Origin of the sequence: Sphingobium sp. MK2 (assembly GCF_040170545.1) — a bacterium.
Lineage (GTDB): Bacteria > Pseudomonadota > Alphaproteobacteria > Sphingomonadales > Sphingomonadaceae > Sphingobium.
On the sequence record NZ_JAZDXA010000002.1, the window covers coordinates 1 to 115,343 of the forward strand.

Annotated in this window: 94 protein-coding genes (1 of these 94 running past the window's edge); 61 read left to right on the forward strand and 33 right to left on the reverse strand. The window is 62.6% G+C overall.

Annotated elements, in window-relative coordinates; translation table 11 throughout:
* Nucleotides 1-292 precede the first annotated feature (292 nt).
* The 13 genes from V2I08_RS01575 (at nt 293) to V2I08_RS01635 (ending at nt 20,593) form a co-directional block, all read left to right on the forward strand.
* Nucleotides 293-433, forward strand: a complete 141-nt coding sequence (locus V2I08_RS01575) for a hypothetical protein (RefSeq protein WP_349633593.1) — start codon at nt 293-295, stop codon at nt 431-433.
* Between the two features lie 338 nt (nt 434-771).
* Nucleotides 772-3,738: a TonB-dependent receptor gene (locus tag V2I08_RS01580; RefSeq protein ID WP_349633594.1), complete on the forward strand. Its 2,967-nt coding sequence runs from the start codon at nt 772-774 to the stop codon at nt 3,736-3,738.
* A gap of 142 nt (nt 3,739-3,880) precedes the next feature.
* Nucleotides 3,881-4,603 (forward strand): SapC family protein, encoded by a 723-nt coding sequence (locus tag V2I08_RS01585; protein WP_349633595.1) that lies wholly within the window; start codon nt 3,881-3,883, stop codon nt 4,601-4,603.
* Nucleotides 4,596-5,624 (forward strand): cupin-like domain-containing protein, encoded by a 1,029-nt coding sequence (locus V2I08_RS01590; protein ID WP_349633596.1) that lies wholly within the window; start codon nt 4,596-4,598, stop codon nt 5,622-5,624. Before V2I08_RS01585 ends, V2I08_RS01590 begins: the two co-directional genes overlap by 8 nt.
* The gene (locus tag V2I08_RS01595; RefSeq protein WP_349633597.1) at nt 5,621-7,123 is read left to right on the forward strand and encodes a tryptophan halogenase family protein; all 1,503 of its coding nucleotides are present in this window, start codon (nt 5,621-5,623) and stop codon (nt 7,121-7,123) included. The genes V2I08_RS01590 and V2I08_RS01595 overlap by 4 nt, the downstream gene beginning before the upstream one ends.
* Nucleotides 7,120-8,046 carry a glycoside hydrolase family 16 protein gene (locus V2I08_RS01600; protein ID WP_349633598.1) on the forward strand — a complete coding sequence of 309 codons (927 nt, stop codon included), beginning with the start codon at nt 7,120-7,122 and terminating at the stop codon, nt 8,044-8,046. Before V2I08_RS01595 ends, V2I08_RS01600 begins: the two co-directional genes overlap by 4 nt.
* The gene (locus V2I08_RS01605; RefSeq protein WP_349633599.1) at nt 8,047-9,120 is read left to right on the forward strand and encodes a LacI family DNA-binding transcriptional regulator; all 1,074 of its coding nucleotides are present in this window, start codon (nt 8,047-8,049) and stop codon (nt 9,118-9,120) included.
* Complete coding sequence (locus V2I08_RS01610) at nt 9,110-10,294, forward strand: MFS transporter (protein WP_349633600.1); 1,185 nt, start codon at nt 9,110-9,112, stop codon at nt 10,292-10,294. The genes V2I08_RS01605 and V2I08_RS01610 overlap by 11 nt, the downstream gene beginning before the upstream one ends.
* 87 nt (nt 10,295-10,381) lie before the next feature.
* Nucleotides 10,382-12,829: a glycoside hydrolase family 3 N-terminal domain-containing protein gene (locus tag V2I08_RS01615; protein WP_349633601.1), complete on the forward strand. Its 2,448-nt coding sequence runs from the start codon at nt 10,382-10,384 to the stop codon at nt 12,827-12,829.
* Nucleotides 12,830-13,094: 265 nt separating this feature from the next.
* A complete protein-coding gene (locus tag V2I08_RS01620; RefSeq protein ID WP_349633602.1) occupies nt 13,095-14,762 on the forward strand; it encodes a glycoside hydrolase family 43 protein in 1,668 nt (555 codons plus the stop codon).
* 13 nt (nt 14,763-14,775) lie between these two features.
* A complete protein-coding gene (locus V2I08_RS01625) occupies nt 14,776-16,350 on the forward strand; it encodes a glycoside hydrolase 43 family protein (protein ID WP_349633603.1) in 1,575 nt (524 codons plus the stop codon).
* Nucleotides 16,347-18,683 carry a glycoside hydrolase family 95 protein gene (locus V2I08_RS01630; protein WP_349633604.1) on the forward strand — a complete coding sequence of 779 codons (2,337 nt, stop codon included), beginning with the start codon at nt 16,347-16,349 and terminating at the stop codon, nt 18,681-18,683. The genes V2I08_RS01625 and V2I08_RS01630 overlap by 4 nt, the downstream gene beginning before the upstream one ends.
* Nucleotides 18,680-20,593, forward strand: coding sequence for an NPCBM/NEW2 domain-containing protein (locus V2I08_RS01635; protein ID WP_349633605.1), 1,914 nt, complete (start codon nt 18,680-18,682; stop codon nt 20,591-20,593). Before V2I08_RS01630 ends, V2I08_RS01635 begins: the two co-directional genes overlap by 4 nt.
* A gap of 41 nt (nt 20,594-20,634) precedes the next feature.
* Here the strand turns inward: V2I08_RS01635 and V2I08_RS01640 are convergent, their stop codons facing one another.
* The 5 genes from V2I08_RS01640 to V2I08_RS01660 all read right to left on the reverse strand — a co-directional run bounded on the left by V2I08_RS01640 (nt 20,635) and on the right by V2I08_RS01660 (nt 25,546).
* Nucleotides 20,635-22,569, reverse strand: a complete 1,935-nt coding sequence (locus V2I08_RS01640; RefSeq protein ID WP_349633606.1) for a sialate O-acetylesterase — start codon at nt 22,567-22,569, stop codon at nt 20,635-20,637.
* A gap of 171 nt (nt 22,570-22,740) precedes the next feature.
* Nucleotides 22,741-23,622, reverse strand: a complete 882-nt coding sequence (locus V2I08_RS01645; RefSeq protein ID WP_349633607.1) for an alpha/beta hydrolase-fold protein — start codon at nt 23,620-23,622, stop codon at nt 22,741-22,743.
* 21 nt (nt 23,623-23,643) lie between these two features.
* Entirely contained in the window at nt 23,644-23,808 is a 165-nt protein-coding gene (locus V2I08_RS01650; protein WP_349633608.1) for a hypothetical protein, read from the reverse strand.
* A 31-nt stretch (nt 23,809-23,839) separates the two neighbouring features.
* Nucleotides 23,840-24,859 (reverse strand): cupin-like domain-containing protein, encoded by a 1,020-nt coding sequence (locus tag V2I08_RS01655; protein WP_349633609.1) that lies wholly within the window; start codon nt 24,857-24,859, stop codon nt 23,840-23,842.
* Between the two features lie 3 nt (nt 24,860-24,862).
* Nucleotides 24,863-25,546: a SapC family protein gene (locus tag V2I08_RS01660; RefSeq protein ID WP_349633610.1), complete on the reverse strand. Its 684-nt coding sequence runs from the start codon at nt 25,544-25,546 to the stop codon at nt 24,863-24,865.
* Between the two features lie 281 nt (nt 25,547-25,827).
* Here V2I08_RS01660 and V2I08_RS01665 point away from each other — a divergent pair, with 281 nt between their 5' ends.
* Both V2I08_RS01665 and V2I08_RS01670 read left to right on the forward strand, forming a co-directional pair.
* Nucleotides 25,828-28,695, forward strand: coding sequence for a TonB-dependent receptor (locus V2I08_RS01665; protein ID WP_349633611.1), 2,868 nt, complete (start codon nt 25,828-25,830; stop codon nt 28,693-28,695).
* Between the two features lie 64 nt (nt 28,696-28,759).
* Nucleotides 28,760-30,304: a tryptophan halogenase family protein gene (locus V2I08_RS01670; protein WP_349633612.1), complete on the forward strand. Its 1,545-nt coding sequence runs from the start codon at nt 28,760-28,762 to the stop codon at nt 30,302-30,304.
* 20 nt (nt 30,305-30,324) lie between these two features.
* On the opposite strand, the gene V2I08_RS01675 is transcribed toward V2I08_RS01670, so the two are convergent.
* Nucleotides 30,325-32,844, reverse strand: a complete 2,520-nt coding sequence (locus V2I08_RS01675; protein WP_349633613.1) for a glycoside hydrolase family 9 protein — start codon at nt 32,842-32,844, stop codon at nt 30,325-30,327.
* 151 nt (nt 32,845-32,995) lie between these two features.
* On the opposite strand from V2I08_RS01675, the gene V2I08_RS01680 reads away from it, so the two are divergent.
* From V2I08_RS01680 to V2I08_RS01690, 3 genes are all read left to right on the forward strand, one after another.
* A complete protein-coding gene (locus V2I08_RS01680) occupies nt 32,996-34,123 on the forward strand; it encodes a glycoside hydrolase family 43 protein (protein WP_405053612.1) in 1,128 nt (375 codons plus the stop codon).
* Nucleotides 34,124-34,280: 157 nt separating this feature from the next.
* Entirely contained in the window at nt 34,281-36,869 is a 2,589-nt protein-coding gene (locus V2I08_RS01685) for a glycoside hydrolase family 3 C-terminal domain-containing protein (protein ID WP_405053613.1), read from the forward strand.
* Nucleotides 36,870-36,920: 51 nt separating this feature from the next.
* The gene (locus tag V2I08_RS01690) at nt 36,921-37,865 is read left to right on the forward strand and encodes an alpha/beta hydrolase (protein ID WP_405053610.1); all 945 of its coding nucleotides are present in this window, start codon (nt 36,921-36,923) and stop codon (nt 37,863-37,865) included.
* A 12-nt stretch (nt 37,866-37,877) separates the two neighbouring features.
* Here the strand turns inward: V2I08_RS01690 and V2I08_RS01695 are convergent, their stop codons facing one another.
* Complete coding sequence (locus tag V2I08_RS01695) at nt 37,878-38,468, reverse strand: TetR/AcrR family transcriptional regulator (RefSeq protein WP_349633616.1); 591 nt, start codon at nt 38,466-38,468, stop codon at nt 37,878-37,880.
* 158 nt (nt 38,469-38,626) lie between these two features.
* Here V2I08_RS01695 and V2I08_RS01700 point away from each other — a divergent pair, with 158 nt between their 5' ends.
* From V2I08_RS01700 to V2I08_RS01715, 4 genes are all read left to right on the forward strand, one after another.
* Nucleotides 38,627-39,472: a p-hydroxycinnamoyl CoA hydratase/lyase gene (locus V2I08_RS01700; RefSeq protein ID WP_349633617.1), complete on the forward strand. Its 846-nt coding sequence runs from the start codon at nt 38,627-38,629 to the stop codon at nt 39,470-39,472.
* Nucleotides 39,473-39,589: 117 nt separating this feature from the next.
* Nucleotides 39,590-40,717: a cobalamin-independent methionine synthase II family protein gene (locus V2I08_RS01705; protein ID WP_349633618.1), complete on the forward strand. Its 1,128-nt coding sequence runs from the start codon at nt 39,590-39,592 to the stop codon at nt 40,715-40,717.
* The gene (locus tag V2I08_RS01710) at nt 40,714-41,103 is read left to right on the forward strand and encodes a nuclear transport factor 2 family protein (RefSeq protein WP_349633619.1); all 390 of its coding nucleotides are present in this window, start codon (nt 40,714-40,716) and stop codon (nt 41,101-41,103) included. Before V2I08_RS01705 ends, V2I08_RS01710 begins: the two co-directional genes overlap by 4 nt.
* A gap of 15 nt (nt 41,104-41,118) precedes the next feature.
* Complete coding sequence (locus tag V2I08_RS01715) at nt 41,119-41,880, forward strand: IclR family transcriptional regulator (protein ID WP_349633620.1); 762 nt, start codon at nt 41,119-41,121, stop codon at nt 41,878-41,880.
* Between the two features lie 386 nt (nt 41,881-42,266).
* On the opposite strand, the gene V2I08_RS01720 is transcribed toward V2I08_RS01715, so the two are convergent.
* From V2I08_RS01720 to V2I08_RS01745, 6 genes are all read right to left on the reverse strand, one after another.
* Entirely contained in the window at nt 42,267-43,772 is a 1,506-nt protein-coding gene (locus tag V2I08_RS01720; protein ID WP_349633621.1) for a phosphoesterase, read from the reverse strand.
* Between the two features lie 56 nt (nt 43,773-43,828).
* Nucleotides 43,829-46,813, reverse strand: coding sequence for a TonB-dependent receptor (locus tag V2I08_RS01725; RefSeq protein ID WP_349633622.1), 2,985 nt, complete (start codon nt 46,811-46,813; stop codon nt 43,829-43,831).
* A 106-nt stretch (nt 46,814-46,919) separates the two neighbouring features.
* Nucleotides 46,920-48,365: an FN3 domain-containing metallophosphoesterase family protein gene (locus V2I08_RS01730; protein ID WP_349633623.1), complete on the reverse strand. Its 1,446-nt coding sequence runs from the start codon at nt 48,363-48,365 to the stop codon at nt 46,920-46,922.
* A 167-nt stretch (nt 48,366-48,532) separates the two neighbouring features.
* A complete protein-coding gene (locus tag V2I08_RS01735; RefSeq protein WP_349633756.1) occupies nt 48,533-48,808 on the reverse strand; it encodes a type II toxin-antitoxin system RelE/ParE family toxin in 276 nt (91 codons plus the stop codon).
* A 67-nt stretch (nt 48,809-48,875) separates the two neighbouring features.
* Nucleotides 48,876-50,276 (reverse strand): syringate O-demethylase, encoded by a 1,401-nt coding sequence (desA, locus tag V2I08_RS01740; RefSeq protein ID WP_349633624.1) that lies wholly within the window; start codon nt 50,274-50,276, stop codon nt 48,876-48,878.
* 43 nt (nt 50,277-50,319) lie between these two features.
* The gene (locus V2I08_RS01745; RefSeq protein WP_349633625.1) at nt 50,320-51,051 is read right to left on the reverse strand and encodes an alpha/beta fold hydrolase; all 732 of its coding nucleotides are present in this window, start codon (nt 51,049-51,051) and stop codon (nt 50,320-50,322) included.
* Between the two features lie 98 nt (nt 51,052-51,149).
* Here V2I08_RS01745 and V2I08_RS01750 point away from each other — a divergent pair, with 98 nt between their 5' ends.
* From V2I08_RS01750 to V2I08_RS01765, 4 genes are read left to right on the forward strand one after another with little or no spacing between them, the layout of a single operon-like run.
* On the forward strand, nt 51,150-52,019 hold the full coding sequence (locus V2I08_RS01750) for a methylenetetrahydrofolate reductase (RefSeq protein WP_349633757.1): 870 nt from the start codon (nt 51,150-51,152) through the stop codon (nt 52,017-52,019).
* A 26-nt stretch (nt 52,020-52,045) separates the two neighbouring features.
* The gene (gene purU, locus V2I08_RS01755) at nt 52,046-52,900 is read left to right on the forward strand and encodes a formyltetrahydrofolate deformylase (protein ID WP_349633626.1); all 855 of its coding nucleotides are present in this window, start codon (nt 52,046-52,048) and stop codon (nt 52,898-52,900) included.
* A 7-nt stretch (nt 52,901-52,907) separates the two neighbouring features.
* A complete protein-coding gene (gene folD, locus V2I08_RS01760; protein ID WP_349633627.1) occupies nt 52,908-53,768 on the forward strand; it encodes a bifunctional methylenetetrahydrofolate dehydrogenase/methenyltetrahydrofolate cyclohydrolase FolD in 861 nt (286 codons plus the stop codon).
* Nucleotides 53,765-54,121 carry a dihydroneopterin aldolase gene (locus V2I08_RS01765; RefSeq protein WP_349633628.1) on the forward strand — a complete coding sequence of 119 codons (357 nt, stop codon included), beginning with the start codon at nt 53,765-53,767 and terminating at the stop codon, nt 54,119-54,121. The genes folD and V2I08_RS01765 overlap by 4 nt, the downstream gene beginning before the upstream one ends.
* A gap of 12 nt (nt 54,122-54,133) precedes the next feature.
* Here V2I08_RS01765 and V2I08_RS01770 read toward each other — a convergent pair whose 3' ends face one another.
* From V2I08_RS01770 to V2I08_RS01780, 3 genes are all read right to left on the reverse strand, one after another.
* Nucleotides 54,134-55,456 (reverse strand): MFS transporter, encoded by a 1,323-nt coding sequence (locus V2I08_RS01770; RefSeq protein ID WP_349633629.1) that lies wholly within the window; start codon nt 55,454-55,456, stop codon nt 54,134-54,136.
* Nucleotides 55,457-55,541: 85 nt separating this feature from the next.
* The gene (locus V2I08_RS01775) at nt 55,542-57,635 is read right to left on the reverse strand and encodes an acetate--CoA ligase family protein (RefSeq protein ID WP_349633758.1); all 2,094 of its coding nucleotides are present in this window, start codon (nt 57,633-57,635) and stop codon (nt 55,542-55,544) included.
* 100 nt (nt 57,636-57,735) lie between these two features.
* Nucleotides 57,736-58,134: a MarR family transcriptional regulator gene (locus V2I08_RS01780; RefSeq protein ID WP_349633630.1), complete on the reverse strand. Its 399-nt coding sequence runs from the start codon at nt 58,132-58,134 to the stop codon at nt 57,736-57,738.
* 187 nt (nt 58,135-58,321) lie between these two features.
* Between V2I08_RS01780 and V2I08_RS01785 the strand changes: the two genes are divergently transcribed.
* The 17 genes from V2I08_RS01785 (at nt 58,322) to V2I08_RS01865 (ending at nt 77,400) form a co-directional block, all read left to right on the forward strand.
* A complete protein-coding gene (locus V2I08_RS01785) occupies nt 58,322-59,740 on the forward strand; it encodes an aldehyde dehydrogenase family protein (protein WP_349633631.1) in 1,419 nt (472 codons plus the stop codon).
* Between the two features lie 313 nt (nt 59,741-60,053).
* Nucleotides 60,054-61,268: a heparan-alpha-glucosaminide N-acetyltransferase domain-containing protein gene (locus tag V2I08_RS01790; protein WP_349633632.1), complete on the forward strand. Its 1,215-nt coding sequence runs from the start codon at nt 60,054-60,056 to the stop codon at nt 61,266-61,268.
* A gap of 331 nt (nt 61,269-61,599) precedes the next feature.
* A complete protein-coding gene (locus V2I08_RS01795) occupies nt 61,600-63,744 on the forward strand; it encodes a TonB-dependent siderophore receptor (RefSeq protein ID WP_349633633.1) in 2,145 nt (714 codons plus the stop codon).
* 102 nt (nt 63,745-63,846) lie between these two features.
* Entirely contained in the window at nt 63,847-64,896 is a 1,050-nt protein-coding gene (locus V2I08_RS01800) for a PepSY-associated TM helix domain-containing protein (protein WP_349633634.1), read from the forward strand.
* Nucleotides 64,893-65,819, forward strand: coding sequence for a glyoxylate/hydroxypyruvate reductase A (locus V2I08_RS01805; RefSeq protein WP_349633635.1), 927 nt, complete (start codon nt 64,893-64,895; stop codon nt 65,817-65,819). The genes V2I08_RS01800 and V2I08_RS01805 overlap by 4 nt, the downstream gene beginning before the upstream one ends.
* Before the next feature lie 208 nt (nt 65,820-66,027).
* Nucleotides 66,028-66,726 (forward strand): haloacid dehalogenase type II, encoded by a 699-nt coding sequence (locus V2I08_RS01810; RefSeq protein WP_349633636.1) that lies wholly within the window; start codon nt 66,028-66,030, stop codon nt 66,724-66,726.
* A 7-nt stretch (nt 66,727-66,733) separates the two neighbouring features.
* Nucleotides 66,734-68,017, forward strand: coding sequence for an FAD-binding oxidoreductase (locus V2I08_RS01815; protein WP_349633637.1), 1,284 nt, complete (start codon nt 66,734-66,736; stop codon nt 68,015-68,017).
* Nucleotides 68,014-69,558: an ABC transporter substrate-binding protein gene (locus V2I08_RS01820; protein ID WP_349633638.1), complete on the forward strand. Its 1,545-nt coding sequence runs from the start codon at nt 68,014-68,016 to the stop codon at nt 69,556-69,558. Before V2I08_RS01815 ends, V2I08_RS01820 begins: the two co-directional genes overlap by 4 nt.
* Nucleotides 69,558-70,538: an ABC transporter permease gene (locus tag V2I08_RS01825; RefSeq protein ID WP_349633639.1), complete on the forward strand. Its 981-nt coding sequence runs from the start codon at nt 69,558-69,560 to the stop codon at nt 70,536-70,538. Before V2I08_RS01820 ends, V2I08_RS01825 begins: the two co-directional genes overlap by 1 nt.
* Nucleotides 70,535-71,362 carry an ABC transporter permease gene (locus V2I08_RS01830; protein WP_349633640.1) on the forward strand — a complete coding sequence of 276 codons (828 nt, stop codon included), beginning with the start codon at nt 70,535-70,537 and terminating at the stop codon, nt 71,360-71,362. The genes V2I08_RS01825 and V2I08_RS01830 overlap by 4 nt, the downstream gene beginning before the upstream one ends.
* On the forward strand, nt 71,359-73,170 hold the full coding sequence (locus tag V2I08_RS01835; protein ID WP_349633641.1) for an ABC transporter ATP-binding protein: 1,812 nt from the start codon (nt 71,359-71,361) through the stop codon (nt 73,168-73,170). Before V2I08_RS01830 ends, V2I08_RS01835 begins: the two co-directional genes overlap by 4 nt.
* The gene (locus V2I08_RS01840) at nt 73,167-73,472 is read left to right on the forward strand and encodes a (2Fe-2S)-binding protein (RefSeq protein ID WP_349633642.1); all 306 of its coding nucleotides are present in this window, start codon (nt 73,167-73,169) and stop codon (nt 73,470-73,472) included. Before V2I08_RS01835 ends, V2I08_RS01840 begins: the two co-directional genes overlap by 4 nt.
* Nucleotides 73,454-74,830, forward strand: coding sequence for an FAD/NAD(P)-binding oxidoreductase (locus V2I08_RS01845; RefSeq protein WP_349633643.1), 1,377 nt, complete (start codon nt 73,454-73,456; stop codon nt 74,828-74,830). The genes V2I08_RS01840 and V2I08_RS01845 overlap by 19 nt, the downstream gene beginning before the upstream one ends.
* A complete protein-coding gene (locus V2I08_RS01850; protein WP_349633644.1) occupies nt 74,827-75,960 on the forward strand; it encodes an FAD-binding oxidoreductase in 1,134 nt (377 codons plus the stop codon). The genes V2I08_RS01845 and V2I08_RS01850 overlap by 4 nt, the downstream gene beginning before the upstream one ends.
* A gap of 19 nt (nt 75,961-75,979) precedes the next feature.
* Entirely contained in the window at nt 75,980-76,138 is a 159-nt protein-coding gene (locus V2I08_RS01855; protein ID WP_349633645.1) for a DUF2256 domain-containing protein, read from the forward strand.
* 52 nt (nt 76,139-76,190) lie between these two features.
* Entirely contained in the window at nt 76,191-76,922 is a 732-nt protein-coding gene (locus tag V2I08_RS01860) for an SDR family NAD(P)-dependent oxidoreductase (RefSeq protein WP_349633646.1), read from the forward strand.
* A 22-nt stretch (nt 76,923-76,944) separates the two neighbouring features.
* Nucleotides 76,945-77,400, forward strand: coding sequence for a DUF3429 domain-containing protein (locus V2I08_RS01865; protein WP_349633647.1), 456 nt, complete (start codon nt 76,945-76,947; stop codon nt 77,398-77,400).
* Here the strand turns inward: V2I08_RS01865 and V2I08_RS01870 are convergent.
* Nucleotides 77,397-78,371: an FAD-dependent oxidoreductase gene (locus tag V2I08_RS01870; RefSeq protein ID WP_349633648.1), complete on the reverse strand. Its 975-nt coding sequence runs from the start codon at nt 78,369-78,371 to the stop codon at nt 77,397-77,399. The two genes, V2I08_RS01865 and V2I08_RS01870, sit on opposite strands and share 4 nt — an antisense overlap.
* 4 nt (nt 78,372-78,375) lie before the next feature.
* Complete coding sequence (gene folE, locus V2I08_RS01875; RefSeq protein ID WP_069064120.1) at nt 78,376-78,987, reverse strand: GTP cyclohydrolase I FolE; 612 nt, start codon at nt 78,985-78,987, stop codon at nt 78,376-78,378.
* A gap of 134 nt (nt 78,988-79,121) precedes the next feature.
* On the opposite strand from folE, the gene V2I08_RS01880 reads away from it, so the two are divergent.
* Entirely contained in the window at nt 79,122-79,709 is a 588-nt protein-coding gene (locus V2I08_RS01880) for a PAS domain-containing protein (RefSeq protein WP_349633649.1), read from the forward strand.
* A 4-nt stretch (nt 79,710-79,713) separates the two neighbouring features.
* Here V2I08_RS01880 and V2I08_RS01885 read toward each other — a convergent pair whose 3' ends face one another.
* The 4 genes from V2I08_RS01885 to V2I08_RS01900 form a co-directional block, all read right to left on the reverse strand.
* Entirely contained in the window at nt 79,714-82,470 is a 2,757-nt protein-coding gene (locus tag V2I08_RS01885; protein ID WP_349633759.1) for a response regulator, read from the reverse strand.
* 41 nt (nt 82,471-82,511) lie between these two features.
* Complete coding sequence (locus V2I08_RS01890) at nt 82,512-83,849, reverse strand: AarF/ABC1/UbiB kinase family protein (RefSeq protein ID WP_349633650.1); 1,338 nt, start codon at nt 83,847-83,849, stop codon at nt 82,512-82,514.
* Complete coding sequence (locus V2I08_RS01895; RefSeq protein WP_349633651.1) at nt 83,846-84,232, reverse strand: DUF393 domain-containing protein; 387 nt, start codon at nt 84,230-84,232, stop codon at nt 83,846-83,848. The genes V2I08_RS01890 and V2I08_RS01895 overlap by 4 nt, the downstream gene beginning before the upstream one ends.
* Nucleotides 84,233-84,293: 61 nt before the next feature.
* Nucleotides 84,294-85,766 carry an aldehyde dehydrogenase family protein gene (locus tag V2I08_RS01900; RefSeq protein ID WP_349633652.1) on the reverse strand — a complete coding sequence of 491 codons (1,473 nt, stop codon included), beginning with the start codon at nt 85,764-85,766 and terminating at the stop codon, nt 84,294-84,296.
* A 218-nt stretch (nt 85,767-85,984) separates the two neighbouring features.
* Here V2I08_RS01900 and V2I08_RS01905 point away from each other — a divergent pair, with 218 nt between their 5' ends.
* The 6 genes from V2I08_RS01905 to V2I08_RS01930 all read left to right on the forward strand — a co-directional run bounded on the left by V2I08_RS01905 (nt 85,985) and on the right by V2I08_RS01930 (nt 93,194).
* Complete coding sequence (locus tag V2I08_RS01905; protein ID WP_349633653.1) at nt 85,985-86,842, forward strand: GNAT family N-acetyltransferase; 858 nt, start codon at nt 85,985-85,987, stop codon at nt 86,840-86,842.
* Nucleotides 86,839-88,302, forward strand: coding sequence for an NAD-dependent succinate-semialdehyde dehydrogenase (locus V2I08_RS01910; protein WP_349633654.1), 1,464 nt, complete (start codon nt 86,839-86,841; stop codon nt 88,300-88,302). Before V2I08_RS01905 ends, V2I08_RS01910 begins: the two co-directional genes overlap by 4 nt.
* A 100-nt stretch (nt 88,303-88,402) precedes the next feature.
* A complete protein-coding gene (locus V2I08_RS01915) occupies nt 88,403-89,479 on the forward strand; it encodes a tartrate dehydrogenase (protein ID WP_349633655.1) in 1,077 nt (358 codons plus the stop codon).
* A 398-nt stretch (nt 89,480-89,877) separates the two neighbouring features.
* Complete coding sequence (locus V2I08_RS01920) at nt 89,878-91,281, forward strand: aspartate aminotransferase family protein (RefSeq protein ID WP_349633656.1); 1,404 nt, start codon at nt 89,878-89,880, stop codon at nt 91,279-91,281.
* 20 nt (nt 91,282-91,301) lie between these two features.
* A complete protein-coding gene (locus tag V2I08_RS01925) occupies nt 91,302-91,796 on the forward strand; it encodes an Lrp/AsnC family transcriptional regulator (RefSeq protein ID WP_043149307.1) in 495 nt (164 codons plus the stop codon).
* A 249-nt stretch (nt 91,797-92,045) separates the two neighbouring features.
* Nucleotides 92,046-93,194, forward strand: a complete 1,149-nt coding sequence (locus V2I08_RS01930) for a M20 aminoacylase family protein (protein WP_349633657.1) — start codon at nt 92,046-92,048, stop codon at nt 93,192-93,194.
* A 17-nt stretch (nt 93,195-93,211) separates the two neighbouring features.
* Here the strand turns inward: V2I08_RS01930 and V2I08_RS01935 are convergent, their stop codons facing one another.
* The 6 genes from V2I08_RS01935 to V2I08_RS01960 form a co-directional block, all read right to left on the reverse strand.
* Nucleotides 93,212-93,934, reverse strand: a complete 723-nt coding sequence (locus tag V2I08_RS01935) for a copper resistance protein B (RefSeq protein ID WP_349633658.1) — start codon at nt 93,932-93,934, stop codon at nt 93,212-93,214.
* Between the two features lie 132 nt (nt 93,935-94,066).
* On the reverse strand, nt 94,067-94,954 hold the full coding sequence (locus V2I08_RS01940; RefSeq protein WP_349633659.1) for a copper resistance protein B: 888 nt from the start codon (nt 94,952-94,954) through the stop codon (nt 94,067-94,069).
* Nucleotides 94,951-96,690: a copper resistance system multicopper oxidase gene (locus tag V2I08_RS01945; protein ID WP_349633660.1), complete on the reverse strand. Its 1,740-nt coding sequence runs from the start codon at nt 96,688-96,690 to the stop codon at nt 94,951-94,953. Before V2I08_RS01945 ends, V2I08_RS01940 begins: the two co-directional genes overlap by 4 nt.
* 172 nt (nt 96,691-96,862) lie before the next feature.
* Nucleotides 96,863-97,426, reverse strand: coding sequence for a sigma-70 family RNA polymerase sigma factor (locus V2I08_RS01950; protein WP_349633661.1), 564 nt, complete (start codon nt 97,424-97,426; stop codon nt 96,863-96,865).
* A complete protein-coding gene (locus tag V2I08_RS01955; protein ID WP_349633662.1) occupies nt 97,423-97,860 on the reverse strand; it encodes a periplasmic heavy metal sensor in 438 nt (145 codons plus the stop codon). Before V2I08_RS01955 ends, V2I08_RS01950 begins: the two co-directional genes overlap by 4 nt.
* The gene (locus tag V2I08_RS01960) at nt 97,857-98,117 is read right to left on the reverse strand and encodes a hypothetical protein (RefSeq protein ID WP_349633663.1); all 261 of its coding nucleotides are present in this window, start codon (nt 98,115-98,117) and stop codon (nt 97,857-97,859) included. Before V2I08_RS01960 ends, V2I08_RS01955 begins: the two co-directional genes overlap by 4 nt.
* Nucleotides 98,118-98,406: 289 nt before the next feature.
* Between V2I08_RS01960 and copC the strand changes: the two genes are divergently transcribed.
* Both copC and copD read left to right on the forward strand, forming a co-directional pair.
* Nucleotides 98,407-98,787: a copper homeostasis periplasmic binding protein CopC gene (gene copC, locus V2I08_RS01965; RefSeq protein WP_096062808.1), complete on the forward strand. Its 381-nt coding sequence runs from the start codon at nt 98,407-98,409 to the stop codon at nt 98,785-98,787.
* A gap of 18 nt (nt 98,788-98,805) precedes the next feature.
* Nucleotides 98,806-99,642: a copper homeostasis membrane protein CopD gene (gene copD, locus V2I08_RS01970; RefSeq protein ID WP_349633664.1), complete on the forward strand. Its 837-nt coding sequence runs from the start codon at nt 98,806-98,808 to the stop codon at nt 99,640-99,642.
* Nucleotides 99,643-99,728: 86 nt separating this feature from the next.
* Here copD and V2I08_RS01975 read toward each other — a convergent pair whose 3' ends face one another.
* The 3 genes from V2I08_RS01975 to V2I08_RS01985 all read right to left on the reverse strand — a co-directional run bounded on the left by V2I08_RS01975 (nt 99,729) and on the right by V2I08_RS01985 (nt 103,947).
* The gene (locus V2I08_RS01975) at nt 99,729-100,436 is read right to left on the reverse strand and encodes a cupin domain-containing protein (protein ID WP_349633665.1); all 708 of its coding nucleotides are present in this window, start codon (nt 100,434-100,436) and stop codon (nt 99,729-99,731) included.
* Nucleotides 100,437-100,735: 299 nt separating this feature from the next.
* Nucleotides 100,736-103,249: an FtsX-like permease family protein gene (locus tag V2I08_RS01980; protein ID WP_349633666.1), complete on the reverse strand. Its 2,514-nt coding sequence runs from the start codon at nt 103,247-103,249 to the stop codon at nt 100,736-100,738.
* Complete coding sequence (locus tag V2I08_RS01985) at nt 103,246-103,947, reverse strand: ABC transporter ATP-binding protein (protein WP_349633667.1); 702 nt, start codon at nt 103,945-103,947, stop codon at nt 103,246-103,248. The genes V2I08_RS01980 and V2I08_RS01985 overlap by 4 nt, the downstream gene beginning before the upstream one ends.
* On the opposite strand from V2I08_RS01985, the gene V2I08_RS01990 reads away from it, so the two are divergent.
* The 5 genes from V2I08_RS01990 to V2I08_RS02010 all read left to right on the forward strand — a co-directional run bounded on the left by V2I08_RS01990 (nt 103,946) and on the right by V2I08_RS02010 (nt 108,919).
* On the forward strand, nt 103,946-104,659 hold the full coding sequence (locus V2I08_RS01990) for an arylesterase (protein ID WP_349633668.1): 714 nt from the start codon (nt 103,946-103,948) through the stop codon (nt 104,657-104,659). The two genes, V2I08_RS01985 and V2I08_RS01990, sit on opposite strands and share 2 nt — an antisense overlap.
* Nucleotides 104,660-105,119: 460 nt before the next feature.
* Nucleotides 105,120-106,310 (forward strand): AAA family ATPase, encoded by a 1,191-nt coding sequence (locus tag V2I08_RS01995; RefSeq protein ID WP_349633669.1) that lies wholly within the window; start codon nt 105,120-105,122, stop codon nt 106,308-106,310.
* Entirely contained in the window at nt 106,307-107,317 is a 1,011-nt protein-coding gene (locus V2I08_RS02000; protein WP_349633670.1) for a ParB/RepB/Spo0J family partition protein, read from the forward strand. Before V2I08_RS01995 ends, V2I08_RS02000 begins: the two co-directional genes overlap by 4 nt.
* Before the next feature lie 156 nt (nt 107,318-107,473).
* The gene (locus V2I08_RS02005; RefSeq protein WP_405053614.1) at nt 107,474-108,661 is read left to right on the forward strand and encodes a replication initiator protein A; all 1,188 of its coding nucleotides are present in this window, start codon (nt 107,474-107,476) and stop codon (nt 108,659-108,661) included.
* Nucleotides 108,662-108,769: 108 nt separating this feature from the next.
* Nucleotides 108,770-108,919: a hypothetical protein gene (locus V2I08_RS02010; RefSeq protein WP_349633672.1), complete on the forward strand. Its 150-nt coding sequence runs from the start codon at nt 108,770-108,772 to the stop codon at nt 108,917-108,919.
* Between the two features lie 219 nt (nt 108,920-109,138).
* Here the strand turns inward: V2I08_RS02010 and V2I08_RS02015 are convergent, their stop codons facing one another.
* The gene (locus V2I08_RS02015) at nt 109,139-110,149 is read right to left on the reverse strand and encodes a hypothetical protein (protein WP_349633673.1); all 1,011 of its coding nucleotides are present in this window, start codon (nt 110,147-110,149) and stop codon (nt 109,139-109,141) included.
* A gap of 234 nt (nt 110,150-110,383) precedes the next feature.
* Between V2I08_RS02015 and V2I08_RS02020 the strand changes: the two genes are divergently transcribed.
* The 4 genes from V2I08_RS02020 to V2I08_RS02035 all read left to right on the forward strand — a co-directional run bounded on the left by V2I08_RS02020 (nt 110,384) and on the right by V2I08_RS02035 (nt 115,006).
* Nucleotides 110,384-111,055 carry an SDR family NAD(P)-dependent oxidoreductase gene (locus V2I08_RS02020; RefSeq protein ID WP_349633674.1) on the forward strand — a complete coding sequence of 224 codons (672 nt, stop codon included), beginning with the start codon at nt 110,384-110,386 and terminating at the stop codon, nt 111,053-111,055.
* 214 nt (nt 111,056-111,269) lie between these two features.
* Nucleotides 111,270-111,530, forward strand: coding sequence for a hypothetical protein (locus V2I08_RS02025; protein WP_349633675.1), 261 nt, complete (start codon nt 111,270-111,272; stop codon nt 111,528-111,530).
* Nucleotides 111,531-111,723: 193 nt separating this feature from the next.
* Entirely contained in the window at nt 111,724-113,361 is a 1,638-nt protein-coding gene (locus V2I08_RS02030) for an FAD-dependent oxidoreductase (RefSeq protein ID WP_349633676.1), read from the forward strand.
* Between the two features lie 79 nt (nt 113,362-113,440).
* On the forward strand, nt 113,441-115,006 hold the full coding sequence (locus tag V2I08_RS02035; RefSeq protein WP_349633677.1) for a right-handed parallel beta-helix repeat-containing protein: 1,566 nt from the start codon (nt 113,441-113,443) through the stop codon (nt 115,004-115,006).
* A gap of 6 nt (nt 115,007-115,012) precedes the next feature.
* Here the strand turns inward: V2I08_RS02035 and V2I08_RS02040 are convergent, their stop codons facing one another.
* On the reverse strand, nt 115,013-115,343 hold the end of the coding sequence (locus tag V2I08_RS02040) for a dienelactone hydrolase family protein (RefSeq protein WP_349633678.1). 581 nt of this gene lie beyond the right edge of the window; the window shows 331 of its 912 coding nt (coding positions 582-912); its start codon lies beyond the right edge, outside the window; its stop codon occupies nt 115,013-115,015.

The window sequence follows — 115,343 nt, forward strand, 5'->3', positions numbered from 1 at the left end:
CCAAAGCGCCCTGTGCCCCGGTCATGCCGCCATTACCCCAACGGAAGCATCAAAGTGCCGGTTTTTGCGGGTGTCCATCTGGGCTGATCCAACCAACAATCATGGCCAAACAACATTCCGGGCAGATGGACAATGCTATCGGGCAACGGCCCTTCCCCCTTACGCTCGCTTTGGCAGCCCGCATGTGCAACATCTGCCCGCCATCCGTCGCAGCCGCCGCGGCAGCGGGCCCCGATATCCTGTTTTGATTAGCATTATATAGAAACGTTTGTCGAGATATTTTGACGACCGAATGATCAGCCTCATGTTCGGCGTCGCAATAGCTATTGCAGGTCGTGCAGGCATCGCCGACGATCACAATTACCAACATAAGGGTGCTCAAATCTACCGTAGCATCGCACACTCCGTCCTCAAGGCAGCAGAATCACAATAAATGGCAAGGATGCTCGACATCATAGAACGGGTCACGCGAACGCATGACCAAGCCGACGGAGCGCTGACATTAACGAAACGTTTGCTGTGAATATCGTGGTTGGCCGGCAAGTAGCTCGGAGGGAGGTGCCTGGATCGCCGAGCTGGTCGATTATATCCTGCATGAAGCTAACACCCGGCAAATATGATCGGGCAAACACATTGCGCGACCGCCTAGCTATGGATCCATGTCTCGATGGCCGCGCAACAGCAAACAGATTGACCAAGTGAACGTTATCAATTAGGTGAACGTTCACAACAAGCGTGTCAGACGCCGATTCGCGGCGCGGGGAGGATGAAATGACGATTTCCAAAACTCGGACTCTATCCGTTTATGTGTCCGGCGCGTCCGCGCTGGCCCTGAGCATGGGCATGCAGCCGGCCATGGCGCAGGACAGCGCCGTCGATGAAGCGCCAGCGGAAATCGTGGTCACGGGCATCCGGGCCAGCTTGAATGCCGCCCGCGACATCAAACGCAACGCCCAGGGCGTGGTGGATGCGATTTCGGCGGAAGATATCGGCAAATTCCCCGACACCAACCTCGCCGAATCGCTCCAGCGCATTACCGGCGTGTCGATCGACCGATCGAATGGCGAAGGATCGACCGTTACGGTTCGTGGCTTTGGGCCGGAATTCAATCTGGTGCTGCTGAACGGCCGCCAGATGCCCACATCGAGCCTGGGCGATGGTGCCAGCGCGCCGGCCAGCCGATCCTTCGACTTTGCCAATCTGGCATCGGAAGGCGTCGCAGGCGTAGAAGTCTACAAATCCGGCCGCGCTACCCTGCCAACGGGCGGCATCGGATCGACCATCAATATCAAGACGCCCCGTCCCCTGGATCGGCCAGGCCTGAGAGGCAGTTTCGCGGTCAAGGGCGTCTATGACAGTTCGCGCAATGAGGGCAATCCGGTGACCCCGGAAATATCGGGCATCATTTCCGATACCTTCGCCGATGGCCTGTTCGGCATTGCCGTCACTGGATCGTGGCAGAAGCGCAAAGCCAGCGTGAATCAGGCCAATGTCGGTTGGCGCGATGGTTATCTGGGGTCCGAAAATAACTGGGGTTCGCTGCCGCAGGCGGGTGATCCGCGCTTTGCCAATATCGACAATCGTCCTGAGCCTAACGACGTCTATCAGGTCCAGCAAAATGCAAGCTACGATCTCAACGATATCGAACGCGAGCGTCTGAACGGCCAGATCGTGTTGCAGGTGCGCCCCGCGGACAATCTGACCGCAACGTTCGACTATACCTATTCGCGCAATACCGTTCAGGTGCGCAATTCCAATGTCGGCGTCTGGTTCAACTTCAACGATGTGTCGAGCGCCTGGACCGATGGTCCGGTGGCGGGGCCGAAATTCTATTCCGAACAGTTCCAAGCGAACGAAGGCAAAGACCTTTCCTATTCTGGTGCGCTGACCGAGAACCGATCGACCAACAAATCCCTGGGCGGTAATATCGCGTGGGATGGGCCGGGCGGATTGCGGCTGGAGCTGGACGCGCATCATTCGACGGCGGAATCGGGCGCGAACAACCCCTATGGCACGAGCACGTCGGTCGGCACGGCGGTATTTGGCGTGCGCAGCCAGACCGTGAATTATACCAAAGACCTGCCAGTGATTTCGGTCGAAATGCATCCGGGTATCAATGCTTTGGACGCGGGCAATATTCAGGCGACCGGCAACGCTTTCCGTAACGCCTATTTCAAGGATCGTATCAACGAAGGCCAGCTACGCGGCCGCTATGATTTCGACAGCAGCATTCTCGACAGCCTCGATTTCGGCGTCACCTATATCGAAAACAAGGTGCGGTCCGCCTATGGCTTCATTCAGAACGACACATGGGGCGGGTCCACGACCAAGGATCAATTGTCGGACGATCTGTTCACGCTGCAAAGCTTGCCGGACAAGTTCAAGGGTCTGTCGGGCGCGGGCGATCCGGCCATGCTCCAGCAATTCTATACGTTCAATTTCGAGAAGATGGTCGGCTTCCTCGACGATTTGAATGGCATTTGCGGCGGTGATGGCAATTGCCTGTCCACCTTCACAGTGGATCGCCGCATTCGTGAGCGGACCGTCGCGCCTTATGTGCAGGCCAACCTTGCCTTCGACGTTGCCAATCGTCCAGCCCATTTCCGCGCGGGCGTGCGCTACGAAAAGACCAAGGTTCGTTCCTCTGCGCTGGTGCCGATCCCCACTGGCACGCAATGGGTCTCCGCCAATGAGTTCAACCTGACTTATGGGACTGGCAGTGACTTCACGACCTTCCGGGGGGACTATGAAAACTGGCTGCCTGCCTTCGACATCGATTTCGAACCGATCGAAAATGTGAAGCTGCGCGCCGCCTACAGCCATACCATTACCCGGCCCGATTATGCGTCGATGCAGGGCGGTCGTACGGTCGATCAGCTATTCCGTATCGGAGGCGGAACCGGCAGCCAGGGCAATCCCGGCCTGCTTCCGTACAAGTCGAAGAATATCGACCTGTCAGCCGAATGGTATTATGCACCATCCAGTTATGTGTCGGTCGGATTTTTCGACAAGCGGGTACGTAACTTCATTGCCAGCACCCGGATCGATACCGACGCATTCGGCCTGACAAACCCGGCCGACGGGCCGCGCTATCGGGCGGCGGTCGCGGCATTGGGGGGCAATGCCAGCACAACGGACCTGCGCAACTATATCTTCGCCAATTATCCCGCGTCGGTCATTGTCGATAGCTTTGACCCCACCACGGGCAACTATACGGGCAAAATTCTGGGCCTGCCCGAAGATGGCGCGGTCAATTTCCAGGTGTCGACACCGATCAACTCGGATCAGAGTGCCCATCTTTATGGCTTCGAATTCGCGATCCAGCATAGTTTCTGGGATACGGGCTTTGGCACGATCCTGAACTATACGATCGTTCGCGGCGACGCCGTATATGATAATAGCCAGCCGTCCAGCGTCCCGCAATTCGCGCTGACCGGCTTGTCCGACAGTGCCAACGCCGTCCTATTCTATGACAAGAACGGCATTCAGGCGCGTATCGCTTATAACTGGCGTGATAAGTTCCTCGCTGGAACCGGGCCCAATCCCTTCTACATCGAAGCCTATGGCCAGGTTGATGCCAGCGCGAGCTGGGAGTTCAAAAAAGGCTATACCGCCTTTGTGGAAGCCATTGATCTGACCGGCACCAGCCGCCGCGGCCATTTGCGTAGCGAAAATAACGTGTTCTTCGCCTCGCCAGGATATGCCCGCTATGGCGCAGGTCTTCGCGTCAACTTCTGACGGAATGACTTGATCGTTTTCCGGCACGATGGGACAAGACCGTACCTGACAGGGTGCGGTCTTGTCCTGCATCGGCCAGGGGAGAAACAACGGTGGCAATACGGGACACCGGCATCATCGCCAATGGAGCCATTTGCGCGTCATGACCCAGCATCAGATTCTCGATTCCCTTACCCATCGCGACTTGCGCGTTCGCACGGACAGTGGGGCGGCGCTGGGCGATGCGGTGATGGCCTGCCTTTTGATGCCGACTGAATTTCGACAGGCCCAGGCCCATTTTCCCATCTTGTTCCGGCGCGACATCGAAAGCGGAACATGGTCGGCCGTCGCGCTGTTCGGATTTGCCAATGGCGAAAATCTCTTTCTGGAAGAGGATCATTGGGATGCGAGCTACAAGCCGCTGGCCCAGGCGGTACAGCCCTTCCTGATCGGCCGCTCGCCCGATGGAAGCAGGCCGCCGCAGGTGCATGTCGATATGGCCAGTCCGCGCCTTGTCCATGCGGGCGAGGAGGGCGTGCGCCTGTTCGACGAGGCGGGACAGCCGACGGCGTGGCTGGACACTATCGCGCAACGACTTGGCGATCTCGATGCAGCCTTTGTGGCGAGCGCAGACTTTTTCGCCGCGCTGGAACGGCATGCCCTGCTCGAACCGTTCACGCTGGACGTGCCACTGGTCGATGGGACGCATAGCAGCCTGGTAGGCTTTCACATCATTGATGAAGAGCGGCTGCGCGCGCTCGATGCAGCCGCGCTCGATGATCTGCACCGCGCCGGGCATCTGATGCCGCTGTTCATGGCAGTGGCGTCGATTGCGCAATTCAACGAGTTGGTCGCGCGCAAGAACCGCAGAGTGGCCGGTGGCTGAAACCGGGCTGGCCGAGCTGCCGCCGGTTCGGGTGCTTGATGCGCCTGACGCTGCGATGCTTGATGCGTTGCTGCGGCAGGAGGCGACCCCATTCGTCATTCGCGGGCTGGTCCGCGATTGGCCGCTGGTGCAGGCCGGGCTGGAATCGGACCGGGCTGCGCGGGCCTATCTGCTGGCGCACGCCCGCGATCGCGACTTCGTCTTTTCCTCCGCACAACCGGATGCCGGGGGGCGGCTATTTTACGATGCCGACATGGCGGTTAATTTCCGCATGGGCAAAACCAAGCTGCCGGAAATTTTTGCAGGATTTGATACGGCCCAAGGGCAGGATGCGGCGCAAGTCCCTACCGTCTACCTCGGCTCGGTCGACATGCATGAATTTTTCGACGGGCTGGCCGACGCGAACCCCATGCCGCTGGGTTCGCGCATCCCGTTGGCATCTTTGTGGATCGGCAATGCGTCCCGCATCGCGGCGCATAACGACTTTCCCGACAATCTGGCCTGCTGCGCCGTGGGGCGTCGCCGCTTCACCTTGTTCCCGCGCGACCAGTTCGCCAATCTTTATCTTGGCCCGATCGACATCACTCCGGCAGGGCGCCCTATCTCAATGGTCGATTTCGCGGCCCCAGATTTTGCGACCTATCCCCGCTTCCGCGATGCGCTCGCGACCGCGCAGGTTGCCGAGCTTGAGCCGGGGGATGCACTGTTCATACCCTCGCTCTGGTATCATCATGTCGAAGGGCTGTCCGATTTCAATATATTGGTGAATTATTGGTGGCGCGACACGCCGCGCTATCTGGGCCAGCCCCATAACGCGCTGCACCATGCGATCATGACGATCCGCGACCTGCCCGAAGAGGAGCGCGCGACCTGGCAGGCGATGTTCGACCATTATGTCTTCTCCGGCGGCGAGGCAGCCCGCGCCCACTTGCCGGAAAAGGGCCGGGGCGTACTGGCCCCGCTCGACGCGCAAACCGCCCAACGCCTGCATCATTTTCTGTTGAGGAGCCTGTCGCTATGAGCACGCTATCCCCACCTCGTCGCATTGTCGTCGCCGGTGGCGGCACGGCCGGTTGGATGACGGCCGCCGCGCTCGCCCGCACGCTGGGACCAGTTGCGCAAGTCACCTTGGTCGAAAGCGAGCAGATCGGGACGATCGGTGTGGGCGAAAGCACCATCCCGCCGCTGGTCGCCTATAATCGCATATTGGGTATCAACGAAGCCGACTTCATGCGCGCGACCCAGGCGACGTTCAAGCTGGGCATCAATTTCGAGAATTGGCGTGTGCCAGGCGAAAGCTATTTCCACAGTTTCGGCGGGACCGGCAAGGATCATTGGTCGGCGGGATTCCAGCATTTCTGGATGCACGGGCAAGCTCAAGGGCATGACGCGCCCTATGGCGACTATTGCCTGGAGTTGAAGGCGGCGGAGGCAGGCCGCTTTGCGCATCTGCCCGACGACCGGATGAACTATGCCTATCAGCTTGATTCGGGACTTTATGCCCGCTTCCTGCGGAGGATGGCGGAAGCGGATGGCGCCCAGCGGATCGAAGGGCGCATCAACAAGGTCGAACTGGACGGCGACAGTGGCGACATCGCCGCGCTCCTGTTGGACGGCGATCGCCGGATCGAAGGGGATCTGTTCATCGACTGTACTGGCTTTCGCGCCTTGCTGATCGAAGGGGCGCTGCATGTCGGCTATGACGACTGGACCCACTGGTTGCCTTGCGATGGCGCGGTGGCGATCCAGACCAGCAGCGTGCGGCCGCCCGTCCCCTATACCCGCGCCATTGCGCATGAGGCGGGCTGGCAATGGCGCATTCCACTCCAACATCGGCAGGGCAATGGCATCGTCTATTGCAGCAGCTTCATGGACCCGGACGCTGCGCTCGAAAAACTGCTGGCCTCGGTCGAAGGCGACAGGCTGGTGCAACCCAACCCGATCCGGTTCCGCACAGGGGCACGGCGGCGGCAATGGCATCGCAACTGCGTGGCGGTGGGCCTGTCTGGCGGGTTCATGGAACCGCTGGAATCCACGTCCATCCATCTGATCCAGCGGGCCGTGCTGCGCATCTTGCGGATGCTGCCTGCGGGCACCGTCAGCCCCCTCGACATTGATGAGTTCAACGATCAGCAGATGACCGACATGGAACAGATCCGCGATTTCCTCATCCTGCACTATAAAGCCACGGACCGGCGCGATACCCCCTTCTGGCGTCATTGCGCGGCGATGGCGGTGCCCGACAGCCTCACCCACCGCATGGAATTATTCCGGCAGACCGGCCGCGTCTTCCGCAAGAATGAGGAATTGTTCGCGGAAAATAGCTGGGTGCAGGTGATGATGGGTCAAGGCATCATGCCGCAAAGCCATCACCCCATAGCCGGGAAGCTGAGATCCGACGAGCTGAACCATCTCATGACGTCACTCAAGCATCAGGTGTCCCGTACCGTGGCGAACCTGCCGGAGCATGCCGCCTATATTGCGCGCTATTGCAGCGCGCAGGAGCCGGTGGCGGCATGATGGCGCGCATTCTCATCGCGACGCTGTTGTTCGCCGGGACCGATATAGCGGCCGCCGCGCCGGAACAGACGGGCTGGCACAAGGTCTGGGCGGATGAATTTGATGGTTCGGCACTCGACCGGCGCAAATGGAACTTGGCTGATAATTGCTGGGGCGGGGGCAATGAAGAACAGCAATGCTATACCCCCGGCGCGGCCAACCATCGGGTCGCCAATGGCCTATTGGACATCATCGCTCGGCAGGAGAGTCATGAAGGCCCGGCTTTCCCGCCGGATCAGCGCAATACACCTGAAAAGGTGCGCGCCACCCGCACCAAACCCTTCACATCGGCGCGCCTTTCGACCGATGGCAAGGCGGCCTGGCTCTATGGAAAAGTGCAGGTCCGCGCGAAACTGCCGCAGGGTCAGGGAACATGGCCTGCTATCTGGATGCTGCCCGAAGGATGGGACTATGGCGGCTGGGCGCAGTCCGGTGAAATCGACATCATGGAGGCCGTCAATCTGGGCACGCCCTGTGATACCTGCCAAGGACAGGTTGAAGATCGTGTCCTGGGGACGATCCACTTCGGCGGGCTCCCGCCGCGCAACCGCTATATCGGCGACGAAACGGCTATGCCGGTCCCCCTTGATGGCTTCCACGTCTATGAAATTGAATGGGACGCCGAAGGTATCGTCTGGCGGGTCGACGGCGTGGATTTTGCGCGACGCGCGCCGCATGAATGGCACAGCCTCGGCTCCGACAAGCCGGGCGCGCCGTTTGATCGCCCTTTCCATCTTATTCTCAATCTTGCCATTGGCGGCCACTTGCCCGAAGGACGCAATAGCAAAGGGGTTGATCTGACCGGCTTTCCCAAGGTGATGCAGATCGATTGGGTGCGCGTCTGGCAGAAAGACCCCGCCGCCTCGATGGAGAATGGGCAATAAATGGCGCGACGGCGGCTGGCAGTCACGATCAAGCATGTTGCGGCGGATGCAGGCGTGTCCTTGCAAACGGTAAGCCGCGTCATCAATAGCGAACCCAATGTTCGCCCGGAAATGCGTGATCGGGTGCAGGCGTCGATTGATCGGCTAGGCTATGTGCCGTCCATTGCGGCCCAACGGATGAGCGGATCGCGCTCCTATCTTATTCTGGCCCTGAACGATCGCGAACGCACGATCGCGGATTGGCGCGCGCGCCAGGGCACGGACTGGGTCGACCAGATGCTGCTGGGCGGCATGCTGGAATGTGCCGAACATGGCTATCGCATGATCTTCGAACTGGTCGATACCCATGCCGATCATCTGGAACGTGAATTGGGCGCTGCCTTGGCGGCGCTCCAACCCGATGGCGCGATCCTGACGCCACCCCATTCCGATAATCCCCGCATATTGGCGACGCTGAAGCGTCATCATGTACCCTATGCCCGTATCGGGTCGCAGGGGCATGAGGATGGCGCGCTGCCGGCGGGTATCCGCGTGTCGATGGACGATGAAGGTGCCGCGCGACGCGCCACGCGGCATCTGCTGGATATGGGGCATAGGCGCATCGGGTTCATAGCCGGCCCCGCCGAATATCGACTGTCGGGCTGGCGCGTGGATGGGTGGCAGGCGGAAATGGCGGCAGCCGATCTGACGACCGATGGACTGATCGAAACGGGCGATTTCAGCTATGTTTCCGGCTTGCGGGCTGCGAAGGCCTTGCTTATGCGCGCCGAACGGCCAACCGCTATCATTGCCAGCAACGATCAGATGGCACTCGCCACGATCGAGGCGGCGCGCGGCGCGGACCTCACTATTCCTGCCGATCTGTCGCTGGTCAGTTTCGATAACACGCCACTTGTCCGCTTCACCACCCCCCCGCTGACCGCAGTGGACCAGCCCATTGCCGAGACTACGGCCATGGCAGTGCGCCTGCTCATCACAGCGCCCAGCGTGACGTTGGAACCGCCCGCGCCGGTCATCATACCGATGGGTCTGGTCGAGCGGGCTTCTACCGCGCCGCCTTCTCATGTCGGCTAACCAGGCGGCGGTTCGTAGTGATCGTCGCTTCCTTTGGCTTTATGCGCTGGCCTGGGCTGGCGCGGCAATCTCTTATACGCCGTTTCTGACGATCTTGCTGCCGGTACGGGTCGACCTGCTGGGGGGGACCGACAATGTCCAGTGGCTGGCCATCCTCACTTTTGTCGGGGCCATCGCCGCCAGCCTCGCCAACATCCTCTTTGGTTGGCTGAGTGATGTCAGCGGCTCTCGCCGTCTTTGGGTCTTGGTCGGCTTGTTATCGTCAAGCGTGTTGCTGGGCCTGTTTCCTCATGTCGAGCGATTTGGGCCGCTGGTCCTGCTGATCCTGCTCTGGCAAATGGCGCTCAACATGATGCTGGGTCCATTGGCGGCCTGGGCCGGGGACTGCGTGCCTGATAGCCAGAAGGGGCGACTGGGCGGGTTGCTTGCCTTTGCGCCAGCATCAGGCGCATTGGCGGGATCAGTGGTTACGATGCCCGGTCTTGCCGATCCACCGCTGCGCTTTGCGATGGTCGCTTTGCTGGCAATGGCGTGCATCCTGCCGCTTGTGCTGCTGGGCCAATCCGGCAAGGTAGCAACGCAACGTCCGCGTGACGATGCCATAGCTCCCCTGCCCTGGCTCCGCGCCATGGTGACCCGCATGTGGTGCGCGCGCCTACTGGTCCAGATCGCCGAAGCCGCCCTGTTCGCCTATCTCTATTTCTGGTTCCAGACGATCGACGGGCGGTTCGACGACAGCCTCACCGCACGCATCCTGACCCTGGTTCTATTTCTGGCAGCACCTTGCGCCTTGATCGCGGGCCGTTGGGCTGACCGTCATGATCGGCCGATCTTTCCACTCTGCATTGCTGCCATTCTTGCCGCCCTTGGCCTTGCCGCCATGGCCATGGCGCGGGGACCAGCCGCAGCGGTTACCGGCTTTTTGGTGTTCGGCCTTTCCAGCAATGTCTTTCTTGCGCTGCATAGCGCGCAAACGCTGCGTGTATTACCCGATGACGGACGGCGCGGCCGCAATCTGGGGCTGTTCAACCTCACCAATACCGTACCATCGCTTATCATGCCGTCGCTGACCCTGGTGCTGGTGCCGAATCTCGGTTTCTCCGGGCTTTTCCTGGTATTGGCTTTCCTGTCCATTATTGCGGCCGTCCTGTTGCGTCACGCAGATCGGCGCTGACGACCAATTGCCGCAAAAGGCTTGATCCCGCTCGCAACCCGTGACAAACAGGGATTGAGAACGTTCACAGAAAACTGACGAGGAAGGATGCCGATGCGCTCAGCAGCGGGAATCATGATCATGGCGCTGGCCATTGGCGGCAATATGCAGGCGTGGGGGCAACAGCGTGCAGCGGTCGACCCGACCGTGGTGCCACCGGCGGCGAAAGCCAATCCCGCAGTCTGGCCTGCCGCGCGCAGCCCTGCGGCGATCACCGATCGCCAGACCGAAGCCGCGATCAACCGCCTTATCGCACGCATGACGGTGGAACAGAAGGTTGGTCAGACGATCCAGGCGGACATCAGTGCCATCACGCCCGCCGACCTTGCCCGCTATCCCTTGGGGTCCATCCTGGCAGGCGGCAATTCCGGGCCGTTCGGCGACGAACGCGCCGATGCCGCGACCTGGATCAAGCTGGTGCGCGATTATCGGACCGCGTCTGAAAAGGCGGGCGCGGGCATCCCGATCCTGTTCGGCGTTGACGCTGTCCATGGCCATTCGAACCTGCCGGGCGCGACGATTTTTCCGCACAATATTGGCCTCGGCGCGGCGCGTGATCCGGAACTGATCCAGCGCATCGGCATGGCCACCGCCGCCGAAATCGCCGGTTCGGGTATCGAATGGACCTTCGCCCCGACATTGGCAGTGCCGCAGGATCTCCGCTGGGGCCGCAGCTATGAGGGCTATGCCGCCGATCCGGCGTTGGTGAAAGCCTATTCCAAGGCGATGGTCGAGGGCTTGCAAGGTGATCTTTCGGCTGGAATGCCGCTTGGTCCATTGCGGGTGGCGGCAACCGCTAAGCATTTCCTGGCGGATGGTGGCACGGAAAATGGCAAGGATCAGGGTGACGCCCGATTGCCCGAAGCAGAGCTGATCCGCATCCATGCGCAAGGCTATCCCGCCGCCATCGACGCAGGGACACTCACCGTCATGGCCAGTTTTTCGAGTTGGAACGGTGCCAAAAACCATGGCAATCCGACGCTGCTGACCGATGTTCTGAAAAAGCGGATGGGGTTTGAAGGGCTGATCGTCGGCGATTGGAATGGTCATGGGCAAGTACCCGGCTGCACGGTCACGGATTGCGCGGCATCGATCAACGCAGGGCTGGACCTGTTCATGGCGCCCGACAGTTGGAAGGGCTTGTTCGACGCCACGCTGCGCGATGTGCGCAACGGTACGATTCCGATGGCGCGACTGGATGATGCCGTGCGGCGCAATCTGCGCGTCAAATATAAGCTAGGGCTGATGGGTCCGAACCGCATCGCGCGCGGCGATCCGGCTTTGGTCGGAGCCGATGCGCATCTGGCGATCGCCCGCGAAGCCGTCGCCAAATCGCTTGTCCTGCTCAAGAATGAAGGGTCGCTGCTTCCGATCCGCCCCGGTGCGAAGGTGCTGGTTACCGGCCCCGGTGCCGACAATATGGCGATGCAGGCAGGCGGCTGGACCATAACCTGGCAGGGCACCGACACCAGCGCCGCCGATTTCCCCAAAGGCAGCACCATCGGCCGCGCCATCATCGATGCGGTCAAGCAGGCAGGCGGCAGTGGGCAACTGGCACCGACAGGCAATTTTACCGACAAGCCCGACGTTGCCATCGTCGTTTTCGGCGAGCAGCCCTATGCCGAATTTCAGGGCGACGTGGCGAACCTCATCTTCCACAGTCAGAATGGCGAACGTGAATTACTCGCCAAATTGAAGGCACAGGGCATCCCGACCGTCGCGCTTTTCCTGTCGGGCCGCCCCTTGTTCGTCGGCCCGGTCTTCAATCTGGCCGATGCCTTCATAGCGGGCTGGCTGCCCGGATCACAGGGGCAGGGTGTCGCGGACGTGCTGGTGGCGGGCAAGGATGGCAAAGCCGCCCGCGACTTCACGGGGCGCTTGCCCTTCGCCTGGCCAGCAGACGCCCGCTCACCCGTCACAGCCCCGCTCTTCCCGGTCGGATATGGCCTGGACTATGCGCATCCCCATAGCCAGGGTCCAGTGAATGAAGATCCCCGTGTCGAACAGGGGCCTGCGGTCAGCGACAGTCTGTTCCTGCGCACGGGCCGCGTGCTTGACCCGTGGCGACTGGGCCTTGACAGCGGCGTGTCCATGCGTGCGGTCGACATCGCCGCGCAGGAGGATGGACGTCAGTTCAAGTGGAGCAGCAAGGGCGATATCGCTATCGACGGTCCTCCTGTCGACATGCTGCGACAACTCAACGGCGGCTTTGCCCTGCGCATCGACTGGCGAATGGATGCCCGTGGCACTGGTCCCGTCTCGATCGCGATGGGTAATGCCCGCCTGGATGTCAGCGCACTGGCCTCGGCAGCACCACTGGGCCAGGAAAGCAGCATCCAGATCCCGCTCCAATGTTTCAAGGACAAGGGTGCCGATTTCAAAGCGATCGGAACGCCGTTCCGCATGGGTGCCGATACGCCTATGACAGTCAGCCTGCGCAATGTGCGGATCGAGGGCATCGGCGCGCCCATTCCCTGCCCTCTATCCATTCCATAAGGGCGTCAATTCACGGCACCACCTCCATACGTGTGATATCCTCCCCCACTGGCCCGCCCCTCGCCAAGGAGGCGGGCCATTTTATTGCATGATATGGCCCCGTCCCAGCCTTTGCCAGCCATATACCCGAACCGAACAAATGATCTTTCGCAACCGGGTCGACAAGGACATATGTTAGCGCTATCACATAGTGAACGACAGGGTGAGACGATTCAAACACGTCCGCCCGATCAGATCGCGACTGATAGTATGAGGAGAGGGATTGATGCATATTGGCCAGGGAATGATGGGACGGCTGCTGCCCTTCGTCGCATTGACGCTATCCGCCGCGGCGGCCCAGGCGGAACCAGCGCGCTTCGACCGCTTCACCTATGAAGGCAAATCGATCGAGCAGGTGAAGGCTGAACCAGGCGAATATATCAATCCTATCCTGTCGGGATATTATCCCGATCCCAGCATCACCCGCGTGGGCGACGACTATTATCTCGTCAATTCGTCCTTTGCCCATTTTCCCGGCCTGCCAATCTTCAAGTCGAAGGATCTGGTGAACTGGGTGCAGATCGGTAACGCGATTGACCGGCCGAGCCAGCTTGATTTTACCGGCCGCCGCACGTCCGAAGCTGTCTTTGCCCCCGATATCAGTTGGCATGATGGTGTCTTCTACATTGTCAATACCTGCGTGGCTTGCCGCAACAATTTCGTCATCACCGCCACTGATCCGGCCGGTCCCTGGTCCGACCCCATATGGCTGCCCTTCGAAGGGATCGACCCATCCATCTATTGGGAAGGGGACAAGGCCTATATCGTCAATAACCGCGCGCCCGACGAACCGCCCCGCTATGACGGCCATCGCGCCATCTGGATTCAGGAATATGACTGGCGCGCCGGCAAGATGGTCGGCCCCAGCACCCAGCTTGTAAATGGTGGCGTCGACATCAGCAAAAAGCCGGTGTGGATCGAAGGCCCGCATATTTTCCGCAAGGATGGCTATTATTATCTGACCGCGGCCGAAGGCGGCACCAGCGTCAATCATTCCCAGGTCGTATTGCGATCGAAGAAACTGCGTGGCCCCTATCTCCCCTATGCGGACAATCCTATCCTCACCCAGCGGGATATGGACCCGAACCGGCCCGATCCGATTGGGTCCGCCGGGCACGCCAAGTTGATCCAGACGCAAAAGGGGGACTGGTGGGCGACCTTCTTGGCGGTGCGCCCCTATGAGGGCGACTTCTACAATATCGGGCGCGAAACCTTCCTGCTGCCCGTAACATGGAAGGATGGCTGGCCGATCATTTTGCCCCGTGGCGAAAAGATACCCCATGTCGGCAAGGTGCCTGACCTGCCCGCCCAGCCTAGCCCTGCGCGGCCGATGAGCGGCAACTTCACCTACACTGATGATTTCGACGGCGATCGCCTGGCGATGCAGTGGATCGGCATCCGCACGCCCCGCCAGCCCTTCTATCGCGTAACCAACGGCGCGCTGGAACTGGAAAGCGGCACGCCGCTGGGTGATCTGAACGGGGTTCCGGCCTTCGTCGGACGGCGGCAGCAACATGCCATCGCCACCATGTCCACGACCATTCGCTTCACCCCGGAGAAGGATGGCGACACCGCCGGGCTGGCCGCAATCCAGAGCGACCGCAGCCATATAGTGTTCGGCATTACCCAGGTTGGGGGTAAAAAGATGATCGCGCTGACGTCGCGGGACAATGCCGATACCGATACGCTGGTCGCCTCCGCACCGCTGACCGCCACCGGCCCGGTAACGCTCACCATCCGCGCCGATGGTGGCAAGATGGCGTTCGACTATGAGGCGGACGGAAAGCGGACGCCGCTCAAATCCGATCTGGACGCGACACTGCTGAGCACGCGCAAGGCAGGGGGGTTCGTTGGGACGGTCGTCGGTCCCTATCGCCACACCCCTGCATCCTGAAAAGGGGCGTCTCATGACCATCAAGTCATCCATCGCTCTGCTGGGGTTGTCCCTGGCCGCCACCGCCCTGCCGGCGCAAGTCTGGCGCGCGGACCAGGGCGATGGCACCTATCGCAATCCCGTCCTCTTCGCCGATTATCCTGATCCTGACATCATTCGTGTCGGCGAGGATTTCTACTTCATCACCACGACTTTCGCTAATGCGCCGGGCATGACCATCCTTCATTCGAAGGATCTGGTGAACTGGCAGATTGCCGGTCATCTCATGGACCGGCTGGAGGGCAATCCACGCTATGATCTGAGCGATGGGGGCGATTATCGCCGGGGCTTCTTCGCGGCCAGCATGCGCCACCACAAAGGCACTTTCTATGTTGCCGTCAGCCCGATCGGGCTCAACACGCGCATCTATCGCGCGAGCAGCCCGACCGGCCCCTGGACCTATACCGAACTGGACCGCCACGCCTTCGATCCGGCCCTGTTCTTCGAGGATGATGGCCAGGCCTATTTGATCACGTCGATCGGAACCGATGGCACGGTGACATTGCTCACGATGGACGAGGACGTTACCAAGATTACCGCGTCCAAGGTCGTCCATTACAACAAGGGGGCCGAAGGATCAAAGGTCATCAAGCGCAATGGCTGGTATTATCTCTTCAATTCTCTCCCTTCCAAACTTGCCCTGACTGTGTCGCGGGCGCGTAGCTTGCAGGGGCCATGGGAGACCCGGCCGCAGATTGACGACACCAGCGGCGGGCATCAGGGCGCACTGGTGGACCTAGCCAATGGCGATTGGGCGGGTTTTGTCATGGTCGACGCCGGATCTATCGGCCGCATGACCAATATTAGCCCGGTATATTGGCAGGATGACTGGCCAATATGGGGCACGCCCGAAGCACCAGGACGGGTGCCTGACCGCGCCGCCAAGCCCATCAACGGGCATCCATTCGCCGAACCGCGCGCATCGGACGATTTTTCCGCATCGACATTGGGGCTGCAATGGCAATGGAACCATAATCCCGACGATCACCGCTGGTCTTTGCGCGAACGGCCTGGTTTCCTGCGGCTCCACGCGACCCAGGCCGACCGCTTGTGGACGGCACGCAACACGCTGACGCAAAAGGGCCAAGGGCCTCGCAGCCGAGCTATCGTCAAAGTGGACATGCGCGGGCTGCACCCAGGCGATGTCTGCGGCGTTGGCACCTTCGGCAAGATCAGCGCCCAATTGTCGATCGTCGGAAAAGACAAGGGTCGCCGCGCGCTGACCATGATGGTGACCGATTCCACGGAGAATGGCCCCCGCACCGAAACCCGTGTCGCATCGGTGCCCGTGTCGGGCCAGACGCTCTGGTTGCGCACCGACATGGATTTTGTCCGTGACGAAGGCCGCGTCGCCTACAGCCGCGACGGACAAAGTTGGACTGGCGTAGGCGATCATTTCCCCCTGAAATATGACTGGCGCACCGGCACGTTCCAAGGGCAGCAATTCGCGATTTCCTGCTATAATGCGCGGCCCACCGGCGGCTATATCGATATCGACAGCTTCACTCTGTCGCCCTTGCCCGACGCGGCGGCGGACGCAGGGAAATGAAATTCAGTCGTCGGGAAAGCGTCGCGGTGATAGCAGCGGGCGCCGCCGCCTTCCCCGCACGGCGCGCGCGTGGAGCGGTCGCTCCCCCGCCCTCCCCGCTTATGCTCTGGTACGAGCAGCCCGCATCGGTTTGGACGGAAGCGCTGCCTGTCGGCAACGGACAGATGAGCGCGATGGTCTTCGGTGGCATCCGCCAGGAACGATTGCAACTCAACGACGCCACCTTATGGGCGGGACAGCCCTATGACCCGGTCAACCCTGCAGCACACGCCGCGCTGTCCAAAGTCCGCACGCTGATCTTCGAGGGCAAGATCGCCGAGGCCGAAGCCCTGGCGAACGACGCCGTCCTCGCCACACCATCCACGCAAATGCCCTATCAGGCCTTTTGCGATCTCATGCTGGATTTCCGCGGCCTAGGGCAGACGTCTAACTATCGGCGCAGCCTGGATCTGGACAGCGCCATGGCGACCACCCGATTCACCTCCGATGGCATCGATCATCAGCGCCAGGTGATTGCGTCGGCAGGCGATCAGGTCATCGCAATGCGTCTGACGGCATCGAGCGAAGGACAGCTAAACGTCGATATCGGCCTGGCGTCCCCACACAAGATCGTCGCGGTTGAGGCCGATGGATCGTCAAGCCTGTTGATGACTGGCCGCAATGGCGATGCCGCAGGCATAAAGGGCGGCTTGCAATTCGCCGCCCGCCTGTTCGCATCGGTAGAAGGCGGTCAGATCAAGCCAGGCGGCAGATTGCAGGTTCGCGGAGCCGATGCGGTCACGCTGATGATCGCCATGGCGACCAGTTATCGCCGGTTCGACGATGTCAGCGGCGATCCCGTAGCGGCGACTGAAGCCACGCTGGATCGGATACGCAGCCGTTCCTTTGCACAAATCGCTATCGACGCGACCGATGCCCATCGGCGGCTCTTTCGTCGCGTGTCGATCGACCTTGGCCAATCGGCTGCGGCCGCGCTGCCGACCGACAAGCGCATTGCCGCGTCGCCAACCCAGAACGACCCGGCGCTTGCAGCGCTCTATTTCCAATATGGTCGCTACCTGCTGATCTCTTCGTCACGACCCGGTGGCCAGCCCGCCAATCTCCAAGGCCTGTGGAACGACAGCCTCAATCCGCCCTGGGGATCGAAATATACGATCAACGTCAACACCGAGATGAATTACTGGCCCGCCGAGACCACGCATCTGGGTGAGTGCGTCACGCCGCTGGTCGATATGGTCCGCGACCTCGCCGTCACCGGCGCGCGCACGGCAGCGACCATGTATGGTGCCCGCGGCTGGGTCGCGCATCATAATACCGACCTGTGGCGCGCCAGCGCGCCGATCGACGGTGCGCAGTTCGGGCTATGGCCAACCGGGGGTGCCTGGCTCTGCACCCATTTGTGGGATCATTATGATTATGGTCGGGATCGCGCCTTCCTGACCTCCATCTATCCGCTGATGGCCGGAGCCGCTCGCTTCTTCCTCGATACGTTGCAGCCAGAGCCAAAGACCGGCTACCTCGTCACCAACCCGTCGATGAGCCCTGAAAATCCGCATGGCCATGGCGGCACCCTGTGCGCCGGGCCGACCATGGACATGGCGATCCTGCGCGACCTGTTCGGTCAGACGATCGCAGCCGCGCAAATCCTGAATGTGGATACCGGCTTCGTGGCCGAACTGGAGGCGGCCCGATCGCGCCTTGCACCTTATCAGATTGGCCGACAGGGACAGTTGCAGGAATGGAGAGAAGATTGGGACGCCGATGCGCCCGAACAGGATCATCGTCATGTCTCGCATCTCTATGGGCTTTATCCCTCGCACCAGATCAGCGTTGAGGACACGCCAGACCTGGCTGCCGCTGCCCGCCGGACGCTGGAACTTCGTGGCGATCGGGCAACTGGCTGGGCTACGGCATGGCGTATCACCCTATGGGCGCGTTTGCGCGATGGCGATCATGCCCATCGCATATTGGGCTACCTGCTCGGCCCCGATCACAGCTATCCCAATATGTTCGACGCCCACCCACCCTTTCAGATCGACGGCAATTTCGGCGGCACGGCCGGGATCGTCGAGATGCTGCTCTACAGTCGTGGCGACGTCATCGAATTGCTGCCCGCTTTGCCCACTGCATGGCCAGATGGGCAAGTGACGGGGTTGCGTGCGCGCGGGCGGTGCGGCGTCGATCTCACTTGGCGCAACGGACGACTTAAGCGCGTCACGCTGCGCCCCGACATGGACAGCCAAAGGACAATAAAGCTCGGCACTCGTCGCGTCGCGGCATCCCTCAAGGCCGGGCATACACTTGTTCTTGAAGATGGAGATTTTGCCCGATGAAAAAGCTTTACGTCCGGCACCTGCTGTTCAGCCTGGCTGCCTTGGCCAGCAGCACCAGTCTGTCCGCCCAGACAACCGATCCGCTCGCGCCACAGGGCCGCTGGAGCGCCTATCAGGGAGGCAGCGGTGCCCTTCCGCCCATGGGGTGGAACAGTTGGAACGCCTTTTTCACCGAGATCGATGAGGAAAAGCTACTCGGATCGGCGCAGCGGATCATCGACAGCGGTCTCGCCCAGAAGGGCTATCAGTACATCAATATCGATGATGGTTGGTGGCTCAAGCGCCGGACAAACGACGGCAAATTGCTGATCCGTTCGGAGAAGTTTCCCTCCTCCTTGCGCTCCGGCAAGGGCGATCCCTCCTTCCGCCCCCTGACCGACAAGCTCCATGCCATGGGGCTCAAGGCCGGTATCTATTCGGACCTCGGTCGCAACAGTTGCTCGCAAGCCTATTCGACCGGCGAAGCCCAATTGCCCGAAGGGTCGATCGCTGAACGCGAGGTCGGACTCTATGGCCATATCGATCAGGATATCCGCCTGTTCTTCGCTGATTGGGGTTTCGATCTCATCAAAGTGGATGGATGCGGCATCCGCGCCTTTGGCGAGGGTAGCGCGCCGGTAAAATCCGGCAAGTATCGAATGCTTGCGCCACTGATCGATCAGACCTCGGTGACGCGATCGGATGTTCCGGCGGTGCAGGACCTGTTCCGCCAGATCAACCAGTCGCTCGCCCGTCACAACCCGGACAATGACTATCTTCTCTCGCTCTGCGTCTGGGGCAGCGCCAACGTACGCGCCTGGGGCAAGGATTATGGCAATATCTCGCGCACCAGCGACGATATCACCCCCCATTGGGCGCGGATGCTGACAAACTATGACAGCGCCGTGCGCCGGGCGCTCTATGCCCATCCGGGGTCGTGGAACGATCCCGACATGCTGTTCATCGGTCAGGGCGATTTCGATGCCGAGCATCTGACCGAAGCGCGATCGCATTTCGCGCTGTGGGCGATGATGAACGCCCCGCTGCTGATCGGCGCGGACCTGCGCAAGACGCCGCAATCCTTGATGGATATTTTCGGCAATGCCGACCTGATCGCCATCAATCAGGATGCGGCGGGCCATCAGGCCACCGTCGCCTTCGACAGCGATTCACTGCAGATATTGGTCAAGACCTTGGCCAATGGCGACAAGGCGGTCGCACTGTTCAACCGAGGCCTTGCGCCAATCGATGCCGTGCTGACCGCCGGTCATCTTAAATTCCGCGAGGACAAGGCCATCGCCCTGACCGACTTGTGGACGGGCGAGCAGATCCGCTTTACCGGGGAGCAGGCGCTGAAGGTCGCGCCGCGAGAGACGCTCGTCTTCGTCGCAAAGGGCTATCGGACCCTACCGGATGGCCTCTATCTCTCCGAGCAGCCTGGCAATATCAACCCGGCCGTCGATGGGGTTACCGCCCCTGCCCCTGATCCCACGATCTTCCGCTCCATCCCCGGCTGGCGCAGCACGAGAGGATTGGGCGAACGCCCCATCTATGCAGGCTGGGGCGGCGCACAGCCCGACGCGACCCCCTATAACCAGCCGCTAGCGATCGCTGGCAAGACCTATGCGTCCGGGATCGGCGTCCTCGCCAATTCACGGCTGGAGATTCGCAACAAAGGCTATGGCCGTCTGACCGCCATGGTCGGCGTCGATGATAGTGCGGCGAACGCAAGCCATGGTGTGCGTTTCGCCGTCTATGGCGACGGCAAGTTATTGACGCGCACTCCGGCGGTTCGCCGGGGCGAACCGCCAAAGCCGATTTCCGTCGATGTAAAGGGCGTAGCGTTGATCGAAATGGTGGCGCAGGCAGAGGATGGGGCTGTCGGTGAAATGCTGCCTGTCAGTTGGGGCGATGCGGCCCTGCTGCACTGATCATATGAAGGACGAACGGATAGGCCCCGTCCGTCCTTCACTCAGTGTTCCGCTTCGATTGGCAATTCGAACGAACTGACCGGCAGCGGTGCCTCATCATAGAGATTGATAACCGGCGTGTCCGCCCATCCATGCCGCACCCTGACGGCTGGCTGACCATCACCTGGCAGCCGGATGCGTGATCCCTCCACCCGGCCGCTGGCATAACGACAGCTTTGCGCGCCCGCCCCGCACAATTCGAAACCGATCGCCCCAGCGGCGCTGCGCGTCTGCAACTTGCCGGTCAGGCCCGAAAATTCGATGATGGCCCCGCCATCCGACGTAGCGACAGCCCTCACAGCCTGCGGACCGCTGGCGGAATGCCGTTCGCCATAAGCGACCGCCCGCATTGATCGTGCGAGGCGTCGGCCCAATTCCTGCTTTTCCCCCGGATGGATGTCGAACGGATCGCCGATATCAACCGCCGTAGCAAGCGCCGCATGCGCATCAGCCGCTACTGCACGATATTGCGTGTCCCGCATCTGCGCCCAGCCGCTTTCGGACGGCATGGTCGTAGGCTTGCCATAGGCGGCCAGTTGCACGACGACGAACGGCAGATCGCTGGCGCGGAACTGCTCGCGCCATTCCGCCATCATTGCCGCAAGCCGCTCCGCATAACCCGGCATATCGACATCGGATTCCCCCTGATACCAGGCAACGCCCTTCAGTCCAATCGCACCCAAAGGTGCGATCATACCGTTGTAAAGCGTGCCCGCACCCGTGACATCGGCCCAGGGAACTCGCGGCGCACCGGGCGGCGACTTGGACGCCACGGCATAGCGCCATTTGTCCCCAAGCGGCACATCGCCTCCCTGCTCAAGCCGCAACGCCATATCGCTCGCCGGTCCCAGCAACCCTCCATTGGCATAATTATCCATGACGTTGATGGTCAGAATGTTGCGACCGGCCTTCAACAGGCCCAGCGGAACAGCCAAGCTGGTGGGCTGCCACGCCTTGGCGCTCATCCCCACCGGACGGCCGTTGATCCACACTCGGCCGACATCATCCATCGTGCCGAGCGATAGGGTTGCCGCCTGGCTGGCCTGACTAGCGGTCAATATGATTTCTCGCCGGAACCAGACCATGCCATTGAAATCAGCAAGGGCGGTCACGCCCCACTCTTCCCACGGCCCCAATTTCGGCACATCTGTCCAGCCAAGGGCACTGCCGGGTTGCCAAGGCTCTTTGCCCGCAGCGTCTCCCGTCGCGGTGCGCCACCACTCTTCCCATTCCGCGCTCGCAGCCTGTTCAGCACCGATCGGATCGTTGGCGTGCCGCTTGACCATGGCAGACCGATCCGCGCGACCGATCGCAGCCTGCGCTGCCTCGCCCATCCAGGGGCTGATCTGCGACCCGCCCCAACTGGCGGATATGGCACCGATAGGGACGGCCGCTGTCTTGCGCAGTTCGCGCGCCATATAATAGCAGGCGGCGGAGAAGTCCGGCACATTGTCTGGACCGGCCGTTTTCCAGGATACCGCTTTGGAGAAATCGCGGCGGGGTTCATCCGTCGCTTCTCGCGGCACCGTCATCAGGCGAAGCTGGTCATCCGACGAATTGCGGATCTGTCCCATCGCATCCTGCGCGTTGCGCACTTCCAATTCCATGTTCGATTGTCCCGAACATAAAAAGACGTCGCCGACAACCACGTCACGCGCCGTCACTTGTCCCTTATCGCTTCGCGCCGATAAGGTGACCGGCCCCGCCTTGCTAATGGCCGCAAAGCGAGCTTCGAACCGCCCCTGCCGGTCCGCCGCCACGGTTTTGGACTCGCGATCCAATGTTATCGTGACCATCTCCGTGGGGTCCGCCTTACCGCGCACGACAACCGGGCGCTCCCGCTGGATCACCGCATGATCCCCTAACAAGGGATCGAACACCGGGACCGCAAATGTCGGCGTCGCCATCAATGCCAGCAGGCTTGCGGAAACGGCCATTATAGGGCCTCTGTCACGGGTTGAGTGCTTCATTTCTAGTCCTCTCATCCTTCAAGCTGTACTGCCATTCCGGCTTCGAATGATTCCCCTCAAGCATCAACCGACAGCCAAAATGTTAGCGCTAACTTTAGCAGCGATTCTGTTGCTCTCAATTTGGGTGGCGTCACGATTTTAGGGGCGGACCTCAAAATCGAGATGGGTGCTGAAAAAGGGCATCAGCTTATCCTGAAAGCGCCACGCCACTCTGTTCGTATGATCGCCCTCATAGATTTCGAAGCTGTTGATGATGCCATAGCGATCAAGCACATCGTGCAGCGTCTGCGCGTCGGCTTTCAACCCGTCCTTGTCGCCGACATCAATGGCGATCGCGCGATAACGGCGGAGATTGCCGATATATTGATCGACAAACGCCAAAGGCGCATTGGCCGCCCATTTTGCTACCACGTCGGGCTGCATCACTCCATTCTTCACCGGCATGTCCAGATACAGAGGCGGCTTTTGCGGGTTGGGCGACCAGGCGGCAGCCGTCGCCAATTGCGCGCGCAACGGGAACGCTAATCCAGCCGAATCGGCAGGCGACTTTACCGCTTCCAGTTTTTTGAACACAGCCGGATCGACCTGTGCCGGGTCGCGCGCCGACAGGCAGCATGGACTCATCATATAAAGCGCGCCGAACATATCGGCATGCTTCATGCCGATGCGGCTGGTGCCGTAGCCACCCATGCTATGCCCGGCCAATCCCCGGCTTTCCCGCCGCGCGATCGTCCGATAATGGCGATCAATATAGCTAATCAGGTCGCGCGACACGAAGGTTTCGAAATCGCCGGTCGTGACCGAACTGGAATACATCGATCCATTATGTACCGTCTTGGAATCGGGAAGCACCAAAATCATCGCCCGCGCACCATTGGCAAAGGCCCCTTCCACGGTACGCGGCACATGAATTTCCCTCGCCCATTCCTCCGCCCCGATCGAATAGCCATGCAACGCATAGACGACAGGATAACGGCGCGATGGTTCACGGCCATAGCTGGGCGGCAGGATGACAAGCACGTCGCGGTCGGCCGCCTCGCCCTACAGATTGCCTTCGATCGATGGGGCATGTACCTTGATACGCTCGATCTTGACTGGCTTTGCTCCGGCGACAACGGGCGGTGCCCCTGTCGCCACCTGCGCCAGCGCAGGGAAAGATGCACTAGCCAGAGCCAGCGCTAGCACCATCGATATTCTGAACCTCATGCCAACCCCTCCATTGTCTATGTGATAATCGTCATTGTCCGCGCAGCAGGCGCATCACCAGCGCGCGTATCCGTCCGTAATTGCCCTGACCGAGCGGCCCCAACACGCCATGTTGCGCGTCGGGCATATGGGCCAGGGGATGCCCGGCCGGACGAAACACATAATGGTCGAAATAGGCGCGCCAGGCCGCGCGCTCGGCCGCTGGCCGTTCCGCTATAGCGATCATGGCCAGCAGCATAGTGGTATGCGGCGCGTCCGGCCCTGCGCTGAATCCGTCCCACCAATAATTCACCAGCATATTGACGGGATCGAGCGCTTCGACCTGATGCCACCATAGTTTCGGCAGGTAGAGCGCATCGCCCGGTGCCAGCTCGACAGTCACGGCTTTGGCCTGTGCTGCGGCAAAGCGCGGATAGCGCGGATCATCCAGCGCCGCGCCCGCCGCCAGGGATATCGGCTGGCCCGACAAAGTATGGTCGATAGGACCAACATAGAGGTCGCCGATCGCATCGGGTGGGTACAGCGTGAAGCGGCGTCGACCGGCGGCTACGCACGCCAGATTGTCATAGCTGTCATAATGACAGGCGACGGTCGACGCATTGCCCAACCAGATGCGCGGCCGCACATCGGGCGGCAGAAGCGCACAGACATTCGCTTCTGCAAAACCGGGGAAATGGCGGTCGGCGGGAAGCGAGCCAAGATAGCCGGTGTCGCCATGATCGCGTGCATTGGCGGCAATGCGCGCCAGGGCATCCCGAACACTGATGGTTTCGCGGGAAAAGTTGAATCCGCCCGGCCCATCTCCATAATGATAGCGCCCACACAAATGTGGCGCAGCAGCAAAATATTCGGCCATCAACGGCGTGACGAAGCCCGCCATATAGGTGATGGCGGCGTCGTTGCCCTCTGCACTTGCGCGCACTGCCGGCCAGTCCTTGCAGAGGCCGCGAATCACCACCGGAAGACACGCTTCCGCGACGCGCCGCAAGGCTTCTGGCTCGTCGACGTCAGTGGCGGTTCGTTCGACGATCGGAGCGGCAAGACTCGTCATGGATCAGCCAAAACGCGCCAGCCGGTCATTCCGGCGTCGCGCCATAAGGCTTATATGCTGCAAGGAACCAGCGATGGCGTAGGCCAGACGCAGGTGTCCCGCACGAAACAGGGTGAGCGCCGCTGCATCATCAAGATCGTCCAGACCATCAAGACTGACCGTGTAGAGGCCGTCCAGCCGCAATTTCTCCCCGTCATCAAAGCTCAGCGCGATGTCGATCGGTTCGATCAGCCGGGCGGAAAGCAAGGCAGCAATCAGGCCTTCGGTGGCGTCCGATCCCGTGACCAACCGGCTCAAAGCATTCTGGACAGCGCGCAATTGCGGGGTTGGCTGGCCTTCCGCATCGAACAGGGGATCGCCCTCGCCTGACGCGAAACGGGGATGATCGGGATCAAAGGCAATATTCTCTTGGGCGGTAAAGAAGCCCTCCCGGTCGGCCTCCAACGGCCGAAAAGCAGGGCGGCCGTCAGGCGAATCGAGCAGATGCTCCTCCGGCTTGAACCCGGTCAACACCCCCAGGTAAAAACGCCCCGTTTCGGCATGTTTAGACAACAGGATCGGGCAGGCGGCGGCAGCAGTCGGTACTTCGCTCGAAACGATTCGCACGAACGGGCCGGGGCCCTTGTCCGCCATCCGCACGCGCACCCCCGCATGGGTCACATTGTTGAGCAACTGAAGCGATTCCATACCCTCTCCTTCTGCGGTCCATCGTCACACCGCCACGGCTTTGTCCGGACGCATTTTTCGTCTCGGACAGCCTAATCTCACGGGGCGATATTTACACATACATTTCGCTTGATTGCCCGTTTCGATAGCGCTACCATTTGTGCATAGAAAAGAAAAGGCTCAGGCGAGGATCAAATCCGTTCGTGCAACGGCACCTCCTCCCAAAGCCTTAAACTGTGATCGTACGCGACAATAGTGTCGCGCCGGTCGGGCGAGAGTTAAGTGGAAGTAAGGGGAGGAACATGAAGACAGAACTCGATCGCGCTCGTTTGGCGAAGCGCAACCGCAAGAGCCTGACAGCGACAGCCAGCGGCCTGGCCTTGGCAATGGCCTTTCCGGCCGTCGCGCAAGAGGCCGAACAGGCCTCGGTCGCGAACTCCACCAGCGAAGCGGATATCATCGTCACCGGCATTCGGGGATCGCTGCAACGCAATCTGGATATCAAGCGCAATGCGTCCGGCGTCGTCGACGTCATTTCGTCGGAAGATATCGGCAAATTCCCGGACTCCAACGTCGCGGCCTCGCTGCAGCGCCTGCCGGGCGTCTCGATCCAGCGGTCCGGCGCGCGCGGCGAACCGCAGGGCATCTCGGTTCGCGGCTTTGGTGGCGATTTCAACGAGACCCTGATCGACGGCCGCCGCCTGTCAACAGCGTCCGGTGGTCGCTCCGTCGACTTCACGACGGTCGGCGCGGATTTCGTTGGCCAGTTGGCCGTGTATAAAACGCCCGAAGTGTCGCTTTCCAGCAGTTCGATCGGTGCGACGCTCGACATTTCCTATCCCAAGCCGTTCGACAAAATGGGCACCCGCATGGCCTTTACGGCCGCTGGTTCGGTTCAGGATGAAGCCGGGAAGCTGACGCCGACCGTTGGCGGTCTGTTCAGCACGACCTTTGCAGACGACACGATGGGGATATTGGTCAACGCGGTTTATACCCGCCGCGACACGCAGGCGAACCGCGTCTATGTTTCGGGCTGGCAGGGTGGTCTGTTCCGCGAATGTCAGTTGACCGCGACCTGTACCGCCGCCCAACTTGAAGTGCCCGGCGATATTCCTGGCTGGTATCAGCAGCAATATGGTGCCGATCAGCGCTACACCAAGGATGAGCGTATCGACGGCCGCATCGCCTTCCAGTGGCAGCCGTCCGACAATGTTCTTTTGACGATCGACGACAATTATTCGCGTCAGAAGGTCGTCACCAGCATTGATGGTTTTGGCATCTGGTTCAACCAGGGTGACATGCGCAATGTCGAACTGGATGGAAACGGCACCGCCATCAATTTCCTCCAGGCAGGCTCGCCCACTGACTTTACAGCCGGGACCGACAAAAATATCCTGGAAACCAACCAGGTCGGTGCGAACCTCAAATGGGATGCTACCGAAAATCTGCAAATTGACGCTGACGTCAGCTATTCGAAGAGCCGCTTGAATCCTGACGGCCATGTCAGCAGCGAAGGTGCCGATATTGGTTATGGCGGTCTTCTCGGCACGACGCTGGGTGTTCGTGTCACCGGCAACAGCAACAAGACCTTCCCGGAATTGACCACTTATGGTCCGGCGGGCAATCAGGCCCTGTGGACCGATCAGGCCATTCTCGGCTCGCATGTCACTGTGCGGATGGCCCAGAAGAACAGCGATGAAATCAAGCAATTCCGCCTCGGTGCCACCTGGAAGCAGGATGACCTGACGATCAAGTTTGGCGCGCGCTACATGGAGGATGAATTCTCGCTGGAGAATCGCAACACCTTCGCCAATAATTACTGGCAGGCCTATGCAGGCTATGGTGCGCCATCCGGCCGAACCAGCGGCGTGCCAATTCCCGCGAGCCTGATTCAGGGTACGATCAACACCAAGGGTTGGATCCCCGGCTTCTCCGGCAATCTGCCCCCTGTGCTGCTGAACTATGATGCACGCAGCTATTCCAAATATCTGGAAGGCCTGTGGCAGGGGCCAAATACGCCGGGTTATAACCAGGGCTGCTGTGACAACTTCAACGGCACCATTGATCTCGCGCTGGATCCCGGCAGCGTCCAGAATATCCTTGAAAAGAGCTGGTCCGCTTGGGTCAGCGTAAACTTCAACACTGAAATTGCCGGTATGCCGTTCCGGTTCAACGCCGGTGCGCGTGAGGAAATAACGAAGGTTATTTCGACAGGGATCGGCCGCGTGCCAACCTCTATCGTCGGTAGCGCAGCCGATCCGACATTGCTGACGGTCAACTTCTCCGATTCGCAGGCTGTCACTGCCAGCAGCAGCTATTCCTACTTCCTGCCCGCGCTGGACATGAAGCTGGAACTGACGGACAATCTGCATCTGCGCTTTGACGCATCGCGGACGCTGACTCGGCCGAGGCTCGACTATCTTGGCCCCGTGCTGAATGTTGGCGCAGGCCAGCGTGTCGGTGCATTGACCGCAACGGGCAATAATCCGTTCCTCAAGCCCTATCTGGCCGATAATTTCGATCTGGGATTGGAATGGTATTATCAGCGTAACTCCTATGCTGCTGTAAATCTGTTCCTCAAGGATGTGTCGAACTTCATCGTTGCGGGCACGCAGCGCCAGACCATCAACAATGTCATTGACCCGACCACTGGCCAACCGGCGATCTTTACTGTGTCGGCGCGCGTCAATGGTCCCGAAGCGACGGTCAAGGGCGTAGAGTTTGCCTGGCAGCATGTGTTCGGCGACAGCGGTTTCGGCTTCAACGCCAACGCCACTTTTGTCGAAACGAACAAGCCTTATGATCGTACCGATCTGTCGCAAAGCGGGTTCGCCGTCACCGGGCTTGCCAATTCCGCAAACCTCGTGGCCTTCTATGACAAAAATGGCTTTGAATTCCGGACGGCAGTCAACTGGCGCGACAAATATCTGCTCCAGTTCGGTCAGGCGCAGAACAATTCGGCCTTTGGTGCTGAACCGACGTTCGTGAACTCGGCACTTCAGATCGACCTTAGTACCAATATCCGGTTGACCGATCAGTTCAGCGTGTTCGGCGAAGCACTCAACATCACTAACGAAACGTACAGCACCCATGGCCGCTTCAGCAATCAATTGCTGGATGTATATGGCTATGGTCGCCGCTTCACCGCGGGGGTCCGCTACCGCTTCTAACGGTTCTCGCCCTGGAGGGGATGTCAATTGACATCCCCTCCTTTTTCATGGTGATTACAAGCTTATGGTTCATCCTGTCCGCAACATCGTGATCGTCGGCGGCGGGACGGCCGGCTGGCTGACCGCTGGCATCATCGCGGCCCGCCATCGCACTCGCATTGGCCAGGGTTTCAGCGTCACTCTGGTCGAATCCCCCAACACCCCGATCATCGGCGTGGGAGAGGGCACATGGCCCACGCTCCGCACCACGCTATCGCGCATGGGTGTGTCAGAATCCGATTTCTTTCGCGAATGCGACGCCGCGTTCAAACAGGGCGCACGCTTCGACCGCTGGACCACCGGCGCGGTCGATGACGGCTATTATCATCCCCTGATGCTCCCGCAGAATTTCGGGCAGGTGAACCTTGCCCCGCATTGGCTGGCAAGCAATCAGGGCGAAAGTTTTTGCGACAGCGTCAGCGCGCAGGGCCGCATCTGCGACGACGGCCTGGCCCCCAAGACGATTGCGACGGCCGAATATGACGCCCTTGCCAATTATGCCTATCATCTCGACGCGGGCAAATTCGCGCCTTTCATCCAACGCCATTGTTGCGAAACGCTGGGCGTGCGGCACGTTTTGGCGGATGTCCAACAGGTGCTGATGCACGAGAATGGCGACATTCGCGCCATTCAGACCGCGCAAGCAGGCGAGATTGAGGGCGACCTGTTCGTCGATTGCACCGGCTTCAAGGCGCTGTTGATCGAAGGCGCGATGCAGGTGCCGTTCAAGGACTGCAATGATGTTCTGTTCTGCGATACCGCGCTGGCCATGCAAGTGCCCTATGAGCGGCCGGACAGCCCGATGGCATCCCACACCATCTCCACGGCGCAGACATCAGGCTGGATCTGGGACATCGGCATCCAGACGCGCCGCGGCGTCGGCCATGTCTTTTCCAGCAGCCATATTTCGGACGAAGAGGCCGAACGCGAATTGCGCGCCTATATCGGCCCGGCGGCAGATGGCCTGAATGCCCGCAAGATCAAGATCCGATCCGGCCATCGCGAAACCTTCTGGAAAGGCAATTGCGTGGCCGTGGGCCTGGCCGCCGGTTTCCTCGAACCGCTCGAAGCCTCCGCGATCGTGCTGATCGAATTGTCGGCCAAGATCATCGCCGAACAAATGCCCGCCTGTCGCGAGGTGATGGACATTATTGCCTCGCGCTTCAACGCGACGACCCACTATCGCTGGGGTCGCATCATCGACTTCCTCAAGCTCCATTATGTGCTGACCCAGCGCACCGACAGCGATTTCTGGCGCGACAATGTGCGCGATGAAACCATCCCGGATCGATTGAAGGAATTGCTGCTGCTCTGGCGCTACCAGTCCCCCTGGTTCCACGACGAGTTCGACCGCGTGGAGGAAGTCTTCCCGGCCGCCAGCTATCAATATGTCCTGTACGGCATGGGCTACCATACCGAAGTCGATCCCGCCTCGCTCAGCCGCGATCATCGCTTGGCCGACCGCGCCCGGCGCGAAAATGCCGCGCTGACCGACAAATTATGCGCCGGGCTGCCCCGCCACCGGGATCTGATCAACAAGATCGTTGCGCACGGACTGCCGCCGGTCTGACCGACGGCAACCCTTACCGCTTAATTCGCCCCCTTGCTTAGATGGTTGGCCGCATTGGCCAGTTCGATCCACGCCGCGCCTTCGGGAATGACATATTCATTCTGGCCCCAGAAATAGGGCCAATCCTCGTGATTTTCGGGGAAGTCGGGCTTGATCACCAATATGCCGGGCACCACGCCGCCCGCTATGAAGGAAAAGTCCGCCCGGTTATTGCCATAGGCGACTTCCTTCGACACCGTCCCCACGCCTGACACAAAGGATATATCCGACGCAGGATGGTGGCCGGTCAGAAACGCCATGCCATGAAATAGCGCGTCCCACCCGACGATATCGGGGAAAGCACGATGCAACGCCTCAGCCGTCAGCGCATAGCCAAGGACCGTTCCTGATCCCGCCCAGCCGCCAGTCGTGATTGGAACGGCAAAGGGATTGGCGCGCGCTAACGCCACGCTTTTCGCCTGCCAGCGCCGCACTGCCGGAACCATTGCGGCGCGATAGGAGGCCGGCATGAAGGGAATGGCAGCCACGGCCGTTTGCGCATTGAAATCGAAACTCTTTTCGATCGTCGGCCAAAGCGCCTGCACCTTGGCGGCGTAGACCGGCTTGCGCGTAGTGCGCAGCAATTCCACCGCCGCCGCGAACATTTCTCCATCCAATGACCCGCCCGTGGTGTTGCCATGACTGAACAGATCAGGCGCCTGCCCCTGTTCCTGCTGCCAGACCCGCTCGGCGGTTCCCAACGCGCGCTGTGCCAGCGCATCATCCTGCCCGCGCAACACGCGCACGGCGGCCGCCAGCCCGGCGATCGATCCATAGTTGAGCGCCGAGGATTTGCTGGTGAAGGCCCAGCGATCGTCCGGCGTTCCACTCCGCCCGTTCCGAACCTCGCCCGGTTTCAAGCTCGCGTCATAGGGCAGCCCATCGGTCTTGTTCACGGCGTCACCCAAATGCGTATATTGGGCGACATCCGGCTCCACGATGCCATGAATGGCATGTCCTACAGCATCGAATTGAGCCAGCAATTGCAGGGTGCCATGCGCCACCTGTTGCACCATATCGGGCTTTCCGTCGGGCACATGCATTTCGACATGCCGCCGCGCCTGATCGACGCTTACCGTATCGCGATCCAGCCGATACCGCTCCGCCGCATCGGCGAGCGAGCGCACCACCTGATATTGGGACTGGGTGCGAATATCGAAATCGCCCGCATCATACCAGCCACCGACATTGAGGCCGGGAATAAACTCGCCCGGTTTGAAGCGCGTATCGGTCGTTGGTCCCTGCCGATACAAGTCGATATGTTCATGGTTCAGCGGTGCCTGACGCGCATCGTCGCGATGGGAATCGCCATGCCAGCTCCGATAGGCTTCGTTGACCGACATATGGTCCATCGCGACCGGGAAATAGACATCGTTGGTTGGGTGCCAGGCGTCGGCATAGACATCCTGCGCGATCCGAAACGGCGCGGTACGGACATCGCCATATTCGAGCATGTAGAGGCCCGGTTGCTTAACGGCGCTGAAATCCAGTTGCAGATAATGATAGCGCAGATAGTCGCCCCACGGCTTCAGCGGCCCGGTCGCCACCGGCACCGCCGCACCGTTGGCGTCCAGGCGCAGCAATTTGAGCGGAGGCCGCCGCTTGTCGTTGCGGTCCAGTTCCACCGTGGCGATCTTGGGACCATCGGGCGCATAGCCGAGCTGCGAATGCGCGATGACGGGCGTGCGCAGCCAATCGGGGTCGGTCTGCGGCCTAACCGTCCATTGCAGCACGGTGCCGGTCTTGTTCGCGGGCAGGATCGATCGCAACACGAACCAGCCATTTTGCGCCTGATTGCGCCCATCATAGAGCGCGATCGGCTGGTCGCTACTCACCGTGATCCGGCGCGCCGGATCTTCGGGCGCGAGGACGAAGCGGCGGCCACTGGCCATCGGCAAGGGTTCGGCACCCGGTCCTTCGCCCCGCCCGCTGGCGGCGTTGCGTTCGGCCGTCCGTTCCATGGCGCTCGCAGGATAGATCGGGAATATGCCGGTACGCTCATCCGCCATATAGGCATGATGAAAATAGGCCGACGGCAGCAGTTCCAGGTTGAACCCGGCCTTGCCCGCCAAGGCCTGGGGCACGGGCTTGTCGAGAATGATGCTCAGTTCGACCGCGCCCCCGCGCCGCTCGGCGCGAATGACATATTGCCAGTCATGGTCGGCATAGCGCAATGTTGTTTCAATGACACCGGCCTTGGCGTCCACCTTCCGCTCGACCAGCGCACCGATCGGATCCCATTGTCCGGGCGTGGCCGACAATCGCACGTCACCGTTGGTCACGCTGCGCAAACCCTGCTGGATGATTTCTATGCCGCTGATCTTCGCATCCGCAAACAGGCCATCATACCAGTTGGAAAAGGCCAGGACATTGACGGCTGGCCCTTCGAAATAGCCCTTGTCGTTCAATTGAAGCGCCGGTTCACCTGTGGTCTGCGCTATTGCCGCCGCACTGCTCAGCAGCAGCGCAATACAGGTAAAGGACCGTCCTAAACGCCTCATGCCTCTCTCCTATTGATTGCGCTACCATGTCTATGGTCGCAACTCTCTATGGCTGTATCGCAGCGATTGTAGAAGCGAGCAAGATAGAATAGGCTGATTGCCATATGACGATGATAGCGCTATTCATGATCGAAATATGAAGGAGAGAATGATGCCCTGGACGCGACGGATAGTGTTGGGAACGCTGCCTTTGGCGATGGCCCTGTTGACCGCGGGTTGCCAGCAGGATGCAAACAATGCGCAGGCACCAGACGCTAATGCGGCTGACGCCTCGAAATATTTGTCCCAGCCGCTGGTCAAGGACATCTACACTGCCGATCCGTCCGCCCATGTCTGGGACGGCAAAATCTATGTCTATCCCAGCCATGATATTGACGGGCCAACGGCCGAGGATGATCTGGGCAGCCATTTCGAAATGCGCGACTATCGCGTGCTGTCGATGGACAAGATCGGCGGGCCGGTAACGGTCGGGCCGGTGGCGCTGGATGTGAAGGACGTACCATGGGCCGACCGCCAAATGTGGGCACCCGATGCCGCGCGCAAGAATGGCACTTATTATCTCTATTTCCCCGCCAAGGACAAGGAAGGCGTGTTCCGCATCGGCGTCGCCACGTCGAAAGACCCAATGGGTCCATTCAAGGCACAACCGCAGCCGATCAAGGGCAGCTATTCGATCGACCCTGCCGTCTTCACGGATGATGATGGCACCAGCTATATGTATTTCGGCGGCATCTGGGGTGGCCAGTTGCAACGCTATGCAAATGGAAAATATGACCCCAATGGCTCCAAGACCGACCTGGAGCAGGATGACAAGCCCGCGCTATTGCCGCGCGTGGCCAAGATGACCGACGATATGCTGGAATTTGCCGAAACGCCCCGGCCGTTGCAGATCGTCGATGAACAAGGCAAGCCCCTGCTGGGTGGCGACCATGATCGCCGCTTCTTCGAGGCAGCATGGATGCACAAATATAAGGGCAAATATTATTTCAGCTATTCGACCGGCGACACGCATTATCTGGTCTATGCCGTTGGCGATTCGCCCTATGGTCCCTTCACCTATCAGGGCCGCATCCTGGAGCCGGTGGAAGGCTGGACCACGCATCACTCAATCGCTGAATGGGATGGCCGCTGGTGGCTCTTCTATGCCGACACGCAATTGTCGGGGCAGACCCGTTTGCGCAACGTCAAGGTTACCGAACTCCATCATAATGAAGATGGCAGCATCCGCACGATCAATCCGATCATAGGCGGTGCCGCCCCGAAGAGCGCTGCACACTGAACTCTATCGGGCCGGGGAGGCCACGCTTCCCCGGCCTTGCCCTATGTTGGGCCAAGGCTGACTGGGATAACCCCCAGCTATAAATATGACGTCGCAACGACGCATTCAGGGAGATATCGGGATGAAGGCGTCTTTCCTACTGCGCACCGCCAGCATGATGATCCTGGCTAGCCTGTATAGCCACAGCGCTGCGCTGGCCAATGACAGCTTGAAAGAGGCAGAGGTCAGGGCACAGGCTATCGTCGATCAGTTGACGCTGGACGAAAAGGTGGAGCAGTTGCTCAACACGGCACCCGCCATCCCCAGACTGAAAATCCCAGCCTATAATTGGTGGACGGAATCGCTGCATGGCGCGATCGGCGCGGTTCCGACCACCAATTTTCCAGAACCCATCGGCCTTGCCGCCACCTTCGATGCGCCGCTGATCAAGACGGTTGCGGGTGCCATCAGTACGGAGGTGCAGGCACTCCATACCCTCGGTCGCCAGACCGGGCATCTCGGCAAGATCGGCACGGGCCTCAACACCTGGTCGCCCAATATCAATCTCTTCCGCGATCCGCGTTGGGGCCGCGGCCAGGAAACCTACGGCGAAGACCCCTTCCTGACCGCCCGGATCGGCGTGGCCTTCATTCAGGGGATGCAGGGCGACAATCCCGATCTGCCCAACATCGTCGCCACACCCAAGCATTTCGCGGTCCATAGCGGGCCCGAACCAAGCCGGCACACCGATAATATCTTTGCCACCAAGCGGGATCTCGAAGACAGCTACCTGCCCGCCTTCCGCGCCGCCATCGTCGATGGCAAGGCCGGGTCGATCATGTGCGCCTATAACCGAGTCGATGGCCAACCCGCGTGCGGCAGCCCCATGTTGTTGCAGGACTATCTGCGCGATGCATGGGGCTTTGCCGGCTATGTCGTGTCCGATTGCGACGCCGTCGTCGATATTTACGATCATCATAAATTCGCGCCCGATGCTGCCACTGGCGTAGCCGTCGCGCTGCGCCAAGGCGTCGATAGCGAATGTAATAATGCGACGCTCAGCGGCCAGACGGGCCTGGGCGATCGCTACAAGGACTCGCTTGCACGCGGCTATATCGGCATGAGCGACATCGACACCGCGCTCGTGCGGCTTTTTTCCGCGCGTTATCGCAATGGCGACCTGCCAGGCCTCTCGACCCGCAAGCCCAACGCCACGCCGGTCAAGCGGGTTGGGACGGCCGAACATCAGGCGCTTGCCCTGACCTCGGCGGAAAAGAGTCTGGTCCTGCTCAAGAATGACGGCATCCTGCCGCTGAAGGCCGGAACGAAGATTGCCCTGACCGGCCCGCTCGCCGACGCCACGCGCGTCTTGCGCGGCAATTATTCGTCGCCCCGCAGCGGCCCGCCCATCTCGGTGGCCGATGGCATTCGGCAGGCTATGCCCGGCTCCGCGCTCACCCTCATCCCCTTCGGCCCCTCCATTACCGATGGCGATCCTGTTCCCGGCACCGCGCTGTTGACCCCGGACGGCAAGCCCGGTCTGCGCGCCGAATATTTCAATGCCAGCGGAGATGACGGTTTCGAAGCCAAGCCCGTGCTGACCCGCGTGGAAACCAGTCTCGTTTCCCGTGCGAGCGAATTCCAGCAAGTGTCGAAACGCTATAAGGTCGTCTGGACCGGCTATCTGGTCGCGCCGGAAACGGGGCTGTATCGCGTCGCGCTGACCGGGGTCAAAGGCACCGTCTCGCTGGACGGTAAAGCCGTGGTCAGCGCCGAAGACTATTCCCGCTGGGCCGAACCGCTCGATCTGACCGAGGTTCGCATGACCAAGGGCCAGCGCTATGCCATCCGTCTCCAGGGCGAGAGCAACATCGCGCCCAGCCCCACCATTTTCTGGAAGCGCATTTCCGATAATGTCGATCGCGACCTGGCGGACGGTGCAAAGGATGCTGATGTGATCGTCGCCGTCGTCGGTCTGACGTCCGATATCGAGGGCGAGGAAATGCCGGTCAAGATCGAGGGCTTTATCGGCGGCGACAAGACATCGCTCGACCTGCCCCGCGATCAGCGCGCCTTTCTGGAAAAGGCCAAGGCGCTCGGCAAGCCGCTCGTCGTGGTCGTCATGAACGGCAGCGCTGTCGATCTATCCTGGGCCAAGGATCATGCCTCGGCCATCGTCGAAGCCTGGTATCCCGGTCAGTCGGGTGGTCTGGCCATCGCCAATGTCCTGTCGGGGAAGACAAATCCGGCCGGACGCCTGCCCGTCACGTTCTACAAGAGCGTCGATGATCTCCCGCCCTTCACCGATTATGGCATGGACGGGCGCACCTATCGCTATTTCAAGGGGACGCCGGTCTATCCGTTCGGCCACGGCCTCAGCTATACACAGTTCAGCTATGCAGCACCCACATTGGGCGCGATCGACGCCATTGCCAAGGACGGCCTGACCGTGCGGACGGTAGTCACCAATAGCGGCGCACGGGCGGGCGATGATGTCGTCCAGCTTTACGTGACGCCCCCCGGCTTCGATGGCGCGCCCCGCACGGCCCTGCGTGGCTTTGCGCGCGTATCGCTCAAGCCAGGCGAAGGGAAGGAGGTCGCCTTCACCCTGTCGCCCCGCGACTTGAGCTTCGTCACGCGGGATGGCGTGCGCGCGCTCATCCCCGGCGACTATCAGCTGAGCATCGGCGGCGGGCAGCCGGGCACCGGCAGCCCGGTCCAGACCGTCAGCTACACCATCCGCGAGAGCGTCGCACTGCCGAAATGACAGGCGGCCATTTGGGACAGCTAACAGATAAAAGGCAAAGGAGAGATGCAGATGAAACGCATAATTGGTTTCGCCAAAATGATCGGAGCAGCCACTTGGCTCATCACAGCGCCGATCGCAGCCCACGCCCAGGACGATAAGATGGTGCCGATCGCCATCCCCGCTCAGCCGACTGCCATTGAACTTGGAACGCCTACACTCCCCGGTGCCACCGCCAAGGAATCCTGGCACAGCCAATATGGCAGCCTTTTCGCCCGCAACGTCACGGTCGCAACGCTCACCCCCTTCCTGCCTGATCCCGCCAAGGCGACCGGCGCGGCCATCGTCGTGGCGCCGGGTGGCGGATTTCGAACGCTCTCGATGAACAATGAAGGCTGGGATGTTGCCAAGGCATTGGCCGATCGCGGCGTTGCCGCTTTCGTCCTGAAATATCGCCTGCGCCAGACGCCAGCGGACATGCCCGCCTTTGAAAAGTCGATGCAGGAGATGTTTTCTCCTGGCCCTCGACCACCCCGCCCTGCCCCCGACCCCAATTTCGGTGACCTCTCGCCCCAGATCGCCGATGCCCGCGCCGCCTTCGCGCTGATCCGTCAGCGTAAGGCTGAATGGGGCGTCGATGCCGATCGGATCGGCATGGTCGGCTTTTCCGCCGGAGCCATGCTGACCATGGCGACGGCGCTGGCGGGTCAGGATGCCAAGCCCGCCTTTATCGGCAATATCTATGGCCCGCTATCCTCCATGAAAGTCTCGGCCGACGCGCCCCCGCTGTTCGTGGCCCTGGCCGCTGACGATCCCTTCTTCGCCAATGGCGGCATCGCCCTGATCGACGATTGGCGCGCGGCCAAGCGGCCGGCTGAATTCCATCTCTACGAGCGCGGCGGTCATGGCTTTGGCATGTATCAGAAGGATACCACCAGCACGGGCTGGTTCGACGCCTTCGTGCGGTGGATCGGGATGCACGGCATGCTTGCGCGTCAGGCGAACGCGCCGCAATAATCCCAACGCGCTTCAGTCGTGGCGGAAGACTCGCGCAATCTGAGCTGCGATGTCACGCGGCGTCAGCCGCCCCGGCCGATACCAGTCCGCGACGCTGTTGAGCTGCGAGAGGAGCAGATTGCGGTAAAGTGACGGGTCGATCGCCGATGGTAGCGGCAGCGCGGCGACGATGTCACGGAACAGATGCTCAAACCGATCGCGCCGCTCGACCAGAGCGGCGCGCACGGATTCTGGAACTTCACGAAAATCATTCATCATCGGCATGGTCAGCGAATCGGGATCAAGCTGAACTTCCAGCAGCGCGGCGCAAGCAGCTTCCAGCCGTGCCCAGGGATCTTCCTGCCCCGCCACCGCCTTTGCAATATGCGCTTCTGCTCCATCAAGCGCGGCATGGTGCAGTTCGACGAACAGCGCATCCTTGGACTTGATATGATGGTAGAGCGAGCCGCCCAACACGCCCGCGGCTTCGCCGATGTCGCGCATCGATGTGCCACGATAGCCTTTACGCGCAAATAATTGCGCCGCTATGGCCAATATCTGCCGCCGTCGCGCGCCCGCGCCATCCATCTCTGCGCGCCTGTCGTCTGCTTCTTTCCTACTCATCCAGCGGGCAGTAGCATATTCACGCACCCTATCGCATCTGCATTGGCGGCCATCTGCCCCCATATCCGCAATGCCCCAGTCAAGCCGATGCATTATTCGCTTGCAAGGCTGCTTCCTTTTACTGTATCCCAAGCATACATTCTATTGGGAGCAGGATCATGGAAAACCAAGAAGACGTCGTTTCCTTTGTGGTCGAGGCCGGTATTGCCTGGGTGAATTTCAATCGCCCGGCCAAGCGCAACGCGATGAGCCCGACGCTTAATCGGCGTATGATGGAGGTTCTGGACGAACTGGAATATCGCGACGATGTCGGCGTGCTGGTGCTGAGCGGCGAAGGCACGGCCTGGTCGGCGGGCATGGATTTGAAGGAATATTTCCGCGAAACCGAAGCGCAAGGGTTGCGCGGCGTGCGCAAGTCGCAGCGGGAAAGCTATGGCTGGTTCCGCCGTCTGCGCTGGTATCAGAAGCCCACCATCGCCATGGTCAATGGCTGGTGCTTTGGCGGCGGCTTCGGCCCGCTCTTTGCCTGCGACCTCGCCATTTGCGCCGATGAAGCGCAGTTCGGCCTGTCCGAAATCAACTGGGGCATCCTGCCCGGCGGCGGCGTGACCAAGGTGGTGGTCGACCTGCTGCCGATGCGCGACGCCATGTGGCTGACGCTGACCGGCGACCTGATCGACGGCAAGCAGGCGTCGGCGATGCGGCTGGTCAATGAAAGCGTGCCGCTCGACCAGCTCAAGGACCGCACCCGCGAGGTTGCCAACAAGCTGCTGGCCAAGAACCCCGTCGCGCTCAAATTCGCCAAGGATGCGGTGCGCCGCGTCAGTACCATGACCTATGACGAGGCGGAGGATTATCTGGTCCGTATGCAGGAAGCGGCCAATTTCCATGACAAGAGCGAAGGCCGCAAGGAAGGCATCCGCCAGTTCATCGACGAAAAGAGCTACAAGCCGGGTCTTGGCAGCTATGACCTGACCAAGGCGAAAGCACCGACCGAGGGCTGAATAGTCCGATCGCCGTGAAACGCACCGGGGTTCGCCCCGGTGTGTATTTTCATATTTGCGATATATCCACACTCGTGAAATTGTGGCAGAAAGTCTCTCAACCGGAGGAGGATTTTCATGCCCATAGCCACGACCCATGTCGGCAGCCTGCCGCGCGGCGACGCCCTGACCCCGCTGTTGCTGGCCCGCGACAAGGGTGAACCCTATGACGCGCACGCCTTCGACACGCAAGTCCAGGCCGCCGTGTCCGCCGCGGTAACCGCCCAGATCGATGCGGGGGTGACCATCGTCAGTGACGGCGAATTGGGCAAGGTCGGCTATTCCACCTATATGATCGAGCGGCTGACCGGCTTTGGCGGCCATATCGACCGCAGGCCCGCCGCCGACCTCGCCCCGCTGCCCGAATTGCGGCAGAAGCTGGCTGGAATCATGGGTAGCCAGGAATTTACCCGCGCCTCCTGCATCGGCCCGATCCGGCTGGTGACGCTGGAGCCGCTGCATGACGATATCCGTCGGTTCAAGGCGGCGCTCGCCCCCCATGGCGAGGGCGTGCGCGCCTTCATGAATGCCGCCTCGCCCGGCCTCATCACCGCTTTCCAGGTCAATCGCCATTATCCCAGCCACGAAGCCTATCTGGCCGATCTGGTCGATGCGATGCGCGAGGAATATGAGACGATCGTGGCGGCGGGCTTCGACCTGCAATTGGATTGCCCCGATCTGGCGATGTCGCGCCACACCGGCTATCAGGATGTGAGCGACGAGGAATTCCTCAAGATCGCGTCCGCCAATGTCGATGCACTCAATGCCGCCACCGCCAATATTCCACCCGAACGGATGCGGATGCATATTTGCTGGGGCAATTATGAAGGCCCGCATGATCATGACATTCCGCTGGAAAAGGTGATCGACATCATCCTGCCCGCGCGCCCGGCCACCGTCCTGTTCGAAGCCGCCAATCCGTGCCACGAACATGAGTGGGCGGTGTGGCGCGATGCCACCATCCCGGATCACAAGATCCTGGCCCCCGGCCTGATCGATACCTGTTCCAACTATGTCGAACATCCCGAACTCATTGCCCAGCGGATCGAACGCTTTGCCGGGATCGTCGGCAAGGACCGGGTGATCGCCAGCACCGATTGCGGGTTCGGCACTTTTGCCGGATATGGCAAGATCGACCCGGCGGTAACGTGGAAGAAACTGCGTTCGCTCCGCGCCGGTGCGGACCTGGCGGACGCCCGGCTGTGAGCGAGGAGGAGCGCCGCGCGATCGAGGCGGATTGCGCCAGGCTGATCGCGCGCTACGCCAATCTCAACGACGCGGCCGACTGGCAGGGCGTGGCTGATCTCTATGCCGAGGATGGACGGATGGCGCGCCCGACCGCGCCGGACGACTGGACGCAGGGACGTGCGGCGATCCTCGCCGCCTTCCTCGCCCGCCCGGCGCGGACGACCCGGCATGTCTGTTCCAACGTCGTGATCGACGTGATCAGCCCGACGCAGGCCGTCGGCGAAAGCGCGATGCTGCTGTTCACCGGCGAGGGCGCGCCCAAGGTCGGGTCTTTCCACGACCGCTTCGTCCTCACTCCGGCGGGATGGCGCTTTGCCGAACGGCGCGGTAGCCTGACCTTTTAACGGAGGGCACCCATCATGAACGCTACCACGCCATCCACCGTCAAATCGGCGATGCGGACCATCGACATCATCGAATATGTCGTGGCGCGCCCGGCGGGCGTGGTGGCGCAGGAGATTGCGGCAGGCCTCGCCATTCCGGTCAGCAGCCTCTCCTATCTGCTCGCGACATTGGTGGAACGGCACTATCTGGCGCGGGAGGGGCGGCGCTATCTGCCCGGCCCGGCACTGGCGCGGCTGGGGTCGCCGCGCGTCGCGCTGTCGCTGGCGGACAAGGTGCGGCCGCTGGTCAAATCGCTGCGGACGCAGACCAACGAAACCGCCTCCTTCTTCGTGCGCGACGGGTGGCAATTGGTGGCGATCGTCACCGAGACGGCGGAACAATCGCTGCGCTATTCGATCAGCGTGGGCACGCGCATTCCGATGCACAGCCTGGCGGCGGGCAAGGCGTTGCTGGCGAGCCTGGGCGACGACGAGATCGACGCCTATTTCGCGCAGGTACCGCTGGAGCCGTTCACCCCGCAAAGCGTGACCGACGAACAGGCGTTGCGCACCGAGTTGGCGACCATCCGCGCATCGGGCGTGGGGCGCACGCGCGAGGAATATACGCCGGGCATTTGCGGCCTGGGCATGGCGGCGGTGGTCGATGGCTTTGCGGTGGGCGCGTTCGCCGTCGCTATCCCCCTGCCCCGCTTCACCCCGGAGCTGGAAACCCGCGCCGTCGCCCGGCTGGAACAGGCGGTTGCTCTGTTCACCGCCGCCGAAGCGCCGCCGGTTTAGCGACACAAAGGTCACAGCGCGAAGTTCACGATGTCGTCGGGTAAAAAGGCCCAATGGTGCGTCAATCGTCCCGGTAACGTAACGCCAAGGTAAGGCTGAAGTCACTGCTGGGTCACAGTGACGCGACGGCAACGCGCCAGTGGCGCGACATCGCCTCTGCCTGACCATGGCGTGCGTCTGGGGTGGTTTGGGGGACTGGCCCATCCATGAGGATAGATCAGAGGAAATCCTACATTGGAAGGGGTTTTGGGGGCATTGACCAACTGGGTGTCGATGGCCAAGATCGGGTGGAAATCCACGGTCCGCTTCTCACACTGAACCTCACCCCAGCGAAGGCGCGAGGTTCAGGTAGATCGCGCCTTCGCCCAAAGCCCCCCCCCCCAATCCTATCCCACTGTCACGAACAGCGGATTGCCGTAGAACCACAGGTCGCTCCACGGATCTTCCCCTTTGGGATCGGAGGACGGTTCTGCTTCCTGGGTGCTGGTGCCGCGCACCCGCAGGTAGATTGGCCCCCGGACGTCCTTGAGGGTGTGGCGCATCGTCAACACTTCGCCGCCCCTTTGCCAGTCATTGGCGGTGAAGCGCCGTTCGACCCTGGTGGTCGTGTTGCGATCCGCGCTGCGGTCGGAGACCGGCCCGGTCACGTCCCCCATGATGAGATCGACGCGCGCCACGTCAGGCGTCCGTCCACCATGGTTGGCCCCTGCCGGATCGCGCAGCCGGATGACCACGTCAACATTGTCGCCCGGCTTCACCATGATCGTGCCGCCCATGGATGCCGCCTGCTTGCCGCCCTTGGCCTGCACCGTCACGTCCAGTTCGCTGATGAGGTCGCCGGTGGTAACGAACACCCGCCCGCTGCGTAGCCCGTCCAGCACGTCGGCATGATCGCCACGGGCATGGACATAGGTTTTGGAATATTCCCCCGGCCAGAAATCACTGCCGCCATCGCGCCAATTATAATGGGAATCGGACGTGGCGGTGATCCACCAGCGCCGCCCTTCACCCAGCATCGAATCCCAGAAACCGCCAAGGCGCGCGGTCATCTGGTCAAAGCCGCCCAATGTTGGCGAATTGCGATAGCCGCCACGCGCACCTTCGGGGTCGTTGCTGCCATCCGGGTTGATGGCTCCTGCCTGATGGCCGGGCGCGCCCTCCATGCCGACCGAGACATTGGGCGCGGTATCGTTCCAGTCGCGGAATTCGCGGGGCGTATATTGCCCATAGACGCCGACATCCTTGGCCGAACGCGACGGATGGTTGGCAATCAGGACCGGCAGCTTCTTCTGCTCCCGCATATAGCGCAGGGCCTCGATCATCTTGGGTTCGGTATCGCGGGCTGGATCGCTCGGATGCGCTTCCCGCTTCGAAAAGCGCGATTCGATATCGCGCAATTGCTCACGCTCGCCGCGCGTGAACGGGATGATCAGGCTGCTATGGTCGCCGCCTGGCGTGTCGAACTCCATGCCGTAGAAGATCAATATTTGCGGCACGGCCTTCCGCGCGACGAGCAATTGCGGATAGGCCTGTTCGAAATTGAGCCGGGAATGGAGCGGGCCACCATGATCGGTAGACACCATCCAGCGCAGGCCGAAACTGGCCCCCATCTCCGCATTCTTCGCAATCGCGTAGCGACCATCCTTCCCCAACAGCGGCTTGGGCGGTGTTTCCGGCGCTGCCGGGTCGACTTTATAGCTGGCGCTGAACTCGCTGTGGATATGATGGTCGCCGGCCATCCAGCGCCGCCCCCTGGACGAGCCAGGCTTCGCCGCATGATCGCTCGGCGGTGCCTCGGCCAGCCCGCCATGGCGACTATGGTCATCATGGGCCAGCACCGCACTGGCCGGGAGCAGACCAGCCAAGGCTAGAAATAGGAAGAGTGGCTTCATTTTACATCCTTGAAACTGGCCGACCCGGCCCTTTGACGATGGTATTCGCGCTCGCGTCAGCGACGCGATCCACTGCCCCCCAGGTTGATGCGAACACCGCCCATGAAGCGCGCGCCGAACTTCTCAAACTCGATCGTGCGCGACGGATTGCCGACATAACGGATGCCCGGCTCGTCCAGCAGATTATTGGCATCGACGAATAATTCGACCCGTGGGCTGATGGCATAGCGGGCCGACATGTCGAGACGCCCGACGCTGCCCCAATAATTGTCGCCAACGTCCGGATCACCAAGCCCATCAAGCCAGGCGTCACGCTTCTGCCAGCTCGCGCGCAGCGACAGCCCATATTGTTCGTAGTAGAGCGAGGCATTGTAGATTAGGTCAGACGCACCGGGCAACTTCACGTTGCGGCCGTCGGGGGTCGTCGCCTTGGAGTCGTTGAGCGTAAGGTTACCCTGGAAGCCGAAGCCTTGCAGCCATTCGGGTGCGCCGATGCTCTTGAGCAGACCTTCGAACGGTTGCGAGTAGGCCAGCTCCAGCCCCTTGATCTCGCCTTTGCCACCGTTGATCGTCGTGTTGTAGAGATAGACCGAACGGTCGATCCCATCGCTGTTGAGCACGTTGCTGCCGAATTGCGGCAGTTGCGAACTAAACAGAACGTCGCGGATCTTCTTGTAATAGACGCCCACGGACAGGAAGCCGCGATTGGCCATATACCATTCGAAATAGGCATCGACACCGACCGCCTTTTCCGGCTTGGCGAAGGGGTTACCGCCCGACACGGTATCCGTCTCGTCAGAGAAGGTGAAATTGGGACGCAGCAGCGTGTAATCGGGCCGCGCCGCACCCGTATTGAGCGAAAGCCGCAGCTTGATCTCGTCCGTCGCGTCATAGTTGAGGTGGATGCTGGGGAACACCATCGTATTGCCCGAACCAGTCGTGGTCGGAACGAAGGTGCCGCCGAAATTGACCAGTGCCGTCCCCGTATTGTCGACCCGCTCGACACGGGCACCAGCAACGATATTGCCCCGATCGAAATACATCGTGCCCATCAGGTAACCGGCATAGACTTTTTCGGTCACGACATAATTGTTGTTTTCCGAGGTGTTGGGCTGAATGCGCGCAGCACCGGCGGCAATATAGCTGTCGAGCAGGGCTGCACCAGCCTCGCTATCGAAATAGCGGAAGCTGTAACCCAGCGGAATGCCGACTTTGAGGGGATCGTTGGACGCAAACGCTTCCTGGCGGGGCAGGGCGATGCCCGCCTTCTCAAGATCGGCGGCGCGCGCTTCGATGACCGTGCGGTTCGATTCCTTGGTCCGCTTGTTATACTGGCCGCCAAACTGGATCTTGGTATCATGACCGAATAGCTGGATGACGCGGTCGAAATCGAGCCGCGCGGTATAGGCATCGGTCTGGTCACGCTGATTGTTGCGCGTGAAGGTCACAAATTCCAGCTCGGTCGGCGTGATGGCATCACGCAGGCGGCCAAGCGAATAATTGCCATTGGCATCGACCAGCGTATCATAGAGCTGGACCTTGTGCAGATGGGGATTGCTCAGATCATAGACGATGCTGGGGCGGAGCGCCCGGTTGGCCGGGCTGCGCCAGGTTGAACCGAAAGGCGGACGGCTATCCGCCTGGGCACGGGTATAGTTGAGCCGCCAGGTGGCACCCCAATCCCCCAATATATGGTTGCCGCCCAGCGTGTTGGTAAAGATGCGCTGACGCGAGGAATTGCTGTTGAGCGTGCTGTCGATTTCGCCCCCATAGATGGTGCCGTTGAGCGGCGTGTTGCCGGTGCGAATATCGGCATAGCCGGTGCGGCGCGCCGTCAGTTGCGGCGCTGTGTTGTCCGTGCGCACTGCGCCGTCATCAAAGTCGAACACATAAGCGCTGCGCAGTTCGTCGTCCCGGAATTCGGTATGCACCGAACTGAGGAAAAATTCATGCTCGCTGGATGGACGCCAGTCGAGGCGGCCGCTGAACGCGGTGTTCGAACGGGTCAGCCGGTATAGCTTGTTCTGGGTATTATGAGCCCAGATACGCGATTCCGACCCGGCCTCGCGGTCTTCGGGGGCCACTTCCCAGCCCGCTTCGAAATTGTCGGTGATCATGTCCATTTCGAACCGCGACGCCGACAGCAGGATGCCGACGGTGTCGTTTAAGAAGCGATCCGACACATGGGTGGTGACATTATACTGACGCCCGCCGCCCAGTTCGGAAAAACCAAGGCCCACGTCAGCCGCGACTTTCAGGCCCGGATAGTCGAAGGCGCTGCGCGTCATGATATCCACCTGACCGGCCACGGCTTCACCCGTGAGGTCCGCGGTGACGGCCTTGCGCACGGCGACCTTGCTGGCGATGGCCGATGGGATGGTGTCGAAACGGGTCGTCCGACCCGCCGGGCTGATTACGTTGATGCCGTCGAACGAAATCGTCGTCCAGCTCGTACGTGCACCGCGCAGGCTGATGAAGCGATCCTGACCCTGGTCGCGCTGCACGGCGACACCGGGCAGGCGGCCAAGCGACGCGGCAATATTCTGGTCGGGGAAGCGGCCGATGCTGTCGGCGGCGATGATGCTCACCAGCGCGGTGGACGAACGCTGCAACTGGAGTGCCGCCGCTTCGGATTCGGCGATCGGGCGCGACGCCATGACGACGATCTGGCCGTCCTGGTCAACAATATCCGCACCGCCCATGGCCACGCGCATTTCAGCCGTCCTGCCCGCCGCCACAGTTACGTCCTGCGTCGCGGAATCCGATCCGAAATAGCGGACGAGCACGCGGGCCTGACCCGCCGGCGCACTGCGGATCAGGAAGCGACCATCGGCACCCGTCGTTTCGACGAGGTTCGATCCCTCCAATTGGACGGTGGCACCGGCAACGAGGTTGCCGTTGCGATCGACCACCACGCCGCTGATCTGGCCGCTGGCCGTCTGGGCAGCGCCGCTATCGGTCATCTGGGCGGCGGCAGGCAGGGATGTGAACAGGCACAGGGCGGCACCAGCAAGCAGGGTGGCGCGGCAGGAATGAATCATGTCGATCTCCATCGGCAATAAGAAGGGATACCCCACGCGCAACGACGCGCAGGCTGGTTGTCGAAAAGGGAAAGACGGGCCGCCCTCTTAAAGGGCGGGCCGACCTTTAGAAATTCGGGCTTTTATACGGCAGGCTGTTGTCGAACCGCCGGACCGGCGGCGCAGCCTTGTCATTCTTGATCAGGCGCTTGGCATTGCCGCGCTTTTCGATGACGACATGGTCATATTGGACGCCATCGGTCGTATAGGCGGTATAGTTCAGCCGATCGCCATCGATACCGATGACCTGGAAGAACTGCCCATTTTCGCCCTGCCGTTCCAGCTTCACGCCGGTCGGGGCATAATCGTCCCAGCCTTCCTTGCGGAACTGATATTGTTTGGGACCGGATACCGAATTGACGAACATGGTCGTCAGCTTGTCGCCCTGCGCAAAGCCGCGACGGCGCGGCTCCTGCACGCTGGCATCGAGCAGCCCGCGCGCATAGGTGTGATCATGGCCTTGCAGCACCAGGTCGACATTATGGCGCAGCAGCACGGGCAACAGGATTTCGCGCGAACCCGCATTGTCCCGATCCTTACCCGAACTGAATACGGGGTGATGCATGGTCACGATCCGCCACTTGGCGCTCGACGCCTTCAACTGGCTGTCGAGCCATTGCGCCTGGATCGTCATGTCGCGCTGGTTGCTGTCGAGCACGAAGATATGCAGGTCGGGCGAGTAGCGCACGACATAAGCGGTTTCCTGAACTTCCGCAGGCAGGCTATCTTCCACCGGCAGGCGAAATTGCGGACGCCACAAATGGCTCAGCAGCTTCATCCGGTCACTTTCGCCAGGGGCTGTCTGATCATATTCATGGTTGCCGGCCACGGGAATGGCCGGAACCATGGCGTGCAGGAAGCCACCTGCCTTGAACCAGTCGGCCCATTCGGCATCGCGGCTACCACGGTTTACCAGATCGCCCGCGTGCAACATGAAGCGGGCATCGGGCGCAGCCTGGAAGGCGGCACGGATCGTGCGCGACCACAGCGACAACACGCCATTCTGCGCATCGCCCAGATAGATGAAGCGCACAGGCCCCGAAAGCGGTGCCGTGCGGGTCTGGAACCATTCGCTCCAGTGACCGTCCGCTCCCATCACCCGATAGGCATAGAGCGTATCGGGCTTCAGTGCGTCAAAGCGGACGGAGTGATAGGCGACGGCGGGCAGCGCTTCATTGGCCGCTACTGCTACCGGGCTGCCAGCAACCATCAGCTTGTCGAGTTCCACCCGTTCGGTCTGGGCAGGTACGCTACGCGCTGCGAGATCGATGCGGGCATCGGGTGTGGCGAGCGCGATTTCGGCGCGGGTAGCGGTAATGTTCGCCGCGGTTCGCCAACTGATCGCCAGCGAGGTTGCGGGATCGGCTTCGAATGTGGCGATGACCCGGTCGGGCCAGGCGCTGGCCCCCTGCCATGGCGGCATCTCATGCCCGGCTTCATGCGCGGCTGACGGGACCGTTCCTATGGACAGCCCAAATGCCAGCACCGCCGCTAAAGCAGCGAATTTTCTCATTATTGACCCACCCCATTTTTTTGACCCGGTGCCGCCCTAGGGACGGTTGATGGCATCTGCGCGGCGTGGTCGTTGCAGAATGATGACAAAAAAATGAGGCATTGTCATATAAATACGCCGTTCGGGCGGTGGCTGACCTGATTTCCGATATGCTCTATCGGGTTAGTTCACAGCCAAAGGTGGCGGGTAGCATCCATGCGTTGGTGCAGGAAGCGGATGACGGCGATGTCATAGGTCGTGCAGCGAAAATAGAGAATGTGCCGCTCGACGCTGAGCCGCCGGTAGCCGGGCCGGATATATGCCCAACCCTGCGATTGCTGGGGCGCTTTGGCCAGTTCGGCGCAGGCGGCTTCGATCAGATCGGTATTGTGCGGGGCCTGGGACAGGTCCCATTTTTCGGTGGTATAATCGAATATTCCTTCCAGATCGCGCTGCGCCCGCAGAAACGCTCGAACGAAAACGGGGGACGCCTTTCGGCATCCCCCGTTGCTTCCCGCTCAGGAAAAGTGATCAGGCGTTCTTGGTGCGCCAGCCGTCGGCATAATTGTCGCGCGCGGCTTCCGAATAGGGGACCGAGGAAACGATCGCCTTGATTTCGGTCTGGACGTGGGGTTCGACGGTCGGCTTCGACGTGCCGCCATCAGGTTCGCCCCACAGCAGGGTGACTTCGGTGCCGGGTTCGGCGAACTCGGCATCGACCATCGCCAGCGCCAGGAAGCGACCGGCGTTGATGGTGTAGCCGATCCAGGTGGACAGGCCGACCGTCTTCCCGTCCTTGAGCACCGCATCATAGGGATGCATGCAATAGACGGCACTGGGGAATTCGAGGAACTTGGCCTTGTCGCCGGTCTGGAGCATCGAGCTCATGACGCGGACGATATCCTCATTGTCGAGCGCCAGCGTCACCTTGCGGCGGTGGGGCTGATCCTTGATCTTCTCCAGCGCTTCGCGGCCGATGAAGTCATGGTCGAACTTGACCATGATGCCATAGCCCAGCTCCCACGGGTTGAGGTAATAATCCTCGATATTGTCGGAGACGAAGCTGCCGCCGAGCGAGCATTTGCCTTCATAGCTGTTTTCGCTCGCCCATTCGCGGAACGCCTTGGAGCCTTCGCCGGTATAGGTGGCGGGCAGCGGCGAGGGAATCCAGCCGGATTCCAGCGTGTTCGACGAATAGGTCCGACCGCCGCACAGGGTGAGGCCATGGTCCTTGCCCGCTTCAATGAGGGCATTGCGGACGGTGTCATAATCCTTCCAGGGACCAAACAGTTCGTAACCAGGCTGGCCGGCCATGCCGTGACGCAGCGCGCGCACTTCGACGCCCGCGATCATGATCGGCGCCATGTGGAAGAATTTGAGGTCCGGCGGGGTTTCGCCCATCGCCTTTTCCAGCACGGCCATGGCGTTTGGCCCCTGCAACTGGAAACGATAGTTGCGGCGATAGCCCTGCTGGTCGAGCGGGCGGGCGGCGGTGCGCTCGTCGCGCTCGACCTTGACGTCCCACTTGCCGGTCGAGGCCCAATATTCGACCCATTCGATCGACGGCGCGCGGCCGACCAGCTCGAACTTTTCTTCTTCCAGATAGAAGAGAATGACGTCGCCGATCACATAGCCTTCGGGCGTGACGGGGGCGAACTGCTTGGCGCGGTTCGGCACGAAGCCCTTGAAGCTGTTGGGGGCGAGGTAGGACAGCATGTCGAACGCGCCGGGGCCGGTAACGAGCAGGTCGACCATGTGGAAGCTCTGGTTGAACAGGACCGAGCTTTCCGCCCAGCTACGCTGTTCGTCGCGCCAGTTGCTATATTCGCCCGGCACGCCCGGATAGACGTTGGGACCAACCTGCTGGTTACGCAGGAATGTGACGATATCGCCCTTTTCGTCGAGCAATTGCTGCAGAGACTTACCACTCATTCCATTCTCTCCTTAGACACGGAAAACATACTGAAATCGTCATTCATGCAGGCGGCCATGACAGCCATTCCCGCACGATCTGGTTGAACGCTTCGGGCGCTTCGGCCGGCATCATATGGCCCGCCCCTTCAACAACGCGCAGTTGTGCGCCGGGAATGGCGGCGACGATCGCCTCATGCTGGGCGACCGGCGACCATTGATCCTGCCGCCCGACCATGGCGACGGTCGGGCAGGCGATGGTCGGCAGCAGCGCATCGACCGACGGGCGGTTGAGCAGCGCCTCGATCTGCGCCTCATAGACCGGCAGACCCGCCGAAACGGTCATGGCATAGAGGCTGTCCATCAACGCTTCGTTGCGCAGCCCCGCAAAACCGAGCATCGGCGGCAGCCATTGCGCCACCAGCGCAGCCATGCCCTGCGTCCGGCCAAGGTCGCGCAGCGCATAGCGGCCTTCGCGCTCGCCGGACTTGGGCGTGTGAACGCCGGTATCGACCAGCGCCAGGCGCTCGACCCGTTCAGGGGCCTTGCGCACGACCTCCAGCGCGATGCGCGCGCCCATGGAATGGCCCAGCAGCGACGCGCGCGCGGGCATATGCGCCAACACATGGTCGGCCATCGCCTCGATCCGGTCCGCACCGCCATAATAGCCGTCGATCGCGCGGCTATCCGGGAAAGCGCCGAGCGTCGCGCCGAACATGCGCGAATCGCACATCAGCCCCGGAAGGATGATGAGCGGGGCGGCGGGGCCATGCTGATCGGTTGATTTCGCACTCATGAAAATTTCATCTATACGAACGCGAGCAGTTGCGCTAGAGGAAAATGCATCGAGGAAAGCCGCGTGGCCCAGCCCGAACACCATCATGGGAGAGAATGATGACCCTGCCGTCGATCCATCCGAACTGGGATCTGCCGCCCAAGGGCATGACCGATGGCTATTCGCTGGAGATCACCGCGAAGGACATTGATGCGCTGCGCGAGGCCGCGCCAACCATGGCGGCCGAAACGCCGGTGGCCGTCACCTTCCTGCCCGGCGAATCGCTGGAAGCGCGCATTGCCGCGGCGAAGCTGGTGCGGTCGCTGGGGTTCGAACCGATGCCGCATTTTTCCGCACGGCGGCTGGAATCGGGCGATGATTTCGAAACCTATCTGGCCGCGGTCGTGCGCGAAGCGGGCGTCCAGCGCTGCTTCGTGATCGCGGGCGATCCGCCCGAAGCGGCCGGACCCTATTCGGACAGCATGGCGCTCATTCGCACCGGCGCGTTCGAGCACGCCGGGATCAAGGCGATCGGTGTTGGTGGCCACCCGGAGGGGCATCCCAATATGACGCCCGACCAATGTTTCGCCGTGCTGATCGAAAAATGCGCGGAAATAGAGCAGCGCGGCATGGCTCCATTGATCGTCACGCAATTCAGTTTCGATGCCGCCCCAGTGCTAAGCTGGCTGGCGGAATTGCGGCAGCGCGGCATCGACGCGCCGGTGCGGATCGGCATTCCGGGGCCAGCGGGCATCAAGACGCTGATGCGCTTTGCCGCCCGCTGTGGCGTCGGGGCATCGGCATCGGTGCTGACCAAATATGGCATTTCGATCACCAAGCTCATAGGCACCGCCGGTCCCGACAAGCTGGTTGACGCGCTTGCCAGCGGCCTTGGCGACCAGCATGGCAAGGTCCGCCTGCACTTCTACCCCTTTGGCGGCCTGACCAAGACCGTCGAATGGATCAATGATTATACGGCCCGCCACTGAGCGCGCATGATTACCGGAGAAGCGATGTGAGTGAAATCTGCACCCTGACCCTGCAATGCGACGACCGGCCGGGTCTGGTCGCCGATGTCGCCACCCTGCTGACTCAGCAGGGCGGCAACATCACCGACGCGCAGCAATTCAACGACAAGCTGACCGATCGCTTCTTCATGCGGGTGGAATTTGAAATCGCGCCCGACGCCGTGGAAACGCTGCGCGCCGCATTTGCCGGACTGGCGGACGAGCGCGGCATGGAATGGAATCTGCGCCGCCGCAACGAGCGGCAGAAGGTGCTGCTGATGGTCAGCAAGTTCGACCATTGCCTGGGCGATCTGCTCTATCGCTGGCGCATCGGCGAGTTGGACATGGATGTGGTCGGCATCGTGTGCAACCATCCGCGTGAGGCGCTGACCATATCGCTCATCGGCGACGTGCCGTTCCACCATCTGCCGATCACCAAGGATACCAAGCCGCAGCAGGAAGCGCAGATCAAGGCGATCGTCGAGGAAACCGGCGCGGACCTCATCGTGCTGGCGCGCTACATGCAGATATTGAGCGACGATCTGGCGGGCTTCCTGTCGGGCCGCTGCATCAACATCCATCACAGCTTCCTGCCCGGTTTCAAGGGCGCCAAGCCCTACCACCAGGCGCATGCGCGCGGCGTCAAGATGATCGGCGCCACCGCCCATTATGTCACCGCCGACCTCGACGAAGGGCCGATCATCCATCAGGATGTCGAAGCCATCAACCATGCCGACACGCCCGACGATCTGGTGCGCAAGGGCCGCGATATCGAGCGGCGCGTGCTGGCGACCGCCGTGCAGCATCATCTGCAGGGTCGGGTGTTCCGCAACGGCGCGCGCACCGTCGTCTTCAAGGCCTAAAAAGCCCATGGCGCAGATCATCGACGGGCGCGCCATGGCGCGCGCCCTGTCGGACGAGACGGCGGCGCGCGTCGCGGCGATCGTCGCGCAGACGGGCGAGCCGCCCGCGCTGGCGGTGGTGCTGGTCGGCGATGATCCGGCGAGCCAAGTCTATGTCCGCCGCAAGATCAGCGAATGCGCGCGGGTCGGCATCCGGTCGGTCGAACATCGGCTGCCGGCCGATCATCCGCAGGACGCCCTGCTCGCCTTGATCGACCAGTTGAACGGCGATCCGGCCATCCATGGCATTTTGATCCAGTTGCCGCTGCCCGCCCATATCGACGCGGCGCTGGTCCTGGACCGCATCAATCCCGCCAAGGATGTCGACGGGTTCCACCCGGTCAATGTCGGGCGGCTGTCTACCGGCACCGGCGGACTGGTGCCCTGCACGCCGCTTGGCATCATGCGCCTGCTCGACAGCGTGATCGACGATTATCGCGGCCTCAACGCCGTGGTGATCGGCAAATCCAATATCGTCGGCAAGCCAGTCGCCATGCTGCTGCTGGAGCGGGAGGCGACGGTCACCGTCACCCATATCGAAACGCTGCACCTGCCCGACATTGCGCGCAAGGCGGACATCATCGTCGCGGCGGCAGGCGCGCCGCATCTGGTGCGCGGCTATTGGGTCAAGCCTGGCGCGATCGTGATCGACGTCGGCATCAATCGCATCGCGCAGGCGGACGGATCATCGCAGCTCGTCGGCGATTGCGCGACGCAGGAACTGGACCATGCCAGGGCGGTGACGCCGGTGCCGGGTGGCGTGGGTCCGATGACCATCGCCTGCCTGTTGCACAATACGGTATTGGCGGCGGAAAGGGCGACGGCATGACGGACAATATCTGCACAACCAAGGTCCGGGTGCGCGACCTGCCCCTGCTGGCCGATATCGGCATCAACCCCGACGAGATCGGACGGCGGCAACCGCTGGTCATCTCGGTCGAATTGACGCTGACGGTGGGTCAGGTCGAGGCGATCGGCGAGACGGTCGATTATCGCAAAGTGGCGCAGGCCGCCGAAGATCTGGCGCTGGTGCATATCCCGTTGATCGAGATGTTCGCACAAAGGCTGGGTGCCTGCTGCCTGGCGATGAACGGCGTCGTCGAAGCGCGGGTCAGCGTCGACAAACCCTTCGCACTGACGCGCGGCATGGCCGGGGCCGAAGTGACGGTCCGTCGGGGCTAAGCGCGCCCTACCCTAGCCATTCTCGTCCGCGTTGCGCATCTGCACCGCCAGCAGTACGGCGGCAGCCCCCAGCGATCCCAGCCCCAGCAGCAGCGAGGTCAACCCCCGCCCTGCCCCGGCGGTGAGTAATTGCCCCGCCAGGAACGGGCCAAGCGCTGCGCCGAAGCGTCCGAAGCCGATCACGGCGCCCGTACCCGTCGCGCGCAAGGTGGTGGGGAAGACATTGGCGATCAGCGCATAGAGGCCCACGACCGACCCATTGGCCAGGAAGCCCAGCACGAAGGCGGCAATCTGCAACCAGAGGAAGTCGCCCGGCACCACGCCGAACACGGCGACCGCGATGCCCGCCCCCGCCATGGCCAGCAGCAACAACCGCCGCAGGCCGAGCCAGGGCGACAGGAACCCCAGCGTCAGCCCGCCGATCGCCCCGCCCATATTCATGAAGACCGACACGATGCTGGCGCGCGACGGGTCGAACCCCAGATCGACCACCAGCGAGGGTGCCCAGCCCAGCGCATAGTAGAAGGTCATCATATGCAGGCCGTAGACGATGATCAGCGCGATCGTGATGACCCGGTAGCGATCGAGGAACAGCGCGCGCATCGACGCCTTGGGCAGGTTCAGCGCGACCAGTTGCGCCGCTTGCGGTTGGCCAAGGCGGCGCAAAATGACATTGATCTTCGCCAGCGCATCGGGCGCGCCGCGCGTCGCGAGCCAGCCGATGGATTCGGGCAGAAAGATCAGGACGAGCGGTATCATCAGCGCGGTCGCGCCTGCGCCCGCCAGGAAGATGGCTTCCCAACCGTCGGTGCGCAGCAATTGCGCCGCGCCCCAGCCGCCAATGATGCCGCCGACCGGATAGCCCGCCGCCATGATGCTGACCGCCAGGTCGCGGCGGCGGCGATTGGCGAACTCAGCCGACATGGCGTTGATCGCCGCCAGCATCGCGCCCAGTCCAAGGCCCGTCAGAATGCGCAGCACGCTCAGCATCACCACGCCGGTCGCGAAGGCGGAGGCGAGCATGCCGAAGGTCATGATGACCAGACACAGCAAGATCTGCCGCCGCCGCCCGATGCGATCGGCCAATTGGCCGAGCGTCAGCGACCCGATCACCATGCCAACCAGGCCGGTCGACACGATGATGCCGATCGCGCTGGGGCCGACACCCCAATCCTTCGCTATGCCCGGCGCTGCAAAAGTCACCGCCAGCACGTCGAACCCGTCGAGCGCATTCAACAGAAAGCAGATGAAGATCGCCACCACCTGCGGCAGGCGCATCGGCCGGTCTGCCAGGATGCTACGCGGATCATCCGCAGGCAGGGTTATGCTCGACATGGGGGACATTCTCTCCGGCACTTGTTCCGCCATTGTATGCTGGCGAAACAATTTGCCAAGTCAAATCGCCGGTGCGTCGTCCGTGTCAGAGCGAGATGAGCGCGTCGAGCGCCAACGCCCCCTTGCCCTGCGGATAGACGATCACCGGGTTGAGATCGACCTCGCGGATTTGCGGGGTCGCCGCGACCATCTGGCCGAGCCGCTGCACGACATCGGCGACCGCTTCAATGTCCATCACCGGCGCACCGCGGAAGCCGTCGAGCAAGGGGGCCATGCGCAGTTTGCGAATGCGCGCGATGATCGCCGCGCGTGGCAGGTCGGGCGGGAGCAGGCAGACATCGTGCAGCAGTTCGGCCGCGACGCCGCCAAAGCCGACCAGGATGGTCGCGCCCCAATGCGGGTCGTTGCGCGCGCCGACGATCAGTTCAACGCCCTTGTCCGCCATCCCCTCGACCAGCACGCCGTCGAGCGTCAGGTCGGGGCGGGAAGCGGCGAGATTGGCGGCGAGCCGCGCCCAGCCCTCGGCCAGTTCCTCGCGATTCTTGAGGCCGACGATCACGCCGCCCGCATCGCTCTTGTGCGGCAGTTCGGGCGATTGCGCCTTCAGCACGACCGGATAGCCGAGCTGGTCGGCTGCCAGCGCCGCCTCCTCCAGCGTCTGCGCCAGAGCGAAAGCCGGGAAGGCAATGCCGCGCGCGCCCATAATCTCCTTGGAGCGATATTCGGGGATAGTGCTGCCGAGCTGTGCCAGATCAGCGACGGGTTCGGCGTTGAGTGGTTCAGCCGCGAAATCACGGGCAGCCGCGCCGCTGATCCGCGCCAGCGCGCGGATGGCGCGCTCGGCGGTGGGGAGATAGGTCGCGCCCGCTTCGCGCAGCGCCGCAATGTCCGCGTCCAGCACGCCGCCGCCTTCATCGACGCCGCCGATGATGATCGGCTTGGTCGGACGCAAGGTGGCGAGGGCATCGAGCACGGCGGCGAATTTGATGTGGGATGTCGCGGGCGCGGTCTGGATCAGCGTCACCAAAATCGTGCCGATGCGGTCATCGTTCACCAAAGCGGACAAGGTGCGGCCGTAGAGGCCCGGATCGACCAGCCCCTGCGCGGTGACGTCCAGCGGGTTGGTGACCGGCACGAAATCGGGCAGGGCCGCGCGCAATGCCGGGCTGTCGGCATCGCTCAGGGCGGGCAGGTCCAATTCCACCGCTTCCGACAGATCGAGCATCATCGCCTTGAACGCGCCCGATTCCGCGATAACGCCGGTCCCGCCCGTGCCGATCGCTGCGTTGCGCGCCAATATCTCGACCACGTCGCCCAATTCTTCGAGCGAGTCGACCAGGATCACCCCGGCGCGCTCTACATGCACCGCCATGACGGCATGATCGCCCGCCATCGCCCCGGTATGGGTGGCAGCGCTCGCCGCACCCGCTGCGCTGCGGCCCGGATGGAGCAGCACGACTTGCTTGCCCGCTGCCCGCGCTGCCCGCGCGGCGGCGAGGAACCTTGCGGGGTCGCGAATATGTTCGGCGATCATGCCGATGACGGCGGTGTCGGGCTGGTCGACCAGATAGGCGAGATAATCCTCGATTCCGCTCGCCGCCTCATTGCCGGTGGAGATATAGCAATTCAATGGCACGTCGCGATGGATCATCGTCGTCGCCAGCACCGCGGCCATCGCGCCGGATTGCGACACGATGCCGACGCGCCGGTCGCCCTGCGCGCGCGCTGGCGGCATGTCGATGAAGGTCAGCGAGACATTGTCGCGGAAATTGACGAGGCCGAGGCAATTGGGGCCTTCGACCACCATCCCCGCCTCACGGGCGATGCGGGCGATTTCCTGCTGATCGGCAAGCCCCTGCGGGCCGTCTTCGGCAAAACCGGCCGAGAAGATCACTGCCGCGCCCGCCCCGCGCCGGGCCAAGCCGCGCATCGCGTCCAGCACGCCGACGCGCGGGATCGCCAGGATCGCGGCATCGACGCCTTCGGGCAGGTCATCGACCGACGCGACGCAGGGCCGCCCGCCAATCTCTTTACGCTTTGGGTTCACCAGATGAATGGCCCCGGCAAAGCCCTGCCGCTCCAGATTGGCCAGCACCGATGCGCCGAGCGCGCCCGGCTTATCCGATGCGCCGATAATCGCCACTGATCGCGGCCGCAACAGCCGGTCCAGGTTCATCATGTCGGTCACGCGCGATCCTCCCCTACAGGCGGCAAGGCTTCGAATCGGCCGCCCAATGTTGGGAGCATTGTGCGCTAGGGATACAGTTTACGCAACCCGTTTAGGCGATTCCATTGTCCGCTTCGCTGTCCGCTATATCTTCCTCCCCGCTGATTTTGCGCAGCAGCGCAAGAAGTTGGGCCGCTTCCTCGCGGCTCAATCGCTGGGTCATTCGTGCATCGGACTGGCGCACGGCTTCGGCCATGGCACGGACCTGCACCTCGCCTTCGGGCAGCAGGAAAAGGGCATTGGTGCGCAAATCACGGCCGGCCCGCCGTTCGACCAGCCCGCGATCCTCCAAGATATTGACCAGCTTCATCGCACTGGACCGATTGACGCTGAGCGCCCGGCCAAGTGCGGTCTGGTCGCAACCCGGATTGTCGCGGATCATCAGCAGCGCGGTGAACTTGGCCGGCGACAAATCAAACGGAGCCAAGGCATTGCGGGCGTCCGAACCCATCAGGAGATGCGCGCACTGGATTTGATAGCCTATCAACCCAAGCAGGTCGGTCCCTTGTTTCATTCGCTCCAATCACCCCTTGCCAATATTGTATCCCTAGCACACAAATATATGCTATAGTGCGTCGACGCGGAAAGCGATAGCCAAGCCGCAAGGCGCATAATCTGATAGCGCAGGAGAGAGAGCAATGGACCATGATTTCCGCATGTTGATCGACGGCGAACTTACGCCGGGAGTCAGCCAGTTCGATGTTGTAAATCCAGCGACAGGCACCGCCTTCGCCCAATGTCCCAAGGCGGATGAAGCCTTGCTGGAGCGCGCCGTCGCGGCCGCCAAGCGCGCCCAGCCCGGCTGGGCAGCTACCCCTGTCGAAGAGCGCGCCGCGCTGGTCAACCAGTTGGCCGATGCACTGGAGGCGCGAATCGGCGAATTTGCGAGCCTGCTGACCAGCGAGCAGGGCAAGCCGCTCGATCAGGCGGGCTATGAGATCATGGGCAGCGTCTTCACCCTGCGCGCCTTTGCCGCCATGCGGGTCGAGCCAAAGGTGCTGAAGGACGAAGGCGGCAACCGCGTGGTCGAACATCGCACGCCGCTGGGCGTCGTCGCGTCGATAACGCCGTGGAACTTCCCGGTCATCCTGCTGATGAACAAGCTGGGACCGGCTTTGGTCACTGGCAATTGCATGATCGCAAAGCCAGCGCCGACGACGCCGCTGACCACCTTGTTGTTCGGCGAAATGGCGCAGGCGATCCTGCCGCCCGGCGTCCTCAACATCGTGTGCGACCAGAATGAGCTGGGCGCGCTGATCACCGGCCATCCCGATATCGCCAAGGTCGCCTTCACCGGATCGACAGCCACCGGCAAGAAGGTGATGGCATCCTCGGCCGGGACGGTGAAGCGCGTGACGCTGGAACTGGGCGGCAATGACGCGGCGATCGTGCTGGATGATGTCGATGCGCGGCAAGTGGCGCAGAAAGTCTATCAGGGCGCGATGACCAATGCGGGGCAGATCTGCATCGCGATCAAGCGCGCCTATGTCCCCGCCCCCATGTATGACGAATTTTGCGACGAACTGGCGAAGCTCGCCAAGGCGGCGATTGTCGATGACGGATCGAAGCAGGGCACGACCATCGGGCCGATCCAGAACCAGATGCAGTTCGACAAGGTCAAGGCGCTGATCGACGACGCGCGGACTCGCGGCACGGTGCTGGCAGGCGGTGAAGCGCTCGATCGGCCGGGCTATTTCATGCCGCCCACGATCGTTCGCGACCTGGACGATGATGCGCCGCTGGTGCGCGAGGAACAGTTTGGCCCGGTGCTGCCCGTACTGAAATATGACGATATCGACGATGTGATCGCCCGCGCCAATGACAGCGACTATGGCCTGGGCGGCACGGTTTGGGGCAAGGATCTGGCGCGGGCGACCGATGTCGCGATGCGGATCGATTCCGGCACGGTGTGGGTCAACCAGCATATGGCGATCGACGCCAACATTCCCTTCCGCGGCGTCAAACAATCTGGCCTTGGCGCGGAACTGGGCGAAGCGGGACTGCTGGAATATACGCAGGCGCATATCGTCAACGCCATCGCGCTCGAAGACGCCTGAACGACTGACGGACACAGGCATTATCGGGGGTGAAGGAGCGCAACGCTTCTTCACCCCCTTTTTTTGACATATTCCACCTAGTCATTCGACATATTCGACACTTTCGTTCGTGCAGTCATCATAGCTTCATTCCTTGGGACCAATCCCTGGTTGTGGAGTTTCGGCGCGCATCCGGTGACTGTGTTCCCCACCTCTTCCTGTCGCAATGAAGCTTGCTACACGGAGGAGGCGAAGCTAGGTCATAAATGATACAGAGTATCATGATTGGTTCGGGCGGTGCCGCAACGAACCACGGGGAAAAGGGACAGACGCCATGAGCAGCATAGCGGGCCACGCGCCCCCCACCGCATTCAGCCCTGGCGCGGCGTCGCCCATGGCCGCGGCCAAGGCGCGCACCCGCCTGATCGCGATCGACGCGCTGCGCGGCCTGGTCATGTTGTTCATGCTGGTCGACCATGTGCGCGAGACATTTTTCCTGCATTTGCAAGTCACCGACCCGGTAGACGCCACCACGACCGATCCGGGGTTGTTCTACACGCGCTTGCTCTCGACCTTCTGCGCGCCGACCTTTGTGGCGCTGACCGGCCTGTCGGCCTGGCTCTACGGCCAGTCGCACAGCAAGGGGCAGGTATCGGAATTCCTGCTGAAGCGCGGTTTGTTCCTGATCGTCCTGGAGTTTACCGTGGTCGGCTATGCCTGGCCGACGCAGGCTCCCGCCTTTCCGCCCACGGCGATCTGGTTGCAGGTGATCTGGGCGATCGGGATTTCGATGATCGCGCTGGCCGCCCTGCTGCACCTGCCGCGCGTCGCGCAGTTTGCGGTGGGCCTGGCCATCGTGTGCCTGCACAATCTGCTCGATCCGATCCGCTTGACCGCCGACCAGCCGGGCTATGTCGCCTGGGCGATCCTGCATCAGCGCTCGCTCATTGAATTTGGCGGCATCGCGGTCAAGACCACCTATCCCATCCTGCCATGGATCGGCGTCATCCTGCTGGGCTATGCCTGCGGGCCTTGGTTCGCCAAGGGCAGCGATCCGCAGCGGCGCATCCGGCGGTTGCTGATGACCGGCCTTGGGCTTGTGCTGGGCTTCATTCTGATCCGCTACCTCAATGTCTATGGCGACAAGCCCTGGTTCGTCGGCGAAAATGCGGCGCGCACGGTGATGAGCTTCCTGGCGCTCACCAAATATCCGCCCTCCTTGCTGTTCCTGATGCCCACGGTCGGGACCGGCTGCCTGTTGCTCGCTTTGTTCGAGAAGTGCGAGAACAGCCGTGTGATGCCGCATCTGGCGCTGCTAGGTGGTGCGCCGATGTTCTATTATGTGCTGCATCTCTATGCCCTCAAACTGATCTACAATGTTGCGCTGGCGCTCTATGGCCCGACCAAGGGCACGGTGTTCGGTGTCGACAATCTGTCCACCGTCTGGATCTGGGTCGCGCTGCTGATCCTGCCGCTCTATTATCCCACCCGCTGGTTCGCGCAGCTCAAGCAGCGGCGCAAGGATATATGGTGGCTCAAATATCTCTGAGGGCATGAACCCTCCGGGTCGCAGGCCGCCTTCCTTATCGGAGGCGGCCATTTTACACGCTTTTCGCCAGGATCGACAGCGTAACGACAAGCAGCATTTTCATGCCGTAGGACATCAGGATTCACAATTTTGCGCCGTCAGGCGTGCCAAGTTTGACGTAATATATCCGTAACTCAACCTAGCCTGAATTCAACAAGAGGTGACGGAAACACCCCGCGGCCCGGCTGCCGATGACAGGACGCAATGTCCGCATCGGACCATAAAAGAAGACCAGCCGGTCCCCGTTTCGCAGGACATTCGGGAACAGCGATTTTTCATAGGGGATATCATCATGCGCACATCATCGGCTCTTCGCCTGGCGCTCATCGCCAGCACCGCCGCCATCGCCCTGCCCACCGCCGCCCTTGCCCAGACTCCGGTCGATGAAGAACAGGGCAGTATTATCGTCACTGGACTCAAGCGCCAATATTTCGGCGACACGCCAGTCAAGGAAATCCCGCAGGCGGTCCAGTTTCTGGAAGGCAAGCTGCTCAACGACCTGAACATCACCCGGCTCGACACCGCGCTTGAACTGGCAAGCGGTGTTTCGAAGCAGAATAATTTCGGCGGCCTGTGGGACAGTTTCGCCATTCGCGGCTTTGCCGGCGACGAGAATTTCCCAAGCGGCTTCCTGGTCAACGGCTTCAACGGCGGACGCGGCTATGCCGGGCCGCGTGATGCCTCCAATGTCGAGCGGATCGAAGTACTCAAGGGGCCGAACTCGGCCTTGTTCGGGCGCGGCGAGCCGGGTGGCACGATCAACATCGTCAGCAAGAAGCCGACCTTCAAGGAAGGCGGCAGCTTCACGGTCGCGGGTGGCAAGTGGAACACCTATCGCGTCGAGGGCGATTATAACATGCCGCTTGGCGACAGTGTTGCCATCCGCCTGACCGGGGCCGTCGAGGATGCCGAAAGTTTCCGTGACACGGTGGAAACCCGCAAATATGTGCTGAACCCGTCCATCCTGGCGAAGCTGTCGGACAAGACGATCTTCACCTACGAGCTGGAATATGTGAACCAGGAAGTGCCGTTCGATCGCGGCGTGGTGGCGATCCCGACTGTAACGGCGGCAGGCACGACCTATAATCTGGGCGCTATTCCGCAGAGCCGTTTCCTGGGCAACCCCAATGACGGCCCGATCAAGATCACGGCGCTTGGCCATCAGGCGCAGTTGCAGCATGACCTGAGCGACGATTGGGTCGTCATGCTGGGCGCAGGCTATAAGGATACGACGTTCGAGGGTTTCTCCAGCGATCCTGAACTGGTCCTTGGCCGCCAGCGGCTCGACAATGACGGACGCACCCTCACCCGCCAGCGCCGCTATCGCGACTATAGCACCACCCATATGGTGTTCCGTGGCGAAATCAGCGGTAAATTCGAAACCGGATCGATCATCCACAATCTTCGCGTTGGCGCGGATTGGGACAAGTTCGAGATCGACACCTTCCAGACCCGCTACCGCCCGGTCGCAGCCGACCAGTCCTATGCGATCGACATCTTCAATCCCGATTACAACATCGCCGCTCCTGTTCCCAATGTCGTGATCCAGAATGCCAATGAGGTGCAGAAGGCGTGGGGTGTTTATATCCAGGATCAGATCGAAATCACGCCGCAATTCAAGGTCCGTTTCGGCGGGCGCTATGACGACTTCAACCAGAACATCGACAACCGCGCCGGGGGCAACAACCCGCGCAAATCCTACACAAAGTTCAGCCCCATGGCTGGCATGGTATTTGAACCGACAAACAGCCTGTCTTTCTACGCAAGCTATGGCAAGGGATTCCGCCCCAATAGTGGCGTTGGTTTCGACAATCAGCCGTTCGAACCCGAAGTGAGCGAATCCTATGAAGTGGGTGCCAAGTTCGTAACGCCGGACGGCCGGATCACGAGCACCCTGTCGCTCTACAAAATGGAAAAGACCAACGTCCTTGCCACTGACCCACTCAATGCAGGCTTTTCAAAGCCGGTTGGCGGGGCAGACAGCAAAGGCATTGAGTTTGACGTGAACGCCAAGCTGCCTGCCGGGTTCGAGCTGTTCCTGACCTATGCCTATACCGATGCAGGTTGGGCATCCGACACGCTCGATCCCAATTTCGCCGCGCCGATCCGCAAGGGCGATCCGCTGATCAACATTCCCAAGCATCAGGGCAACATCCTGCTGTTCAAGAATTTCACCATCGGCGATCATGCAGCGATGTTGGGTGCCGGCGTAAACCATGTCGGCAAGCGTCTGGGCGAAACCGCCACGACCTTCTTCCTGCCCAGCTACACCATCGCCAAGCTGCTGGGTTCGGTGACGATCAACGAGCAATTCAAACTGTCCGCCAATGTCGACAATCTGTTCGACAAGAAATATTATGCCAGTTCCTATGCGGCCCTGTGGGTGCAGCCGGGCATGCCGCGTTCCTTCACGATCCGCGGTACGTTTAATTTCTAAATCAGGTGGCGGGAGGCGTTCTCGCCTCTCCCTTCAGGGCCGCTGGCGACATTTCTTCTCCTGTCGCCAGCGGCCCTTTTCGTTGCAGAAGAAGGATGCCGCATGAACCGCGCACGGATGTTGCGTCTGCACCGGATAATCGGCTTGGCCATGGCAGCGTTCCTGCTGGTGCAGGCGTTGAGCGGGGCGATGCTGGTCTATCGCGGGCCGCTGGCCCGGCTGATCGATCCGGTGGCCATGACCAGCAGCCGGTCGGGCGTGCGCATCTCGGCGGGTGCCGCCGTGACGCAAGCGAACCGCGCGACGCCCGGCTACCAAGTGACGCGCCTGTTTGCGCCCGACGCCGAGGACGCCACCTATTTCGTGCAATTGTATAATAGCGATGCCGCTGTCCGTTATGCCTCTATCGATCCAGCCGATGGTGCGGTGTTGCGGCATGGCGGCCTGCTGGCCTTCCCGGTCGAAGCCGCCTTGCAGATCCACTATCGGTTGATGGCCGGAAAGGCCGGCATGATTTTGGTTGCGTTCAATGGCCTGGCCTTGCTGGCAATGGTGGCGACCGGACTCGCTTTTTGGTGGCCCAGGGGTGGCACGATCCGCAAGGCGCTGGCGGTGCGCTGGACCCTATCGCCCCGAATGGTGCTGCGCCAATGCCATCGAACGGCGGGCGTGGTGCTAGCCGCCATCCTGCTGTTCATCGCGATCACCGGCCTATTGCTGATCGTTCCCGAACTGATGGAGAACAGCGCAGCCCCCGTATCGACCAGCGCTTCGTCGGTCGCCATCGACCGCAGCTTCGCGCTGGCGCAAACCGCCTTTCCCGACGCTGCGCTGCGCGATCTGCGCCTGGACGGCGACAGGTTGATTGTCAATTTCCATGCCCCGGAACGCAATGACCGCGCGATCCATCGCGTCATCGTGACGCTTGCACAACCGCGCATCGTCAGCGCCAGCCACGCATCGACCAATAGCGCGCTGTGGATGGCGGTGCTGCCGCTTCACGCAGGCGATGCCTTTGGCCCTGTCGGCCCGACACTCCTGTTGATTGTCGCACTGCTGCTTGCCACCCTTGCCGTTTCCGGTCCTCTTATGTGGTGGCAGGCCAAGGCCGCCCGCCGCTGCCCTGCCACAACCCGAAAGCGCATGCCATGACCCTGCTCTACACATCCGATCCCGAACGCGGCCGCATCTGGCGCGAGATATTCGCGGCCGAAGCGGCGGACGTGGCGTTTGTCGATCCCTCCGACCCGCATGATCCGGCCACCATCCGCTATCTCGCCGCCTGGAACCCATCGGCCGACCTGATCGCCAGCCTGCCCGCACTCGAAGTGCTGTTTTCAATCGGCGCGGGCATCGACCAGTTCGACATGGGGCGCCTGCCGCCGCATGTGCGGGTCGTGCGGATGATCGAGCCGGGCATTCGCCAGGGCATGGTGGAATATGTGACGATGGCGGTGCTGGCGCTGCATCGGAATCTGATCGACCATGGCATTGCGCAGCGCGAGGGCCGCTGGGCGCCGATCAAGCTGGTGCCTGCCGGGCAGCGGCGGGTGGGCGTGATGGGGTTGGGCAATTTGGGGCAGGCCGTGCTGGAGGGACTTGCGCCATTCGGTTTCACGCTATCGGGGTGGAGCCGGTCGGCCCACGCCATTGCAGGAGTGGCATGCCATGCGGGCGAGGCGGCCCTGCCCGCTTTCCTGTCAAGTTGCGATATCCTCATCTGCCTGTTGCCTTTGACCCCGGACACACGCGGCATCTTGTGCCGGGAGCATCTGTCGCAATTGCCGCAAGGAGCCGGCCTGATCAATGTCGGACGAGGCGGTCATCTGGTGGAGCAGGATCTGCTGTCCCTTCTCGACGAACAGCATCTGTCAGGCGCGATATTGGATGTATTTGATCCAGAACCCCTGCCCGCCGGACATGCTTTCTGGACGCATCCCCGCATCGTCATGACGCCCCATGTCGCCAGCATGACCCGCGCGGACAGCGCGGCGCGGGCACTTATCGCCAATATCCGCCGTTATGCGGCGGGTGAGGCGATGGAGGGCGAAGTGGCGCGGGGCCGTGGCTATTGAGGACGCGACATTCCATGCTGCGTGCCATTCGTTTTTCGCCGCTGACACCCGTTTATCGCGCGCCGTCTTGCCACCTCACCGGGCACGGCAAACTATGCCGAATGGGGCGCGATAAAAGCCTATAATCTGCGCCGCGCCGCGTCGAAATGGGGTTCATGTTCCGGTGCAGCCATGTCGTAATGTCCCTGTCACCCGGCTGCCAAGGCCAATGTCAAAATCTGCAAAGGACGATCCGCCGATGCCCAATTTCCGGCCCAAATTTATCAGCTTCGACTGTTATGGTACGCTGACCCGTTTCCGCATGACGGAGATGGCGACCGCTTTCATGGCCGACCGGATCGACGCAGAAAAGCTGCCCGCTTTCTGCAAGGATTGGGGTGCCTATCGCTTCGACCAGGTGATGGGGGCATGGGAACCCTATCAGGAGATCATCCGCAACTCGCTGCGCCGGACCTGCGAGAAATGGGGCGTCGCCTATAACGAAGCGGATGCCGACGCGGTCTATAACGCCGTGCCGACCTGGGGTCCGCATGACGATGTGGCTGGTGGCCTGTCGAAGATCGGCGACAAGATCCCGCTCGTCATCCTTTCCAACGCGATGAACGATCAGATCCATCATAATGTCGCAATGCTGGGTGCGCCCTTCCATGCGGTCTATACCGCGCAGATGGCGCAGGCCTATAAGCCCCGGATGCAGGCGTTCGAATATATGTTCGGTCAGTTGGGTGCCGTGCCTGAAGACATGATGCATGTTTCGTCCAGCTTCCGCTACGACCAGAACACCGCCACCGACCTGCATTTCGGCTGCCGCGTATTCGTGGGGCGCGGCCATGAGCCGTCCAACCCCTTCTATCGCGATGTCGAAATCCCGCATATCGGTTGCCTGCCTGCCGTCGTCGGTCTTTGATCGGCTGATGCGCGCCTCTTCCCTCTCCTACTGGCTCGCCAGCGCGCCGCCCTTCACGGGTGGCGCGGAGGGTGGGGTCGAAGACAAGGCCGACGTCGTCATCATCGGCGGCGGCTTTACCGGCCTTTCGGCGGCGTTGGCGCTGGCCAAGCGCGGCGCAAACGTCGTGCTGCTGGAGGCGGGGCAAGTCGTGGGCGAAGCGTCCGGGCGCAATGGCGGCCAGTGCAATAATGGCACGGCGCATGACTATGGCGCTTTGTCGGCCAAGTTCGGCAAGCCCGTCGCCAAGGCCTGGTATCGCGCGCATTGCGATGCGGTGGATACGGTCGAGCGATTGGCGCGCGAAGAAGACATTGATTGCGATTTCGATCGCTGCGGCCGGGTGAAACTGGCGGCCAAGCCCCAACATTATGACAAGCTGGTGCGGGCGCATGACCTGTTGGCGGCCGAAGTGGACAGTAATGTCCGGCTGGTGCCGTCGGAGCAGATTCGGGATGAAATAGGGTCGGACGCCTTTCATGGCGCGCTGATCCAGACGACCAGTGCGCAATTGCATCCCGCCCGTTTCGGCGTGGGGTTGGCGGAAGCGGCGGCGCGGGCCGGCGCGCGCATCTATGAACATGCCGAAGTGACGGGTCTCGATCGCCTGCCGCACGGATGGCGGGTCACCTCCTCGCGCGGGACGATCAGCGCAACCCAAGTGCTGGTAGCCACGGGCGGCGCGCCTGCCGCTGCGCCCTTCGGTTTCTTCCGGCGGCGGATCATATCGGTCGGCAGCTTCGTGATCGCGACGGAGTCGCTCGACAATGCGACGATCGACCGGCTCCTGCCGGGGCGGCGCAACTATGTGACCAGCAAGAATATCGGCAATTATTTCCGCCTGACCCCCGACAATCGCCTGATCTTTGGCGGACGGGCGCGCTTTGCGATCAGCGACCCCCGGTCGGACCTGAAAAGCGGGCGCATTCTGGAAGAGACGATGGGCGCCCTATTCCCGGCGTTGAAGGGTGTGGGCGTCGATCATGTCTGGGGCGGGATGGTCGACCTGACCGCCGACCGTTTGCCGCGCGCGGGCGAACAGGACGGGCTCTATTATTCCATGGGCTATAGCGGCCATGGCGTGCAGATGGCGACCCATATGGGGCAGCAGATGGCGCGCGTGATGAGTGGCGAGCCGGACGCGAACCCTTGGGCTGATCTGGACTGGCCCAGTGTGCCGGGGCATTTCGGCAAACCCTGGTTCCTGCCGCTGGTGGGGCTATGGTATAAATGGCAGGATGTGATCCATTGACCGACATTCTGCCTTCCCTCTCCCGCCGTGGCCTGATGGGCGCGGGCCTTGGCATGGGCGCAGGGTTGCTGCTGCCCGATGGCGCGCTGGCCGCCGGGCGGCCGCGCCGGGGCGGACGCATCCGCGCCGCCAGCCTGTCGAGTTCAACCGCCGACACGCTCGATCCAGCCAAGGGCGCGCTGTCGACCGACTATGTCCGCCATTATATGTTCTATAGCGGGCTGACCCAGCTTGACAGCCAGCTCAATGCCCAGCCCGACCTGGCCGAGCGGATCGAAAGCGCGGACCAGATCACCTGGCATATAAGGCTGCGCAAGGGCGTCACCTTTCATGATGGTGCCAGCCTTTCGGCGCAGGATGTCGTCTGGTCCCTGCTGCGGCACAAGAACCCGGCGACGGCGTCGAAGATGGCGCAGATTGCCGAGCAGTTCGCGCAGATCAGGGCGACGGGCAAACAGGATCTGGTGATCCGCCTGACCGGCCCCAATGCCGACTTGCCCGCCATCCTCGCCCAATCGCATTTCCTGATCCTGCGCGCAGGAACTAGCGATTTTCGTACCGCTAACGGCACTGGTCCCTATGTGTGCGCGCAATTTCGTCCCGGCGTTCGCACGCTGGCGCGGCGCAACCCCAATTTCTGGAAGCCGGGCAAGCCTTATCTCGACGAGATAGAGCTGATCGGCATTCCCGACGAAACGAGCCGGGTCAATGCGCTGCTGTCGGGGGACGTTCATCTGGTGATCGCGGTCAATCCGCGATCGACCAAGCGCATCATGGCGTCGGCCGGTCATGCGTTGATGGAAACGCAGTCGGGGCTGCACACCAACCTCATCATGCGGCAGGATCGCTTGCCGACCGGCAATCCGCATTTCGTCGCGACGATGAAATATCTGTTCGATCGGCCGTTGATCAAGCGCGCCCTCTATCGCGGCTATGCGACCATCGGCAATGACCATCCGATCCCGCCCTTCCACCCCTATTATCGCGCCGATCTGCCGCAGCGGGCGCTGGATCTGGACAAGGCGCGCTGGCATCTGCAACGGTCGGGGCTGGATGGCGTGCGGCTGCCTGTCTATGCGTCGCCCGCCGCCGACGGATCGGTCGACATGGCGTCGATATTGCAGGAATATGGATCGCGCATTGGTCTGAAGCTCGCGGTCAATCGCGTGCCGGCCGATGGCTATTGGTCTACCCATTGGATGAAGCATCCGCTGGGCTTCGGCAACACCAACCCACGCCCGACCGCCGACTTGTTGTTCAGTCTGTTCTACAAGTCGGACGCAGCCTGGAACGAGAGCGGATGGAAGAATCCGCGCTTCGACCGGCTGCTGCTGGAAGCACGCGGCGAGGCTGATCAGGCAAAGCGCAAACAGCTTTATGGCGAGATGCAGGGGCTGGTCCGCGACCATTGCGGGGTCGGCATCCCGGTGTTCATCAACCTGATCGACGGCTATGACCGGCGGTTGAAGGGCATGTTCCCGGTCGCGATGGGCGGCATGATGGGCTATCGTTTTGCCGAACATGTGTGGTGGGAAGGCTGATGGCGGGCGCTTCCTCCCAGAGCGGCATGAAGGCTGCGCTGACGCTGATCGCCAAGCGTTTCGCATCATCCTTGCTGACATTGTTCATGGTGTCGGTCACCATCTTCATCATCGCGCAACTGCTGCCCGGCGATGCCGCGCAGGAGGCGCTGGGCCAGAGCGCGACGCCGGAACAGGTCGCGGCGCTTCGCCATGAAATGGGCCTCGATCGTCCCGCCCATGTCCGTTATGTGAGCTGGCTGACCGGCATGGTCAGTGGCGATCCCGGCCAGTCGATGGTCGCCAATATGCCGGTGGCTGAGGTCATTTCCACCCGCCTGCCCAATAGTCTGCTGCTTGCGGCGCTGACTGCTCTGGTCGCCATTCCGGTGGCGCTGTCGATCGGCATCGGGTCCGCCATGAACAGGGGCGGACGGATCGACCGGGCGCTCAATATCGTCACGCTGTCGATGGTCGCGGTGCCCGAATTTCTGGTGGCGACCATTGCCGTGCTCATCTTTTCGGTGAAGCTGCGCTGGTTGCCGTCGATCGCGATGGCTTCCAGTGACATGGGCTGGGGCGATTATCTGCGCGGCGTCGCCATGCCGATCCTGACTTTGTGCGTCATCGTCGTCGCACAAATGGCGCGCATGACCCGCGCGGCGGTGATCGATCAGATGGACCGGCCCTATGTGGAGATGGCGGTGTTGAAAGGCGTGACGCCGGTACGGGTCGTGCTGAAGCATATCATGCCCAATGCCATCGCCCCGATCGTCAACGCCATGGCGCTCAGCCTCTCCTATCTGCTGGGCGGAGCGGTGATCGTGGAAACCATTTTCAACTATCCCGGCCTCGCCAGCCTGATGGTCAACGCCGTCACCAGCCGCGACATGCCGTTGTTGCAGGCCTGCGCGATGATTTTCTGCACCGCCTATCTCATCCTGATGCTGATCGCCGACGTTACCGCGATCCTCGCCAACCCCAGGCTGCGCGCGCAATGATTGCTTCTGTTCTCAAACGGGCGAAAGCCCTGCCATTGTCGGGCAAGGTCGGTTTGGCGCTGGTTGTCTTCTGGCTGCTCGTCGCACTGTTCGGGCCGATGCTGGCACCTTATCCCATCGGTGCCTTCGTCGCCTATGATGTGTTCGACGGGCAATCGGCGGCGCATTGGCTGGGCAGCGACTATCTCGGCCGCGATGTGCTGAGCCGCCTGCTGTCGGGCGCGCGCTATACCGTAGCACTGGCGGCAGCAGCGGCTTTGCTCGCGAGCAGCACCGGCACGGCACTGGCGCTGACGGCGGCGGTGGGCGGGGCGAAGGTCGATGAGCCGCTGTCGCGCTTTATGGACATGCTGATTTCGATCCCGTCCAAGATTTTCTCGCTGGTGCTGGTCGCGGCGTTCGGATCGTCGCTGGGGCTGTTGCTGCTGATCGCTGCCTTCACCTATGTACCGGGCAATTACCGCATCGCCCGCGCACTGGCCGTCAATCTGGCGCAGATGGATTATGTGCAGGTCGCCAAGGCGCGGGGCGAAGGGCGGTTCCATATCGCCATCGCTGAAATCCTGCCCAATATGATCCATCCGCTGCTGGCCGACTTTGGCCTGCGCTTCGTGTTCATCGTGCTGCTGCTGTCGGGCCTGTCCTTCCTTGGCCTTGGTGTGCAGCCGCCCGACGCGGATCTGGGGTCGTTGGTGCGCGAGAATATTTCGGGATTGGGCGAAGGGGCGCTCGCCATCCTGGCACCGGCGCTGGCCATTGCGACGCTGACCGTTGGCGTGAATCTGCTGATCGATGCGCTACCGGGACAGGGGAAAGGCCGATGACCGAATTGGCACCCCATGTCGAAGTGCGGGGCCTGACCGTCACCGCGCGCAATGCGGCGGGGGAGATTTTCCCGATCGTCAGCGATATCGACTTCGCCTTGAAACGTGGTGAGGTGCTGGCGCTGATCGGGGAGTCGGGGTCGGGCAAGACGACGATTGCGCTGACCTTGCTCGGCCACGCCCGGCCTGGCGCGCGGATTGCGGGCGGGTCGATCCGCGTCGGCGATGTTGACCTCACCAAGCTGGATCGCAGCGCATTAGCGCAGCTACGCGGCAATCGCATCGCCTATATCGCGCAGTCGGCGGCGGCGGCGTTCAACCCGTCGCGCACGATCATGGAGCAGGTGATCGAGCCTGCGCTGATCCACGACCTGATGCCGCGCAGCGAGGCCGAGGCGAAAGCGGTCGAGCTGTTCCGGGGCCTCGCCCTCCCCTTCCCCGACACGATCGGGTCGCGCTATCCGCATCAATTGTCGGGCGGGCAGTTGCAGCGGTTAATGGCAGCGATGGCGCTGATCACCGATCCTGAACTGGTGATATTGGACGAGCCGACCACCGCACTGGACGTCACGACCCAGATCGAAGTGCTGCGCGCCTTCAAGGCGGTGGTGCTGGAGCGCGGTGCGACCGCCATCTATGTGTCGCACGACCTGGCGGTGGTGGCGCAGATGGCTGACCAGATCGTCGTGCTGAGCCAGGGCCGCGTACAGGAGGCCGGCGCGGCGGCGCAGATCCTCCATGCCCCGGCGGATGAATATACCAAGACGCTGATGGCCGCCGCGCGTCCGGCCATTCGTCCGGCCCCGGCCAAGACCAAGCTGCCCGCCGCGCCGCTGCTGGAAATCAGGGGGCTGACCGCAGGCTATGGCAAGATCGACAAGGAGGGTCGGCCGCGCATTCCGGTGCTGCGCGACATCAACCTGACGATCGAACGCGGCGCGACCCTGGGCGTGATCGGCGAGAGCGGGTCGGGCAAATCGACCATCGCGCGGGTGATCGCCGGGCTGTTGCCGCCCGCGAGCGGGCAGGTATTGCTCGATGGCGAGCCATTGCCGCCGGGCTTGAAAGGCCGCAGTCGCGAGCAGTTCCGCCGGGTGCAATTGGTGTTCCAGAATGCCGATACGGCGCTCAATCCGGCGCATAGCGTCGGGCGCATATTGGCGCGGCCGCTGGCCTTTTACCACGGGTTGAAGGGCAATGCCGCGCATCTGCGGGTGCTGGAACTGCTCGACCTCATCCGCCTGCCAGCGACGCTGATCGACCGGCCGATCGGCGGCCTGTCGGGCGGGCAGAAGCAGCGGATCAATCTGGCGCGCGCGTTGGCGGCCGACCCGCAGCTTATCCTGTGCGACGAAGTGACGTCCGCGCTCGATACGGTGGTGGGCGCGGCGATCCTGGAGCTGATGGCGGAATTGCGCCGGGAACTCGGCATCGCAACGATGTTCATCAGCCACGACATCTCGACGGTGCGGGCGATCTGCGATGACATTCTGGTGCTTTATGCGGGCACGATGGTCGAGACGGGACCGCGCGCGGCGTTCGGGACCGCGCCTTTCCATCCCTATACCGACCTGCTGATCGGCTCCGTGCCGGAAATGCGCGCGGGCTGGCTGGAGGAAAGCCATGCGGGTGCCGCGCCGCCGCCGATCGGCGCGTCGAGCGATCATCCTGATCTGTGCCGTTTCCTGCCGCGCTGCGCCGCGCGGGTGGACGGGCTGTGCAATACGACCCCGCCGCCGCGCCATTTGCTGGCCAAGGGCAGCCAGATTTTATGCCATCATGGAGATGAAAGTTTGATCCCGTCATGAGCCGTTTCGTTCGCCTGGGCGAAACCGACCGCCCCAGCCTGACCCTGCATGTCGATGGCGCGCCGGTCGCCGCGCTGGAAGGGGACACGCTGATGGTCGCGCTGCTGAGCCAGGGCGCGACCTTGCGCCAGTCCGAATTCGGGCCGGAAAAGCGCGCCGGATTCTGCCTGATGGGCGCATGCCAGGATTGCTGGGTATGGACCGAAAGCGGCGACCGGCTGCGCGCCTGCTCGACGCTGGCGGCACCGGGCCAGCGTATCCTCACCAGCCAGCCGGAGGCGACATGGCCGAACCACGCATAATCATCGTCGGTGCCGGGCCAGCGGGCACGCGCGCGGCGGAGGCCTGTGTGCAGGCGGGCATCCGGCCGATCGTGCTGGACGAGGGACGGCGCGACGGCGGGCAGATTTATCGCCGCCAGCCCGACAATTTCACCCGCCCCTATGCCAAGCTCTACGGCACCGAAGCGCCACGGGCACAGGCGCTGCATGAGACGTTCGACGGCCTGAAGGACCGGATCGATTATCGTGCCGAAACCTTGGTGTGGAACATCGCCGATGGCCATGTGCGGACAGCGACCCGGACAATGGAATCGGCTTTGCCATTCGATGCGCTGCTGCTCTGCACCGGGGCGACGGATCGGTTGATGCCGGTAAAGGGCTGGCAATTTGCAGGCAGCTATAGTCTGGGCGGGGCGCAGGTGGCGCTCAAGAGCCAGGCGGTGTCGATCGGTCATAAGGTCGTATTCATGGGGTCGGGGCCGCTGCTTTATCTCGTCGCGAGCCAATATGTGCAGGCGGGGGCCGATGTCGTCGCGGTGCTGGATACGGCACCCTATAGCGCGCGGATCAAGGCCTTGCCCGACCTGCTGGCGGTGCCGTCGGTATTGTGGAATGGCGTGGCGCTGACTTTGGCGTTGAAGCGCGCGGGCGTGATGGTCCGCAATAGCGTCAAACCGTTGGAGATATTGGGTAATGCCGAGGATGGCGTCAGCGGTATCCGCTTCCGGGTTGGCGATGGCGCCGAGCAGACGATCGCTTGCGATGCCGTGGCGATGGGGCATCATCTGCGGCCCGAAACCCAATTGGCCGACCTAGCGCGCTGTGCGTTCGCTTTCGATCCGGTCACCCGCCAATGGCTGCCAGAGCGCGACGGCGACGGGCGGTCGAGCGTCGCGGGCGTCTATCTGGCGGGCGATGGCGCGAAGATATTGGGCGCGCGATCGGCCGAGGCGAGCGGGCGGCTGACCGCGCTTGCGGCCTTGGGCGATCTGGGCCTGCCGGTGGACAAGGGCGAGATGGCGTCGCTGCGCGGTGATGTCGGCACCTATGCCAAATTTGCGCGCGGGCTGGCCACCGCCTTCCCCTGGCCCGCAGAACAAGCGGGCACGCTGCCCGACGAGGCGATATTGTGCCGGTGCGAGGGCGTGACCGCAGGCGATCTGCGCGCCGTGATGCAGGAGACAGGGGCCAAGGAAGCAAACCGGGCCAAGGCGTTCAGCCGGGTCGGCATGGGCCGCTGCCAGGGCCGTTATTGCGGCCTCGCCGCCGCTGAACTGATCGCGGCGCAGGCGGACATTCCGGTCGAGCAGGTCGGCCGCCTGCGGGGGCAGGCGCCGGTCAAGCCGCTCAATATCAGCATTGGAGACACGGACGCATGAGCGCCGCCAGCGACGTCATCATTGTGGGCGGCGGCCTGATGGGGTCATCCGCCGCCCTGTTCCTGCGCGGCCATGGCCTGTCGGTCACGCTGCTGGAAACCGACCTGATCGGGCGGCAGGCGAGCGGCACCAATTTCGGCAATGTCCGGCGGCAGGGTCGGCCGATCCATCAATTGCCGCTGGCCAACCGCGCCATTGATATATGGCGGCGATCACGCGAGCTGCTGGGCGCAGATGTCGAATATCTCCAGTCCGGGCATATCCGCGTCTGTTATCGCGAGCGGCCCGAACTGGTTGGGTCGATGGAGGAGTATGCCGACAAGGCGCGTGCCGAGGGGCTGGACCTGGAGTTGCTCAGCGGCAATGCGCTGCGCGACAAATTTCCCTTCTTCGGGCCTGACGTGCTGGCCGGTTCCTATTCCGCGACCGATGGCCATGCCAATCCGCGCCTCGCCGCGCCCGCCTTCGCACGGGCGGCGGAGCGGCTGGGCGCGGTGATCCACGAGCATACGCAGATCATCGACGCGCAGAAGATCGGCGAGGATTTTGTCGTCAGTGCGGCGGACGGGCGGACGTTCCGGGCGCCCATATTGCTGGTGACAGCGGGCGCCTGGGGCAATGCGCTGTCATCGCAATTTGGCGAGCCGGTGCCGATCGTGCCGCGCGGCCCCAATATGAGCGTTACCGAGCCGGTGCCCTATGCCATCCTGCCAGCGGTGGGCGTGATGACGCCGGTGGAAGAGGAGACGGTCTATTTCCGGCAGGTCGCGCGCGGCAATATCGTGCTGGGTGGCAGTACGCGCGGACCATCTTTCCCCGACCAATATCGCGCCTATGTTGAGCCGCAAAATACGGTCAGCCAGTTGAAGCATATCCGGCGGCTAGCCCCGGCTCTGGGCAAGCTCAACATCATTCGTGTCTGGTCGGGCATCGAAGGCTATCTGCCCGACAGCCAGCCAGTCATGGGGCCAAGTGCGACGACCAGCGGGCTCTATTATGCGTTCGGCTTTTCGGGGTCGGGCTTCCAGATCGGGCCGGGCGTGGGCGAGACGATGGCCGAGATCATCGCCAAGGGCGCGACCGACATTCCGATCGCACCCTACACCATTAGCCGCTTCGCGACGGGCTGATTTGCGCTATTGTCCGCTGATGACGGACAAGCGCTATACCAAATCGACGCTGCCGGAGAAAATCTGCGCGGCGTGCGGGCGGCCCTTTGCCTGGCGCAAGAAATGGGCGCGCGATTGGGAGGAGGTGAAGACCTGTTCGGAGCGGTGCAAGGGCGACTTGCGGCGCAAGAACCGATGATGCCCGATCGGTCATATGGCGTGTGCGCTCTGCGTCTCGCAAGGCCATTAGTATGATGAATACCTCCCCTCCCCCGGTTGCCGCCTGCATTTTCGGCGCGAGCGGCGGCATCGGTGCAGCGTTGGCGGCGCAACTCGCGGCGAGCGATGCGATTTCGCTGGTCCATGCGGGCGGGCGCGGCCCGGTGGCGCAAGGGGCGAAGATACGACCCTTTACGTTCGATCTGGAGGATGAGGCCTCCATCGCAGCGGCCGCGCGGGCGATGGACGATGTCCCGCCCCGGATCATCATCGTGGCGACCGGCCTGTTGCATGGGGACGATCTGCGGCCCGAAAAATCGCTGCGCGACCAGAGCGGTGACGCCTATGCGCGGTTGTTTGCGATCAATGCGACTGGCCCGGCGCTGATCGCCAAACATATGTTGATGCGGCCGCCGCGCCAGGGCCGGCTGGTCTTTGCCGCATTGTCGGCGCGGGTCGGGTCGATCAGCGATAATCGGCTGGGCGGATGGCACGCCTATCGCGCGTCGAAGGCCGCGCTCAACATGATCGTCCGCAACATCGCGATCGAACTGGTGCGGATCAACCCGGAGGCCATCGCCGTCACGCTGCATCCCGGCACCGTGGATAGCGGATTGTCGCAACCCTTTCAGCGCAATGTCGCGCCGGAGAAGCTGTTTCCGCCGGAACTATCGGCCCGGCATTTGCTGTCGGTGATCGACGGGTTGGGACCGGAAGCGTCGGGCCAATGCTATGGTTGGGATGGCGCGGTCATTCCGTTCTGACGGATCGAGAGGAAGACGGCGGATGCGTGAGGCAAAGGACATGATGGACGGGTCCGCCCGGCTGCTCGGCTATAGCGGGCTGTTGCCGCAAATCGTCGCCATCGGCACGATGCTGACAGGCGGGCCGGAGCTATACTGGACAGCAATGGCGATCGCCTATGGCTATGCGGCCTTCATCTTTTCCTTTCTGGGCGGTGTATGGTGGGGGCTGGGCCTGGCGATCGCGCAGCCGCCGCGCTGGATATTCGTCGCGGCCGTGATGCCGAGCCTGATTGCGCTGGCCACCTATCTGCCCTGGGTGCTGGGGTGGGACTGGCCGCGACCGTCGTTGATGATCCTGGCGATGGCGCTGATCGCCTCGCCGCTGGTCGATCGCCTGATCGTGCGCGGACGCGCAGGCTTTGGCGGCTGGCTGCAACTGCGCTGGCATTTGTCACTGGGACTGGGCGGGCTGACGCTCTTGGCGGGGCTGCTTTAGCCGCGCCGGGCGATCCCCATTGCGCCCTCATCCTGCGCCAGGCCCAGCATTTGCCCGGCCAGCGCCCTGCCCGACTGCCAGGCCTGTTCGACAAAGCCATGCGCCAGCCAGTCGCCGCACATGCCGATTTGCAGCGCGGGGTTCCATAGCGCATTGGCGAAACAGCCCGAAGGCGTCGCATAGCGCCAGCGATGCGCCATGCGGACCACCGGCGTCGGCAGGGTGAGGCCCGTGGCATGGGCCAGGCCGTCGAGCAGCAGGGTCGCGATCCGGTCGGCATCGTCCTCCAGATGCGTCGCTGACCAGTCCGCCGACCCCTGCACCACCCAGGCTTCCGGCCCGGTCCGGCCCGGCTTTGCGCTGTTGCGGACGGCCCAGCCGATCGGCCCGATATGGCGGATCATGTCGGGGCCGATGTCGAGCGGTTCGGCAAAGGCGAACATGCCCGCCCAGCAGGGTTGCGAGCCGACCGTCATGGCGAGCCGGGCCATCTGAAAATCATGGAGCGATATGAGCGGCAATGCCTGTTCGACCGGCACGGCGATGACCACGGCGTCGAACGGGCCAAAGCTTCTGTCCTGACCCCGGCACCACCAATGGCGGCCATCATGGGTGACCCCCGCAATCGGGCAGTTCCAGGTGACGGGATGCCGTTCGGCCATGGCCTTGATCGGCGCATTCATGCCGGGCGTGCCGACCCAGGCATCGCGCCCGGCGACGGGCCAGGGCGCGACGACGCCCTGCGTGTGCCATTCGCTCACCAATTGGCGGAACGCCACGCCGCGCGCAGTGAAGTGCGACGCGCCATGGTCGAAGGCGATGGTGCCGAGCGGGCTGTCGCAGCGGCGGGTGGACATGCGTCCGCCCGGCCCGCGCGCCTTGTCGAAGAGGGCGGGTTCATGGCCTTCTTCCCGCAAGGCATCGGCGCAGGACAGCCCCGCCATGCCGGCTCCGATAACCGCGACCCGCATCGGTTCAATATCCCATCAGCGCCAGCAATTCCTTGCGGCTGCCGGCATCGGTCAGGAAGCAGCCGAGCAGGCGGCTGGTCACCATGGAGACGCCCGGCGTCCGCACGCCACGCCCAGTCATACAGCCATGCTGGGCCTCTATCACCACCGCGACGCCATGGGGTTGCAGATGATCCCAGATGCACTGGGCGACATCGGCGGTCAGCCGCTCCTGCACCTGCAGGCGGCGCGCATAGCCGTGCAACACGCGGGCGAGTTTCGATATGCCAACGACCCGGTTGCGCGGCAGATAGGCGATCGACGCCTTGCCGGTGATGGGGGCGAGGTGATGTTCGCAGTGCGAATGGAAGGGAATGTCCTTCAGCAGCACGATTTCGTCATAGCCGCCGACATCCTCGAATGTCCGGTCGAGGTGGAGGGCGGGATTTTCCTGATAGCCGCTGCAATATTCCTGCCAGGCGCGGGCGACCCGCTTGGGGGTATCGACCAGGCCTTCGCGGTCGGGATCGTCGCCTGACCAGCGCAACAGGGTGCGCACTGCCTCCAGCACCGTATCGGGGATGATTTGCGTGTCGGACTCGTCAAATGCGTCATGATCATGCAACATGAAGTTCATCGGGCACCCCTCGATCCGTCATTGCCACGACCTTCGTGCCGCTGCGTCCGGTCAACAATGCCGCTAAGGGGGGGGTGCCACAACATGTCCAACCGGGCATGGTGCATCAGCCGTTTACGGGATTAAGATTACGCATGTCCTTAGTAGAAATGATCGCCAACAGTCCGGTCGCGACAGTCATCAGCAATCCGCGCCTGCCCGACAATCCCATCATCGAATGCAATGCGGCATTTATGGAACTTACAGGGTTCAGCCGTGATGAAATAGTCGGGCATAATTGCCGCTTTCTGTCGGGGGCGGACACGGAGCCCTGGTTGACCGAGACATTGCGCACGGCGATCCGCCAGCAACGGCCCGCGCTGGTGGAAATATTGAATTACAAGAAGAACGGCACGCCGTTCCGCAATGCCGTGCTGGTCGCGCCGATCTTCGATGAGGACGGCGTGCTGGAATATTTCCTGGGGTCGCAGGTCGAGGTAATGGACCCGACGATCGGCATCGTCGCCCGCCGCGCCCAGGCCCATGCGCAGATTTCGCGCCTGTCCGTGCGGCAGCGCGAAGTGCTGATGCTGATGGCGACGGGCAAGCTCAACAAGCAGATCGCCTATGCGCTCACCTTGTCGGAGCGGACGGTCAAGATGCACAAGGCTGCGCTGCTCAAGGCGCTGGGCGTAACGACCAGCGCCGACGCCATCCGCCTGGCGGTGGAAGCGGGCTACTGAGCGGTCAATCCTTCTCCACCTCCCGCATGGCTTGGGGTGCGGGCGGGATCAGCGCTTCGGGATCAGGCCGCAGGTCGTGCGCGCGCATGGCGGCCTGGACTGACTCGATGAGTTGAGCGGCGTCATAGGGTTTGTTCAACACCATATCGCCGGGCAGGGCGTCGCGCGCGGCAAGTTGCCCGTCGCCGGTGGCGAAGAGAATGGCGATGGTGCCGCGTTGTCCACGGGCCGCTTCGGCGAGCGCCACGCCCGATGCGCCGGGCAGATGCAGGTCGGTTACCAGCACGTCCACCGGCGCGGTCTGCAGCGCCATCATCGCGTCTTCGGTGCTGCCAGCCTCGATCACCAGGCAACCGGCATTTTTGAGGATTTCGGCGGCATGTTGCCGGATCAAGGCGTCGTCATCGACCAGTAGCACCGTCGCGCCGATCCGTGCCGCGGGGGTCTCGCTGGGCTGCTGCGCGATGGCGTTGCGCTGCCGCTGATTATCGAGGACGTGCCGCAAGCGCCGCGCCAGCGCTTCGCGGGTATAGGGTTTGGAAAGAAGCTCGACCCCGGCGTCCAGCTTGCCGCCATGGACAATGGAATTTTCGGTATAGCCCGATGTGAAGAGGACGGCGAGATTGGGAAGCCGTTCGCGTGCCTTGCGTGCCAGTTCGGGGCTTTTGAGCGGGCCGGGCATCACGACATCGGTGAACAATATGTCGATCGGCATGCCGCTTTCGATGACGATGAGGCCAGCCGCCGCGTCGGGCGCCTTGAGGACATTATAGCCAAGGTCGGTCAGCACCTCGACCACGGTGGCGCGAACTTCCTCGTCATCCTCGACCACCAGCACGGTTTCGGTGCCGCCGCTGATCGGGCCGCTGTCCATCTGGACCTCGGCATCTTCGCTTTCGATCGAGCGGGGCAGATAGAGGCGGACGGTCGTGCCTTCGCCCACTTCGGAATAGATTTTCACATGGCCGCCGGACTGTTTGACGAAGCCATAGACCATCGACAGGCCAAGCCCCGACCCCTTGCCTTCGCCCTTGGTCGAGAAAAAGGGTTCGAAAACCTTGTCCAGAATGTCGGGGTCCATGCCCGCCCCGGTGTCCGACACCGCCAGCATGACATATTGGCCGGGCGTCACTTCATCATGCACGCGGGCATAATCAGCGTCGAGATGGGCATTGCCGAGTTCGATGGTCAGCCGCCCCTGCCCGTCCATCGCGTCGCGGGCGTTGATGGCGAGGTTCAAAAGGGCATTTTCGAACTGGGCCGGATCGATAAAAGTGTTCCACAAGCCGCCGCCCACGACGGTTTCGATCTCCACGCCCTCGCCAATCGCGCGGCGCAGCATGTCGTCCATGCCGCGCACGAAGCGGGTCGCATTGACGACGCGCGGTTCGAGCGCCTGCCGCCGCCCGAAGGCGAGCAACTGGCTGGCGAGTTTGGCGCCGCGCGAAACGCCCGCCATGGCATTGTTGACCCGCTTTTCGACGCGCGGATTGTCCGCGACATCCTTGGCCAGCAGTTGCAGATTGCCGGAGATGATTTGCAGCAGATTGTTGAAGTCATGAGCGACCCCGCCGGTCAGCTTGCCGATCGTCTCCATCTTCTGCGCCTGGGCGAGCTTGGCCTCGGCCCGGCGGCGCTCATCGATTTCCGCTATCACGCGCGCTTCGAGCGTTTCGTTGAGTTGGCGTAGCTGGTCTTCGGCGCGTTCGCGATGGCGTACCTGACGCGCCAGCATGTCGGCCTGTTCGCGCAGGGCGGCTTCGGCCGCGCGTTGGTGGGTGATGTCGGTATGCACACCCACCCATTCGACAATCTCGCCGGTTTCGTTCAGGATCGGCAGGGCGCGGATGGCGCAAACGCGCCACATGCCATCATGACGGCGCAGCCGATGTTCATGAACATACATGCGCTTGGACGCGACCGCTTCGTTCCAACTGTTGACGCTATCGGCCTGATCGTCGGGATGCACGGCGTTGGCCCAGCCAAAATCCTGATATTCGTCATAGGATTGGCCGGTCAGCGCGGCCCAGCCGGGCTGTTCGCCGACCATCCGCCCATCGGCGCTGTTGCTCCACAACACGCCATGCACCGCCTCCATCGCCATGCGGAAGCGGTTGTTGCTGAGCGACAGGTCGGCTTCGAACTTGGCGCGGACACTATTGTCGACACAGGTACACATCACCCCGCCGACCGTGCCGTCGCCGTTGAAGACAGGCGTGTAGAACAGGTCGAAAATGACGGTTTGCGACACACCGCCGCGGTTGAGGACCAGCGGCTGTTCGAGATAGGAACGGCGTTCCCCCGCCATGCCCGCCGCCAAAACGCTTTGGTTGAAATCCCATATTTCCGGCCAGATGTCCTTTACCGTTCCACCCAGGGCGGCAGGATGTTTTGCATCAGCGATCCGGGCATAGGCATCATTGTAGAGCATGACATGGTCGTCGCCCCACATCAGCACCTTGGCCACCGGGGAATTGACGACATTGGCTACCGTCGCACGCAGCTCAACCGACCAATTGGCAATCGGCCCCAAACTGGTGGAGGCCCAGTCGAAGCGGCGGACGATGTCACCACATTCACCACCGCCAAAGGGCCAGCCCGGCAACACCGGATGGGCCGCCTGTGCGCCATCGCGCAGCGCCTGCAACCCGGCCCGCAACACGGCGTCCGCATCGGCATAAACGCCTTTGTCGATCTGCTGCGCAATGAAGCCGTCCCATTCGGACGTCAGGGCGATGCTGCGAGTCTGGCGGATGGTCATCATCTGGCGCTGCCGCGATGACGGGAATGTGTCAACTCATGTCACGGAATTTGCGCCGAACCGTGGGCCTTCGCCACCATGCCAGCGACCATATCCACCAGCGGCAGGCGCGCCTGCATCCGCACAGCGAGCAGCGCCGTGCCGCTGACCTTGCGCTGGACGAACATGGTTTCGACCGGCGGCAAGTGCCAGCTCGCCGTATCGGCCACCACCGGCGTCGCTTGCTCGCGCAGGCGCGCGACGAAGCTGCGATCGGCGAAATCGAACAGGCCGGGGCGCAGCATATGGGCGATGATGGTGTCGATCATGGCATCGAGCGCCGCGCCGTGCCGGATGACAAGGGCGGGCGACACGAAGCCCACATCGATGAGCGCCGCGCGCAGGCCATCCCTGTCGCCCGTCAGGCCAGCCCGCAACAGCGTGCGATAGGCGTTGCTCGTTTCGGGCGCGATCGGGCGCGCGGCCCCGAAATCCAGCAGCACGATTTCCCCGCTTTCGGGGCGCCAGCGATAATTGGCGAAATTGGGGTCCGTCTGCATATGGCCGAAGACGAACAGTTCGTGCAGCACCAGATCAAGCAGCGCCGCCATTGACTGGTCGCGCACCGGCTGCGGCGCGTCGGCGAGCGTGTCGATCGAGTCCGCGGCGATATAATCCATCACCAGGACCTGGTCCGTGGTCCAATCGTCCAGCGGACGGGGCACCAGAAAGCGCGGGTCGTCGGCCAGCCGATCGGCATAAAGCTGCATCTGCCGCGCTTCGCGCCGATAGTCAGCCTCTTCATGCAACTGGACCTTCGCCTCGCCCAGCAGCGGCGCGATGTCGAGCGCCTGAGGCAGCAGGCCGGAAATGCGCAGCAGGGTCGCGACATTGTCGACATCGGCGTCGATACTGTCGGCGACGCCGGGATATTGCACCTTTACCGCGACCACCTTGCCATTGGGCAGGCGGGCGCGATGGACCTGGCCGATCGAGGCGGCGGCGATCGGGCTGGCTTCGAAATGGGCAAAGCGCCGCCGCCAATCCTGGCCCCATTGCGTTGCCAGCACCTTTTGCAACTGGGCAGGCGGCATATGATGGGCATTGTCGCGCAATTTGGCGAGGATCGCCGTCAGTTCTGGGGGGAGCATATCGCCCGCGTCGAGCGAGATCATCTGCCCCAGCTTCATCGCTGCCCCACGCAACCGCGACAATTGTTCGGTCACGCGCTGCGCATTGCCGGGCGTGAGCAACAAGTCGCGCATCTGCGGCCGCTCCCCGCGCGCCAGCCGCCGTGCGCCCTCCGCCACCATGCCGGACGCGACGCCGCCCGCCATCTGGCCGAAGGCGGCGAAGCGCGACAGCCGGGCCGAGGGCACTTTGCGATAGCGATCGCTCATCGTAGCCGCCTTTGCAGCGCCGGTCGCCAGCGCAGGAAGTAGGTGTAAAGCCGGTCGAGCAGCGCCAGAACCGGGCGGTAGCGCGCGAGCAGGCCCAAGGGGCGAAGCAGCGGAATGGCGCGCCACATGGCGGCGAAAGCGGCTGCGCCCTCCAGCATCCGGCCATCCTCGCAGGCGTGGAAGCGGGCCAGCAGGGCGGCACGATCGATCGGGCAGGTGGCGTCGGGACGGGCCACGTCGACAAAATGCAACCGGCCGCGCCGGTCCAATCGGCGCATCAGGTCAATTTCGCGGCGGCATAAGGGGCATGCGCCATCATACCACACCGTCACGCGAGCGTCACCAGCGGCGGCGCGATCATCGTGGGGGAGGGCTGTGTTCATATGTTGCGCTTCCCATGCCCATGCTGTCGGCGCGACATGGTCTTTCGGGCACGCCCTGCCGTCAGAACTCGATGAGCGCGACCTTGGTCTTGAGATTGGCGAGATAGGCCTCCCGCCCCAGATCCTTGCCGATGCCTGATTGCTTATAGCCGCCGGTGGGCAGGATGAAGTCGTTGCTGCGGCCATAGCGGTTGACCCAGATGGTGCCGGCTTCCAGCGCACGGGTGGCGCGCAGGGCGCGGGCGACGTCGGTCGTATGCACCCCTGCCGCCAGACCATAAGCGCTGCCATTGGCCAGGGCATAGGCCTCGGCATCGTCGGCAAAGGTCTGGACGGTCAGCACCGGGCCGAAAATCTCACCCTGCACCGCTTCACTTTGCTGCGCAGCATTTTGCAGCAAAGTGGGCATGAAATAGCTGCCGTCCTGCGGCGCGGCTGCACGACCGCCGCCGGTCAGGACGTGTGCGCCAGCGGCCACGGCGCGCTGGACGATGCCATCAATGCGGTCGAGCTGGCCTTCGGAAATGATGGGGCCAAGTGTGCTGTCGCTGGCCCAGGTCGGCCCCATTTTGTGCGCAGCAAAAGCCGTGACGAGGCGGTCGATGACCTGATCCGCGACACTCTCCTGCACCAGCAGGCGCGAGCCAGCGACACAGACCTGGCCGGCGTTGAGCGTAATGGCCCGCGCGACGATGGCCGCCGCCTTGTCGAGCGCGGCGTCGGCGAAGATGATCTGCGGACTTTTGCCGCCGAGTTCCAGCGTCACCGGCTTTGGCCCGGTCTGGGCACAGGCGGTCATGATCGCCGCGCCGGTCGCGGTCGATCCGGTGAAGGTGACCTTCGCGACCTCAGGGCGGCGCACCAGCGGATCGCCGACCGAGCGGCCGTCACCTTGCACGATGTTGAAGATGCCCGCAGGCAACCCCGCTTCGATCGCCAGTTCGGCGAGGCGCACGATGCTGAACGGCGTCATTTCCGACGGCTTGAGGACGATGCTGTTCCCCGCCGCGATGGCCGGCGCGATTTTCCAGGCGGCCATGACCAGCGGCAGATTCCACGGCGCGATCGCCGCGACGACGCCATAGGGTTCGTAGATGGTGAGGCCGAGCTTGTCGGGCGTGGTCGCCGCCACCTCGCCGCCGACCTTGTCCGCCCATTCGGCAAAGAAGCGCACCGTTTCGGCGGTATAGGTCACGTCCCAAGCGCGAATTTCGTGGATCATCCGGGTGGAGCCGAGCGCTTCGAGCGGGGCGAGCCTTTCCATATCCGCTTCGATCAGGTCGGCCCAGCGGCGCAGCACGCGCATCCGCCCGCGCGGGTCGGTCTGTGCCCAGCCGCTTGTCTTATAGGCGCGCTGGGCATCCTCGACCGCCTCGCCCAGTTGCGCGTCGTCCGCGCTGTCGAGATCGGCATAGACCCGCCCGTCGGACGGCCGCCGCACCGGGATGGCCTGTCCGCGCCCGATGACACGCCGCCCGCCGATGAAATTGCTTCCCTGCGGCAAGGCGATGAGATCGGGGTTGAAAACGTCCATAGCGCAGATTTCCTGTTGGCGGGCTGGCGGACAGAATATGGATGGTGCGCGGCATGTGTTGCAGTTGCACAGGAAAATTTGCGCGATAATCTTCCAAAATCAAGGCGAAGGCGGCAGCCAATGCTTGAACGCGGCATTTATGGTCGCCCCGACAACAGGAATCCGATGATTCCGACCAGAACGGGCGGGCACCCCTTCCCGCCAATGGAGCAAGACGCATGGCGACAGGCATAGAGGCGATGGTGGACCTGCGGCACATGACCGTGGATGATCTGGCCGCTGGCCATGCTTTGTCCAGCGAGCAGAAATGGCCGCACCGGATCGAGGATTGGGAGATGCTGCTGAGCCTTGGCCTTGGCTATGTCGCGGAGCGCGACGGGCAGGTGGTCGGCACCGCCATGGCCTGGCTCTATGGCCTGGATGCCGCAACGCTGGGCATGGTCATCGTCTCGCCCGCCGCGCAGGGCATGGGGCTGGGCCGCCGCCTGATGGAAGCGGTGATGGCCGATCTGGGCGACCGCACCATTTTGCTGAACGCCACCGACGAAGGCGCGCCGCTGTATCGCAAGCTGGGGTTTGAGAGCATCGGCCCGGTGTTCCAGCATCAGGGCGCAGCTTTTTCGGTGCCAGTCGCCGAACTGATCCCCGATGAGCGGGTGCGGCCTTTGGGCGCGAAGGATATGCCATCGCTGCATGATCTGGCGCGCCGGGCCACGGGCATGAACCGGGACGCGCTGCTCGATGCGCTGGTGCCGGGCGCGCAGGGCGTGGTGCTGACGCGCAGCAACGAGCCGGTCGGCTTTGCGCTGTTTCGCCGGTTCGGCCGCGGCTATGTGGTGGGACCGACGGTCGCGCCCGATGTCGGCGGAGCAAAGGCGTTGATATCGCATTGGCTGGGGTCGAACAGCGGCACTTTCTGTCGGCTCGATATACCGGAAGAAAGCGGGCTGGGCGGCTGGCTGGACGAGTTGGGCCTGCCCTGCGTCGGCCGGGTCATGCGCATGGTGCGTGGGCCGATGCCGCAGACGGACCCCGCCGTCAAAACCTTCTCCCTCACGACACAGGCGCTCGGATGACCCTCTCGCTCAACAACCCCGCTCTTTTCGTCGAACGCGCCTATATTGGCGGCGCATGGGTCGGGGCTGCCTCCGGCGCAACGGTGCCGGTCGACAATCCTGCGACCGGCGCGATCATCGGCACCGTGCCCGATTGCGGCGAGGCCGATACGCAGGCGGCCATCGACGCGGCGGAAGCGGCTTTCCCGGCGTGGAAGGCGCGGACGGCGGGCGATCGCGCCGCCATGCTGGAACGCTGGCATGCGCTGGTGCTGGAGAATGTCGCCGATCTGGGCCGGATCATGACCGCCGAACAGGGCAAGCCGGTGGCGGAGGCCGAAGGCGAAATCCGCTATGCGGCGAGCTTCATCAAATGGTTTGCGGAGGAAGCACGTCGGGTCGAAGGCGGCATGATCCCCGCCCCCGAAGCCAATCGCCGCATCCTGGTGATGAAGGAGCCGGTCGGCGTATCGGCCGCGATCACGCCGTGGAATTTCCCGTCCGCGATGATCACGCGCAAATGCGCGCCTGCGCTTGCGGCGGGGTGCCCGGTGGTGGTCAAGCCGTCCGAACTGACCCCCTATAGCGCGCTGGCGATGGCGAAGCTGGCGGAGGAAGCGGGCTTTCCGGCGGGCGTGTTCAACATCGTTACTGGCATGCCGACGGCGATCGGCGGGACGCTGACCGCCAGTCCCGTGGTGCGCAAATTATCCTTCACCGGATCGACCCGCGTCGGTGCGCTGCTGATGCGGCAATGCGCGGATACGATCAAGCGGGTGAGCTTCGAACTGGGCGGCAATGCGCCGCTGATCGTGTTCGACGATGCCGACATCGACCTGGCCGTCGCCAGCACCATGGTCAGCAAGTTCCGCAATGCCGGGCAGACTTGCGTCTGTGCCAACCGGATATTGGTGCAGGACAGCGTCTATGACCAGTTTGCCGAGAAGCTGGCCAAGGCAGTGTCCGCGCTGACCGTCGCGCCGGGTGACCAGCCGGGCAGCACGATCGGGCCGTTGATCAATGCCGCCGCCGCCGACAAGGTGAAGGCGCATGTCGAGGATGCGCTGGCACAGGGCGCGACCTTGTTCGCGCAGGCCCCGGAAGGCGCGACGGGCGAGCGTTTTGCCCGCCCTGTCATCCTGACCGGCGCGACGCGGAATATGCGGCTGGCCGAGGAAGAGACGTTCGGCCCGGTCGCACCTTTGTTCCGCTTCACCCATGAAGAGGAAGGCATCGAATTGGCCAATGCGACCAGCTATGGCCTGGCGAGCTATTTCTACACCGAAAATCTGCACCGTGCCTTCCGCGTGGCGGAGCGGCTGGAAGCGGGGATGGTCGCGCTCAACAGCGGGGCGATCGCGATGGAGGTCGCGCCCTTTGGCGGGGTCAAGATGTCCGGGTTGGGCCGCGAAGGCGGGCGTTTGGGGATCGAGGAATATCTGGAGACCAAGGCGTTTCATATTGCCGGGTTGAAACTGTAACCACACGTAAAATTCCGTTCGCCCTGAGCCTGTCGAAGGGCCGCACTTCACTTCAAGACAGAACAGGGCTTCGACAGGCTCAGCCCGAACGGGAGTTTTTATGGCGAACAATCGCACCTATTCCATCTCCGTCATTCCCGGCGACGGCATCGGCAAGGAAGTGATGCCGGAGGGCATTCGCGTACTGGAGCGGGCGGCGAGCCTTTATGGCTTTTCGATCGCGCAGACCTGGCAGGATTTCGCCTGCTGCGACTATTATGCCAAACATGGCCAGATGATGCCGGACGACTGGAAAGAGCGGATCGGCAAGCCCGACGCGATCTTTTTCGGCGCGGTCGGTTGGCCCGATACGGTGCCGGATCATGTCTCGCTCTGGGGATCGCTGCTCCAGTTCCGGCGTGAATATGACCAATATGTCAATCTGCGCCCGGTGCGGTTGATGCCGGGCGTCCCCTGCCCGTTGGTCGGGCGCGAGCCGGGCGACATTGATTTCTGGGTCGTGCGCGAAAATACCGAGGGCGAATATAGTTCGGTCGGCGGCAAGATGTTCCCCGGCACCGATCGCGAGATCGTGATTCAGGAAACGGTGATGACGCGCCATGGCACCGACCGGGTGCTGCGCTACGCCTTCGATCTCGCCGCGACGCGCGAGCGCAAGCATGTCACGTCCGCGACCAAGTCGAACGGCATCGCCATCACCATGCCCTGGTGGGACGAGCGGGTGGAGGAGATGGCCAAAAACTATCCGACGGTCACCCATGACAAATATCATATCGACATTTTGACGGCGCAATTCGTGTTGAACCCGGATCGGTTCGATGTCGTCGTCGCGTCCAACCTGTTCGGCGATATCTTGTCGGATCTTGGCCCCGCCTGCACCGGCACGATCGGCGTCGCGCCATCGGGCAATATCAACCCGGACGGCGCCCACCCGTCGCTGTTCGAGCCAGTGCATGGGTCCGCGCCGGATATCGCGGGCTTGGGGGTAGCCAACCCGGTCGGGCAAATCTGGTCGGCGGCGATGATGCTGGAACATCTGGGCGAGGCGGACGCCGCCGCCGCGATCATGCGCGCTGTCGAAACCGTGCTGGCGGAACCGGGCCTGCGTACCGGCGATCTGAAGGGCACGGCCAATACCGAGCAGTGCGGCAAGGCGATTGCCGACGCGCTGGCGTGATGGACGGGAAGCGCTTAACTTCGCATATTTCCCGCTGATTGCGACATTTTGTTGCGGTTGCCTGATCCTATCGGAAAGGCGACTACGTCTTTGCAAAATCCTCCCCTGTAAGGGGAGGTGGCAGGGCGTAGCCCTGACGGAGGGGTGTTACCCTCTCGATAGGGCGACACCCCTCCACCGGCTTCGCCGGTCCCCCTCCCCTTACAGGGGAGGATCAGGCGCGGGCAGCATCCAGGGTGGGCTTTAAGAACATCCTATCATAGCATGGCGAGCCGTCTGTAGGACAGCGGCATAATATGCTGCGCTGGTTCATGATTAAGGGCGGCGATGGTCGCTATTGGGGCCATATCGGGCTTTGCCCCCGTGGCGGGACGATAGGCTGGCCTCCATAACCATCCATGGCGAGCAACCCGACGATGCACCAATCCAACCGATCCCTGCTGGACATCGACCGCGATCACCTGATCCATCCCGTCACCTCTTTCCGCGCGCATGAAGCGCGCGGCGCGACGCTGCTGCAAAGCGGCAAGGGCATGTGGCTGACCGACATGGACGGCAAGGAATTGCTCGATGCCTTTGCCGGGCTGTGGTGCGTCAATGTCGGCTATGGCCAGGACAGCATCGCCGAGGTCGCGGCCGAACAGATGCGCCGCCTGCCCTATGCCACGGGCTATTTCCATTTCGGCAGCGAACCGGCGGTGCAACTGGCACAGCGGCTGGTCGAGCTTTCTCCCGAAGGCCTCGACCATGTCTATTTCACGCTGGGCGGGTCGGACGCGGTGGACAGCGCGATCCGCTACATCACCCATTATTATAATGCGATCGGCAAGCCGACCAAGAAACAGTGTATCGCGCTGGAGCGCGGCTATCATGGGTCCAGCACCACCGGCGCGGGCCTGACCGCGCTCGCCAATTTTCATCGCGGGTTCGACTTGCCGCTGCGCTGGCAGCATCATATCGCGTCGCCTTACCCCTATCGCAGCGATCTGGAAGGCGATGACGCGGCGATCATCGCGCGGTCGGTGCAGCAGTTGAAGGACAAGGTGGCGGAGCTGGGTGCGGACAATGTCGCCGCCTTCTTCTGCGAACCGATCCAGGGGTCGGGCGGCGTCATCGTGCCGCCGGTCGGCTGGCTCAAAGCCATGCGGCAGGCGTGTGACGAACTCGACATCCTGCTGGTAGCCGATGAGGTCATCACCGCCTTTGGCCGGACGGGGCCGATGTTCGCCTGCGAAGCCGAAGGCGTGACGCCCGACCTGATGACCGTCGCCAAGGGCTTGACCGCTGGTTATGTACCGATGGGCGCGGTGCTGATGTCGGACACCATCTATCAGGGCATTGCCGATGGCGCGGCCGCCGATGTGGTGATCGGCCATGGCGCCACCTATTCGGGTCATCCGGTCAGCGCGGCGGTGGGTCTGGAAGTGCTGCGCCTTTATACCGAAGGCGGCATATTGGCGAACGGGCAGAGGGTAGCGGCGCGGTTCGACGCGGGGCTGGCGAATCTGGCTGATCATCCGCTGGTCGGCGACACGCGCGGGCGCGGGTTGTTGGGCGCGATCGAACTGGTGGCGAACAAGGGGACGAAGGCGCGGTTCGACCCGTCGCTCAAGGTCGCCGATCGCCTCTTTGCCGATGGTTATGCCAATGGCGTCATCTTCCGCGCCTTTGCCGACAATATCATCGGCCTGGCCCCGGCACTGTGTGCGTCGGACGCGGAGATGGACGAGATATTCGCGCGTATTCGGAAAACACTCGACGGACTGCTCGAACAGGCGGATATTCGCGCAGCACTGGGATAAGATAAAGGGGAGCAAGGCATATGTTGGGCGGACCCAGACTGGACAGGATCGACCTGAAGATCCTGACGCAGCTTCAGATGTCGGGCCGGATCACCAATGTCGAATTGGCCGATGCGGTCGGCCTGTCGCCAAGCCCCTGCCTCACCCGCGTCAAGCGGCTGGAGAAAGCGGGTTATATCACCGGCTATGGCGCGCATATCAATCTGCACAAGCTGGGCGAATATCTGACCGTCTTTACCGAAGTGACGCTGACCGAGCATCGCGCCGGGGACTTTTCGCGGTTCGAAACGCGCATCCGCAAGCTGGACGAGATCGTCGAATGTCACCTGGTCAGCGGCGGTTACGATTATCTGCTGAAATTCGTGACGCGCGGCGTGGCGCATTATCAGTCGATCGTCGAAGGGATGCTGGAAAGTGATTATGGCATCGAAAAATATTTCAGTTATGTCGTGATCAAATCGCCCTTCATCAAACATCATTATCCGATCCAGCATCTGTTCGGCGAACAGCGGTAGGATTGGGGGAAGCGTGTTATCTCCTGCGCGAGAACATGATCGTCTCTGGAAGATATGGTTTAGGCGATTGTATGGTTCGACAAACCCGACACCAAAATCCTCCCCTGTAAGGGGAGGGGAACCGCTCGCGAAGCGAGTGGTGGAGGGGTGTCACCCTATCGTGGGGGCGACACCCCTCCGTCAGGGCTACGCCCTGCCACCTCCCCTGCCAGGGGAGGATCGATTACTGCCATAGTTTAGGGTGCTGCCATGACCGACATATCCGACCTGATCGAGCCACTGATCGCGTTCCGCCGCGACATTCATGCCCATCCTGAGCTTGGCTTTGCCGAACATCGCACCGCTGGCCGCATCGCCGAGCAATTGCGCGCGCTGGGGCTGGAGGTGCATGAGGGGATCGGGCGGACCGGCGTGGTCGGCGTGTTGCGCAACGGGACGTCGGGGCGCAGCATCGGGCTGCGCGCGGACATGGATGCGCTGCCGATCCAGGAGCAGACCAATCTGCCCTATGCCAGCACGACGCCCGGCACCTTTCATGGCTGCGGCCATGACGGCCATGTCGCCATGTTGCTGGGCGCGGCGCAGCATCTGACCCGCAGCCGCAATTTCGACGGGACGGTGAATTTCTTCTTCCAGCCCGCCGAAGAGGGGCATGGCGGCGCGCGGGAGATGGTGAACGAGGGGCTGTTCGATCGCTTCCCGTGCGACCGCGTATTCGGCCTGCATAACTGGCCCGACCTGCCCGCGGGCACGATCGCGACGCGGCCCGGCCCGATCATGGGCGCGGCGGACAAGTTCGAGATCATACTGGAAGGGCGTGGTGGCCATGCCGCCATCCCGCAGGATACGCCCGACGCGATCCAGGCGGCGGCCGCGATGGTGCAGCAGTTGAACGCCATCATATCGCGCCGGATCGCGGCGACGGCGTCGGCGGTGTTGTCCATCACGCAGATTCATGGCGGGCATACGCATAATGTGATTCCCGCCGAAGTGCGCGTCAGCGGCACGGTGCGGACCTTCGATCCAGCGGTGCAGGACCGGATCGAGGCATCGATCCGCGAGATTGCGGCGGGCATCGGCATCGCCAATGGCGTCACCGCGACCGTCGATTATCAGCGCTATTATCCCGCGACGATCAATGATGCTGAGGCGGCGCAGGAAGCGTTCGATGCAGCCGCGACGGTGGGGAATGCGGTGATCTCGCCTGATCCCGCCTTCACGTCAGAGGATTTCGCCTTCATGCTGCAGGCGTGCCAAGGTGCCTATATCTGGCTGGGGCAGGCAAAGGCTGATGGCGGCACGCCGCTGCACAACCCGCATTATGATTTCAATGACGATGTGCTGGCGTTGGGCATCAAATTGCATGTCGCTTTGGCCGAGCGGCATCTGGCGCGTTGATCGCCAACGGCTGAAGGCTACAGGCTGAAGCCGAAGCCGATCACGGCGGCGGTGGATTGCAGCGCCTCTCCCTGCGACCGGCCTAGCGCGCGGGTGCCGCCCAGCAGCCTTTCGTTGACGATGGCCGTATAGATATTGAGTTTCGGCGTCAGGCGATAACGCAGGCGCAAGGTCGTTTCCGCTTCGGTAAATCCCGCGCGCACCGCATCCCCGTCCGACGCCTGAGCGGACCAGCCGACCGCGATGCGCGGTTCGAGATAGAGATTTTGGGTGATCGGCAGGGCGTAGATGAGCTGCGCTTCGCCGGTCAGCAGACCGTCATCCGACAGGAAGCCATAGGTTTCCCAGTTCAGCCGCGTGCCGACCATGGCCTGCACGCCGATCGCGGCATAGGCGTCGCGGGGGTGCGGCTTGATATCCTTGCGCATGCCCATCAGCCAGGTCGTATTGCCGACCGTCCGGCCATAGAAAAGACGCATCTGGGTTTCGTCGATCTGGTTGCCGAGCGCCCCGCCCCCCTCGCTCACCAGCATCAACTGATCGCGGCTGTTTCCCCAGGAAAAGGCGGCGTCCCAGAAGAAAACATCGCCGCCCTGGCCCGCGCGCAATTCGATGAGGTCGAAGCCGCCGCTCACCACCCACGGGTCGGCATCCGCCGCAGCCTCCTGCGCGGCGGCAGGTGCGACGCCGACCAGCGCGCACGCAAAGAAAAGAAAGCCCCAACAGGCGAAACGCCGCATCTACCCTGATCCGTTTTTCGGTATCGGGAAGAGAGTAGGGCGGCGTCACGGTGCTATCGCGCGAAGAGCGGCGCGCGATAGCGGGCAGCATGACAAATTATTGCCAGTCCACAGCAGCTTGTGCCGCGATCGTCAGAACCAGAAACGGATGCCCATCATTAGGCTGGCGGTTGAAGCACTTTCCCCGTCGGCGCGGGCGTAGCGGGCGGTGTCGCCCAGCTTTCGTTCCCAATGGACGCCGACATAGGGCGCAAATTCGCGGGCAAATTCATAGCGCAGGCGCAAGCCCAGTTCGATGTTGGAGATGCCCGACCCGATGCCGAGTTCGGGCACATCCTGCGCCGCGATATTCACTTCGGCGGCGGGTTGCAGGATCAGGCGCTGGGTGATGCGCTGGTCATAGCTGCCCTCCATGCGCAGATGGACGTCGCCCTTGGTCGAGACGAAGGCCTGGCCCTCGACCTCGAACCAATAGGGGGCGAGGCCTTCTATACCGACCGTGGCATAGCTGCGCTGAGGCTCCGGCCGGATGTCGTGGCGGACGCCCGCGACGATGTTCCACCATGGGTCGATGGCGCGGCTGTATAGTGCCTGGACCTCGGCGCTTTCGAGTGGGCCGCCAACCTCGCCCTCGCCTTCGGTCTTAAAGGCGAAGCGGTTGATGTCACCGCCGATCCAGCCTTCGCCTTCCCACGCATAGCCGTTCGCCCCCTTGTTCGCGCGATATTCGAGGCGGTCGACCATCAGTTGCGAGAAGGTCATGCCGCCGCTTTCCTTGATCATGGCAGCGCGAGCGCGGGCCATGACGGCGGGGTCGTAAAAGGCTTCGGCGGCGTGGTCGGTTGGGACTGGCGGGGCGACGCCTTGGGGGATCAGATCGTCGGCGGCGGGCATGGCATGTCCGGCGTGCGGGTCGGCGGATGCCTCTGGCGCAGGGGGCATCTGATGCGCGCTATGGTCCATCTGGGCGAGGGCCGGTGTGGCGCTGGCGAATAACGCGGCAACGATCAGGCGCTTCATGCCGCGTCCTCCGCGTGACGGACCGTGACGACGCGCATCATCCCGGCATGCATGTGCATCAGCATGTGGCAGTGAAAGGCCCAGTCGCCCAGCGCATCGGCGGTGAGATCAAAGCTGATCTTGCCGCCGGGCAGCACATTGACCGTATGTTTGCGCGGGTTGTGGGTCGCGTCCTCGCCAGTGATGAGCTGAAAGAAATGGCCATGGATGTGGATGGGGTGCGGCATCATCGTGTCGTTGATGAGCGTGACGCGCACCCGTTCCATATGGCGGAAAGCGATCGGCTCCGCGCCATCGGACAGCTTCACCCCGTCGAACGACCACATATAGCGTTCCATGTTCGCGGTCAGATGAATGTCGAGCGAGCGGGTCGGTGCGCGGACATCCTCATTCGGCTCCAGCGCGCGCAAGTCGGCATAGGTCAGCACGCGATGATCGACATCCTCCAGCCCCGTGGGCCGGTCGGCGGTGCGATCGGCGGGCATGGAGGACAGGGTCGCAACGCCCGGTCCCATAGGTACATCCGGCGCGACCGAGGGGTCGAGCATCTTCATGCTGTGCCCGGCCATGCTTTCGTTGGCGGGTTGGGACAGGTCGATGACGCCCCCCTGCCCCATGTCCATGCCGGACATGTCCATGCCCATATCCTTCATGGTCAGCAGCGGACGCGCGCGCAGCGGTGGGATAGCGGCGACCATGCCGACCTGCGGCGCGAGCGTCGCACGCACGAGGCCGGAGCGGTCGATGGCTTCGGCGATCAAAGCATAGGCGGTTGCGTCGGTGGGCTGGACAATCACGTCATAGGTTTCGGCGATGCCGATCTGAAACTCGTCGGTTTCGACCGGCTGGACATGCTGGCCGTCGCACTGCACCACGGTCATGGGCAGGCCGGGCAGGCGGACGTTGAAATTGGTCATGGCCGATGCATTGACGATGCGCAGGCGGACGCGCTCGCCCGGCATGAACAGCCCGGTCCAGTTTTCCGCCGTGCCATGGCCGTTGACGAGGAAGCTGTAGGTGGAGCCGGTGACGTCAGAGATATCGGTCGGGTCCATCCGCATCGCGCCCCATTCGACGCGCTCCTTCAAGGACTGGTTCTTGCCCTTGAGCAGATCGGCGAGCGTTTGCTTCTGCATATTATAATAGCCGCCCATCTGCTTGAGCCGCTTGAGCTGAACATGCGGGTGGACCGGCGACCAGTCGGACAGGACGATGACATGTTCTCGGCTAGCCTGCACCGGATCGACGCCTGCGGGATCGATGACGATGGGACCATAATGGCCCATCGCCTCCTGCATGCCGGAATGGCTGTGATACCAATAGGTGCCTGATTGCTTGATCGGAAATTCATATTCGAAGGTTTCGCCGGGGCGGATGCCGGGGAAGCTGACGCCGGGCACGCCGTCCATCTGAAAGGGGAGGATCAGGCCGTGCCAGTGGATCGACGTGTCTTCCTTCAGCCGGTTGGTGACGGAGAGGCGGACATTCTGGCCTTCGCGCAGCCGGATCAGCGGCGCGGGCAGTGTGCCATTGATGGTGATCGCATGGGCCGAGCGGCCGCCGGTCGAAAAATGGCTGTCGGCCACGGTCAGCGCGATCGTCTCGCCCGACAACACGCCGGGCGCGGGATGCAGGCCATGGGTGCCGCTTTGCGCCCAGGCGGGGAAGGCGTTGGCGAAGCTGAGGGCGGCGGCGCCCTTGAACAGGGTGCGGCGGTCGAGGGTCAAATGCGTCATGCCCCTTCATACGCGGGGGGCGGCGTCATCCCTTACGATTTGAAGCATCTTCGTATGTTTTTGTTTGAAGTTGCCACACACGGGCCATCCAAACCCGTCATTGCGAGCGCAGCGAAGCAATCCACTGGTGTCGCAATGGATTGCTTCGCTGCGCTCGCAATGACGAGTGGACTTAGTCACCAAGCGCGGCCGACAATTTTGCGCGGGCGCGGTAGAGGCGGGTTTCTACGGCTTTTTCGCTTAAGTTCAGCAATGCGGCGGTGTCCGCCTGGCTCAGTGCCTCAATCGTGCGGAGCAACAGGACGTCCTTGAGCGATGCGGGCAGGGCGGCGATGGCGGCATTGATGCGGGCGAGTTCACGGTGCGACTGTGCCGCCTGTTCCGGGTCCGGGGCGGTGTCGGCGATCTCGCCCGCCTCGTCGATGGGGCGGGCAAAGGCGAAGAAGCGCCGTACCGCGCGGCGACGGCCCCAGTCGCGGCATTTGTTAAGCGTGATCCGCGCGATCCAGGTGCGGAAGGGGCGCGTGTCATCATAGCGGGCGAGCGCGGCAAAGGCAGCGACGAACACCTCCTGCGTGATGTCGAGCGCTTCGTCCGCATCGCCGACATGGCTGCGCGCCAGCCGCCAGACCGCGTCGCGGTGCCGCCGCATCAAGGCGGCATAGGCGTCCTGATGCCCGGCCAGCGCGCGCGCGGCCAGTGCCCGGTCATCAAGGTCGACGGGCGGCGATGTCACCGGGCGGGCTGGGTCAGCGCCTTGACGACGGCGGCGTCGAACTGCGCGGCCTGATCAGGACGCAAGACGGCGCGCATGGCGAAGATATGCTGGAGCGTCTCCTTTTGCAGCGCGCCCATGACATGATGGGTTTGATCCACGGCCGCGGCGACCTTTGGCCCATAGCCCTGTTCGGCGGCGATCGCGCTGGCGAGCCGTTCATTGTCCGCGCGCATCTCCGCCTCCAGCGCTTCGCGACGCTTGGCGAAGGCGGCTTCGAGTTCGTGGATACGCTGTTCCTGTGCCGCGTCGAGCGTCAGCCGCTGGTGTAGCAGGGCGTGGACTTCGCTTTCGACGCGCGGCTGGGGTGCGAGCCAGGTGCGCGCGACCAGCACGGCCGCGAGGGCCGCGGCGAAGGCTACCAGCGCGACCAGCAGATAGCGTTTGAGGCTCATTGGCCAAGCAGGCGCGAGGGCGCATAATCCGACATGCCGATCGGTGCAGGCGCGGCCTGCGCCGGTGCGCCGGGCATGATGCTGCCCGCCCAGCCGATGCCGATGGCGAGCAAGCCTGCCAGCATCAGGCTGCGCCGGGCGGCACCCTGCTCCCGGCGGCGGGCCACGCCCTGCATCACTGCATCGTCAAGTCCCTCCAGCCGGGCATCGGTCGGCATGGCGCACACCTGCCCCAGCCATTGATCGAGATCATTCATCGCACATACTCCATCCTCATCGCACCATACGCGCGGCGCGCGCCAATCCCTCACGATATGGAGGCGACAAAAAATCATGCACCTTGGGCAAGGGGTGGGGCAAGTCCATGCGTAATGGTCCGCAGAGCTTGTCGCGATCGCGGTGGAAACCACTCCCGCCGTTCGCTTCGAGCGCAGTCGAGAAGCGGCCAGCGCTGCCCTTGCGTTTCTCGACTTCGCTCGAAACGAACGGATGTTGTTTTCATCCTGATCCGACCCATTCCAGCCGTTCATCCAAGGAGTATAGTCCATGTCCCGTTTCCTGATCGCCGCCGCCGCCTTGTCGCTTGCCATCCTGCCGGGCGCGGCGCTGGCGCATAGCAAGCTGGTATCGTCCAGCCCCGCCGCCAATGCGACCGTCGCCAAGCCGACCAAACTGACATTGACCTTTTCCGAGAAATTCCTGGCCCCGATGAGCGGCGTGGAGCTTGTGATGACGGGAATGCCGGGCATGGCCGATCATCCGCCGATGCCGATCAAGGGGTTCAAGACCGCGCTTGCGCCCGATGGCAAGACCATGGTCGTCACCCTGCCCCGCGCCCTGCCCGCCGGCGACTATGACCTCAAATGGCATATCGTGGGCGCCGACCAGCATAAGATGGAAGGTGGCTACAGCTTCAAGGTCAAGTAAGCCGTCATGGATGGGGGGATGCTGGTCTTTGCCCGGTTCGGCCTGATGGCCGACCTCGCCTTGCTCATGGGCCTGCCGCTCTTCTGGTGGGCGATGGGCATGGCGGGGAGCCGGGTTGTGCTGGTGGCGCTGGCGCTGGGCGGCATGGCGCTGTCGGCGCTGTGGCTGCTGGCGAGCGGGGCGAGCATGACAGGCACCCCCATGCTGCCGCCAGACTGGGCGACGGCAGAAATCTTGCTGAGGATGACGCCGATCGGGCCGGTGCTGGCAGTGCGGGCGGCGGCGTTGCTGGCCGCGCTGGGGCTGGCCGTTGCGGGGCGCAACCGCCTGGTCCTGATCCCGGCGGCGGTTGCGGCGGCGACGATCGCCTGGACCGGCCATGCGGGCGCGACCGAGGATATGGCGGGGACGATCCATCGGGCAGCCGATGTCGCGCATATCTGGGCGGCTTGCGGGTGGATCGGGGCGCTGGCGGCCTTGCTCCATGCGGTGACGGCGCGGCGACCCAATGTCGATCGGGTCGCGGTGATGCTGGTGAAGTTTGCGCTGTTGGGGACGGTGTTCGTCGCGACTTTGGTCGTGACCGGGGTGGTCAACAGCCTGATGATCGTGGGGATTGCCGACCTGCCCGCCTTGGCGGGGAGCCGCTATGGCTGGCTGCTCGGCGCGAAGCTGCTGCTGTTTGCAGCGATGCTGGGGTTGGCCGCGCTCAACCGTTGGCGGCTGACACCTGCGCTGGAGCGCGGGCGTGCGACGATCGCCGCGCTGCGCCTCTCGCTAATGGTGGAGACGGGCGCTGCGATTGGCATATTGGTTCTGGTGGCCTGGCTGGGGACGCTGGACCCACTGGCGTAAATTTTCGTCATTGCGAGCGTAGCGAAGCAATCCACGGGCACCCCACTGGATTGCTTCGCTACGCTCGCAATGACGAGAGGCGGGTCTTACGCCGGGCGGTAGATGGCGTAGATTTTCTTGACGTGGACCTGGCTGTCCCAACTGCACGATGCGCCCTGTTCGACCAGGAAGATGTCGCCCTTGCCGAATGTGCCTTGTGCGCCTGCGCCGTCGACGAAGGTGACGCTGCCATCGAGCAGATACATCAGCTCATAATGGCGGTAGGTCATCGGACGGCGATGATAGGGGGTGGAATCCCAGGTGCCGCAGACAAACTCCCCATCGGCCGAGCGATAGTCGGTGAAGTTGCGGCAAGAGGGCGTCGGCCCGACCAGCAGTTCGGCCAGCGGCGCGCCGGACGGTTCGAGTGGGGCGTGGGTGTCGATCGGGACGATCTGGCCATCGGCCGCTGAACCACCTGCGCGGCGCACGAACAGCAGGCGCGCACCCGACGCCACGGTCCAGCCGAAGGTCGCGCCTTCGCACAGGACGATGCTATCGCCTTGGTTCAGCGTGCGCTGGTCGATCTGCACGGTGCCGGATTCGACGATGATGAATTCATCGGCGGACATGGCGTCTACCGTGCCGCTGCCCTGCGTCAAGGCGATCAGGCCGATCGTCACCGGACCTTCGGGCTGGGGGAGCAGCGCGCGGGCGAACAGGAAGGCATCGCCCTCCCCTGCCCCAACCGTCTTGCCCGCCGCCCAGGCGCGCAGATCGACGAAGGAGCGGGTCACTGTCATGGTGGTTGTCATGGTGGCTGTCCCTGAAAAAGCGCAAGCTGGCGTTGGAAACCGATCAGGGCTGCACCCCACCTTCATCCTCCCCCTGAGGGGGAGGTGTCGGGCCGAAGGCCAGACGGAGGGGTGTCGCGCTATCGATAGGGCGACACCCCTCCGTCAGCACTTCGTGCTGCCACCTCCCCTTAAAGGGGAGGATGAGTTGAGGGCGTGCAGTCTTAATCCACCCTATCTCTAACCCGGTGCGCGCGGCAGGTTGCACCAAGCGCGCTGGGCTGAGCCGCGCTTGGTGCCGTTTGCGTGCAACCCGACGTTCAAAGCTGCCGCAGGGCGGTGGCCGGGCGCACCGACAGCAACGGGATCGATCCGGCGAGGCCAATGCCGAGCGTCAGCAATGCGCCCCCGCCCAGCGTCGCGAGGACGATCAGCCAGTCGGGCGACCAGGTGAAATCGAAGATCTGGACGATGACGAACCAGGCCGCGCCCGACCCAAGCGCCAGCGCGACCAGCGCCAGCATCATGGCGAGCAAGCCATATTCGAGCGCCTGGCCGCCCAATATCTGCCAGCGGGTTGCGCCGAGCGTCTTCAATATCACGCTGTCATAGCTACGTGCCTGACGCGAGGCGGCGATGGCTCCGACCAGCACCGCGATTCCCGCGAGGATCGCGACCGATGCGGCCGCGACGATGGCGGCGGACATTTGCGTCATGATCGCGCCGACCTGCTCGATCACTTCGCCCACGGCGATCACCGACACGCCGGGGAAAGCGGCGAGCAGCGCGCGGGTAACCTGATTGTCCTGGCGCGGGTCCATGGTGATGGTCGCGGCCAGGCTGTGCGGCGCGGCGGACACGGTGCCGGGCGAAAAGACCATGATATAGTTGAAGCCCATCGTCTCCCAATTGATCTTGCGCAGGGAGGCGATGCGCGCGGTGATTTCCCGCCCCAACAGGCTGACGGTCAGCGTGTCGCCAACGCCGATGCCCAGCGTCTTGGCGGCCTCCGCGTCGAAGGAAACGAGCGGCGGCCCGGCATAAGCGGGTGCCCACCATTGCCCCTCGACCAGTTCGCTGCCTTCGGGCAGCGTCGTGCTGTAGGTGACACCACGCTCGCCGCGCAAGAACCAGGCGCCGTCGGGCAGTTCCTTCAGATCCGTGACCCGCTGATTACCATAAGCGACGATAGTGCCGCGCAGGGCCGGGACGATGTTGAACTGCGCGTCGGGGGCTTGGGCGCGCACGATCGTCTGAAAGCGGTCCCCCTCGCCCGATGGGATGTCGAGGACGAACTGGGCGGGTGCCGTCTTGGGCACGACGTTGCGGATTTCACTGTCGAGGCTGGTCTGGATACCCGCCAGCGTCACGAACAGGGTGAGCGCAAGGCCAAGCGCGACGATGAGCGCGGCGGTCTGCGCGCCGGGGCGGTGGAGATTGGCGAGCGCGAGGCGGAGCAAGGGCCGTCGCGGGCGCGGCGCGCGCCGGGCGAGTTGGCGCACGCCCCAGCCGATGCCGAGCAACAGGAGCAGGACGGCTGCGGTCGCGCCGAGAACAGCGGCAGAAAAGAGCGGATCGCGCGCGGTGCCGAGCGCCAGCGCGACCAACAGCGCGCCTGCCGCCGTCATGGCAATCAGGCTGCGCCGGTCGATGCCATGGCGCGCATCGACCACGCCACGGAAGAGCAGCGCGGCGGGCTGAGTCCGGGCGCGGGCGAGCGGCGGCAGGGTGAAGAGGAAGGCGATCAGCAGGCCATAGGCGGCGCTGGTGACGAGCGGCAGGGCATGGAGCCGGAAGCCGGGGCTGACCGGCAGCACATCGCCCGCTAGTGCGACGATGGCAGGCGGCAGGAGCGCGCCGACGATCAGGCCGCAGGCAATGCCGAGCAACGCGACGCAGCCGATCTGGAGCAGATAGATGCGTGCAATGTCGGTGGAGGTCGCGCCCAGCACCTTGAAAGTCGCGATGCCTGGGCGTTTGAGCGCGAGATAGGAAGCAACGCCATTGCTGACGCCAATGCCTGCGATGACCAAAGCGGCAAGGCCGATGAGCGAGAGAAATTGGCCCATGCGGACGATGAAGCGGCTTGCCCCCGGCGCGGCACGATCGCGGTCCTTATATTCCCATCCGGCCGAGGCGTATCGTTTTTCCAGATCCTCACGCACCGCCTGCGCGTCTGCGCCGGGGGGCAAGCGAAGGCGATATTTGCTGTCATAGAGGCTGCCGGGCTGGATCAGGCCGGTGCGGTGCAAGCCTTCCAGCGAGACGATCGCCACCGGGCCAAGGGTGAAGCCTTCGCCCAGTCGGTCGGGTTCGTCGGTGATGATGTCCGCGATGGTAAAGGTGGCGGTGCCATAGACGAGGCGGTCGCCGGGCTTGACGCTTAATCGGTCGGCGAGCGCCGGGCCGATCAGGATGCGGTCGGGGGCAAGGGGCGCGCGGTAGACGCCGCTTTGCAGGGCCAGCGTGCCATAGAGCGGATAGGCGCTGTCCACGCCTTTGAGTTCGGTCAGTACGGCGGCCGAGTCCGGCCGTTCGCCCCGCGCCATGGCGCGCAGGCGGATGGTTTCGCTCAAGCGGCCGAGGCGACGGAAGGCCGCCTTGTCGCCCTCCCCTGCTTCGCGCTGGGTCATGGCGATTTCGACGTCACCGCCCAGCAGCCCCTGCCCGCGCTGGCTTAGTTCCTGCGTGATCGCCGAGGTCAGGCTGCCGATCGCCGCCAGCGTCGCGACGCCGAGGAACAGGCAGAGAAAAAGCAGCCGCAGTCCCCGGAACCGGCCAAGCAGATCGCGCCGGGCGATGCGCCAACTCGACGCCCAATCGAGCGCGCTCACGCCGCGCGATCCGAAACGATCTGGCCATCGCGCATTTCGACGATCCGGCCACAGCGGTTGGCGAGCGCCGGATCATGGGTGATGATGACGAGCGTTGCGCCCGCCGCGCGCTGGCGATCGAACAACAGGTCCATGATGGTGACGCCGGTGGTCGCGTCGAGATTGCCGGTGGGTTCGTCGGCGAACAAGATGGTCGGGCGCGGCGCGACGGCGCGGGCAATGGCGACGCGCTGCTGCTCGCCGCCCGATAATTGCGATGGATAATGGTCGATCCGGTGGCCAAGCCCGACCGCGCGCAATTCGTCGGCGGCGCGGGCGAAGGCATCGGGCACGCCCGCCAGTTCGAGCGGCACGGCGACATTCTCCAGCGCCGTCATGGTCGGGAGCAAGTGGAAGCTCTGCAGCACGATGCCGATGCGACCCCGCCGGGCGCGGGCCAGATCATCCTCATCCAGCGCGCCGAAATCGACGCCGCCAATATGCACATCGCCGCCGCTCGCGCGTTCGAGGCCACACAACACCGCCATCAGCGAGCTTTTGCCCGATCCCGATGCGCCAAGAATGGCGATACTTTCGCCGCGCAACAAGGTGAGATCGACGCCCTTCAATATCTCGACCGGCGCGTCGCGCGTGCCAAGCGAGAGGGTGACATTGCGCGCACAGATCGCGATAGTGGCGGGGTCGATAGGCATGTGCATGAAAAAGGAGCGCTCCTTGGCGGGCAGATTATCGCAATATGGGGCGTTGGCGCTGATTGTCCAACTGGCGAGCGGCTGTTCGGACAGCACGCCCCCACCGCCCCCGGTCGCCAACAGCGCGCAGGCCGCGCCCACCGCTGCGCCAGTCGCCGATGGCAAGCTGGTGGTGGCGTTCGGCGACAGCCTCTATGCTGGCTATAATCTGGACCAGGGCAAGGGGCTGGCCCCGATGCTGGAGCAGGCTCTGGCGGCCCGCGGCATGCAAGCGCAGGTCGTCAATGCCGGGGTGTCGGGCGATACCAGCGCGGCGGGTCTGGCGCGGCTGGCCTTCACGCTCGACGGACTGGCGCGCAAGCCGGACCTGATGCTGGTGGGGCTTGGCGGCAATGACATGCTGCGTGGTCTTAGCCCTGAGACGACGCGCGACAATCTCGACGCGATCCTGGCGGAATTGAAGAAGCGCGATATTCCGGTGCTGCTGACCGGGATGCTTGCCTCGCCCAATATGGGGCCGGATTATGCCGCCGCCTTCAATCCGATCTTCCCGACGCTGTCCCAGAAATATGACGCCACGCTCTATCCCTTCATGTTGGACGGGGTGATTGGCGATCGGGCGCTGCAATTGCCCGATGGCATCCATCCCAATGACAAGGGCGTGGAAGTGATCGTCGGCAAGCTGACGCCGATCGTTGCGGCGCAATTGGAAAAATGACCGCAGCGGGCGAACGATCCGCCAACGTGTTATCAGTGTCGATGCGGCGTGGTTTCGGACTCGTCAGGCCGTGCTATCAAAACCCATCCAACGTGGCATCAGTTTCGCCCGCAACGACCCGACTCGCGATGACAGCAGCGTTACAACCGCATGACGATGGCCTTAACTCTGCTAATCTCCAAATAATCCCCTAAAGCTTTCGGCTGGCACCCCAGACGTAAAAATGGCGCAAGGTTGGTGACCAGCTTCCCTAGCTGCGCGGGAATTGAGGTTGATGGGCTATCAGCAGGCACCAGAGGCTTCCGCAGCGCGTCAATCCAAAGGTTCTAGTTTGAACCTGCCGTAGCGCAGCAAGTGGCAATCGCGGCACAGACTTCGCCACGGTTTGACTTTGGTGCAGAAATAGGCGCATTAAACGCCAACCATTTTCAACAGTCGTGATTCGGCGCTGAGGGGCATCATGTCGTTTACGGTCAACACATTGCGCAACGTTACCACCGCATGCCAGCAGATGCGCGATCACATCAAGACGATCGTGTTCCGGCCGGACAATCACAAGACGCTGGATATCAGCTTTGGCCCAACGGTCGCCGCCGAACTTATTGGCCGGACACCCGAAGCGCTCGCCAAGGCGGAGGCCAAAGGCCGCCTGCCCCAACCAAAGCAGCAAGCCAATGGCCGCCGCTATTACACGCTCGAAGACCTGACCCACATCCGCGAGGCGCTGGGTATCCATGTCGGCAAACAGCCCGACGAGGATGCGGTCGTATTGGCGGTCCAAAATTTCAAAGGCGGGGTCGGCAAAAGCACGATCACCAAGCATCTGGCCGATTATCTGGCGCTGCATGGCTATCATGTGCTGGTGATCGATTGCGATCCGCAGGCGTCGACCACGACCATGTTCGACATTCAGCCCGAAACGCTGATCGATGATGAACAGACTTTGGGCGCGTTCCTCTCGCCGCGCAGCACGTTCAGCGATTTTTCGCAGACCATTCGCGACACGCCCTGGCCGACGATCAAGATCGTGCCGTCCAGTCTTGGCCTGCAGGATGCCGAATGGGATCTGACATCGACACTGCGCGAAGGCGGACAGGCAGTGCGCGAAAGCTTGCAGGCGTTGCGCATCGGCATATCGAGCGTCGCCAAGGATTTCGACGTGATCCTGCTCGATCCCCCGCCAGCCATGGGCTTCCTTGGCCTTAATGTGATGGCCGCGGCCACCGGCCTGCTGATCCCGGTGCCAGCCCGCCAGCTCGATTATCTCTCGACCATCCATTTCATGGATACGATCGCGGACAATATCGAAATTCTCGAACAAAATGGCACGCCGGTCAATTACGGCTTCATCCGCGTCGTCTGCTCCGCCTTCTCGCCGAGCAAGCCGGGCGAAAATGATATGTGGCGGATCATGCAGGCGACCTATGCCGGACTGCTGTTGGGGCAACCCATATTGGCGTCCGAGGAAATCAAGAATGCGACCCAGGCATTCCGGTCCATCTATGAATCCAAGCCCTCGGCGTCGCACCAGACCTATACGCGCTGTCGCGACAATCTGGACGCGGTCTTTGCCGAAGTGGAGCAACAGATCCGTCAGCAATGGCCATCGACCAGCCTCACCGCGGATGCAAGCGTGGGTGTCGCGGCATGAGCCGCCGCTCCCTCATCAGCGAGGCCTTGGCATCCGCGTTGAACGATCCCGCGCCCGTTCCGACGGAGCAGGCACCGGCGGCACCCCGCACCAATTTTACCAACAAGCGGCTCGAAGCCTTTGGTGAGGCGGCGCGGATCGTCAAGCGGCCGACCATTCGGTTGAAGCCCGCCGAATGTTCGGTCTGGCCGGGCAATGCGCGCGACTATTCGCTGCTCGACGAGCATCGGTTGCGCAGCCTCATTGATTCGATCCTGGCCGAAGGCAGCAACCGCGTACCAGCGGTCGTTCGCCGCACGCCCAATGCCGAACTGCCCTATGAATTGGTGACCGGCACGCGGCGCCACTGGGCGATCGCCTGGCTCAACGCCAATCATTATCCCGACATCGAACTGATCGCGATTATCGAGGATCTGGACGATGAGGCCGCTTTCCGTCTTGCCGACATCGAAAATCGCGAGCGGGAGGATATTTCCGATCTCGAACGCGGGATGAATTACAAGGCGGCGGTCGATAATTTCTATGGTGGCGTGCAATTGCGCATGGCGGAGCGGCTCAAGATTTCGAAGTCGCAATTGTCCCGCTATATCGCGCTGACCGAAATACCCCCTTCCCTCGTCAGCGCCTTTCATTCGCCGATGGACCTCCAGGCGAAATATGCCGAAAAGCTGCTGCCCCTGCTGCGCGATCCATCAGCGCGAACAAAACTGGAAGCCGCCGCCGAGCAGATTGCGTCTGAGCAGAGTTTTCGTCGGTCGGGGGATGAGCAGCCGATCGGCGGGCCGGAAGTGATGGCGCGGCTGCTCAAGGCCGTGGTCGCGAAAGGGCGCACGCAAAAGGCCATGATCGCAAGCCCGTCGGGCAATGAGATTGGCCGGGTGGAAAAGGATCAACAGAAGATCCTGACCCTGTCGCTCTCTCCCTGCGACTTGTCGGTCGATGACATATTGGCGGCGCTTCGTCCGATCATTGAACAGGCAAAAATCTGTGCGGCGCGGCGGCGTTAAGGTACAGGGACGAAAAGCTGAAAATAGCAATATTATCGTTATATTTCATATTCTTATGTGGATTTTCCCCCTGGGGGGACGGCAATCGGGATCAATGTGGTGGAACAGGAGGGCGAACTTAAGGCGGCGCTGAAAGAGCGCAAGGTCCAGTTCGAAATGTTCTTCACCCTGCCCGACTTCAGCGACATTTCGCTGCGTGATTATCAGGAAACGATGCAGCGCCCCTTCTTCAGCTTATCGAAGCGGAAGCGGGTCAAGCCAATCGAATATATAAGCCCCGACAAGTCAGTGACCGTCCATGTTTCAGCCAATCCAACCTATGGGATGGCGACGATCTGGGACGCGGACATCATGATCTACCTCGCCTCGCATCTGAATGAATTACGCGAGCGCGGGCAGAATGAACTGTCGCCGGTCATTCGCATTCAACCTGGCGATTTGCTGAAACGCATCTGCTGGGGCACCAGCGGGCGCGCCTATGAGCGACTGGTGAGCGCGCTCGACCGGCTTCAGGCGACGACCATCAAGACCAATATTCGCGCCAGCGCCAAAAGCCGCGAGACGACCTTTTCCTGGATCGACAGCTACACCCATCTGGTCGACGAGCGGACCCAGAGATCGCTTGGCATGGAGATCACTCTGTCGAAGTGGTTTTTCGATGGCGTGATGGACAAGCGCAACATCCTCTCCATTTCCCCGCTCTATTTCGAAATCACCAGCGGGCTTGGCAAATGGCTATACCGCGCATCGCGCAAACATGCGGGCGGCAATGGTGCCGAGGGCTTCACCATCGGCTTCGAAACCCTCCATCAGAAAAGCGGCAGCGAAAGCAGCTATCCGGTCTTCAAGCGCAAGTTGATGGAGCTGGCCAGGAGTAACGACCTGCCGGACATCAGCCTGGCCGTGGTCGATGGCGATAGTACGCGCCCCAAGATGAAGATGGTGATGCGCCGCCATCTGGCTGAACAATCCAGCCGCCGCCGCAAGGCAACGGCTGGTGAGACCAGCGTAAAGGATGAGATGGTCGATACCAGCCTCGCGCTGGGTTTGATCTCCCGTGTGTCGGACGGGATGCGGGTGGCAGATCGCCCTGCCCGCCTCGGCGCGCAGGCTGGTAATGCGCGCGTCCCCGCCCCTGCCCGCAGCAGCAGCGCGAGCAAGATGCTCGATCCAGAAATTTATGCAGCGATCCGCGCCGATTTTCCCGGCTGGGACTATGACGAGCTGATGCGGCGTTTTGATGCCTTCTTGGGGGAAAATCCCGCAGAACTGCCGCGCAACTATTCCAAGCGCTTCTACGGCTTCGTGAAAGAGCATCATCGCCGGAATAAATATCGGCTTTGACCGGCGGGACCAGACCGCCCTGCCCTTCCAACGTGTTTTCGAATTTCCTTTGAACCGCTCACTTATGCTGTCGGGCGAGGTCACATTTGGATAAATGGTCACGCAAAGATGGCGCTATTGCGTGGGTTGGGCCTCCTTCTATCCAAGGCCTTCTTCATCGAGCATCTGATCCCGCATGATTCTGAAAACACGTCGCTGGATCAAATCATGATCCTGCATCCGATCCCATGGCACAGCAGATTGACTACCGCCGCCTGACTGCCGTCGCTTTCCACCCCATATAGATGCCTGCATCGTGTTTTCAGAATCAGCAGCTCGCTCCGCACTCAGCGATACAAGCTCCAGCGTCGCCCTCCCCTCCCCGCCATCCTGTTCACAGAACAAAAAGAGAAATAGCGGAAATTGGCTGCTGGACGCCCCGCAGGGTGCGTTGAGGCTTGCGGCATGGTGTCGTATGTAAAGGGTGTCAATTGGCGCTCAGGAAGCTTCTGGCGAGCCCTCTATTTCCGCACCAGAGAATGAAAATTCGTCCTCCAGCCACTCTGAATGCCTTGGCGAAGAGGGCAGGGGGGTGGTCGACAGAGACACAGGTATGGCATAGCTGCGATAGCTCGCCTGCCCGGACTGTTCGATGAGCAATCCGCTTTCGGTTGCGATCGTCAATAATTTAATGGCACCAGCCGATGTCAGGTCAAGCGCGTCAGCGACCTGCCGACTGGTGATACGCGGTCGTCCCATGGCGAGCAGCAAAACAGCCTGTAATTTGCCCGGACGTCGACGTTGCGCGACATGTTGCATTGCGCGTTTCGCGTAGCCGCGCAATCGCATTTCCAGGTCAAGCTGCGCCTGCGCGCCTCGTGCGATCGCCTTAAGCCAGAGCAGGGGCAGTTGGTCGTCTTGCGCCACCCGCCAGGGCGCATGGCTGCGCTCCAGTCCCATCGCCGTCAGTCCACCGGCTGATCCATCCCATCGGCCGGGACCCCAACGGTCACCGATCAACAGGCTTGCCACCAGATCATCGCGCCCCAAAGGTGCATGATGGCGCCAAAGGCGAGCTACTTCGGCGCTTTGAAGAAGGGGCGGGGAGGGCGGGAGGGCGCGTACGTCCTGCTGCCATCGTTCGATCGCCAAATATATATCGCCAACGGTCCGGTCGTGTAGCGATCGACCATGGCCCTTTCCCAGCCAGGTGAGCAAGGCCGGGGCATCCCGCATCAGCGCGTCGAGACTGATGCTCGCGCCGATGCTATCACGCGCAAAACTGAGATCAAAAGCCGAAGGAGAGACACGACCCCTTGCATTGATCTGAACATCCAGATCATCGAGCGCTCGGCCATCCATCTGCGCCATCGTCTGGCGTTCGGCAATCAGGCATCGTGTTCGCCAGGGCTGGCGCACGGGACTGAGCCGTCGCCGCTCTTCGATCCGTTCGAGTGCCGCCTGGGCCTGCGCATAGGCCTGGAGCAGGTTATGATCGGGGTAAAGCATCGCCCTATTGTCCAAACCAGCGTTAACCCGTGTAATATATGTAGAAAGGAAAATGATTATTTATCAATGTTATATAAGGAATAAAGAAACAATATAGCATATATAGCAAGTGACGAATAGGATTGTCCGCTTCCCATGGTCGGCGCGCCTGCCAGAGCATAGAGGGGGCTATGCTGAGAGGAAATATATGGGCATGGCGAGCCTTCAGGACACGGGTCAGGAAAGGGCAGGGCAATGACGGGCATAGTAGCGGTAACCGGCGCGGCAGGCGCATTAGGGCGCAAGACGGTCGAGATACTGAGCGCGGCGGGATGGCGCGTCGTGGGCATCGATCTCGGCGCGGTCGCATCCGATGGCGTTGCGCTGGCGCTCGGTGGGGTCGACCTGACCGATGAAGCGGCGATGGCGGGGGCGGCCGCGCAAATTTCGGCCGAACTGGGCCAGCTCGACGGGCTGGTGAATATTGCGGGCGGGTTCGCCTGGGAAACGGTGGCGGATGGCAGCGTCGCGACCTGGGACAGGCTCTATGCCATGAATGTCCGCACGGCGCTGATCGCCAGTCGTGCCTTGTTGCCCATGATCACCGCTAGCCGCGGCGCGATCGTCAATATCGGCGCGGCGGCAGCGACCAAGGCAGCGGCGGGGATGGGGGCCTATGCCGCGTCCAAGTCCGGCGTCGCCCGGTTGACCGAGGCGCTGGCGGAAGAGGTGAAGGCGCAGGGGGTGCGGGTCAATGCGATCCTGCCGAGCATCCTCGACACCCCGGCCAACCGTGCCGACATGCCCGACGCGGACTTTGGAAGCTGGGTAACGCCGACGCAACTGGCCGGGGTGGCGGCTTTCCTCCTGTCGCCCGCTGCAGACGCGATTACGGGTGCGCTGATCCCGGTAACGGGTCGGGTCTGAGGCTCTGGGGCGCTTAATGTGAACCGGATATGAAAAATATCCAAACCTATCGGATATTTCACCAATATGCGGTGAAATTACGACACTAAGTTCCGTATTGGTGCGGTGAAAGCCCCTATTTTCCGGCTCTTTTTGGAATTGGCACGCTCCCTGCAATGCTGTCGGCATGATCCACAACGGATCGCCACACATTGTTCAGGGAAAGAGAAACATCATGAAGACCATCGCTTTCGTCGCCGCCATCGCCGCCGCCACCGTCGCCGTTTCGGCTGCTGCCACCCCCGCTTTCGCCCAGCCCACCGGCACCTATGGCCAGGCCAAGGTCAGCTACGACAAGAAGAGCAACCGCTATTGCTTCAAGGAAGTCGTGACCGGATCGCTGATCCCCGTCACCACCTGCCAGTCGAAGGAAGAATGGGCGCAGGCCGGCCTCAACATCAACCACAAGTCGGCGGTTCAGCTCGCACAGCGCTGACTGTTTCCGGCCCGGCGGCCGCCCGATCCGGCGGCCGACCATCCTGACGGCGGGCGTTGTCCATCATCCGATGGGCATCCCCGCCGTCGCGCATTTCGGCGAAGGCCCGTACTCCTCTTGCCACTATCGCTAGTTGCCCCGCGCCGTTGGAAGACGAGAATGGCAGGACAAAAGACAGGGGAGGGAAGGGGCGATGAGCGACATCGACGTGATCGTGCTGGGGTCGGGCGCGGCGGCACTGACGGCGGCTGTGACGGCCCATGAATATGGCGCGCGGGTCGCTGTGTTTGAGAAATCGGACAAGATCGGCGGTACATCGGCCTGGTCGGGCGGGCAGATCTGGATACCCAATCATCCCCATATGGCCAAGGGCCGGACCGACAGCCGGGAAGAGGCGCTGACCTATCTGAGCGCCTTGTCGCATGGCATGATCGACCCGGCGATGGCTGAAGCCTTTGTGGATACGGGCGCGGACATGATCCGTTTCCTTGAGGCCCGCACGCCGGTCCAATTCTACAGCATTCCCGATTTTCCCGATTATCATTCCGAATTTCCCGGCGCCAAGCGCACCGGCGGGCGGACGCTGGAATGTCCGCCCTTCCCCTATCAGGAGCTGGGCGACTGGTCCGACCGGCTGGAGGCCTCGCCTTATTATCCGGACTACACCATGACCGTCGGTGAAACCACGCTAGGCCAGCCCGTGCCCCAGCCCGCCAGTCCAGAGGTCAAGGCACAGCGGCGCGCGGTCGATGCGCGCGGCATGGGGGCGGCATTGGTCGGGCGGTTGATGAAAGCCTGCCTCGACCGGGGCATTGAACCCCAAACAGGCAAGCGCGCGATCGATCTGATCATGGACGGCGCGGCCGTGGCGGGGGTGCGGTTCGAGGATGGCAGCACCGCCCATGCGCCCAATGTCGTGATCGCGACCGGCGGCTTTGAATGGAACAAGGATCTGGTGCGCGCCTTCACCCGTGGGCCGATGACGCATCCGGTGTCGGTGCCGACCAATAGCGGCGATGGTCTGAAAATGGCGATGCGGGTCGGCGCGATGCTGGGCAATATGCGCGAAGCCTGGTGGATGCCGGTGATCGAGGTGCCGACCGACCTCAACAGCATGGGGCGCCAGCTTTTCACCTATGAACGAACCATGCCCGGCGGGCTGATGGTCAATCGCAAGGGCAGGCGGTTCACCAATGAAGCGTCCAATTACAATGCGTTCGGCGCGGCTTTCCATGAACAGGATGTCAGCGCCTTCACCTATGCCAACCTGCCCTGCTGGTTCATCTTCAACGCGGCCTTCTACGGCAATTATCCGTTCCTCGTCGGCGGGCTGACCGACAGTTTCGAGGCGGGGGCGACGCCGCCGCAATGGGTGCCGGGCGCACCGACGCTGCGCGCGCTGGCGGAGCGGGTCGGCATCGACCCCGACGGCCTCGAAAAGACGGTGGCCCGGTTCAATCATCATGCCGAACAGGCCAATGATCCCGATTTCCAACGGGGCGAGGCGAATAACGACCTGTGGTGGGGCGACCCGCGCTGGCGCGGAGACAAGCGCGCGACGCTGGGGCCGCTGGGCGATGGCCCCTATTATGCGATCGAAGTGAAATCGGGCGCGCTGGGGACCAAGGGCGGCCCGTTGACCGATACCCGCTCGCGCGTCCTCGACGTCGATGGCGCGGTTATCGAGGGGCTATATTGCGCCGGCAACGCGATGGCCTCGCCCATGGGGATGACCTATGGCGGCGCTGGCGGAACGCTTGGCCCGGCCATGGTGTTTGGCTATCTGGCGGGCAAGGATGCGGGCGAGCGCGGCGGGGGGATGACGGGTTAAAGGCGCGTCGCTGTTCGTTAAGCATTGGTCCAGTCTTGGCCTGCCAGGATTGAAACCAATGTTATGAGACAGGGTACGCATGCGGCTATTATTGGACGGAACATTGCGGGGCCTGGGTCGACGATCCTGTGCGCTATTGGTCGCATCGCTGCTTGCGACCGGCGCCGTCAGCGCGCATGCGGCCAACTATTATATCGACGCCAATCTGGGCCAGGACAGCAATGACGGGTCAGCCACCGCGCCGTGGCGGTCGCTTGGACGAGTCAATGCCACGACCCTGCGGCCGGGCGACCATATCTTTCTCGCTGCCGGATCGGTATGGAAAGAACCTTTGGTCATCACCCGGTCGGGCCGCAGGGACGCGCCGATTACGGTCGGCGCGACCGGCATCGGCCAGCGTCCGCGCATTGACGCGGGCGGGGTGGCGGAACATGGCGTCGCCATCCTGAATGCGGAATATGTCCGCGTCAGCGGGCTGGAGGTCACCAATGACGGCCCACCCGCCGGATCGCGCTATGGCGTGCTGGTGTCGGCGCAGGATAGCGGCGTGGCGCGCGGCATCCGTATCAGCGACATGTATATCCATGACGTGCGCGGCACCAACGACCGCAAGGATAATGGCGGCATCGTCTTTCGCGCGCTCGGCCCCAAACGCCCGACCCGGTTCGAGGATATCCGCATCGAGCGCAATATCGTCTGGCGCGTCGACCGATCGGGCATTGCCGGGATCAGCGACCAGGTGACGAAGCAGCGCTGGTTCCCCAGCGGTGGCGTGGTGATCCGCGACAATCTGGTCGAGGATGTCGGCGGTGACGGGATCGTTCCGCGCGGGACCGACGGCGCGCTGATCGAGCATAATATCGTGCGCTATGCAGGCAGCCGCGCGCCCGGTTACACCGCAGCGATCTGGCAATGGAGCACGGATCACAGCCTGATCCAGTTCAACGAGGCCGCCTTCACCCGCACCCGCTATGACGGGCAGGGGTTCGATTCCGATTTCAATTCGCGCCGCACGACGATTGCCTATAATTATAGCCATGACAATGCGGGCGGCTTCCTGCTCGTCTGCTCGCCAAAGCGTAGCGACCAGGATAATCTGGGCAATCGCGGCACGGTGGCCCGGTCCAATGTCAGCCGCAACGACGGCAGCCGTGCCTTCCAATTGGCGGGCACAGTCGCCGATGTCCTGATCGAGGGCAATGTTGTCCATGTCGGCCCGAAGCAGGACATACAGATGGTGATCGCTACCCAATGGGATGGCTGGGCCAGCGACGTCCGCTTCCGCAACAATGTCTTCGCGGTGGCAGGCACCGTGCGCTACGGCCATGAAGTCGGGCGCAACGGGCCGGATTATCTGATCCAGCCCGGCTTTGGCCCCGCCACCCAGATCCGCTTTCAGGGCAATCGCTATCTTGGCCGCCATATCGACCCGCCCCAGGACGACAAAGGCGTCGTGCAACCCACCTATGTCCCGCCACCCGCCGACTGGGCCGTGCCGGTGTTCGATCCGGCAAGGCCCGATGGCTTTGCCGCCTTCATGGTGCGGCATCGCGGCTGGATGGAAAGGATGCTGGCCCGCGAACTGGGCGCGCCGGTCACGCCGCTGGAGCCGATGCAGACATCCTTTGTCGAAGCGCGGCGATAGGGGGGCTTAGCCGACCGTCCGGCGAAACAGGGCGAGCGTCCGCGCCCAGGCGAGGTCCGCTGCCGCCTTGTCGAAACGCGGTGTGGTGTCGTTATTGAACCCATGTTCCGCGCCCGCATAAATATGGGCGGTGTAGCGCACCCCGGCGTGTTGCAACGCCGCCTCATAATCGGGCCAGGCGGCATTAGTGCGCGTGTCGTTGCCGCCATAATGGATCAGCAGTTCGGCCGTGATGCTCGGCACATCGGCCAGTGTCGGGGGGCTGCCATAGAAGGGCACGGCAGCGCGTAGATCGGGCAGGCGCGTCGCCAGCAAATTGGCGATCCATCCGCCAAAG

Coding starts and splice junctions, on each gene's coding strand:
- V2I08_RS01685 (WP_405053613.1), top strand. CDS start 34,281: ATGATCCTGGCTAGCCTGTATAGCCACAGCGCTGCGCTGGCCAATGAC.
- V2I08_RS01825 (WP_349633639.1), top strand. CDS start 69,558: ATGGCGGGCGCTTCCTCCCAGAGCGGCATGAAGGCTGCGCTGACGCTG.
- V2I08_RS01780 (WP_349633630.1), bottom strand. CDS start 58,134: ATGGGTTCGGACGCCCGCAATGCCTTGGCTCCGTTTGATTTGTCGCCG.
- V2I08_RS01955 (WP_349633662.1), bottom strand. CDS start 97,860: ATGAGCCTCAAACGCTATCTGCTGGTCGCGCTGGTAGCCTTCGCCGCG.
- V2I08_RS01770 (WP_349633629.1), bottom strand. CDS start 55,456: ATGTCGAGCATAACCCTGCCTGCGGATGATCCGCGTAGCATCCTGGCA.
- V2I08_RS01945 (WP_349633660.1), bottom strand. CDS start 96,690: ATGACGCATTTGACCCTCGACCGCCGCACCCTGTTCAAGGGCGCCGCC.
- V2I08_RS01775 (WP_349633758.1), bottom strand. CDS start 57,635: ATGATGAACCTGGACCGGCTGTTGCGGCCGCGATCAGTGGCGATTATC.
- V2I08_RS01985 (WP_349633667.1), bottom strand. CDS start 103,947: ATGCACATGCCTATCGACCCCGCCACTATCGCGATCTGTGCGCGCAAT.
- V2I08_RS01935 (WP_349633658.1), bottom strand. CDS start 93,934: ATGCGGCGTTTCGCCTGTTGGGGCTTTCTTTTCTTTGCGTGCGCGCTG.
- V2I08_RS01910 (WP_349633654.1), top strand. CDS start 86,839: ATGACCCTCTCGCTCAACAACCCCGCTCTTTTCGTCGAACGCGCCTAT.
- V2I08_RS01765 (WP_349633628.1), top strand. CDS start 53,765: ATGACGGACAATATCTGCACAACCAAGGTCCGGGTGCGCGACCTGCCC.
- V2I08_RS01665 (WP_349633611.1), top strand. CDS start 25,828: ATGAAGACAGAACTCGATCGCGCTCGTTTGGCGAAGCGCAACCGCAAG.
- V2I08_RS01815 (WP_349633637.1), top strand. CDS start 66,734: ATGCGCGCCTCTTCCCTCTCCTACTGGCTCGCCAGCGCGCCGCCCTTC.
- desA (WP_349633624.1), bottom strand. CDS start 50,276: ATGAGTGGTAAGTCTCTGCAGCAATTGCTCGACGAAAAGGGCGATATC.
- V2I08_RS01745 (WP_349633625.1), bottom strand. CDS start 51,051: ATGAGTGCGAAATCAACCGATCAGCATGGCCCCGCCGCCCCGCTCATC.
- V2I08_RS02020 (WP_349633674.1), top strand. CDS start 110,384: ATGACGGGCATAGTAGCGGTAACCGGCGCGGCAGGCGCATTAGGGCGC.
- V2I08_RS01785 (WP_349633631.1), top strand. CDS start 58,322: ATGGACCATGATTTCCGCATGTTGATCGACGGCGAACTTACGCCGGGA.
- V2I08_RS01660 (WP_349633610.1), bottom strand. CDS start 25,546: ATGGAATCGCTTCAGTTGCTCAACAATGTGACCCATGCGGGGGTGCGC.
- copC (WP_096062808.1), top strand. CDS start 98,407: ATGTCCCGTTTCCTGATCGCCGCCGCCGCCTTGTCGCTTGCCATCCTG.
- V2I08_RS01695 (WP_349633616.1), bottom strand. CDS start 38,468: ATGAGTAGGAAAGAAGCAGACGACAGGCGCGCAGAGATGGATGGCGCG.
- V2I08_RS01640 (WP_349633606.1), bottom strand. CDS start 22,569: ATGGCCGTTTCCGCAAGCCTGCTGGCATTGATGGCGACGCCGACATTT.
- V2I08_RS01625 (WP_349633603.1), top strand. CDS start 14,776: ATGACCATCAAGTCATCCATCGCTCTGCTGGGGTTGTCCCTGGCCGCC.
- V2I08_RS01905 (WP_349633653.1), top strand. CDS start 85,985: ATGGCGACAGGCATAGAGGCGATGGTGGACCTGCGGCACATGACCGTG.
- V2I08_RS01630 (WP_349633604.1), top strand. CDS start 16,347: ATGAAATTCAGTCGTCGGGAAAGCGTCGCGGTGATAGCAGCGGGCGCC.
- V2I08_RS01690 (WP_405053610.1), top strand. CDS start 36,921: ATGAAACGCATAATTGGTTTCGCCAAAATGATCGGAGCAGCCACTTGG.
- folD (WP_349633627.1), top strand. CDS start 52,908: ATGGCGCAGATCATCGACGGGCGCGCCATGGCGCGCGCCCTGTCGGAC.
- V2I08_RS01895 (WP_349633651.1), bottom strand. CDS start 84,232: ATGAACACAGCCCTCCCCCACGATGATCGCGCCGCCGCTGGTGACGCT.
- V2I08_RS01930 (WP_349633657.1), top strand. CDS start 92,046: ATGACCGACATATCCGACCTGATCGAGCCACTGATCGCGTTCCGCCGC.
- V2I08_RS01670 (WP_349633612.1), top strand. CDS start 28,760: ATGGTTCATCCTGTCCGCAACATCGTGATCGTCGGCGGCGGGACGGCC.
- V2I08_RS01870 (WP_349633648.1), bottom strand. CDS start 78,371: ATGCGGGTCGCGGTTATCGGAGCCGGCATGGCGGGGCTGTCCTGCGCC.
- V2I08_RS01655 (WP_349633609.1), bottom strand. CDS start 24,859: ATGACGAGTCTTGCCGCTCCGATCGTCGAACGAACCGCCACTGACGTC.
- copD (WP_349633664.1), top strand. CDS start 98,806: ATGCTGGTCTTTGCCCGGTTCGGCCTGATGGCCGACCTCGCCTTGCTC.
- V2I08_RS01790 (WP_349633632.1), top strand. CDS start 60,054: ATGAGCAGCATAGCGGGCCACGCGCCCCCCACCGCATTCAGCCCTGGC.
- V2I08_RS01600 (WP_349633598.1), top strand. CDS start 7,120: ATGATGGCGCGCATTCTCATCGCGACGCTGTTGTTCGCCGGGACCGAT.
- V2I08_RS01840 (WP_349633642.1), top strand. CDS start 73,167: ATGAGCCGTTTCGTTCGCCTGGGCGAAACCGACCGCCCCAGCCTGACC.
- V2I08_RS01960 (WP_349633663.1), bottom strand. CDS start 98,117: ATGAATGATCTCGATCAATGGCTGGGGCAGGTGTGCGCCATGCCGACC.
- V2I08_RS02005 (WP_405053614.1), top strand. CDS start 107,474: ATGTTCTTCACCCTGCCCGACTTCAGCGACATTTCGCTGCGTGATTAT.
- V2I08_RS01915 (WP_349633655.1), top strand. CDS start 88,403: ATGGCGAACAATCGCACCTATTCCATCTCCGTCATTCCCGGCGACGGC.
- V2I08_RS01730 (WP_349633623.1), bottom strand. CDS start 48,365: ATGAGAAAATTCGCTGCTTTAGCGGCGGTGCTGGCATTTGGGCTGTCC.
- V2I08_RS01940 (WP_349633659.1), bottom strand. CDS start 94,954: ATGAAGCGCCTGATCGTTGCCGCGTTATTCGCCAGCGCCACACCGGCC.
- V2I08_RS01830 (WP_349633640.1), top strand. CDS start 70,535: ATGATTGCTTCTGTTCTCAAACGGGCGAAAGCCCTGCCATTGTCGGGC.
- V2I08_RS02000 (WP_349633670.1), top strand. CDS start 106,307: ATGAGCCGCCGCTCCCTCATCAGCGAGGCCTTGGCATCCGCGTTGAAC.
- V2I08_RS01925 (WP_043149307.1), top strand. CDS start 91,302: ATGTTGGGCGGACCCAGACTGGACAGGATCGACCTGAAGATCCTGACG.
- V2I08_RS01860 (WP_349633646.1), top strand. CDS start 76,191: ATGATGAATACCTCCCCTCCCCCGGTTGCCGCCTGCATTTTCGGCGCG.
- V2I08_RS01805 (WP_349633635.1), top strand. CDS start 64,893: ATGACCCTGCTCTACACATCCGATCCCGAACGCGGCCGCATCTGGCGC.
- V2I08_RS01705 (WP_349633618.1), top strand. CDS start 39,590: ATGCCCATAGCCACGACCCATGTCGGCAGCCTGCCGCGCGGCGACGCC.
- V2I08_RS01900 (WP_349633652.1), bottom strand. CDS start 85,766: ATGGACGTTTTCAACCCCGATCTCATCGCCTTGCCGCAGGGAAGCAAT.
- V2I08_RS01865 (WP_349633647.1), top strand. CDS start 76,945: ATGCGTGAGGCAAAGGACATGATGGACGGGTCCGCCCGGCTGCTCGGC.
- V2I08_RS02015 (WP_349633673.1), bottom strand. CDS start 110,149: ATGCTTTACCCCGATCATAACCTGCTCCAGGCCTATGCGCAGGCCCAG.
- V2I08_RS01750 (WP_349633757.1), top strand. CDS start 51,150: ATGACCCTGCCGTCGATCCATCCGAACTGGGATCTGCCGCCCAAGGGC.
- V2I08_RS02035 (WP_349633677.1), top strand. CDS start 113,441: ATGCGGCTATTATTGGACGGAACATTGCGGGGCCTGGGTCGACGATCC.
- V2I08_RS01605 (WP_349633599.1), top strand. CDS start 8,047: ATGGCGCGACGGCGGCTGGCAGTCACGATCAAGCATGTTGCGGCGGAT.
- V2I08_RS01675 (WP_349633613.1), bottom strand. CDS start 32,844: ATGAGGCGTTTAGGACGGTCCTTTACCTGTATTGCGCTGCTGCTGAGC.
- V2I08_RS01615 (WP_349633601.1), top strand. CDS start 10,382: ATGCCGATGCGCTCAGCAGCGGGAATCATGATCATGGCGCTGGCCATT.
- V2I08_RS01855 (WP_349633645.1), top strand. CDS start 75,980: ATGACGGACAAGCGCTATACCAAATCGACGCTGCCGGAGAAAATCTGC.
- V2I08_RS01585 (WP_349633595.1), top strand. CDS start 3,881: ATGACCCAGCATCAGATTCTCGATTCCCTTACCCATCGCGACTTGCGC.
- V2I08_RS01680 (WP_405053612.1), top strand. CDS start 32,996: ATGCCCTGGACGCGACGGATAGTGTTGGGAACGCTGCCTTTGGCGATG.
- V2I08_RS01990 (WP_349633668.1), top strand. CDS start 103,946: ATGAAAAAGGAGCGCTCCTTGGCGGGCAGATTATCGCAATATGGGGCG.
- V2I08_RS01575 (WP_349633593.1), top strand. CDS start 293: ATGATCAGCCTCATGTTCGGCGTCGCAATAGCTATTGCAGGTCGTGCA.
- V2I08_RS01635 (WP_349633605.1), top strand. CDS start 18,680: ATGAAAAAGCTTTACGTCCGGCACCTGCTGTTCAGCCTGGCTGCCTTG.
- V2I08_RS01650 (WP_349633608.1), bottom strand. CDS start 23,808: ATGAGGTTCAGAATATCGATGGTGCTAGCGCTGGCTCTGGCTAGTGCA.
- V2I08_RS01720 (WP_349633621.1), bottom strand. CDS start 43,772: ATGAAGCCACTCTTCCTATTTCTAGCCTTGGCTGGTCTGCTCCCGGCC.
- V2I08_RS01700 (WP_349633617.1), top strand. CDS start 38,627: ATGGAAAACCAAGAAGACGTCGTTTCCTTTGTGGTCGAGGCCGGTATT.
- V2I08_RS01610 (WP_349633600.1), top strand. CDS start 9,110: ATGTCGGCTAACCAGGCGGCGGTTCGTAGTGATCGTCGCTTCCTTTGG.
- V2I08_RS01795 (WP_349633633.1), top strand. CDS start 61,600: ATGCGCACATCATCGGCTCTTCGCCTGGCGCTCATCGCCAGCACCGCC.
- V2I08_RS01835 (WP_349633641.1), top strand. CDS start 71,359: ATGACCGAATTGGCACCCCATGTCGAAGTGCGGGGCCTGACCGTCACC.
- V2I08_RS01850 (WP_349633644.1), top strand. CDS start 74,827: ATGAGCGCCGCCAGCGACGTCATCATTGTGGGCGGCGGCCTGATGGGG.
- V2I08_RS01810 (WP_349633636.1), top strand. CDS start 66,028: ATGTCAAAATCTGCAAAGGACGATCCGCCGATGCCCAATTTCCGGCCC.
- V2I08_RS01845 (WP_349633643.1), top strand. CDS start 73,454: ATGGCCGAACCACGCATAATCATCGTCGGTGCCGGGCCAGCGGGCACG.
- folE (WP_069064120.1), bottom strand. CDS start 78,987: ATGAACTTCATGTTGCATGATCATGACGCATTTGACGAGTCCGACACG.
- V2I08_RS01800 (WP_349633634.1), top strand. CDS start 63,847: ATGAACCGCGCACGGATGTTGCGTCTGCACCGGATAATCGGCTTGGCC.
- V2I08_RS01920 (WP_349633656.1), top strand. CDS start 89,878: ATGGCGAGCAACCCGACGATGCACCAATCCAACCGATCCCTGCTGGAC.
- V2I08_RS01890 (WP_349633650.1), bottom strand. CDS start 83,849: ATGAGCGATCGCTATCGCAAAGTGCCCTCGGCCCGGCTGTCGCGCTTC.
- V2I08_RS01595 (WP_349633597.1), top strand. CDS start 5,621: ATGAGCACGCTATCCCCACCTCGTCGCATTGTCGTCGCCGGTGGCGGC.
- V2I08_RS01885 (WP_349633759.1), bottom strand. CDS start 82,470: ATGACCATCCGCCAGACTCGCAGCATCGCCCTGACGTCCGAATGGGAC.
- V2I08_RS01715 (WP_349633620.1), top strand. CDS start 41,119: ATGAACGCTACCACGCCATCCACCGTCAAATCGGCGATGCGGACCATC.
- V2I08_RS01995 (WP_349633669.1), top strand. CDS start 105,120: ATGTCGTTTACGGTCAACACATTGCGCAACGTTACCACCGCATGCCAG.
- V2I08_RS01975 (WP_349633665.1), bottom strand. CDS start 100,436: ATGACAACCACCATGACAGTGACCCGCTCCTTCGTCGATCTGCGCGCC.
- V2I08_RS02010 (WP_349633672.1), top strand. CDS start 108,770: ATGGCGCTATTGCGTGGGTTGGGCCTCCTTCTATCCAAGGCCTTCTTC.
- V2I08_RS02030 (WP_349633676.1), top strand. CDS start 111,724: ATGAGCGACATCGACGTGATCGTGCTGGGGTCGGGCGCGGCGGCACTG.
- V2I08_RS01725 (WP_349633622.1), bottom strand. CDS start 46,813: ATGATTCATTCCTGCCGCGCCACCCTGCTTGCTGGTGCCGCCCTGTGC.
- V2I08_RS01620 (WP_349633602.1), top strand. CDS start 13,095: ATGCATATTGGCCAGGGAATGATGGGACGGCTGCTGCCCTTCGTCGCA.
- V2I08_RS02025 (WP_349633675.1), top strand. CDS start 111,270: ATGAAGACCATCGCTTTCGTCGCCGCCATCGCCGCCGCCACCGTCGCC.
- V2I08_RS01580 (WP_349633594.1), top strand. CDS start 772: ATGACGATTTCCAAAACTCGGACTCTATCCGTTTATGTGTCCGGCGCG.
- V2I08_RS01880 (WP_349633649.1), top strand. CDS start 79,122: ATGTCCTTAGTAGAAATGATCGCCAACAGTCCGGTCGCGACAGTCATC.